Source organism: Sulfitobacter aestuarii, assembly GCF_042685005.1.
In the GTDB taxonomy this organism is placed as follows: Bacteria; Pseudomonadota; Alphaproteobacteria; order Rhodobacterales; family Rhodobacteraceae; genus Sulfitobacter; species Sulfitobacter aestuarii.
In genome coordinates, this window is sequence record NZ_JBHUMP010000006.1 from 56,924 (window position 1) to 169,383 (window position 112,460).

A 112,460-nucleotide genomic window follows, 5' to 3' on the forward strand; every position below is an offset into this window, starting at 1 on the left:
CAGCTCGGCGCGGACATGGGGCAGGCTGGCGGGGCGTTCGGGCGGATCGAAGGCGGCCTGTGCCTCGGCACCGCCGATGGAAAGCAGCAGATCGGCGCGGGCCAGCCCGATTGCCACCGGCTCTCGCAAGGGCCCGGCGGGCAAGCAAAGCCCGTTGCCGAAGCCTTTCGCCGCATCGACCACGACGATGGCGAGATCATGGGCGAGTGCCGGGTTCTGGAAGCCGTCGTCGAGCACGATGACACTGGCCCCCGCCGCCTCTGCCGCGCGGGCGGCGGCGGCACGGTCCCGCGCCACCCAGACCTCGGCGAAGGCGGCCAGCAGCAGCGGTTCGTCGCCCACCTCGGCGGCACTGTGACGCGCGGGATCGACCCTGACCGGCCCTTCGAGCGTCCCGCCATAGCCGCGCGACACCACATGCGGTTCGTGAAACAGCCCGCGCAGATGCTCGAGCACGGCAATGACCGTCGGGGTCTTGCCGGTGCCGCCTGCATTGATGTTGCCCACGCAGACCAGCGGCACGTCGAGCCGTTCCCGCGGACCCTGCGCCAGCCGCCGGGCGGTGGCCCCTGCATAGAGCGCGCCGAGCGGAGTCAGGGCGCGCGCGCGCCAGCCGGGGCGGGGTCGGTGCCAGAAATCCGGTGCCCGCATCAGCCGCCCCCGCCCGGGCCCTGCCGCCGGTCGAGCGCATCCTGAACCAGGTCGATCACCTTGTCGGTCAGCGCCGCGCCCTCGCTGATCACGTCCCAGCCCGCATGGGCCATGGTGGCGGCCTGATCCGGCGCGATCAGCCGCGACACGGCGGTGCCGAGCGCATCGGCATCATTGACGATCCGCGCCGCCCCGGCCGCGGCAAGACGGGTATAGGAGGGCAGGAACCGTCGCACCTTGGGCCCATAGAGGATGGCGGAGCCGAGCGCCGCCGCTTCGAAAGGATCGACGCCACCGCGATCGGCCAGAAGCGAAGAACCGAGGAAGGAGACCGGTGCGATCCGGTAGAAAAGACCGATGTCGCCGGGATCATCGGCAATCACGATCTGGGTGAAATCATCTGGATATTCGTCGCCCCATCGCAGGGTGCGAAAATCGCGGTCGCCGGCCTGCGACGCCATGGCATCGCAATCTGCGGGATCGGCAGGCAGCAGGATCAGCAGCAGACGATGCGACAGTTTGAGCGCCCGGCAGTGGGCGGAAAGGATGGTGGAGAGCTCCTGCGGCAGCACCTGATTGGCAAACCAGACCGGCCGCCCGCCAAGTGCCTGGGACAGATCCGCAAGGTCGGAATCCGCACAGGACAGCGCCTGACCTCCAGCCAGCAGCGGCGAGGTGATCTCGATATCCGCGGCGAGCAGGCCGAGCTGCACCAGGCGACGCTGGCCTGCCTGACTGCGCGTGAGGATCACCGAGAAGCTCGCCAGCAGATCGCGGGTCAGATCGCGCAGCCAGCGGTCGCGGCGCCCGTCGAATCCGCCGGTATCGGCATCGATCAGGAACATCGGGCAATTGGTGTCGGCAGTGGAGAGGATCAGGTTGGGCCGCAGCCCGCCCCAGGTCCAGACACAGGCATCCGGCCGCCAGTGCCGGAGGAAGATCTCGACGCTGCCCGGATGATCCTCCGGCAACAGGCTCAGCAGCAATTCTCCCGCCCCGTTCAACGAGGGCACTTCAGGCAGGGCGCGGTCAGGCCCCGGCAGGGTAATCAGGATATGCAGGCCGGGCCGGTTGGCGGCAAGCCGCGCGCCGAGATCCTGCACCGCGATCAGGCTGCCGGGCTCGGCCGCGTGCAGCCACACCAGCTCGCCCTCCGGGCGCGCTGTGGACGTCTCATAGACCGGCGTCTCGCCGCGGCTCGAAAGCGCGCGATAGGCCGTCTGCCCCAGCGAGCGCGCCATGACCCGTCAGCCCAGCTCTTCGGTCGAGGATGCCTGTGCCTCCTCGTCGCGCAGACGGTGCAGATGGGCGATGAAATAGCGCGTATGGGCATTATCGACGGTGCGCTGCGCCTCGGTCTTCCAGGCGTCATAAGCGCTTTCGTAATTCGGGAAGATCCCGACGATATGGATGTCATCGACATTCTTGAAGACGTTCTGGCTTGGATTCACCAGTTCGCCGCCAAAGACCAGATGCAGGCGTTGGGTCATGTCAGGGTCCTTTGATCTTGGGTGTTGTTCTTGGGTAATCAGATGCGGGGCATCACGCAAGGGCGTCGCACAGCTTGCCATGCAGCGCAGCCCCGCCAGCAACCACCCCGTCAAGCCGCGGATCGTCATTGTTGAAGCGCAGCGGTGCACCCCGGCGATCCGAGACGATCCCGCCTGCCTCGGCAATGATGAGCGCGCCGGCCGCGATGTCCCATTCCCAGCTGCGCCGCAGGGTGAGCATCGCGTCATATGCCCCTTCCGCGACCAGCGCGAGACGATAGGCCAGCGAGGGACGATAGGCGCGCCGGAAGGTCGGCAGGGTCTCGGCACGCCAGTGATGCAGGGCCAGAGCCGGGCGTGCGGCGAGCACCTCGGCATCGGCCAGCGCGCTGACATGCGAGGCCCGCATCGGAGCGCCGTTCAGCGTCGCCCCCTGTCCACGCGCCGCCGCATAAAGCCGGTCACGCCGCGGCAGATAGACCACTGCGGCGGTCACGATCCCGTCCTCGGCCACGGCCAGCGAATGCGCCCAGGTGTCGGACCCCTCGACGAAACTGCGGGTGCCGTCGATCGGGTCGATGATGAAGACGCGGCGCTTGTCGAGCCGTTCGGCATTGTCTTCGGTTTCTTCCGAAAGCCAGCCGTAATCGGGCCGCGCCCCGCGCAATGCGTCATGCAGCAGATCGTTGACGGCGAGATCGGCTTCGGTCACCGGACCGGCATCATCCGGCTTGTCCCAGCGCTGCGCCGTCGCTCCGGCAAAACCGCAGGCGACCTCGCCGGCCTTGCGTGCCGCGTCGAGCAGCAGGGGCAGATCATGCGCCGGCAAGGGTCATTCCCGGCACCAGCAGCGAGGGCACCACCCGGCTCAGATAGGGACGCGCGTCATTGGCAGGCACGAGCTGGCGCAGCATGTCGCGCAGATTGCCGGCAATCGTACATTCGTTGACGGCATGGGTGATCTCGCCATTCTCGATCCACAGGCCCGCCGCGCCGCGCGAATAATCCCCGGTATTGGGGTTGATCGTCGCGCCGATCATCGAGGTCACGAACAGCCCGGTGCCCATGTCGCGAATCAGGTCCCCACGGCTGGCGCTGCCTTGTGTGAGCGCAATGTTCCAGTTGCTCGGGCTCGGCCCCGAGGAGGTGCCCCGCGCAGCGTTGCCGGTGGGGGTTGCGCCGAGTTTGCGGGCGGTCGCCAGATCGAGGGTCCAGCCTTGCAGGACGCCATTCTCGACGATGGCGCGCCGCCGTGTGGCAAGCCCCTCGGCATCGAAGGGCCGGGAGCCGCTGACCCGTGGGCGGTGCGGATCTTCGATCAGTGACAGGGTCTCGGGCAGAATCTGTTCGCCCATCGCGTCGCGCAGGAAGGACGCGCCCCGGGCGATGGCGCTGCCGTTGATGGCACCGAGCAGATGGCCGATCAGGCTGGACGAGATACGCTCATCAAACAGCACCGGAAAGGCGCCCGTTGGCGGCTTTCGCGCGTCGAGCCTGGCCAGCGCCCGTTCCCCGGCGCTGCGGCCGATGTCCCCGGCGCTGCGCAGATCGTCCTGGAACACACGGCTGTCGCCGTCGTAATCGCGCTCCATGCCGCTGCCGCTGCCCGCGATCGCGACGCAGGACAGGCCGCGACTGCTGCGACCGTAACCGCCCTCGAACCCGTTGCTGGCAGCGAGGTAAACGTCCTGCGCTCCGTAGCCGGCGCTTGCCGACTGCACCTGGCTGACGCCTCCGACCTCCAGGGCCGCCGCTTCGGCAGCCGCCGCATCCTCCTGCAATGCCGCCGCGGAGGGCTCTGCCGATGGGTCCTGTAATTGCAGCGCCGCGACATCCCAATCCTGCGCCAGCTGCCCGGGAGCTGCCAGACCGGCATGGGGGTCTTCGGGGGCTTCGCGGGCCATGGCGACGGCGCGTTCGGCCATTTCCGCGATCGTCCGTTCGGAGGTGTCCGAGGCCGAGACCATGGCCGAGCGTCGGCCGACGAAAACCCGCAGTCCGAGATCGATGCTTTCGGCGCGCTCGGCCTGTTCCAGCCGACCGCCGCGCATGTCCACTGCGATCGAGGTCGCGCTGACGGTCATGGCATCGGCAGCCTCGGCCCCGGCCTTGTCGGCAGCCTGCAACAGCGAATGGGCCAGCGCCCTTGGGGAATGCGACATGCGGGATGCTCCGAGCTTGTTTGTCCCCAAGAGGTAGCGGCGCACCCGCCGTGCTGCAAGGGTGCGCCGGGGTTTATCGGCCCCGCGGGGTGGCCGCCCCCCCGGCTGCGCCGATGCGATGCGCGGGTTACTTGATGCGCTGGCCATTGGCGAGGATCTGGCCCTCCTCGGTGAATTCGATCCGGGAGGTCACCGTGTCCTCGCCCTCTCCCGGCACGGCGAAGAGCCCGAGCATCATCCGAGCGCCCATCGCCTGTTCGGAGGGCAGCAGACCGATTGCCACCAGCCGATCGATCAGGGCCGTGCCGCCCACAAGGCGGAGATCGACCGCGCCGACCGGCTTTGGCATGCCCGGTATCGTCGTGGTATCGGAATTGTCGAATGTGACATCGCCCTTGCCGGTCAGCTCGGCGCCCGCCGCATCGAGCGTCAGCGCGTTGAGACGCAGCGCCTCGATCTCGCCGGGCGCGGCATCCGGCCCTGCGGCGGCGAGTCTGGGGTCGAGAAGATCGGAAAGCAGTTTCGCCTTGCCGGAGATGTCGAGCGCCAGCGCTGCCGGATCGCGCGGCAGTTTGCCGGTCGGATCGAAGAGTCCCCAGATCATGTCGGACATGACGAATTCATCGAGATCGAGACCGAAGGCGAAATCTTGCGGCTTCTCGGACTTGCTGAGCGGTACCTGCAGTTCGAACCCCAGTTCGGCGAGGCTGAACTCTACCGGAAAGGGCAGGTCGGGCAGGGCAAGGCTCACTGCGATATCCTTCTGCTCACCTTCATAGGCAAGCCCGTCCTGCGCCATGCCGATGCTGAGCGCGCCGCCACCGGACGTGCTGTTCAGCGTCGAGACGCCGTTCGTCGGATCGGAAACCTCGATCACGCTGCCGCCGCTCGCGGCGCTGATCTTTCCGGCAATATCGAACCCGGCGTTGAGCATCACCGCCATGTCCTGCGTATTGGCGAGGTCAATGGGGATCATGCCCCGACCCGAGAGATCGAGATCGCCGACATGGCCGGTCATCTTGACCCTTGTGTCATCTTCGGGGCTGGTGATTGCCAGATCATAGGTCAGCCGCGCGATGGACCCGCTCTGTTCATAGCCGCGCATCCCGTCGATCTCCACCGCGGTGCGTGAGCTGATCTTGTCGGCCTGCAGCTTGAACGATGCCTGTTCGGGGCCGAAATTCTGCGCGCCGACCTGTAACCGTGCGAGTGCCATGGCGGCCGCATCGGCGGCATAATCATAGGTGATATCTTCCGGCGAACCGCTGGCGATGAAGCTCTGGCCGGTCTGGGCGAGATTGAGCGTCATCTGCACGCGCTCTTCGTCCGGCGATTTCGGCGTGACGTCGATTTCCAGCGGCAGAAGATCGGGCATGACGACCTCGACCGCCCCGTCGTCGCGCTGGAGCAGCGCGATATCGCCCAGCGAGACCGACAGATCGCCGTCCTCCTCCGGCATCACCATGTCGAAACGCAGACCGCTGATCGTCAGATCGGCACCGGTCCGGCTTTCCGTGGCCTCGATCCGATAGCCCATGTCCTGCATGTAGCCGCGCCAGTCGTTCCAGACCTGCACCGGCGTAAGATCGGCCGAGGCTGCACCGGACAGCAGCAACAGCGGCAGCGCCGCATAGACGGAGGTGGGGGCGGTGCGGTACATTGGCGTATCCTTGTTACGACGGGTTGCAGGCACGTTCTGCCAAACGCCCGGCAGGGTCAATACCACGGGGTGGACGCTGACGGTGCGTGTCATTACCACGGCGGCCACAAGGCAGGCAAAGCGCAAGCAGGGAGCGGACGGATGCAGATGACAGGGAAGACCGTGCTGATCACGGGGGCGAGCCGCGGCATCGGGGCCGAAACGGCGCGGGTCTTTGCCGCCGCCGGGGCAAATGTCGCGTTGCTCGCACGCTCGCAGGAGGCGATTGCCGAACTGGCCGGGGAAATCGGATCGAACGCCATCGCGATCCCCTGCAACGTGGCGCGCTATACCGAGATGTCCTCAGCGGTGGCCACCACGGTCTCGGCCTTCGGCGGGCTGGACGTGCTGATCAACAACGCCGGTGTGATCGAGCCGATCGCACCGCTCCGCGAGGTCGAGCCGGAGAGCTGGGGGCAGCTGATCGACGTCAATCTCAAGGGCGTGTTCAACGGCATTCGCGCGGCGCTGCCGGTGATGAAACGCGCGGGCGGCGGCTCGATCCTGACGATTTCCTCGGGAGCCGCGCATAACCCGCTGGAGGCCTGGAGCGCCTATTGCGCCTCCAAGGCCGCGGTGGCGATGCTGACCCGCTGTCTCGACCTTGAAGAGGCGGAACACGGCATCCGCGCCATCGGCCTCTCCCCCGGCACCGTAGCAACGCAGATGCAGCGCGAGATCAAGGAAAGCGGCATCAACCCGGTGAGCGAACTCGACTGGGAGGCGCATATTCCGCCCGAATGGGTGGCGCGGGCATTGCTCTGGATGTGCGGCAGCGGGGCCGACCGCTATCGCGGCGCAGAGATCTCGCTGCGCGATCAGGACGTGCGCCGGGCGGCCGGGCTGGCATGATCGAGCTGACGTGCGAGGGCGAGCTGTGGATCGTCACCATCGACCGACCGGACAAGGCCAATTCGCTGACCGAAGCGATGCTGACCCGGCTCGCCGAGATCATCGAGGAGGCGCAGGGCGCGCGGGCGGTGATCCTGACGGCGCGGGGACGGGTGTTCAGCGCCGGGGCGGATCTCGACGAGGCGCGTGCCGGGCTCGCCACATCGCCGGTCTGGGAGCGGCTGTCGGGCGCGGTGGCTGCCCTGCCGGGGCTCAGCATCGCGGCGCTCAACGGCACGCTGGCGGGCGGTGCCATGGGCATGGCGCTGGCCTGCGATCTGCGGATCGCCGTGCCCGGGGCGCGGTTCTTCTATCCGGTGATGAAGCTCGGCTTCCTGCCGCAGCCCAGTGATCCGCGGCGCATGGCCGCGCTGATCGGTCCGGCGCGCAGCAAGCTGATCCTGATGGGCGGCCAGAAGATCGATGCAGAAGAGGCCTTGCGCTTCGGGCTGATCGACCGGATCGTACCCGCCGAGGACCTGCTCGATGAGGCGCATGGCCTGGCTGCGGATACGCTGGCGGCACCGCCCGGGATCGCCCGGGGGATAAAGGACCTGTGCCGCACGGGCAGCGCGGGCTGAAGTGATCCCCTGCCTTGCCTCGGGCCTGGCGATGAGGGGCGCTGCCCCTCAAACTCCCCGGAGTATTGTTCGCATAAAGACGCGGTCAGATCAGCGGCACGAAGGGCACGTCGCAGGCGGTGAGCAGCAGGGTGGTCGCAAGGGCGAGGATCAGGCGCATCGGGGGTTCCTTTTTCGTAGAAGTCCCTTGTGGTCGGCCGGATGGATCCTGTCAACGCTTGCGCATGCCGCCCGGGACCTTGGAGCGGAATCCGGGCGGGCGTCTGGCCACCCAGGCAGCGAATTTCGCCAGCCGGGGGTGGGCGCGCAGCGCTTCGGGCGTGTTGAAATCCCGGGCCAGCTCTGCCTCGGTAAGGCTGGCGTGGATCTCGCGGTGGCAGATATGGTGCATCAGGATCGTCGGCGCGCCCTTGCCGCCCTTGAGCCTGGGGATCAGATGATGACGACTTTGCGGCACGTCGGGCGGGATCGGGCGCAGGCAGAGGGGGCAGATCGGATCGCTCATGGCAAAGAGCTTGATCGCAAAGGTCGGCGCGGGCAAGAGGGGCGGCAGGGCCGCTGGCGGCGAGGAGGGTTCATGGCATCGGCGATAACGCGGGCGGGAGCGGCGCGGTGAAGCGCGCGCTGGTGATCGGGGGCGGTCCGGCAGGTCTGATGGCTGCGCAGGAGCTGGCCGCGGCAGGGCTGTCGGTGACGCTTTGCGAGGCCAAGCCTTCGCTGGCGCGCAAATTCTTGATGGCCGGGAAGTCGGGGTTGAACCTGACCAAGGTTGCGTCGAGGGACGAGTTAGACGCGGCCTTCGGCGAGGCGGCGGGGGGCCTCTCGGCAATGCTCGATGCTTTCGGGCCTGACGCGGTGCAGAGCTGGGCGGAGGCGCTCGGGCAGAGGCTGTTCATCGGATCGACCGGCCGCGTCTTTCCGGAAGTGATGAAAGCCTCGCCATTGCTGCGGGCCTGGCTGGCGCGGCTGACGGATGCCGGTGTGGAGATCCGGACGCGCTGGCGCTGGCAGGGCTGGGACGGTACTGCCATGCGTTTCGCGACGCCCGAGGGCGTGCGGTTGCTCAGGGCGGATGTGACGGTCCTGGCGCTTGGCGGGGCGAGCTGGGCGCGGCTGGGGGCTGACGGGGCCTGGGCCGGGCTGCTGGCGGAACGCGGCGTGGCGCTGGCGCCGTTTGCCCCGGCCAATGCCGGGATCGAGATGCGATGGTCCGTGCATATGCAGCGGCATTTCGGCGCGGCGTTGAAGGGGGTCGGCTGGTCCGCCGGTCCCTTCGCCTCGCGCGGAGAGGCGGTGATCTCGGCGCGCGGGCTCGAGGGGGGCGGCATCTACGCAGTGTCGCGCGGTATCCGCGAGGGACATGTGCTGCGGGTCGATCTGCTACCGGAGCTGGGGGCGGCAGAGATCGCCGCACGGCTCGCCAGGGCGCGGGGGAAAGCGAGTCTCTCCAATCACCTGCGCAAGGTCCTGAAGCTCGATCCGGCGAAGCTGGCGCTGTTGCAGGAGATGGCGCATCCGTTGCCCGGGGCGGCCGAGGCGCTGGCACCGCTGCTCAAGCGGGTGACAATCCGCCATCGCAGGCTGCGCCCGATGGACGAGGCGATCTCGACCGCTGGCGGCGTGACCTTCCCGGCGGTGGATTCGCGGTTGATGCTGCGCGATCTGCCCGGCGTCTTCGTTGCCGGGGAGATGCTCGACTGGGAAGCGCCGACCGGGGGCTACCTGCTGACCGGGTGCCTCGCCACCGGGTATTGGGCAGGCCGGGGCGCGGCCGACTGGCTGGCCGAGAGCGCCTAGGCCGCGGCGTCGCGCGATTGCGCGGCGATATAGGCGGGGCGTTCGCGCATCTTTCTGGCCCATTGGCCGAGCCTGTCATCGACGCGCGGGAAATTGGCGCCGATCGACCAGTTGATGCAATGCAGCGCCAGCAGATCGGGCAGGGTAATCTCATCGCCCATCAGGAACGGACCGTCGAGCCGCTCCGACAGAATCGCGGCGGCGCGTTTGAATTCGGCCTTCAGACTGTCCTTGACCTGCGGTACCCGCTGCTCTTCGGGAAAGACGAAGCTGTGCTTGGCCGCCGCCCAGAGTACCGCGTCGAATTCATCGATCAGCCAGAAGGTCAGGGCATCCTGCCGGGCCCGGGCCGGCGTGCCGGCGGGCGCGGTCAGCTTGCCGTGTTTGTCGGCCAGATAGGTCATGATCGCGACGCTGTCGGTCAGCACCTCGTCACCGTCCTTCAGCGCCGGGATCTTGCCGGAAGGGTTGTATCGGCGGGCCTCGTCCGAGCGCGCGGCGGCGGGGATATGCTCATAGGCCTGGCCGAGCTCTTCGAGCATCCACATGACCCGGAAGGCGCGGGATTTGGTGGCTCCGATCACGGTGTACATGGGCAATCCTCTTTCTGTTTCAGCGTTGCGCACCCAGCATGGCCAGGCGAATGAATGCGCGTTCGACAAGCGCCAGCGCCGGGGCGTGCTGGCCTGCGGAACGCAGGATGAGGTCGGTATCGGTAAGCACGGAAAGCGCAGTTTCCAGCTTCGCCGCGCCCCATTGCTTGGCCTGACGCTGGGCGCGATCACGGTCGCGCACGCCATAGATCGGCGCGCCGGGGTTGGCGGCGATGCGATAAAGCGTGCGGAAATGCCGGGTCGCCATGATGATCAGGGTCACCGGGTTGGCGCCCTGGGCCTGCAGCCGGGCCATCACCGGACCTATCTCGCCCGCGCGGGCCTCGGCCACCACATGCAGGATGTCATCGACCTCGGCCTCGGTGGAGGTCGGGGCGCAGGCGGCGATGTCTTCCAAGTCGAGAGGGTTGCTGTCGCCAAGTTTGTAGAGCGTGATCTTTTCCAGCGTCTGGCGAAAATCGCCGGGGTCGAGCTGGCGTGCCAGATCGGTGAGTGCCGCCATCGTGTCCGGCGGCGGCGACAGACCGGCATCGGATAGCAGCCGCTCGATCTCGCCCCGGTCCGGCGGGTTGTCATAGATTGCGGTGGCATAGGCGTTGGGGTGGGCCTCGAAGGCCTTCAGCACTTTCGAGGTCTTCTTGAGATCGCCGCCGGTCACCACGATCTGCGCATCGCCGGGGCGCCATTCTGAGAGCGCGTCGAGCAGGATCTTGGCGATATTGTCGTTGGCATCCTCCACGAAAGCGGCGCGCGGACCGGGGAAGAAGCCGATGGCCTTGATCGCGTCGAGCAGCATGGCCGGGTCTCGGCGCAGCTCGCCTGCCTGCATCCGGCTGAGGCGCATTTCCTCTTCGGCATCGGGCCCCAGCAAAGCCTTGAGGAATTCCTGCCGTTTCAGCGCTACCCGCATCGCGTCGCCGCCATAGATCAGCAGGCCGGTCCTGCCGGGGTCGGGCTTCTTGAAATAGCCGGTGGCCTCGCGCGGGCTGAGCTTCATTGCGCCAGATCGGCGGCGAGCAGGCGCGCGACGATCTGATCTGCGAGGATGGTCATCAGCCGCTCGCGGGCATCGGTCTCGGCGGCGAGGGTGGCGACGGTGCTGCCGGTGGTCGAATAGCCGGTAAAGTTCTCGACCTTGCCGGAGGCCAGCACCACGCCGCTGTCGAGATCGCGCAGCGCATAATCGACGCTGCCGAGCAGGTTGTAGCGGTTGATGTTGCCGCTGCGGTCGATGTTGAGCCCATCGGCCCGCGTCGCAGCGCTCAGCGCCAGCGCATAGGTCGGCGCGCTGCTGCGGCCAAGACGGGTCTCGATCTCGCGGGTCAGGATATAGCCGTCCCGAGTCTCGGGCTCCTCGACCGAGACCCGGTTCTGCAAGGCGCTGCCGCTGCAGCCGGGACCATAGACCGGCTCGAAGCCGCAGGCTGTCAGCACCAGCGGCAGCGCCAGCAGCAGCCGGCGGGAGAGCCGGGGCCGGTCAGGCGACGACATTGACGATCCGTCCGGGCACCACGATGACCTTTTTCGGGGCCGCGCCACCCAATGTGCGGATCACCGCCTCGTGCCCGAGCGCGATCTTCTCAATCTCGGCGCGGTCCATGTCGGCGGGCACCTGGATCTCGGCGCGACGCTTGCCGTTGATCTGGATCGGCAGGGTCACCGTGTCATCGACCAGGAGCGCCTCGTCGGCCTGCGGCCAGGGGGCAGTGGTGACAAGCCCCTCGCCGCCCTGATGATGCCAGATGTCCTCGCTGAGATGCGGGGTCATCGGCGACATCAGCTGCGCCAGCACCATGATCGCCTCGCGTTGTGCCTCGTGGCTGGCCTTGGACTTCTGCAAGGTCCCGGTGAAGGCGTAAAGCTTGGCAATGGCGGCGTTGAAGCCGAAGGATTCGATGCCCATGGTCACGTCGTGGATGGTCTTGTGCAACGCACGGCGCAGGTCCTCGTCTCCCTCCCCCGGCGCATCGCGGTCCATTCCGGCGATCCGGTCGCAGATGTTCCAGACCCGCGACAGATGCTTGTAGGCAGCCTCGGCCCCGGCCGCGGTCCATTCGACATCGCGCTCGGGCGGGGAATCGCTCAGCACGAACCAGCGCGCCGTATCGGCGCCGAAGCGATCGATGATGCCGAGCGGATCGACAACGTTTTTCTTGGATTTCGACATCTTGGCGGAGGGGATGATCTCGACCTCCCGGCCATCGGCGAGCTTGCCCTCGGTCACTTCCTCGGGGAGGTGATAGACCAGGCGGCCCTTTTCGTCGCGGGTCTGGTAGATCTCGTGGGTCACCATGCCCTGCGTGAACAGCGCGTCGAACGGCTCCACCGCCGAGGCGGGCAAATGGCCGGTGATGTGCATCGCCCGGGCGAAGAAGCGCGAATAGAGAAGGTGCAGGATCGCGTGTTCGATGCCGCCGATATATTGATCGACGTTCATCCAGTAGGCGGCGTCTTCCATGTTGGTCGGCGTGTCGGCATGGGGCGCGGTGAAGCGCGCGAAATACCAGGAACTGTCAACGAACGTGTCCATCGTGTCGGTCTCGCGCCGCGCCTCGGCGCCGCAGGCGGGGCAGGTGGTATTGCGCCAGGTCGGATGCCGGTCGAGCGGATTGCCCGGCACGTCAAGCGTGACGTCATAGGGCAGTTCGATCGGCAGGTTTTCTTTCTTCTCCGGCACCACGCCGCAGCTGTCGCAATGCACCACCGGGATCGGGCAACCCCAATAGCGCTGGCGGCTCAGCCCCCAGTCGCGCAGCCGGAACTTCGTGACACCCTGACCGACGCCATTGGCCTCGCAGAAGGCAATGGCGGCCTCGATCCCCTCGTCACCGGTTTGCTGCGCCTCGCCGGCAAAACCGCGGTTGTAGAAGACCTGTTCGCTTTTCTGCGGCACATAGGCTTCGGTCAGCTCTTCGCTGCTGTCCTCGGAAGGCAGGAAGGTAGCGATGATCGGCAGATCGTATTTTTTCGCAAATTCGAAATCGCGCTGGTCATGCGCCGGGCAGCCGAAGATCGCGCCGGTGCCGTAATCCATCAGGATGAAATTCGCGATATAGACCGGCAGCTCGTGGCCGGTATCGAACGGATGGCGCACCCGGATGCCGGTATCGAGCCCGAGCTTCGGCGCGGTTTCGATCGCTTCTTCCGTCGTGCCGCCCTTGCGGCATTCGGCGTTGAAGGCGGCGATGCTCTCGTCATCGCGCTCCAGCGTGCGGGCCAGCGGGTGGTCGGGCGAGATGCCGATGAAGGAGGCGCCCATCAGCGTGTCGGGCCGGGTGGTATAGACCTCGATCCGGTCGTGACCCTCAGGCGCGTCGATGGTCGAAAAAGCGAATTGCAGGCCGCGCGACCTGCCGATCCAGTTCGACTGCATCAGCTTGACCTTGGCGGGCCAGTTGTCGAGCCCGTCTAGCGCATCGAGCAGCTCTTCGGAATGATCGGAGATCTTGAAGAACCATTGCGTCAGCTCGCGCCGCTCGACCAGCGCGCCGGAGCGCCAGCCGCGCCCCGCTTCGACCTGCTCGTTGGCAAGCACGGTCATGTCGACCGGGTCCCAGTTCACCACCGCGTTCTTGCGATAGACCAGTCCCTTTTCGAGGAAATCGAGGAACAGCGCCTGCTGCTGGCCATAATATTCCGGATCGCAGGTGGCGAATTCGCGGGACCAGTCGATCGACAGGCCCAGCGGTTTCATCTGGTCGCGCATGTCGGCGATATTCGAATAGGTCCAATCCTTGGGATGCCCCCCGGTCGCCATCGCCGCGTTTTCGGCCGGCATGCCGAAGGCGTCCCAGCCCATCGGATGCAGCACGTTATGGCCAGTGGCGATCTTGTAGCGCGCGATCACGTCGCCCATCGTGTAGTTGCGCACATGGCCCATGTGGATGCGCCCCGAGGGGTAGGGGAACATCTCGAGCACGTAATATTTCGGCCTGTCGGCATTGCGGACCGCCTTGAAGACTTCGTCCTTCTCCCAGGCAGCCTGCCAGCGGGCTTCGATTTCGGCGGGGGTGTAGCGGGACATGGGGTCGACCTTATCGCAAATGACAAACGCCGGGCGTGAGGTTCACGGGGCCCGGCGTGGTTTCGTGTGGTAGGGGAGGCGGGCTCAGAATTTGCTGTCGGCGACGCGCAGTTCGCGTGCGCGGCTCAGGATGGCGTCCTCGACGGCACGGGAGGTGGCCTTGCTGACCGGACTCCCTCCGCGGGTCTGCAGCGCAACGTTCAGCGCCCTGGCATCGAGCGCCGGATCGTCGATCAGCACGGTGGCGCGATAGGATTGCGCCCCCCCCGGCGGCGTGCCGTAGCCGGTGACGATCACACCGGTATAGGGATCGACGGTCTGCACCGGCAGGAAGTTCAGCACTTCGAGGCTGGCGTTCCAGAGATAGCGATTCACCTGAACGGTATTCTCGGCCGATTTGCGGTTGAAGATCGACCAGATCGTATTGTCCGGATTCGTCTCGATGTTATTGGGATTGTTCGGGTTGGTATAAGTGTCGGGCAGATCCCGTGCCGGACCGCCACAGGCAGCCAGCGCCGCCAGTGTCAGTAATGTGATTGCCGTCCTGCAAACGATACGACGCGCCATGCCAGTTTCCCTTTGCCCGTTTGGTCTCTGGTCTATCCAAGCTGGCAAGAGGGAGCAAGGTCTATGTCCGGCGCGGGGTGTGCAGAGGCAAACGGCAGGGTCGCGACGGCGGTCCGGCAAAACTGTGGCAAAGCTGCACCAATGCACATGCCATTGATCTCACAGGGCCGCAGTGTTGTTGCAATGAAAGGGGCAAAGGATGAAAACACCATCCATACCCTTACCGGATTCCCCGGTCTGGGCATGTGAATTCAAACCGAGGGAAAACTCATGAAAAAAGTTCTCTTCGCTACAACGGCCCTGGTTGCGACCGCCGGCGTTGCAGCAGCAGACGTTACTTTCGGCGGCTACGGTCGTTTTGGTGTGATGTACAACGACATCGACGGTGGCGGTGACTCCACCGACGTGACCAGCCGTTTCCGCCTGCAGATCGATGCGACCGCTGAATCCGACATGGGTGTGACCTTCGGTGCCCGTGCCCGTATCCAGCAGAACAACACCGACGACTCCCCGACCTACTCGGTTGGTCCCGACGGTATCGCCGGTACAGCTGACGACGTGAACGGTGCGACCGGTCCTGGCGGCACCGGCATCAACGGCGTGCGCTTCTTCGCCCGTTCCGGCGGCCTGGAAGTCGGCGTTGGCAACATCTACGGCGCGCTTGAGTTCATGCCCGGCATGTACCCGATCGACCTCGGTCTGACCGGCCTGGGCTATGACTACACCGCGTTCAACGACCGTGGCGACCAGTATTCGTCCGGTGGTAACGGTGCAGCCGGCTCCAACGGTGTTGAAGTCCTGTACTCCTTCGGCGACTTCTCGATGCACGTGTCGGCTTCCGACATCAACGATCGTGTTGCAGCCTACGGTGCCTACACATGGAGCGGCTGGACCATCGCTCTGGGTGCTCAGGATTCCGACGCTGCGACTGACACCGATTGGGCTGCATCCGTTGGCGGTGCCCTGGGCTTCGCAGACGTGACCCTGACCTATGCCGACAACGGCACCGGCGGTGACCGTGCGGTTCTGGCCGGTCGTTTCGACGTTGGCGCAGCAACCGACGTAGAAGTCTTTGTGGCTGACAACAGCGACGCAACCGATGGTTCTGCAAACGGCACAGCCTACGGTGTTGACTTCAACCACGACCTCGGCGGCGGCACCTCGCTGCGCGGCGGTGTGGTGTCCCGTTACAACGACGACGTCCGTGCCGACCTCGGTGTGCGCTTCAACTTCTAAGTTGATCCACATCTGACGATTTGGGGCAGGCCTTCGGGTCTGCCCCTTTTCTTTTGCGCGTCGCTGTTGTTATCTGCCGCTCCGTCACGAAAGGCCCGATATGACATTGCCAGACATCACCGCCCGCATCGCCGGGGCCGAGCAGAACGCAGGCCGCGCGCCCGGTTCGGTGCGGCTCATCGCCGTGAGCAAGGTGCAGCCCGAGGCGCGGGTGCGGGACGTGCTTGCGCAGGGGCAGCGTTGTTTCGGGGAGAACCGGGTGCAGGAGGCGGCCGGGAAATGGCCGGGCTTTCGCGAGGAATTCGCAAGTGTCGATCTGCACCTGATCGGACCGCTGCAGAGCAACAAGGCGCGCCAGGCGATGGAGCTTTTCGATGCGATCCATTCGCTCGACCGGCCGAAACTGGCGAACGCGCTGGCGCGGCTGGCACAGGAGATCGGGCGCTGCCCGCCGCTGTTCATTCAGGTCAATACCGGCGAGGAGGCGCAAAAGGCCGGCGTGCTGCCCGCGAGCGCGGATGATTTTATCGCAGAATGTCGAAAGCTCGACCTGCCGGTCACGGGGCTGATGTGCATCCCGCCTGCGGAGGAGGAGCCGTCCCTGCATTTCGCGCTGCTCGCCAAGATCGCGGCGCGTAACGGGCTTAAGGGGCTGTCGATGGGAATGAGCGGCGATTTCGAACGCGCCATCGCCCTCGGCGCCACGCATGTGCGGGTCGGATCGGCGATCTTCGGGGAACGTGTGGCGGGCTGACCGCTTTTTTCGCAATCGCTCAGCGCACGATCAGCCGAGATCCCGGGACCAGATCTTGCGCGATGCTGTGCAGGTGCCGCCGCGAAAGCGCCACGCAGCCTTCGGTCGGGTAGAGCGGCCGCCGCCATTGGTGGATGAAGATCGCCGAACCGCGCCCCGGCGCGGCATCCGGCCAGTTCCAGTCGGTCAGTATCACCAGATCATAGAGCGGATCGGCGCGGCGCAGCCTTTCATGGCTCTGCCCGTAGGGCGCGCGCACCAAGTGATTATAATGCGGGTCTTCCGGCGCATCCGACCACAGGTCGCCCGGCAGGATCGGCCGGGCCCATCCGGTCGGCGCATTGATCCGGTCGGGGCGATAGAGCATTCCGACGATGCGATGTTCGCCCAGCGGTGTCGCGCCGTCGCCCTCGCGCTTGGCAGCATTCAACCCGCCCCTGCCGATGCTGCAGGCGTAGCGCCGTCCACGAAAGCGCAGCCCCTGTCGTGTCAGGACCAGATCGGCGGGAGTCACAGCAAATGTCCGGATTTCGCCGCCTTGGTCGCCAGATACGCCTTGTTGTGACGGTTTTCACCGACCGCCAGCGGCACCCGCTCGCTGACCGTGACGCCGCTGTCGTTCATCATGTCGACCTTGCGGGGGTTGTTGGTCAGCAGCCGCACGGACGAAAAGCCCATCGAGGTCAGGATATGGGCGCCGAGGCGGAAATCGCGCTCGTCATCCTCGAAACCCAGCCGGTGATTGGCTTCGACCGTGTCAAAGCCCTGATCCTGCAGGGAATAGGCGCGCATCTTGTTGGCCAGGCCGATGCCGCGGCCTTCCTGATTGAGATAGAGCAGCACGCCTTCGCCTTCGGCCCCCATCTGCGCCAGCGCGGCGCGCAGCTGCGGGCCGCAGTCGCATTTCAGCGAACCCATGAGGTCGCCGGTGAAACAGGCCGAATGCAGTCGGGCCAGCACCGGTTTGCGCCGGTCCGGGCGGCCGATCTCGATGGCGTAATGTTCCTCGGCCCCGTCCTCGGGGCGGAAAATATGCAGACGACCGGCTTCGGAAACCTCCATCGGCAGACGGGCATTGACCACCGGATGCAGGGGGCTGACGGCACCGAGTGACGGCGTGATCGCATCCAGATCCAGCGTGGTGAGTCCATGGTGTCGGGCCAGCTCGGCCACGTCGGCATGTTCGAGCACCAGCACGGCGGGCAGCAGCCGCGCGCTCTTGGCGATCTGCAAAGCGACGCGATGCGCATCCGCGGCGCCGTCGCGCGAACAGGCGAGCGGCCCCTTCATCGGGGCGCGCAGGTCGTCCGCGGGATCGGCGATGCTCTGCACCCAGCCCGGTGTGGCATCCTCCGGCAGGGTCACGCGGGCGAGGTCTCCGTCATAGGGGCGCGCCTTCAGCGTCTCCGCCCGCCGCGCGGTGATCGCGAGCACCGGCGCACCGCCCAGGGCCAGCAGGTCGGCCAGCCGCTGCGCGCTCAAGGTCTCGGCGGCGAGCAGCAACGCAGGCTGGCGCCCGGTCAGGGCGATCGGCACGCCCATGCGCAGATCGGCCCGCGCACGCGCCAGCTGTTCGGTGATATCGGGGGCAAAGCTCATGGTTCTGTTACAACTCCGGCGCGGGGATGCAGGATATCTAGGCGAAGCCTTCGGAAAATGAAACAATTGACCGCATCGCCACACGGGCCCGTGAAAGAAACGGCGGCTGCCCTTGTCGAAATCGTGATCAGGACGCATCTGGTATAGTACAGGAAACGGAGAAACCCCATGGCGCAGCTCAAGAAAATCCTTCTGGTCGATGACGATGACGATCTGCGCGAGGCGTTGAGCGAACAATTGATCATGACGGAAGATTTCGACGTCTTTGAAGCGGCGAACGGCAGCGATGCGATGACCCGGGCCAAGGAGGCGCTCTACGATCTCGTCATCCTCGACGTCGGCCTGCCGGATACCGACGGGCGCGAATTGTGCCGCCTGATGCGCAAGCAGGGGGTGAAGAGCCCGATCCTGATGCTGACCGGCCATGACAGCGACGCCGACACGATTCTCGGGCTCGACGCCGGGGCCAATGATTATGTCAGCAAGCCCTTCAAGTTCCCGGTGCTGCTGGCACGTATCCGCGCGCAACTGCGCCAGCATGAACAATCCGAGGATGCGGTGTTCCAGCTCGGGCCCTATACGTTCAAACCGGCGATGAAGATGCTGATCACCGAGGATGACCACAAGGTGAGGCTCACCGAGAAAGAGACCAACATCCTGAAATTCCTCTATCGTTCGAACGATGGCGTGGTGCCGCGCGAGGTGCTGCTGCATGAGGTCTGGGGCTATAATGCCGGGGTCACGACCCATACGCTGGAAACCCATATCTACCGGCTGCGCCAGAAGATCGAGCCTGACCCGTCGAATGCGCGGATTCTCGTCACTGAATCCGGCGGCTACAGATTAATGTCGTAAAACGGGAACTTTTTCGCTATCATCGGACTTAAGATCCTGAGTGGCGAGGTTTTCATGACTCGCCAATCGGTTTGAACCCGCTGATATGCCCGGGCAATGGCATATCCCTCCCTGTTGGACTGGCCGGGCCTCGTGCCCGGCCTTTTTTCGCAAGCCGCCTGCGCGGCGCAGGGAGGGTTTTCCGTTCCAACGGCGGATCGCGGCAGTACCGGTAAGACGGAGAGGTTTTCGCCATGGCGATACCAGGCGCACCGGGTTAGGGTGCGCGGATCTTCAGACTACCGGAGCCTGCCATGCCGTTCACCCTTGCCACCTGGAACATCAATTCGATCCGCCTGCGCGAGCCGATCGTGCTGCGGCTGCTCGCCGAGCATGGACCGGATGTGCTGTGTCTGCAGGAATGCAAGTCCCCGGTGGACAAAATCCCGCTCGAGGCGTTCCGGGCGGCCGGATACACGCATATGATCGCGCGGGGGCAGAAGGGCTACAACGGCGTGGCGATCCTCTCGAAATTGCCGCTCGAGGATGCCGGGGATCAGGATTTCGCGGCGCTCGGCCATGCCCGCCACATCGCGGCCCGGCTGGAGAACGGTGTGGTGATCCACAACTTCTATGTCCCCGCCGGGGGCGACAAGCCGGATCGCGAGATCAACGAGAAATTCGGGCAAAAGCTCGACTACCTCGCCGATATGCGCGACTTTTTTCGCAACGAACTCCCCCGGAAGTCCATCCTTGTCGGCGATCTCAACATCGCCCCGCGCGAGGATGACGTCTGGAACCACAAGCAGCTGCTGAAGGTGGTCAGCCATACGCCGGTCGAGGTCGAGGCGCTCGGCGAGATGCAGGATTCCGGGCGCTGGGTCGATATTACCCGGCAGGATATCCCGCAGGGCAATCTCTATAGCTGGTGGTCCTACCGCTCGCCGGAATGGGATGCCGCCGACAAGGGGCGCAGGCTCGATCATGTCTGGGCGACGCCCGACATTTCCAACGCCGCTCATTCGAGCCATGTGGTGCGGGCTGCGCGCGGCTGGGAAAAGCCGAGCGACCATGCCCCGGTATTCGCCTCATTTGACCTTTGAAACACCCGCGCGGGGCTCCATATTAGAGCCGACTCCAGACAGGCGCGACCAAGCGAGGAACAAGACAAGATGGAAGAACTGAACCTTTCCCCGGCCCCCGATGCGGACCTGATCAAGGACAGCAGCGAAGCGACCTTCATGGCAGACGTGGTGGAGGCATCCCAGGGCGTGCCGGTGATCGTCGATTTCTGGGCCCCCTGGTGCGGCCCCTGCAAGACCCTCGGCCCGTTGCTCGAGGATGCGGTGCGCGCCGCCAAGGGCGCGGTCAAGATGGTCAAGGTCAATGTGGACGAGGCCCAGAACATCGCCGGTCAGCTGCAGATCCAGTCGATCCCGACAGTCTATGCCTTCTACAACGGGCAGCCTGTCGATGGTTTCCAGGGCGCGCTGCCGCAATCGGAGATCAAGGCCTTCGTCGACCGCGTGGTGAAGGCGGGGGGCGGGGAAGCCCCCGGCGATACCCTGTCCGACGCGGTCGATGCGGCGGAGGAAATGCTGACCGAGGGCGCGGCGGCCGACGCGGCGCAGACCTTCGCGGCGATCCTTGGCGAAGACGAGAAACACGCGGGCGCCTATGGCGGCATGGTGCGCGCCTATATCGCGATGGGCGAGCTCGATCAGGCCGAGGCGATCCTCAATGGCGCCCCGATCGAGATTTCACAGGCGCCGGTACTCGAAGCGGCCCATGCGCAGCTCGAACTGGCGCGACAGGCGGCCGATGCCGGTCCGGTGAGCGAATTGCAAGCGGCGGTGGAGGCCGATCCGCAGGACCATCAGGCGCGGTTCGATCTCGCCCAGGCCCTCTATGCCCATGGCGATGCAGAGGCGGCGGTGACGCAATTGCTGGAATTGTTCCGTCAGGACCGCGAGTGGAACGACGGCGCGGCGAAGACGCAGCTTTTCACTATTTTCGATGCGTTGAAGCCCAATGACCCGGTCGTTCTGCATGGGCGGCGCAAGCTCAGCTCGATGATATTTGCCTGAGGTGCGCGATGCGCTAGGTCGAGCAGCATGATCAAACAAACGGAACTGCCAGACACGATCGCGATCTTCCCGCTGGCAGGGGCCTTGCTGCTGCCGCGCTCGCGTCTGCCGCTGCATATCTTCGAACCGCGCTACCTGCAGATGATCGAGGATACGCTCAAGACGCCCGGTCGGCTGATCGGCATGGTGCAACCCAACGTGGTGGCCGGGCGCGAAGGGCCCGGTCTGCATCGTATCGGTTGCGCCGGTCGGCTGACCCAATTCTCCGAGACCGAAGACGGGCGCTACATGATAACGCTGGGCGGGGTCTCGCGGTTCCGGGTGGTCAAGGAGATCGAGGGGTTCAGCCCCTATCGGCGCTGCGATGTCAGTTGGGACGGGTTCGAACGCGATCTGGAGGATGAGGAGGTCGATGCGGGGTTCCACCGCAGCGAGTTTCTCGATCTTCTGAGCCGCTATTTCGACGCCCGAAACCTGTCCGCCGATTGGGACACGTTGAAAGAGGCTGACGACGAGCTGCTGATCAACTCGCTGTCGATGATGCTCGATTTCGAATCCGAGGATAAACAGGCGCTGCTAGAGGCTCCCTCGCTGGAAACCCGGCGCGAGACCCTTATAACGCTGATTGAATTCACCCTCAGGGGTGGCGATGAAGGGGAAGTGATGCAATGAGTGCAACGGTGGCGGAATTCGACAGGCGGATGCTGGAAGCGCTGATCTGCCCGCGCAGTCAAAGCAGTCTGCGCTATGATGCGGAGCGGCAGGAACTGATCTCGGACGCCGCAGGGCTTGCCTATCCGATCCGCAATGGCATTCCGGTCATGCTGGCCGACGAGGCCCGCGAGCTCGACTGATCCTGTCAGAGCGGCTGGCCCCGCATCAGCCGCGGCAGATCGCCGGTCAGCCCGGCGGCTTCGCGGATGAACCCGCGGCGCAGGCCGGGCAGCGCATTGATTGCCGCCATCCCCGCGTCCCGCGCCAGGCGTATCAGGGCATTATCGTTTGAAAACATCCGGTTGAACGTGTCGGTCGCGAGCGCCAGCGTGGTGTTGTCGAACCGCCGCCATTGCTGGTAGCGCTGCAGGGCAGGTGCCGCGCCGTAATCCTCGCCGCGGCGATGCGCGTCGGCGATCACCTCTGCCAGCGCCGCCACATCGCGCAGCCCGGCGTTGAGCCCCTGACCGGCGATCGGATGCACGCCATGGGCGGCGTCGCCGAGCAATGCCACCCGGTCGGCAACCATCTCGAGTGTCAGCGACATGCCCAGGGGATAGGTATAGCGCTGTCCGACGAGGGAAATCTCTCCGAGGAAGTCGCCGAACCGCGGCCGCAGCATCTCGAGATATTCCGCTTCCGGCAGCGCATGGATCGCGGCAGCGTTCTCACGGCTTTCGCTCCACACGATGGAGGAGCGGCTGCCGGTCAGCGGCAGGATCGCCAGCGGCCCGGCGGGCATGAAGAACTGATGCGCGATGCCGTGGTGGGGCTGTTCATGCGACAGGGCGCAGACCAGCGCGGTCTGGCCGTATTCCCAGCCGATGCGCCGGATCCTCGCCCGCTCCGCCGTGCCGGAGCGCTTGCCGTCGGCACCTACCGCGAGCCGCGCGCGCATGGATTTGCCCGATGCCATCCGCAGGGTGATGCCGGTCGCATCGTTGTGCTGCGCGATCACCGTGTCGCCGTTGAGCTGGGTGATGCCCTCGGCTGCCTCTACCGCTTCGAGCAGGGCGCGGCGCAGGTGCCGGTCCTCGACCATATGGCCCATCGGGCCTTCCTCGATCTCGGCGTGATCGAAATGCATGAAGAACGGGGAGGGCCCTTCGCCCGCGCGCCCGTCGGTGACCTTGATCTCCAGCATCGGCTGGGCGTGTTCGGCGACCGCCTGCCAGAGCCCGATCCCTTCCAGCAGCCGCGTCGAGGTCAGCGCCAGCGCATAGGCGCGCCCGTCGAAGGCGGCGTTCTTGCGGGTCTTGAGCGCCAGCGCGTCGATCAGGGTGACGCGCAGCCCGGTCCGGGCCAGGGCCAGGGCCAGCGTCGGGCCGTTCAGCCCGCCGCCGATGATCGCAATGTCACAATCGTAACTCATGTCCCTTGATATGATCGTGCCGCAGGGATTGTCCATGGGGCCAAGCGCCGCTACCTTCGCGCGCAAGCGGGGCAGGGGGATATCATGCAGGACTGGCTTACGATGACGGCGGCGGATCTGGGGCGGGGTATCGCGGCCGGGAGCATCGATTCCGTGACCCTGTGCCGGACCTATCTCGATGCGATCGATGCGCATCCCCTGCGCGACCGCATCTATGCGCGTGTGACCGCCGAACGGGCGCTGGCCGAGGCGACGGCGGCGGCCGAGCGCGCCCGGAATGGACAGCGCCGTTCGCCGCTCGACGGGGTGCCGGTCAGCTGGAAGGATCTTTTCGACAGCGCCGGAATCGCCACCGAGGCGGGCAGCAGATTGCTGGCGGACCGGATCCCCGAGCGCGACGCGGCGGTCCTGGAGACGGCGACCGCCATGGGGCTCGTCTGTCTCGGCAAGACCCATATGAGCGAGCTTGCCTTTTCCGGCCTCGGCCACAACCCGAGCACGGCGACGCCGCCTTCGGTCAACGATGCCGAGGGCGTGTCCGGCGGATCCTCCTCCGGCGCGGCGGCCTCGGTGGCCTTCGGCCTGGCGGCGGCGGCGATCGGATCGGACACCGGCGGTTCGGTGCGCATACCGGCAGCCTGGAACGATCTCGTCGGGCTCAAGACCACGGCGGGACGGATCAGCGCGGAAGGCGTGGTGCCGCTGGCGCGCAGGTTCGACACGGTCGGGCCGCTGTGCCGTTCGGTGGAGGATGCCGCGCTGCTGCTGGCGGCGCTGGAAGGGCAGGGGGGTATCGACCTGCAGGGGGTGGAGCTGGAAGGCCGCCGCTTCGCGGTGCTGCGGACCGTGGCGATGCAGGATTTGCGCGAAACGCCCGCCGCCGCCTTTGACGGCGCCCTGACACGGCTGCGTGCGGCCGGGGCGCTGATCGAGGAAATCGAGGTTCCCGAGGTCGAGGCGGCCATGGAGCTTTCCACCGTGCTCTACACCTGCGAAGCCTACGGGCTGTGGCGCGATGTGATCGAGGCGGATCCGGAGGCGATGTATCCCGAAATCCTCGAACGCTTCCGGCTGGGCAAGAATTTCTCCGCCCCGGACTATGTCGCGGCCTGGGCCGAGCTGGAGCTTGCGCGCCTTGCCTATGATCGCGCGGTCGCGGGGTTTGACGCCGTGCTGCTGCCGACCGCCGCGATGCTGCCGCCCAATCTCCAGCGGCTGATCGACGAGCATGAATATTACCTCAGCGAGAATCTGCTGGCGCTGCGGAATACGCGGATCGGCAATCTCATGGGTCTTTGTGCGCTCACCCTGCCGACCGGGACACCGTCCTGCGGGCTGATGATGATGGGGGCGCCGAATGGCGAGGAATTGCTGCTGCGGCTCGGTGCGGCGGTCGAAGAGGCGCTTGCCTGATCCTGCCGCCGAAGCGGCGAAGCGCCTGACTTAAAAGTCACAAGTGCTTCGCGGCATCCGGGTTTTTCTGGACGCCGCCAGGCACCTCCGGTAATTTGAGGCAAAACGGGGCGCCCATGATCCCGATCCAGAGGCAGTTGAGATGATGTTACCCGACCGGTTTTCGAACCTTCCGGCCCATGCATGGCCGCGTCTGCGCGCATTGCTCGATGTGCATGAGGGCGGCGGCGTGCCGATTCACATGACCATCGGGGAGCCGAAACACGCTTTCCCGGCGTGGGTGACCGACGAGATCGTCAAACATGCCGCCGGGTTCAACGTCTATCCCCCCAATGAAGGCTCACCCGAGCTGCGCGGCGCGATCAGCGGTTGGATCAAACGGCGCTACGGCGTCGAGATGGATCCCGAGACCGAGGTGATGGCGCTCAATGGCACCCGCGAAGGGCTCTACAATGCCGTGATGGCGCTCTGCCCGGAGCGCAAGAACGGCGCGCGCCCCGCGGTGCTGATGCCGAACCCGTTCTATCAGGTCTACATGATCGCCGCGATTTCCGGCGATGCCGAGCCGGTGATGGTCAACGCTACGGCCGAGACCGGTCATCTGCCGGATTTCGCTGGCCTGCCGGAAGACGTGCTGCAGCGCACCACGGCGGCCTATGTCTGCTCGCCCGCCAATCCGCAGGGCGCGGTGGCGAGCCGCGAATATTGGCGCGAGATGATCGCTCTGGCCGAGAAATACGATTTCCGCATCTTCGCCGACGAATGCTATTCCGAGATCTACCGCGACACGCCGCCCGTGGGCGCGATGCAGGTTGCCGAGGAGCTCGGCACCGATCGCAACCGGGTCGTGATCTTCCATTCGCTGAGCAAGCGCTCGAACCTGCCGGGGCTGCGCTCGGGTTTCGTGGCCAGCGGGGCCGAGACGATGCGCGAGATCAAGCAGCTGCGCAACTACGCCGGCGCGCCGCTGCCGCTACCGCTGCAACAGGCGGCGGCCAAGGTCTGGGCCGATGATACCCACGTGGCTGAGAGCCGGACGATGTATGTGGAGAAATACCGGATCGCTGATCGCATTCTCGGCAACGTGCCGGGCTACGAGAGCCCCGACGCCGGTTTCTTCCTGTGGTTGCCGGTCGAGGATGACGAGGCGGCGGCGTTGAAACTGTGGCGCGAGACCGGCGTGCGGGTCCTGCCGGGCAGTTATCTGGCGCAGGATGTGAACGGGGAAAACCCCGGAAAGACATATATCCGGGTCGCATTGGTGGCCCCAAAGGACGAGACGACGCGCGGATTGGAAGCGATCCGCGATTGTCTGTACTCGCAATAATCCGAGGAACGAGAGCATGGCATTTCAGACACGGGGACGCGATCCATTGCTGGACAGCAACATGGCCGAGGCGATCGAGAAGCGCGGCAAGGAACTGCTGGGCCTGGCGCTGATCGCCCTTGGGGTGATGGCCGCGATGATGATCGCGAGCTATACGCCGGAGGACCCGAACTGGATGGTCTCGACCGATGCCGCGGTACAGAACTGGCTCGGCGGGCTTGGTGCCTCGATCGCCGCACCCCTGTTCATGATCGTCGGATGGGGCTCCTGGGGTATTGCCGTGGTGCTGCTGTTCTGGGGCGCGCGATTTGCCCTGCATCGCGGCGAGGAGCGGGCCATGGGGCGGCTGATCTTCGCGCCGATTGCGGTGGCGCTGGGGGCGATCTATGCCTCGACGCTGACGCCGGGGAGCGATTGGCTGCAGACGCACAGCTTCGGGCTCGGCGGTCTGTTCGGCGACACGGTGATGGCGCTGCTGCTGACCCTGCTGCCGATCGGCTCGACCTTCACGGTCAAGCTGATGTCGCTGCTGATGGGGCTGTCGATCCTGGCGCTCGGCATGTTCGTCCTCGGTTTCACCAGGCAGGAGCTGGCCCGGATCGGCCGGTTCCTCATGATCAGCACGATCATGGCCTATGCCCAGCTCATGACGCTGCTTGGCCGCGGTGCCGGTGGCGCGGTGCAGGCGGCGCAGAAGATGCAGCAGCGCCAGGCCGAGCGCCGCGAGCAGGCCCGGATCGCCGCAGAGGAAGAGCCTACTTTCGCGGCCGAATATGCGCTCTTTGGCGATGACGGTGCGACGGAGGAGCGCGCACGGCCCCGCAAGACCGGATTGTTGGCGCGGATGCCTGCGCTGATCAAGCGTTCCGAGCCGCTGCCGGAACCGGAGCTTATCGAGGATGAGTGCGAAGTGCTGCTCGACGATAACGAAATGCCGGGCGATGAGCGTATCAAGAACAAGATCGCCGATGTGATCCGCAGCCGGGTCCGCAAGGGCAATGCGGTGCACACGCCGATCACGGCGCCGCTGACCAGGGGGCGCGGGCGCGGGCCGGATCCGCTGGTGCTCAACACGACACCGCCGGTGCAGCCGCATCTGCGCGCCGAACCGCCGCTGACCGGAGCGGCAAGGGCCACGGCAGAGCCGGGCGACGCGCCGGCCTCGGACAGCCGCCGGACGCTCGGCGCTGCTGCGCAGCCGGCGCTGCGGGAGTCCGGTGACATCGAGGATCTTGCGAACGCGACGGAAGAGGACATGGCGGAAGCGCATCTGCCGCTCGATGCTCCCGAGGAAGCACCGGCGCGTCCTGCCATTCCCGTGACCCAGCCCCTCCGGGTCGTGCAACAGCCCGAACGCCATCCGGCGCAGCCGAGCAGCCGGGCGCGGAGCGAGGCCGAACCGGCTTTGAGCTTCGACGAGACCCATCCGGGCTTCGAACTGCCGCCGCTGAACCTGCTGGAAAATCCCGATTCGATCGAGCGGCTTCATCTCAGCAACGAGGCGCTCGAGGAAAATGCGCGGATGCTGGAAAACGTGCTCGACGATTACGGCGTCAAGGGCGAGATCGTGGCGGTGCGCCCCGGTCCCGTGGTCACCATGTACGAGCTCGAACCGGCGCCGGGGTTGAAGGCGAGCCGGGTGATCGGTCTGGCCGATGACATCGCGCGTTCCATGGCGGCCCTGTCGGCGCGGGTCTCCACCGTGCCGGGCCGTTCGGTGATCGGCATCGAATTGCCCAACGAGAACCGCGAGAAGGTGGTCTTGCGCGAGATCCTTGCCGCCCGCGATTTCGGCGACAGCAACATGCGCCTGCCGTTGGCGCTCGGCAAGGATATCGGCGGCGAACCGGTGATCGCCAACCTCGCCAAGATGCCGCATCTGCTGATCGCCGGGACCACCGGCTCGGGCAAGTCGGTGGCGATCAACACCATGATCCTCAGCCTGCTCTACAAGCTGACGCCGCAGGAATGCCGGTTGATCATGATCGACCCGAAGATGCTCGAACTCAGCGTCTATGACGGTATCCCCCATCTCCTTTCGCCGGTCGTGACCGACCCGAAAAAGGCGGTCGTGGCGCTGAAATGGACCGTCGGCGAGATGGAGGAACGCTACCGCAAGATGTCCAAGATGGGTGTGCGCAACATCGACGGCTATAACGGCCGGGTGAGGGAAGCGCTGGCCAAGGGCGAGATGTTCTCCCGCACCGTGCAGACCGGTTTTGACGAGGAGACCGGCGAGCCGATCTTCGAGACAGACGAGTTCCAGCCCGAGGCGCTCCCCTATATCGTCGTCATCGTGGACGAGATGGCCGACTTGATGATGGTTGCGGGCAAGGAGATCGAAGCCTGTATCCAGCGTCTGGCGCAGATGGCGCGGGCTTCCGGCATTCACCTGATCATGGCCACGCAGCGTCCCTCCGTCGATGTCATCACCGGCACGATCAAGGCGAACTTCCCGACCCGGATTTCCTTCCAGGTCACGTCGAAGATCGACAGCCGCACGATCCTCGGCGAAATGGGTGCCGAGCAGCTGCTGGGCATGGGCGACATGCTGTACATGGCCGGTGGCGCGAAGATCACCCGTTGTCACGGACCGTTCGTCAGCGACGAGGAGGTCGAGGAGATCGTCAACCACCTGAAGGCATTCGGCGCACCGGATTACGTTTCCGGCGTGGTCGAAGGGCCCTCCGAGGAGAGCGAGAGCAATATCGATGCGGTGCTCGGGCTTGGCGGCAATACCGACGGCGAAGACGCGCTCTATGACACGGCCGTCCAGGTGGTGATCAAGGACCGCAAATGCTCCACCTCCTACATCCAGCGCAAGCTCGCGATCGGCTATAACAAGGCGGCCCGGCTGGTCGAGCAGATGGAAGAGCAGGGGCTTGTCTCCCCCGCCAATCACGTCGGCAAGCGCGAGATCCTCGTGCCGGAACAGGGCTGAGGGAACCACAGTCAAAGACGCGGTGTTAGCTTCTCAATGAGGAGTAACCCGCGTGGCAGACAGCAAAAACAGCGTCAGGGATGTGCTTGATACGCTTGACCGGATTGCCGAGGAAAAGCGCAAGGTCAGTATTGGGGACGTGACGGAGGCACTTGGCGGACGCGGCTTCGGACCGCTGATCACCCTGCCTGCGCTGCTGGTGATGACGCCGCTCGGAGGCATCCCGCTGGTCCCCAGCCTCATGGCCCTTCTGATCGCGCTCTTCGCCCTGCAAGTGGTGGCGCAGCGTTCGCGTCTCTGGCTGCCGGATTGGCTCGAACGGCGCAGCGTCGACGATGGGAAGATCGAGAAATCGGTGAACAAGTTGCGTGGCGCCGCGCGCTGGATCGACCGCCATTTCGGCAATCGCCTCGAAGTGCTGACCCGTCAGCCCGCGCCGCCTGTTGCCGCCTGTATCGTGCTGCTGCTTTGCGTCTTCGTGCCCTTCGCGGAGATGATCCCCTTTGCCGCGATCCTGCCGATGGGGGCGGTCGCGCTTATCGGCCTCGCGCTCACCCTGCGCGACGGTGTGCTCATGCTGCTCGGAATGATTGCCGCCTCTGTCGGGGTCGCAGTGATCTGGATCTGGGCCTTCTGAGCGAAAAGCCACGCCGTGATATCGCATATCAACGCCCGGCTCCCTATGTGAAACTGAAGTAACGAAGAACAGGATGACATCAATGCGACCCTATCTTAGCGCGATACTGGCCCTGGGCCTTGGGGTGATGACCCCGCTGGCCGCAGCGGCCGAGAAACTGTCTCTTGGCGAGATCTCAAATTATCTCAACGAGATGGTTACCGCGAAAGGCGAGTTCACCCAGATCAACGACGACGGTTCGATCAGCACCGGCACGCTCTACATCAAGCGACCGGGTCGCGTGCGGTTCGAGTATAACCCGCCGGAATCGGCACTTGTGGTTGCGGGCAGCAATACCGTGGTGATCAACGACAAGAAATCCAACCAACCGCCGGAAACCTATCCGCTGTCCAAGACCCCCTTGTCGATCATCCTCGACCGTCAGGTCAATCTCGGCCGGGCCCGGATGGTGACCGGACACAGATACGACGGCACCGCGACAATCGTCACGGCGCAGGATCCCGCGCATCCGGAATACGGCAATATCGAGATGAAGTTTACCGGCAACCCCGTCGAATTGCGGCAATGGGTGATCAATGACGGCAACGGGAGCAAGACCACCGTGGCGCTCGGCGATCTTCAGAAGGGCGGTGCGCTTCCCAACAGCCTGTTCGATGTCGGCAAGGCCGCGGGCCGCTAGACCGATCAGCGCCCCGGCGATCCGCCGGGGCTGACCGGTTCAGCGCAGACGACAACCGGCGATCTGCGCCTCATACATCCGGGCGCGGGCATCTACTTTGCCCGCCACCGCCACCAGCCAGGCCTTGCTGTTGTAGCTCTGGCGCGAATAGCCGGTATGTCCTTCGTGATATGCCAGGTACTGGTTGCGCGCATCATAGAGCGGGATGCCGTTGCGATCGCGGCTCTGATTCATGTACCAGCCCATGAAATCGGTGGCGTCCTTGATGCGGTCGCGTTTGGCGGAGCGCCGATTGGTGCGCTCGAGATATTCCTTCCATGTGCCGTCGAGCGCTTGGGAATAGCCGAAAGCACTGGATTGGCGGCCCATCGGAATCACGCCGAGCACGTATTTGAACGGCGTTCGCGCGTTGGAAACGAATTTGCTTTCCTGATGGATGGTTGCCATCTGCACATGCACCGGCACTCCCCATTTGCGTTCAGTGGCGCGAAACGCCCTGCGATAATCCGGGCGCTCCTTGAGAATCAGGCAGGCATTGTCCAATTCCCGCGGGGCAGGCGATTGTCCGCCGCCGCAGGAGGCCACCAGCAACACGATTATCAGGGCGCGAAGGGTTCTGCTCATATGCCTCTCGCTTTTTGTCGTTTCTTTGTTTTCTCCAGACTAGCCGATTTTGCGGCGCGGTCACATGGGAAATTTTCGTGCCGGAACGAGAAATTCAGCAGTATCTTGCCGAGCAGTGTCAACAGGTTGCATGAGATAGGTGCGGGGTCGGCCTGTTGCCAATCTGCAACTGTCGCCAGTGCCATCACAGAGTGTTTCCCCGTATCCGGGCGCCGTGATTGGACAGAACACCCTTGAATCCGGTATTAACGAAGGATAGGGGCAGAATTACGATGCTGAGATCAAGAGCAAAATACCATCTGGGCCAGGTCGTCCGGCACAAGAAGCACCCTTTTCGCGGGGTGATCTTCGATGTCGATCCGGAATTTGCCAATACCGAGGAATGGTACGAGGCGATCCCGGAAGAGAGTCGCCCGGTAAAGGATCAGCCCTATTACCATCTGCTGGCCGAGAATGATCAGAGCTATTACGTGGCCTATGTCTCGGAGCAGAACCTGATTGCCGATTATTCCGGCGAACCGGTCGATCACCCCGATATCCCGGACCTCTTCGGCCCTTTCACCGATGGCGCCTATCCGCTGCATTTCCAGCTGAACTAGGTCAGGTCGCGGTCAATATCCCAGCGCGCAGCCGTCCTTGCGCGGGTCGCTCGCGCCTTCCAGAACCCCATCCGCCCTGATCCGGATCGCCTGGGCACCGCCGATGGCACTGTCCGGGATCTCGACTCTATGGCCCATCTCGGCGAGCTGCTGTCGCACCGCGTCCGGATAGCCACGTTCGACCTTCAACACCCCGCCATCGGCGAAGGCGCGCGGCCCGTCGATGGTGCTTTGCAGGTCGAGTCCGAAGTCCACCAGGTTCGAGGCAAAGCGCGCGTGGCCCTTGGGTTGATAGGCGCCCCCCATCACGCCGAAGGGCACAGTCACCCGGTCGGCCTCGCGGATCATGCCGGGGATGATTGTATGCATCGGCCGTTTGCCCCCCTTGAGCTCGTTCGGGTGCCCGGCTTCGAGCGAGAAACCGGCACCGCGGTTCTGCATCAGGATCCCGAACTTGTTCGAGGCGATACCGGAGCCGAAGGGGTGGAAGATCGAATAGATCAACGATACCGCCATGCCGTCCCGATCCACGACCGTGATATAGACCGTGTCCTTGTGGACCGCCTCGCTGAGCGACGCGGGGCTCGGCATCGCCCTGCGCGGATCGATCAGCGCGGCCAGCTTGCGCGCGGTCTCGGGCGCGAGCATATGGTCAAGCCGGGCGCAATGGTCGGGATCCGCCAGGAACCGGTTGCGCGCATCATAGGCGAGCTTCGCCGCCTCGGACTCGATATGCAGCCGCTGCGCACCCCAGGGATCCATCGCCGCGATGTCGAATTCCGCGAGGATGTTGAGCAGCAACAGGGCGGTGGCGCCCTGACCGTTGGGCGGATGCTGCACCATCTCGATCTGTTTGTAGCTGCTCGATACCGGCGTCGTTTCGAAACAGGCGGCCTGCGCGAAATCCTCCGAGTCATGGACCCCGCCTGCGGCGCGCAATGTCTCGACCATGTCCTCGGCCACCTCGCCGGTATAGAAACCGTCACGTCCGTCGCGGGCGATGCGGCGCAGCACCTCGGCCTGTCCCGGCGCACGGAACATCGCGCCGATCGGCAAGGCGTTGCCATCCTGGAGGTAGAATTCCCGCGCCGCGCCCTGCAGGGCCGAGACATTCGCCCCCCAGTCCGCCGCCACCCTCGGCGCCACCGGCACGCCTTCCTCGGCATAGGAAATCGCCGGAGCGAGCAGCGCGTCCATGCCGAGAATCCCGACATTCTCGGCCAGGTGGCAAAACGCATCCATAGCCACCGGGATCGTCACCGCCTCCGCAGAGCGCAGCGGCACCACCGCTTTCCCCTCCGCGCGCAGCTGGACGGCATCCAGCGCGGCAGGCGCGCCCCCCGACCCGTTCAGGGCCCGTACCTCGTCACTGCCGCCTGGCGAATAGAGCACGAAACAATCGCCGCCGATCCCGGTCATATGCGGCTCGCAGATGCCCAGCAGCACGGCTCCGGCGATTGCGGCATCTATGGCATTGCCGCCCCGCTGCAGGATGTCGATCGCGGTCTTGGCCGCGAGCGGATGCGACGTGGCGCAGAGCCCGTTACCGGCCAGAACCGGCGAACGGCCGGGTAAGTGGAAATCGCGCATGTCGCACCTCGTCACTGCCAAACAGGGCGAGCCTAGTCGCAGCAGCGGCGGCTGCCAAACATTTCCGCAGGAGAACATCTCGGCATCGCGCATCGGGTGGGGGTCGTGAAACGCGATGCCGAGGGAAGCCCATGCGGCTACGCCTCCCTGTCTGCGATTCGATTGCAGCGAGATTGTGGAACGATGGCGGCGCTTTTGCGGGATGGCCGCGGCGTCCGATCCGCATCAGCCTTCGCAGGCAGCGCCACATCGAACGTCATGTCGAGCCGGTTCTCGCCTCCCGCCCGGCTGTATCGCAACCCGCTGGTCAGGCTGTGGATCAGGAACCAGCCGAAACCGCCCTCGGGCAGGTCGCATGTCGCGACATCGAGGCCGGGGGCGAGGCCCAATGGGATCCGACCGGCCGGAAAGGGTCGCCCGGTATCGGTCAGTCGCAGCTCCAGCGCGTCGGAACCGGCCAGGCAGCGGAGGCGAATCGCCTGTCGGCCGCCCCGCGGATAGGCATGTTCCACGATATTGTTCATCGCCTCGGCCAGCACCAGTTCGACGGCGCTGATCGCCGCATCCGGCAATCCTTCGGCCGCCAGGCGGATCGAAAGCGTTTCCACGGCATGCCGCACGGCGCGCGGGTGGCTTCGCACGGCAATATCGAGCAACACCCGCCCGGCAACCGCGGCCAATTCTCAACCTCCGGCGACAGAGGTCTGCACCGCCGCCCTGGCGTCCTCGAGCCGGGAGAACAGTCTGAAAACACTGTCCATCCGGGTCAGGCGGAAGACCTTCTCCACATGCGGGGTCAGCCCGGCGAGCACCAATTCCCGCTCGGGCGCGAGATGTTTCATGATCGCGACGATCGCGCCCAGCCCGCTGGAATCGATGAAACTCACGGCGCCAAGGTCGAGGATCACGACCTCGGGCGCCGCGACGGTAAGGCGACGCATGTCGTCCTTGAAGGCCAGCGCCCCGGCCATGTCGATCCGCGGCGCCGCGACGCTGATCACGCAGATCCGCCCTTCTGTTTCGCTGGAGAGTTCCATAGATTTGCCCTGTCGCCCTTGGGATGGCATCGGTGATAAACGGCAAACCTTACCGGATGGTAAGCAGGAACAGGGAGAACGAGATGCGCAAGGTGGTGATAGCAGGGGCGGCACGGACGCCGATGGGTGGTTTCCAGGGCGCCTTCGCCGACAAGAGCGCGGCCGAGCTCGGCGGCGTCGCCATCCGCGCGGCGCTGGTCGATGCCGGTTCGGTGCAGGTCGAGGAACTGCTCATGGGCTGCGTCCTGCCCGCAGGTCAGGGCCAGGCACCGGCCCGCCAGGCCGGGTTCAACGCCGGTCTCGGCGAGGAAGTGCCCGCCACGACGCTCAACAAGATGTGCGGCTCGGGCATGAAGGCGGCAATGATCGCCTATGACCAGATCGCCCTCGGCCAGAACGACGTGATCGTCGCAGGGGGGATGGAGAGCATGACGAATGCCCCCTATGTGCTGCCAAAGATGCGCGGAGGCGCACGGCTTGGCCACGGGGCGGTGATCGATCACATGTTTCTCGACGGTCTCGAAGATGCCTATGACAAGGGACGTCTGATGGGGACCTTCGCGGAGGATTGCGCCGAGACCTACCAGTTCACCCGCGAAGTTCAGGATGACTACGCCCTCACCTCCCTGTCCCGCGCGCTCAGGGCGCAGGAAAGCGGCGCATTCGACGGAGAGATCACGCCTGTTGAACTGACCTCCCGCAAGGGCAGCACGACGGTGACCGCCGATGAGCAGCCCGCCAGCGCCCGGCCGGACAAGATTCCGCAGCTCAAACCGGCCTTCCGCAAGGACGGCAGCGTGACGGCAGCCAATTCCTCGTCGATCTCCGACGGTGCCGCGGCGCTCGTCCTGGCCGACGAGGCCAGCGCCAGGGCCAATGGGCTCAACATCCGCGCCCGGATCGTCGGTCATACCAGCCACGCCCAGGCGCCGGGCCTCTTCACGACGGCCCCGGTCCCGGCGGCGCAGAAACTTTTACAGCGCATCGGCTGGAACAAGGAGGACGTGGATCTCTGGGAGGTCAACGAGGCGTTCGCGGTGGTGCCGCTGGCCTTCATGCGGGAGATAGGGCTCTCCCAGGAGATCGTCAATGTCAATGGCGGCGCCTGCGCCCTCGGCCACCCGATCGGCGCTTCGGGCGCGCGGATCATGGTCACCCTCCTCAATGCATTGGAGAAACGCGATCTCAAACGCGGCATCGCCGCGATCTGCATCGGCGGCGGCGAAGGCACGGCCATCGCCATCGAACGGAACTGACTTCTTTATGCTGACAACACTCTCGGGGGTCCGGGGGCAGACAGCCCCCGGTCCTGCCGCTGCTCCAGGGGCCGAACATGCGCGTTGACTACCCTTCTCTTGCCAAGACCATCGCCGCCCTCACCGAGGGGGAAACCGATGTCGTGGCGCTCATGGCGACCATCGCCTGCGAAGTACATCACGCCGACGCGCGTTTCGACTGGACCGGATTCTACCGCGTCACCGCGCCCGAACTGCTGAAGATCGGTCCCTATCAGGGCGGTCACGGCTGTCTGGTGATCCCCTTCGCGCGCGGCGTCTGCGGCGCGGCGGCCCGTACCGGCCAGGTTCAGCTGGTGCGCGATGTCGATGCGTTCCCGGGTCATATCGCCTGTGCCAGCTCGACCCGTTCCGAACTGGTTCTGCCGGTATGGGACGGGGCAGGCAGGTTGCTCGGGGTCTTCGACATCGACAGCGATCAGCCCGATGCCTTTCGGCGTGAGGACGCCGAAGCGCTCGAAAGCATCCTGCGCGAAAGTTTCGCTTCCGTGAAATAGTTCTGGATTTTTTCATCAACCTGCGGCAGCGTGAAAAACAACAGCATAATTTCACGGATCCGCCATGCGTCATACGACCCCAATCGTGCCGGAGACCCTCGGTGCCGATCTGCGCGCGCTGCGCAAGTCGCGGGGACTGACCCTGAGCGACCTGGCGCTGCGGCTCGGGCGTTCGGTCGGCTGGCTCAGCCAGGTGGAGCGCGACAAGTCCGATCCAAGCATCAGCGATCTGCGCCAGATTGCCTCCTGTCTCGGCGTTCCGGTGTCGATGCTCTTCCGCCACGGCGCCGCCCCGGCGGAGGAGGCGGGCTACGTCGTGCGCCGCGATGCGCGGCGACAGATCGGCTCTTCGGCGGAGGGGCTGATCGAGGCGTTGCTATCGCCCGATCTGACGGATGATTTCGAGGTCGTTCATTCGACCTTCGCGCCGCACAGTCGCCTGAAGGAACCGGTCTGCCGCCCGACGCAGGAGGTCGGCTATATCATCTCCGGCACGCTGGAGATCGAGATCGCGGGGAAGCTGCACCGGCTCGACCCCGGGGATTCGTTCCGGATCCGCGGCGAGACCTTTCGCTGGGCCAATGCCTCGGATGAACCAGCCGTCGCGATCTGGGTGATCGCGCCACCCGTCTATTGATGGGGGCGGCCGGATGCGCATGACCCTAATCGAGGATCGAACAGCTTCGGCAGAAGGAGCAACAGAATGAGTGAATTTCCAAGCACGGCCCGCGTGGTCATCATCGGAGGCGGCGTCGTCGGTGTCTCCTCGCTCTACCACCTGGCAAAGGCCGGATGGCACGATTGCGTGCTGCTGGAGAAGAACGAGCTGACCGCCGGGTCCACCTGGCATGCGGCCGGGAATTGCCCGAGTTTCTCGACCTCCTGGGCGATCATGAACATGCAGCGTTATTCGCTCGACCTCTACGCGCGGCTCGAAGCCGAGGTCGATTACCCGATGAACTACCACGTCACCGGATCGATCCGGCTGGCCCATGGCAAGCAGCGGATGCAGGAATTTGAGCGCGCCCGCTCGATGGGGCGCTACCAGGGGCTCGAGATGGAAATGATGAGCCCCGCCGACATGAAGGACCGCTATCCCTTCATGGAGACCCATGACCTCGCAGGCGGGCTGTGGGATCCGGCAGACGGCGACATCGACCCTGCCCAGCTCACCCAGGCGCTGGCCAAGGGCGCGCGGCAGATGGGCGCGCGGATCGAGCGGTTCTGCCCGGCCACCGGGATCAGCCGCGAGGGCGATGAATGGATCGTGCATACCGACAAGGGCGACATCCGCTGCGAGAAAGTGGTCAATGCGGCGGGCTATTACGCGCAGCGCGTCGGTGAATGGTTCAGGCCCTTCGGCGGACGCAGGGTGCCGATGACGGTCATGAGCCATCAATATTTCCTCACCGAGGAAATTCCCGAACTGAAGGAATGGTCGGAGGCCAATGGCCGCAAGGTGCCGCTGCTGCGCGATGTGGATACCTCCTATTACCTGCGTCAGGACAAGCACGGGCTCAACCTCGGCCCCTATGAACGCAATTGCCGTGCGCATTGGATCACGCCGCAGGACCAGATGCCGGAGGACTTCTCCTTCCAGCTCTACCCGGATGATCTCGAGCGGCTGGAATGGTATATCGAGGACGCCATGGCGCGGGTGCCGATCCTTGGCAGTTCCGGTGTCGGCCGGGTGATCAACGGGCCGATCCCCTATGCCCCCGACGGCCTGCCGCTGATCGGCCCGATGCCCGGCGTGCCAAATGCTTTCGAGGCCTGCGTCTTCACCTTCGGCATCACCCAGGGCGGCGGGGCTGGCAAGGTGCTGGCGGAATGGATCACCGAAGGCCAGACCGAATGGGACATGTGGGCGGTGGATCCGCGCCGCTATACCGACTACACCGATCAGGATTATTGCAACGCCAAGGCGATGGAGACCTACGGCCACGAATACGCGATGCACTTTCCCCATCATGTCTGGCCTGCCGGGCGCGACCGCAAGCTGTCGCCGCTTCACGCCCAACTGAAGGAGGCCGGCGCGGTCTTCGGGGCCTATAACGGCTGGGAACGCGCCAATTACTTCGCGCGACCGGGGGATGACCTGTCCGAGGAAAGCACCCAGACCTGGGATCGCAACGGCCCCTGGGCACCGCGTGTCCGGGAGGAATGCGAGGCGGTGCGCGACGATGTCGGGGTGCTCGACCTGCCGGGGTTCTCGCGTTTCGCGCTCGAGGGGCCGGGCGCCGCCGACTGGCTGCGCGGCCGCATCACCGGCGGCCTGCCGAAGGTCGGGCGGATGAACCTCGCCTATTTCGCTGATGACCGCGGTCGCATCCTGACCGAAATGTCACTGATCCGCCACGGCGAGGATGATTTCACCCTGATCACCGCGGCAAGCGCGCAATGGCATGATTTCGACGTGCTGCGCCCGGCGCGGGACGCGGGGCTGAGCCTAAGCGATCACACCACCGAGTTCGACACGCTGATCGTCACCGGTCCGCAGTCGCGCGCGCTGTTCGAGCGGATCGGCACGCAGGCGGATCTGTCGCTGCCCTGGCTCAGCCATCAGGCCGCGAAAATCGCCGGGGTGCCCTGCCATCTCGCGCGGGTCAGCTTCGCGGGAGAGCTCGGCTGGGAAGTCCACGTCCGCAATGTCGACATGCCCGCAATCTATGACGCGATCACCGGTGCGGGGGCCAAGCCCTTCGGCATGTGGGCATTGAACGCCCTGCGCATCGAGAAGGGCTATCGCGCGTGGAAGGGCGATCTTTCCACGGATTACACGACGCTGGAAGCCGGGCTCGGGCGTTTCGTCAAGCTCGACAAGCCGCAGGACTTTCCCGGCAAGGCGGCGCTGCTGCGCGAGAAGGAACAGGGGGTCGCCAAGCGCTTCGTGACGCTGATCGTCGAGGCGGGCGAACAGGATGCCCCCTATATGTCGACGATCTGGTATGATGGGCAGGTGGTTGGCGAGACCACCAGCGGCGACTGGGGCTACCGGGTCGGTCAGTCCATCGCGCTCGGCATGATCCGCGCCGATCTGGCAGCACCCGGCACCGAGGTCGAGATCGATATTTTCGGCCGCAAATGCCCCGCCGTGGTGCAGCCCGACCAGCCGCTCTGGGATCCCGAAAACGAAAGGCTACGCGCATGACCGAGATTACCTTGCTGGACGGTTCCATCGGACAGGAACTGGCCAAACGCGGCGACGCCACCTCCTCGCGGCTCTGGTCCACGCAGGTGATGATCGACACGCCCGAACTGGTCGGCGCGGTGCATGACGAATATTTCGCCGCCGGTGCCACGATCGCCACCACCAACAGCTATGGTCTGCATGAGAACCGTCTTGAACGGGAGGGGATGCTGGACATGCTCGACGCATTGGTCGACGTGTCTCTCGATCAGGCAGAGCAGGCACGCGACCGTGCCGGAGGCGGGCGCATCGCCGGAAGCCTCGGGCCGCTGCTGGCCTCCTACCGGCCCGATCTCGATCCTGATCCGGCAATGGCGGCGGAAAAATTTACCGCCCGCGCCGCGCGGCTGGCGCCAAGGGTCGATCTGCTGCTGATCGAGACCGTCTCCTCCACCCGGGAGGCCGAAGGCGCGCTGCGCGGCTGCATCGGGCAGGGGGCGCCGGTGTGGATCGCCTTCACCGTTTCCGATGAAGACGGCAGCAAGCTGCGCTCCGGCGAAGACCTCGATGCGATTCTGCCGCTGCTCGAACAATATCGCCCGGCCGCGGTGCTGATCAATTGCAGCCGCCCCGAGGTGATCGGTGCGGCATTGCCGGTCCTGGCGCGCAGCAATCTGCCCTATGGTGCCTATGCCAACGGGTTCGAGCGGATCACCGAGGCTTTCCTGGAAGATGCGCCGAGCGTCGACGTGCTGCAGGAACGCCGTGACCTGACGCCGCAGGCCTATGCCGATCACGCGATGAGCTGGGTCGGGCAGGGCGCCACCATCATCGGCGGCTGCTGCGAAGTCGGCCCCGCCCATATCGTCGAGATCGCGCGCCGTCTGCGCGAGGCTGGCCATAAGATCGTCTGAGGAAACCGGATGTCCAATATCCCGACCCACGCCCGCGTCGTCATCATCGGCGGCGGTGTCATCGGCTGCTCCGTGGCCTATCACCTCAGCAAGCTCGGCTGGCAGGACGTGGTGCTGCTGGAGCGCAAACAGCTCACCTCCGGCACCACCTGGCACGCCGCCGGGCTGATCGCGCAGCTGCGTGCTTCCGCCAACATGACCCGGCTCGCCAAATATTCACAGGAGCTCTACGGCAATCTCGAAGCGGAAACCGGGGTCTCTACCGGTTTCAAACGCTGCGGATCGATCACGGTGGCGTTGACCGAGGAGCGCCGCGAAGAGATTTTCCGTCAGGCCGCCATGGCCCGCGCCTTCGGCGTCGATGTCGAGGAAATCAGCCCCGAAGAGGTGAAGGCCAGATACCGCCACCTCAACATCGAGGGTGTCACGGGCGGCGTCTATCTCGACAAGGACGGGCAGGGCGATCCGGCCAATATAGCCTTGGCCCTGGCCAAGGGCGCCCGCCAGCGCGGCGCCAAAGTGCTCGAACGCACCCGCGTCAGCCGCATCCTGCGCGAGGGGCGCAGGGTCACCGGTGTCGATTGGGAAAGCGGCGGCGAAAGCGGTCATATCGCCTGTGACATGGTCGTGAACTGCGCGGGCATGTGGGGGCATGAGGTCGGGCGTATGGCCGGGGTCAACGTGCCGCTCCATGCCTGCGAACATTTTTACGTAGTCACCGAAGCAATCGCGGGCCTGACCCAGATGCCAGTACTGCGCGTGCCCGACGAATGTGCCTATTACAAGGAGGACGCGGGCAAGATCCTGCTTGGCGCCTTCGAGCCCGATGCAAAGCCTTGGGCGATGCAGGGCATACCTGCGGATTTCGAGTTCGACCAGTTGCCCGAGGATTTCGACCATTTCGAGCCGATCCTCGAAGCCGCCTGCAACCGCATGCCGATGCTCGCCGAAGCGGGGATTCACACTTTCTTCAACGGGCCGGAGAGCTTCACCCCGGATGACGCATACCATCTCGGCCTCGCGCCCGAGATGGACAATGTCTGGGTCGCCGCCGGGTTCAACTCGATCGGCATCCAGTCGGCAGGCGGCGCCGGGATGGCGCTGGCGCAATGGATGGACGAGGGTCAGAAACCCTTTGATCTCGGCGATGTCGATATCTCCCGAATGCAGCCCTTTCAGGGCAACAAGACCTACCTCTTCGAGCGCAGCAAGGAGACGCTGGGCCTGCTCTATGCCGATCACTACCCTTACCGCCAGAAAGCCACCGCCCGCGGTATCCGCCGCACACCGTTTCACGAACAACTGCTGGCGCAGGGGGCGGTGATGGGCGAGCTGGTGGGCTGGGAACGCGCCAATTGGTTCGCCGTAACGGGCCAGAAGCCCGCATATGAATATTCCTGGAAACGGCAGAATTTCTTCGACAACGTCGGCGCGGAGCTCGCGGCGGTGCGCGACAATGTCGGCATGTACGACATGTCCTCCTTCGGCAAGATCCGTGTCGAGGGGCGCGACGCCTGCGCCTTTCTCAACCATGTCGGCGGCGGGCAGTTCGACGTCGCCACCGGCAAGATCGTCTATACCCAGTTCCTCAACGCACGCGGCGGGATCGAGGCCGATGTGACCGTCACGCGGCTCTCCGAAATCGCCTATCTCGTCGTGACCCCGGCTGCGACGCGACTTGCCGACGAGACCTGGCTGCGCCGGAATACCGGCGACTTCAACGTGGTGATCACCGATGTGACGGCGGGAGAGGGCGTGCTGGCGGTGATGGGACCCAATGCCCGCAACCTGATGCAGGCGGTCTCGCCCGCCGATTTCTCCAACGAGACGAACCCTTTCGGCACGGCACAGCAGATCGAGCTCGGCATGGGCCTCGCGCGGGTACACCGCGTTACCTATGTGGGTGAGCTCGGTTGGGAGATCTACGTCAGCACCGATATGGCAGCCCATGTCTTCGAGACCCTGCAAGCAGCCGGTGAGGCAATGGACCTGAAGCTCTGCGGCATGCACATGATGGATTGCGCCCGGATCGAGAAGGGCTTCCGCCATTTCGGCCATGACATCACCTCTGAGGATCACGTGCTTGAGGCCGGTCTCGGCTTCGCGGTCAAAACCGACAAGGCGGACTTCATCGGCCGCGACGCGGTGCTGCGCAAGAAGGAAACCGGGCTCGACCGGCGCCTTATGCAGTTCCGCCTGACCGATCCCGAGCCGCTGCTCTATCACAACGAGCCGATCCTGCGGGACGGCCGGATCGTCGGCTTCCTGAGTTCCGGCGCCTATGGCCATTATCTCGGCGGTGCCATGGGGATGGGTTATGTCCCCTGCCGCGGCGAGACGACGGCCGATCTTCTGGCCTCCCGCTATGAGATCGACGTGGCAGGCCGCAGGATCAACGCGGAAGCCGCGCTCAGGCCGATGTATGACCCGGGCGGCGAAAGGGCGAAGGTTTGAGGCTGGCGGGGCGGATCGGCAGGGGATAGGACGGATATTGGAGGAGATCCGATGCGCAATCCCGACAGCCTGACCGTAAAGCCGAACGAAGACACGCCGCAGGGGCTGGCCTTTGCGGTCACCGCCTATGTGCTCTGGGGCTTCCTGCCGCTCTACATGAAGCTGCTCGCCCATATCCCGGCGGCGGAGATCGTGGTTCACCGGGTGATCTGGTCGGTTCCGGTGGCGGCGCTGGTGCTGATCCTCATGCGGCGCACCGGGGATCTGCGCGAGGCATTGCGATCGCCCCGCACCCTGCTGATGGACTGCGTCACCGCGGCGCTGATCTCGCTGAACTGGGGGATCTATGTCTGGGCCATTGCCGCGGGACATACACTCGACGCGGCGCTCGGCTATTATATCAACCCCTTGTTCAGCGTCTTTCTCGGCGCGGTGATCCTCGGCGAACGGCTGTCTGGCGCGCAGATCGTGGCGCTCGCGCTGGCCGCGGGGGCGGTGCTGGTGCTGACGCTCGAAGCGGGCAGGATGCCTTGGGTCGCGCTTGGCCTGATGTTGACCTGGGGGTTCTATGCGCTGGCCAAGAAGAGCCTGCCGGTCGGACCCAACCAGGGTTTTCTGCTCGAAGTCCTGATATTGCTGGTTCCGGCCCTGGCCTATCTGTCCTATCTCGCCGCAAACGGCCAAAGCCATTTCCTGCCCACGCATCCGCGTGATCTGCTGCTGCTGGTCGGCTGCGGTATCGTCACCGCCGTGCCGCTGCTGATCTATGCCAACGGTGCCAAGCTGCTGCGCCTCTCGACCATCGGCATCCTGCAATATATCGCGCCGACGATCATATTTATGGTGGCGGTCCTCGTCTTTGATGAACCCTTCGGCACCGCCAGGCTGATCGCATTCCCGATGATCTGGCTGGCGCTGATCGTCTATACCGGCTCGATGCTGCGGCAGCGCCGCAAGGCCACCCCGGCCTGAAACCCGCCGGACGACTTGATAAGCGCCGTCGTTTCTGCAACGGGAAGGCGATGGAAAAAGATTACACGCCGCCCGACGATCCGCTGGTGATCCTGCACGAAGACGCGCATGTGCTGCTGGTCGACAAGCCCGCCGGGCTGCTCTCGGTGCCCGGCAAGGGCGCCCATCTGGCCGATTGCCTGATCGCGCGGGTGCAGGCGGCCTTTCCCGATGCGCTGCTGGTCCATCGGCTCGACCGCGATACCTCCGGCGTGATGATCTTCGCGCTGACCGCCCATGCGCAGCGGCATCTCGGGCTGCAATTCGAGAAACGCATGACCCGGAAGACCTATGTCGCAAGGGTCTGGGGCGTGCCGAAGGAAAAGACCGGCACGATCGACGCGCCGCTGATCGTCGACTGGCCGAACCGCCCGCGCCAGATGATCTGCCACGAGACCGGCAAACCGGCCCAGACCGAATACCGCCTGCTCAAGAACGAGGGCGAGACGGCCCGCCTCCGTCTCATGCCGCGCACCGGACGCAGTCACCAGCTTCGCGTGCATATGCTGAGCCTCGGCCACCCGATCCTCGGCGATCCCTTCTATGCGACTGGCCCGGCCCGCGACTTCCCGCGACTCATGCTCCATTCCGAAGAACTGCGCTTCAATCATCCCGAAGGCGGCCATTCCACCAAGATCCGTGCCAAGGCTCCGTTCTGAAAGCTTCCGGCTTCTTTATGCCCTGAAATACTCCCGCCGGAGGCGTCCGCGCTCCACCACCCGAGCCGACCCCTGGTAACGAAGAAGGGCCGCCCGCAGGCAGCCCTTCAACACCGTGCAACCTCTTGAGGTTACTCCGCGGCCCAGCCCGAGACCGCCTTGACCTCGAGGAACTCCTCCAGCCCGTAGATACCGCCCTCGCGCCCGTTGCCGGATTGCTTGTAACCGCCGAAGGGCGAGCCCTGGGCGAAACCCTGACCGTTGGTCTCGACCATGCCCGAGCGCAGGCGGCGCGCCACCCGGCGGCGTTTCTCGGCATCTTCGGTCTGCACGTAATTGGTCAGTCCGTAGACCGTGTCATTGGCGATGCGAACCGCCTCATCCTCGCTGTCGAAGGGGATGATGGACAAGACCGGCCCGAAGACCTCTTCGCGGGCGATCGTCATGTCGTTGGTCACATCGGCAAATACCGTCGGCTTGACGTAATAGCCGCGGTTCAGCCCGTCCGGACGGCCCAGCCCCCCGGCCACGAGCCGTGCCTCTTCCATGCCCTTGGCGATCAACCCCTGGATCTTGTCGAACTGCGCTTCGGACACCACGGGACCGATATGCTTGCCCTCTTCCGAAGCCGGGCCGACATGGGTGTTGCGCGCGACTTCTGCCGCGGTCTCCACCGCTTCGTCATAGCGCGACTTGTGCACCAGCATCCGGGTCGGGGCGTTGCAGGACTGGCCGGAGTTGCGGAAACAGCGGATCGCCCCCTGTTTCGCGGCTTTCGGATGGGCGTCCTCGAAGATGATATTGGCGCCCTTGCCGCCAAGCTCGAGACTCACCCGCTTCAGCGTATCCGCCGCGGCCTTGGAAATCGCGATCCCGGCGCGGGTCGAGCCGGTGAAGGAAACCATGTCGACCTCCGGATGGGCAGACAATTGGCTGCCGACGCCCGGCCCGTCGCCGTTGACGAGGTTGAACACCCCGGCGGGGAAGCCCGATTCATCGATGAATTCAGCAAAGAGCAGGGCCGAAAGCGGCGAGATTTCGGAGGGTTTCAACACCATGGTGCAACCGGTGGCCAACGCCGGGATCGCTTTCAGCACGATCTGGTTCATCGGCCAGTTCCAGGGGGTGATCAGGGCGCAGACCCCGATCGGCTCGCGCAGGGTCTTTTCGCTCTCCGTGAAGTCGCTCTCGAAGCTGAAATCCTCGAAGGCTTTGAGAAAACCTTCCATGTGCCAGCTGCCGGCGCCGACCTGCTGGTTGCGGCTGAGCTCGATCGGCGCGCCCATTTCCATCGACATCGCCTGCGCCATCTCCTCGGAGCGGGCGTTGTAGATTTCGAGCAGCCTCTCGATCAGCGCCTTGCGCTCCGCCTTGGAGGTCTGCGACCAGATTTCGAAAGCGGCCCGGGCGGCGGCAACCGCCGCATCGGTATCGGCCTGTCCACCAAGCGAGATGACCGCGCATTGCTCTTCGGTGGAGGGATCGATCACTGCCAGGTCATTCGCCTCGGCAGGGGCGACCCACTTGCCATTGATGTAAAAGTCGCGTTTTTCCAGCATCGCTGTTCTCCTCGGGGGTTCGGGCGCGCCCGGCCATTGTCGCAGGGCCTGCTTCCGCGCCACTCTGTCATTCAGCAGATGTGCCCGCAAGAGAGGGGATGCAACCCGGCCCCATAAAGACTATCCTGCCCGCATCGAATTCATAACATGGCACTGGAGGATGAAATGGGTTTGCGCATCAATGACACGATACCCGACATGACGGTCGAGACAGATCAGGGCTCCATCAACCTGCAAGAATGGGTCGGTGACGGCTGGGCGATCCTGTTCTCGCATCCGAAGGATTTTACCCCGGTCTGCACCACCGAATTCGGCGCCGTGGCGCAGCTTTCCGATGAATGGGAGAAGCGCGGCACCAAGGTCATGGGGATCTCCGTCGACGGGGTGGAGGATCACAAGAAATGGAAGGGCGACATCGAGAAGCTTGCGGGCGCCAAGGCCGGTTTCCCGATTATCGCCGATGACGATCTTGAGGTGGCCAAGGCTTTCGACATGCTGCCCGCGGACGCCTATCTGCCCGACGGCCGCACCGCCGCCGACAGCGCCACGGTCCGTTCGGTCTTCATCTTCGGGCCTGACAAGCAACTCAAGCTGACGATGACCTATCCGATGACCGTGGGCCGCAACTTTGCCGAGATCCTGCGCGCGCTCGACGGGCTGCAGATGTCGGCGCGCGGCGTCGCCACACCGGCCGACTGGCGCCCCGGCGAGGACGTGATCATCCCGCCGACCGTGTCAGACGCGGATGCCAAGGAGAAGTTCGGCGAGTTCGAGACGATTTTCCCCTATCTTCGCAAGACGAAGATCTAGTTCAGGCCAGTATTTCGGCCGTGAGATAGGGCGATAACTTCGCGGCGAGCAAGACCGTCGAACAGACGGGCGGTCTTGATCGCCGCGATCTCATCAAGGCTCTGCATACAACTGAAATCGGTGTCATCCTCCAGCAATGCCCGGAGTGCCTCAGAATGGATGTGCCGCGACCGGTCCAAATGGGTCGCCAGACGCGAAAACGACCTGCGGCCTGCCGGATCTGCTATAAAAAAGGGCCCCCGCGATTGCGCGGAGGCCTTGGTTGGTTCAGGTCACGGAGAGCCGGATCAGCCCTCTGCCTTTTCCTCTTTCTTGATCTCTTCGCCGGTCTCCTGATCGACGACTTTCATCGACAGACGCACCTTGCCGCGATCATCGAAGCCGAGCAGCTTGACCTTCACTTCCTGGCCTTCCTTCAGCACGTCTGACGGATGGTTCAGGCGGCGGTTCTCGATCTGCGACACATGGACCAGACCGTCGCGCTTGCCGAAGAAGTTCACGAAAGCGCCGAAATCGACGATCTTCACGACCGTGCCGGTGTAAACCGCGCCTTCTTCGGGCTCGGCCACGATCGACCAGATCATGTCATAGGCCTTCTTGATGGCCTCGCCGTTCGGCGATGCGATCTTGATGATGCCTTCGTCGTTGATATCGACCTTGGCACCTGACACTTCGACGATCTCGCGGATCACCTTGCCGCCAGAGCCGATCACTTCACGGATCTTGTCGGTCGGGATCTGCATGGTCTCGATGCGCGGCGCATGGACGGAGAATTCCGCCGCACCGGAGATGGCCTTGTTCATCTCTCCGAGAATGTGCAGACGGCCGTCCTTGGCCTGGGCCAGGGCGTTTTCCATGATCTCGGGCGTGATGCCTGCAACCTTGATGTCCATCTGCAGCGAGGTGATGCCGTTCTCGGTACCCGCAACCTTGAAGTCCATGTCGCCGAGGTGATCCTCGTCGCCGAGAATGTCGCTCAGGATCGCGTAGGAGCCGTCATCCTCGAGGATCAGACCCATCGCCACTCCGGCGACCGGCGCTTTCAGCGGCACGCCCGCATCCATCATCGACAGCGAACCGCCGCAGACCGACGCCATCGAGGACGAGCCGTTGGACTCGGTGATCTCGGAAACCACACGGATCGTGTAGGGGAAGTCGGTGCTTGCGGGCAGAACCGCCTGCAACGCACGCCATGCCAGCTTGCCATGGCCGATTTCGCGACGGCCCGGACCGCCCACACGACCCACTTCACCGACCGAATAGGGCGGGAAGTTGTAATGCAGCAGGAAGTTGGATTTGAAATTACCGTGCAGCGCATCGATGAACTGCTCGTCATCACCGGTGCCGAGCGTGGTCACGACCAGACCCTGCGTCTCACCCCGGGTGAACAGCGCCGAGCCGTGGGTCCGCGGCAGGATCCCGGTCTCTGCGACGATGTCGCGGATCTCATCGGTCTTGCGGCCGTCGATACGCTTGCCGGTCTTCACCACGTCACCGCGCAGGATCGAGGCTTCGAGCCCTTTCAGCGCGGAACCGAGGTTTGCGTCTTCCAGCTGCTCTTCGCTCAGCGCGGCTTTGATCGTCTCGCGCGCCGCGGCTACAGCGGCGGTGCGTTCCTGCTTGTCCGCGATCGCAAAGGCGGCCCGCATCTCGGTCTCACCGGCGGCTTTGACAGCAGCGGAAAGCTCCGAATAATCCTCGGGCTGGAAATCGAAGGGCTCTTTCGCGGCATCTTCGGCAAGGTCGATGATCAGGTCGATCACCGGCTGGATGCTTTCATGAGCGAATTTCACCGCGCCAAGCATCTCGGCTTCGGAAAGCTCATAGGCCTCGGATTCGACCATCATCACGGCGTCCTTGGTACCGGCGACGACGAGATCAAGACGCTGTTCGGGGTTCAGGCGCAGGTCCTGCATGTCATCCACGGTCGGGTTCAGGATGTATTCACCATCCTCGAAGCCGACGCGGCACCCGGCGATCGGGCCACGGAACGGCGCGCCGGAAATGGTCAGCGCGGCCGAAGCGGCGATCATCGCGACCATGTCGGGATCATTGACCAGATCGTGGCTGAGCACGGTGCACATCACCAGAACTTCGTTCTTGAAGCCCGGGACGAACAGCGGACGGATCGGACGGTCGATCAGGCGCGCGGTCAGAGTTTCCTTCTCGGTGGGGCGGGCCTCACGCTTGAAGAAGCCACCCGGTACTTTACCGGCGGCATAGTATTTCTCTTGGTAATGAACGGTCAGGGGGAAGAAATCCTGACCCGGCTTTTGCTGACGCGCAAAAGTGACGTTGGCCATGACGCTGGTCTCGCCCAGCGTGGCAATCACCGAACCGTCCGCCTGGCGGGCGACCTTGCCGGTTTCCAGTGTAAGCGTCTCTTCGCCCCACTGCATCGATTTTGTCGTTACGTTAAACATCTACGTATCCTGTTTTGGTCCATCGGGACCATTTGCATAGGGGGCGTATTCCCCCTGACTCCGGTATCTTCTTTGTCGGGCGCTGGAGTCCGGGCGCCGGCTTTCAGATTGAGCGGGCATACAGCAGTTTGGCCTTGAAGGAAAGCGAAGGTTGAAAGAGCGGCAGATCGTCCGAAGCAAGCACGCGAGCACCCGGGAGATCGCGGAAATGAGCAAACTGTCGCTGACGGGGCGGCGAGAGGTTCATCTGGAACTAGTGTTGCGGGCGTTCACGGCGCCCTCAGGTTGCTTCTTTCCCGAGCCTGCCTTAGGGGACGCGGAATAGCTGCATAATCGATGCGGCGTTCTACTTTCTACTCGCTCGGAATATACCCATGCAAAACACCCTGTTCCTGCACATCGGTATGCCGAAATGTGCCACAACGACGGTGCAGGCCTATCTCGCCAATCACGCCCCTCGTCTGCGTCATGAAGCTATCCATTATGACCTTCATCCAGATGATCAAACAAAGAATCAGGGCAACGCGGCACATCTCGCAGCCGATATCCTCAACGGGAGGCTGGAAAGCGCCGAGGCCCTGTTAGAGCATTTTCTGGATCGAGATGGCACGGTCGTGCTCAGTAGCGAAATGCTGATTGCAGCGGGTCGAACCGCCGAGACCGGTCGCGTGTTGGAACGTGTAAGGCAACTAGGTTTCGTGCCTCAGGTGGTGTGCTATCTACGACGCCAGGATTTCTGGATCGAGTCAGATTTCAAGCAGCATGTGAAAGGTCATAGCGCGTGGGTCGGCAGCATTCACGAACTGGTCGAAAGGCGTGCGGAGCGGCGTACGCTTGATTATTGTTGGATGCTGGAGAACTGGGCGAACCTCGTCGGGAGCGAGAATGTCCATGTCATCCCCCTCAACCCGTCGCAATCGAGAAGCTACGCGGTCGAGCGCTTCCTTACTTTGCTGGGTGCGGCTTCCGAGCCGGACGATGGACGACGTGATAGCAACGTCAGTCCGCCGACCGGCCTGATAGAACCTGCGCGCTACATCAAGCGCGAGGCATTGCGGAAAGGGCATTCGATTGAAGATGTTGCCGCACAGGTGCAAGACTTCATCCGGACCGCCCCTTCGCTCATCGACGTTCCGGCTCGAAAATTCGTTCTTCCTCAACGCACGCGGCTGGACATGGTTGAAGAATATGCCGCGTCCAATGAGGCGCTGGAACGCAGGTTCCTGAGCGGCAAAAAGGCGTTCGACGACGCCGTGCCAGGTGGCGCCGATGAACCTCCGGTCGAGGAAGAGGTGTCCGATATTCTGGCTGCCTATGCTCTCAGGCCACAGAAGATAACGATGCGGGGCGGCCTCACGGAAAGGCTCTCGCAGCCGTTGAGGGCATTTCGGCGTCTGCGTCAACGACAGGCGTGATGCACCGCAGCAATGTCGAGGTCATGGCAACATAGCTAGGGAGACCAACGCATTCCGGTTTCAGCTTTCCGGATGCCGGATAGAAAACCGCGCCTCGTTTCAGGGGCGCGGTTCAGGTCTTGCAGCTGGCGCTGACGATTAGCGGCGCAGGCCGAGGCGCTTGATCAGGTCCTGATAGCGGGCCTCGTCGCGGTTCTTGACGTAGTCCAGCAATTTCCGGCGGGTCGCGACCATTTTCAGGAGACCACGGCGGCCGTGGTTGTCCTTCTTGTGGGTCTTGAAATGCTCGGTCAGCGTGGCGATGCGCGAGGACAGGATGGCGACCTGGACTTCAGGCGAACCGGTGTCGCCTTCCTTGGTGCCATATTCCTTCATCACGCGGGCTTTTTCTTCAGCTGTGATCGACATCGGGATCTCCTTTTCAAGGGTTTGGGTGACGGCACAGGCCGGGATGTCGTCCAGCACAGGCCCGTGGATACGCCCGACGAACGGATTCGACGGACGAAGCTGGCATATAGAAAAGATCCTTCGCGATGGCAAAGCCTAAATGTGACGCGCAACACGGATCAGGCGGCAACAAGGCCGGATGTGACCATGCTGCTTAGCGAAATCATCGCTATATCCGCCGGGGCCAGCCCGGCCTCGCCCGCCACCTGCGCGATCAGCCTGTCATCGATCAGGATTCGGGTCTGACCGGGCGATTCCGGGTCGGTTTCCATGGAGATATTCGGCGGCTGCGAGGCTCCCCGGCTGTCATCCCAGACAAAAAGCAGGGTGTCTTCTTCGGCCGTATAGTCGATCAGCGTGACCGGGGCAGTGTCATCAAGCCAATCCCCCAGGATGATCGCGTCATTGCCCTCCCCGGCGGTGACCACGTCTGCGGTGCCGGTGAGGATTACGTCATCGCCGCCGCCGCCGTTGAGATAGTCCTGCGTCATGGTCTCACCGGCTCCCGGCAGGCTACGTTCAACGGTGCCATCGAGCGTGTCATCACCCCAGCCGCCGAAGATAGTGTCGGCTCCCGCGCCGCCGGAAAGGAGATCGTCGCCGAGCCCGCCCTGCAGCGCGTCATTCCCCGCGCCACCAGCGAGCAGGTCATTCCCGCCCGAGCCCTGCAGCGCGTCATCGCCCGCATTGCCCTGAAGGTGATCGTCCGCTTCATGTCCGACCAGCAGGTCGGCGCCGTCACTTCCGTAAAGAGCATCCTCTCCGGCTTCGCCATGCAGCTCATCCGCACCCGGCCCGCCGACGAGCGTATCGTCATCGCCGCCGCCAAAGGCTATGTCATCCCCCGCCCCGGCAGCGATCAGGTCGCCGCCCCCATAGCCGCCGATCTGGTCATCGCCTAATCCGCCGAGCAGATCGTCGGCTTCGCCGGTCCCGACGATCACCAGATTGTCGGTCTCGCTTTCAGTCGCTGAATCCTCATCATCCACCTCGGTCAGCGGTACGATCTCCACCAATGCGACCGATCCGACCGCCATCAAACCCATCAAACCGGCGAGCCAGAGCATAAATGCCTTCCAATCCCTTGAACGCGGATGCGCAGCCATCCGCAAGCCATGGAACACCATCGCTGTCGATAAGGCAAAACCATTCGGATCGGAGGGTTAACAGCGCCTTACCCGGTCCCGGTCAGGCATCCGGCATCAGGGTGCCAGCGTATCGGCTGCTGTAGATAGGGCAGGTAGAGCGGGTGCCTGGGATGTCCTGCCTTGGTCAGGCCAAGATGATAGAGCTGTGGCGCGCATCCATGCAGCAGCTCGGTCACCTGAACCCCGCGCTCCATATGCGCCCCATGCGTACCCCAGGCGGCGATCACCTGATCCGCCCAAGCCGCGCCTTCACGCAGACAAGCGTCATTGTCGGCGCCGACTGGCTCGGCCGCGGCGCGCATCTTGCGCGGATCGGTCTCTCGCTAGGCGAAGATATTGGTAACCCGGAAAGCTCCGAACCCGAGCGCCCGCGCGCGTCTTTCGCAGCGCTCGACCGTGGGGTCGTTCTGCACTTCGGTCGCCTTGGACGGATTCAGCATGACGAAGAGCACACGGCGCCCGGCAGGGTCCCAGATCCGCGTCAGGCTGTAGCGATAACGCTCGCAATCCGAATATACGGCTGTCGAGGGCGCGTCGTCCTTGATATGACTGCGGGTAATCATGCCCTGCTTGTGCCATTCCGGCCTGACGTTCTCAAGCCAATGTCCGCCATTGGCGGGTCCAGACGTCAGGCGAGGTTGAAAACCCGGCTCGGGTGCAGTTCACCGGCCTTGTAGCGCCCCACCGCGACGGCGCGGCCCTCGTAGGAGGCCCAGCATTCCTCGCCATATTCGACATCCTGCGCCAGCACCATACCGGGGTTGCCGTTGCGCAGCTTCGTCGCGCCCTCGGGCGTCGCCTTCACCTCGGGCAGATCCTGCAACCCCTGTTCCAGGGGCAAAAGATGGGTATCGAGCTCCGGCGTTTTGGCGAGCGCGTCGATCTGCTCCAGGCTCAGGCCCGCGCCCGCTTCGAACGGTCCCGACCAGGTCCGGCGCAGCTCGCGCACATGGCCGAGGCAGCCGAGCTTGCGCCCCAGATCGCGGGCGATCGAGCGCACGTAGCCGCCCTTGCCGCAGACCATTTCCAGTGTCACGTGATCGGCATCCGGCCGATCGATCAGCAGCAGGCTCTCGACCCAGAGCGGACGCGCGGCAAGTTCCATTTCCTCACCGGCGCGGGCCAGCTTGTAGGCGCGCTGTCCGTCCACCATCACGGCGGAAAACTGCGGCGGCACCTGTTCGGTCTCGCCGACAAACGCGCCCAGTGCATCCTTGATCGCCGCGTCATCGGGGCGCAGGTCGCAGGTTTCCAGCACCTCCCCCTCGGCATCGTCGGTATTGGTCGAAATCCCGAGCCGGACGGTAAAGACATAGGCTTTCAGCGCGTCGGTGATATAGGGCACGGTCTTTGTCGCCTCGCCGAGCGCTACGGCCAGAACCCCTGTCGCATCCGGGTCAAGCGTGCCGGCGTGACCGGCCTTCTTCGCATCGAGCGCCCAGCGGACCTTGTTGACCACACTGGTCGAGGTCGGCCCGGCGGGTTTATCCACCACCAGCCACCCCGAAATATCCCGCCCCTTGCGTTTGCGCCCCATGATTACACCCTTATGCTTGCTGCGCGGCGGTCTCTATCCCGTGACGACAGCGCTGCCCAGACCCCCAGGGGCAATTTAGCCAAGAAATCGCACCGCGGGCAATTCAGCCTGTTGCGGCAGGCAATGGCGCGTCGCGCGGTGCTATTGCGCGGGCACGACGACACCGATGATCGGCCCCAGGGAGCTGAACCCGAGGTCATTGCGGCCAAGGTCCGGCGCCCGCAGCCGCGAGACATTGCCGTCGAAGTAGAGCGCGTTGCGCAACTTCAGCCTGTCGCGAAAAAAACTGCCGAACTGATGGAAGGTCACCGGCGCATCAGAAATCACGAAGAACGCCCTGCTACTATCGGCACTGGTGCCCACCCCGTTGCGGACATAGCGCGACTCGCTGTCTTCGAGAAACTTCGGATGCAGCTCGCCATCGATGACCAGCATCGGTCCGGATTGCGTGGCGTCGCGACAATCCGGCTTCTCGCGCAGATAGCGCAGCGTCTCGATCACGTCGGCACGGTCCTCGCGCAGGCAGAACACGCCGTTCGGCAGCAAGCCGAAATTCCCCGGTCCGGCGTTGCTGATCACGCCGCGGCGCTGCTCGCCATCTTCGATATAGTGACCGACCGGGCTGCGGTCCTCGTGATACATGCCCGCGTTCATCGCGAAGCCGAGCTGCAGCCCGTCCTTCTCGAGCGCGGCTTCCAGCGTGCCGAAGAAACCATAGGGACGTTCCGTCTCGTCATAGAGAAAGAGCCGCAGTCTCTCGCGCGTCACATCGACCTCGCAAACCACGTAGCCCGCGGTCTCATGCTGCATCTGCGCACATTCCGCCGCCGCGCCGATCCCCGGCAGCATTGTCAGCAGTAGCGCTGCGATGAGGCCGTTCCTGATCACTCCCCGGAATCCTCCTGCGGATCGCCATCCGGCGCATCGTCGGGGGCCTCGGCATCGCGGCGCACGACGTCCTGTGCCAGCATCCGCCGGGTTTCGTCCATCCGGTCGAAGGTCTCATCGAGCTGAAACCGCAGATCCGGCGCGAACTTCAACGTCAGCTTCTTGGAGACCATGCGCCGCAGCTCGCCCTTGTTGCGGGCCAGGAGCTTCAGAACCTCGTCCTGCCCCTGACCGCCGAGCGGCAATACATAGGCGGTGGCGATTTTCAGATCGGGGGAGGCGCGGACTTCGCCGACGGTGATGGACATGCGGTTGAGTTCTGGGTCATGCACGTCGCCGCGTGCCAGAACCTCGGACAGCGCCCGGCGGATGGTTTCGCCCACACGAAGCTGTCGTTGCGACGGGCCTGCGCCCTCATGAAATTTGTTCTTTGCCATTCGCCCCATCTAAGCCTTCGCCAAGGCTTTGCCAAGCCGGACGGCACAGGCTAAACTGGCTTCAGACAGCGCGAGGAACATGAGATATGACGCAGACACCGGGGATCGCCATCACTGGCGCGTCGGGCCGTATGGGCCAGATGTTGATCAGGCAGGTGAGCGAAAGCGACAGGCTGCATCTGAGTGGCGCGATCGATCAGCCCGGACATCCTTGGGTCGGTCAGGATGTCGGCACCGCCATGGGCGGCAGTGCGCTCGGTGTCATCGTCAGCGACGCAGCGCGCGAAACGATCGCCGGGGCCGACGCGGTCATCGACTTCACCGCCCCGGAAGCAACGCTGCATTTCGCCGAAATCGCCGCCGAGACCGGGGTGGTCCATGTGATCGGCACCACCGGCATGAGCGATGATCAGATCGCCGCGCTCGGATCCGCGGCGCAGAAGACCGCGATCATCCGGGCGGGCAACATGAGTCTCGGGGTCAACCTGCTGACCCAGCTGACCCGCAGGGTCGCGGCGGCGCTCGATGAGGACTTCGACATCGAAATCATCGAGGCGCATCACAACCAGAAGGTCGATGCCCCCTCCGGCACGGCGCTGATGCTCGGAGAGGCAGCGGCAGAGGGGCGCGGCGTCTCCCTTTCGCAGGTAGCGGATCGGGGCCGGGACGGGATCACCGGGGCGCGCCGACGGGGCGACATCGGCTTTACCGCGATCCGCGGCGGAGACATCGTCGGGGAACATGACGTGTTGTTCGCGGCGGCGGGCGAGCGGATCGTGCTGCGGCATCTGGCGAGCGACCGGGCGGTGTTTGCCCGCGGGGCGCTGAAGGCGGCGCTCTGGGGGCAGGGCAAGGCACCCGGGGAATATGACATGATCGACGTGCTGGGGCTCAAGGACTGAGCGTAAACGGCGGCAGGCCCGGCGCGTTCTCTTTGAAAGAGAACGACCGGAATTTCGCGAAAATTCCGGTCACCGTCAGAAATCGACGGCGATGCCCTTTTTCTCCCAATCGCCATAGCGCACCGGCTCGGGGCCGTCCCGCCCGCCGAGCTCCGGCGGCAAGGCCTGCGCTTCGGCTCTCTCCCGGCGCTCCCGCGCTTCGGCCAGCGCACGCTGCGCCGCCGGGGGCAGCTCGGCAGCGCCTTGTGGCTGGGGATTGTTCGGCAGGTCCGGCGACGGGGACGGCCGGGTCGGGTCCGGCCGATCCGGATTGGGTTGCGGTGCCGGTTGCGGCGGCAGGTCGGGAGCGGGAGACGGGGCAGGGCGCGGATCGGGCATGTCTATCCTCTTGAGGCGGGTCCATCCTTGATATACGTCGCCCCATGGCCCAGACAAGCCGAAGCAACCCAACGCGGGAGAGATCCATGTCAGACACCGGGATTCAGGCACGCAGATCTGCGGTATATCTGCTCGATCAGGTTCTCGGAGAGGGACGCCTGCTTTCGGAATTGCTCAGCGGCGGCGCGCTCGAGCGGCTTCCCCCCGAGGACCGCGCCCGCGCTCAGCGCCTGGCCAGCGAGACCTTGCGGGGCCTGGAGCGGGCCGACCGGCTGCTGCAGAAACATCTGTCCAAGAACCCGCCGCTGACCGTCCGCAACGTGCTGCGCCTCGGTACGGTCGAATTGTGCAACGGCGGGGCCGCACATGGCGTGGTCAATGCGATGGTCGGGCTGGTCTCGAAACACCGCGAGCTGAGCCATCTCAAGGGGCTGACAAACGCGGTGCTGCGCAAGATCGCCGCCGACGGACCGGAAGCCTGGGCCGTCCTGCGGGCGCCGCGTCTGCCTAAATGGTTGCGCAATCCTCTGATCGAGGCCTGGGGCGCTGACTCCATCGCGGCCATGGAGATCGCCCATTTCGCCGGTGCGCCGCTCGATCTGAGCGCACGCGGAGATGCCGCGGCGCTGGCCGAGCTGGTGGGCGGCGAGCTGCTGCCAACCGGATCGGTCCGGCTCGCCACGGGCGGGCAGGTCTCCAGCATGCCGGGATTTGCCGAGGGGCATTGGTGGGTGCAGGACGCCGCAGCCGCCCTGCCTGTCAAGGTGCTGGCGCCGCAGAAGGGGGAGACGGTGCTCGACCTCTGCGCGGCGCCGGGCGGCAAGACGCTGCAACTGGCTGCTGCCGGGGCGCAGGTCACGGCGGTAGACAGTTCCGCCCCGCGCATGGCCCGGCTGAAGGAAAATCTCGCCCGGGTGCACCTCCCCGCGAAGACCCGTGTGGCGGATGCCCGCGAGATGAGCGGTCACTACGACGCGATCCTGCTCGACGCGCCCTGTTCGGCCACCGGCACGATCCGCCGCCACCCCGACCTGCCCCATGCCAAGGACGGCGCGGAATTCGCTGCCCTCATCGATCTGCAGGAGACGTTGATCGATCATGCCTGGAGCCTTCTGAACCCCGGCGGGCGGCTGGTCTTCTGCACCTGTTCTCTGTTGCCCGACGAGGGCGAGGTGCAGGTCGACGAAGCGCTCGAACGCCACGGCGACATGCGCGTCGACCGGGCGGCGCTGGACCTGCCCGGGGTCGAGCCGGGCTGGATCACCGAAGAAGGCGGGCTGCGTCTGCGTCCGGATTACTGGCCTGACCGCGGCGGGATGGACGGATTCTATATCGCCTGTCTGCAAAAGACCGGCTGATCAGACGTTGTCGGGCGGCACGGGCTGGCGCAGATAGGCCGAAAGCGGAATATCCACCAGCCCGCACAGCCCCAGCGCCGCTCGGTCTTCCGCCGCCAGCGCATCAATCGCCACGCTGATCGCCTCGAAGAGAACGGCGCGGTCGGCGCCACGGGCGGAGATATAGGGCAGACCGGGGCTCGGCGCGCTCCAGTCGAGCACTCTTAGCCTGTCGGCGAAAGGCTCATGGCGCCGGATCAACCGCCAGCTCATCGCATCGAGCGCGGCGATATCGGCCCGACCCTCGGCCACGGCCCTGGCCGATTGCAGATGGCCATGGCTTTGCCGACAATGCCGGAACCAGATGCCCAGTCGCGCGGCATGGGCGTGAGCGGCGGCGAAGCCCGATTGCGAAAACCTATCATTATAGACAAAGCGCGCGTCGCGAAACCGGCTCAGGGTTTCACGTGGATCATTGCGACGCACCACGAAGGCGCTGCGGTAATATCCCGGCGGACAGCCCTCCAGCCCATAGTCCGGCGTGCCGATCAGGGTCACATGCGCGCGCAGCCAGAGCCGCAGCGGCAGCCCGCAGGTCTGGCTGAGCAGAAGGTCCGGCGCGCGCCAGACCGACAGGGGCGGCGCATCGTTGGACAGCGCGGCTGGGCTGTCGATGCCTCGCACGGCCAGCGCGCCGCGGATCGCCGACCAATAGCGTGCCTCGGCGCCACTGGTGGCGGAATGGCGATACATCATCAGACTGGCAATCATCGCGACCGTCCTTTCGGACCCGCAGTCTAGCCGCGCCTCCGCGATCCGCAACGCAAGTGTCGGCGCGCGCCTGGAACGGAATTGCGGTGACTTGCCGGTGCCGCGCGGTTATGCTCCCGACAAACGCCGACAGAGCGTCAGGGCAGCGATATGTTCACGAGCACCAGCCTGAAGGCGCGCAGGGCGCGTTTTCTCAACCTGTGGCATGCACGGGCCGCGACCTGCGGGGCCGCGCCGCCGACCGGTTTCGTCTCCATGCCCGAGCCCCGCACCATCGGCTCCCCCGCACGCGGCGCGCAATTGCTGGCCGGAGATTACCGGTTCGCCGGGCTGCGGATCGAGACCCCGGACACCAGCCTTTGGGCCCTGACACCGCCGAGCCCCGCCTATGCCGCAGAGCTGCATGGATTTGCCTGGCTCGACGATCTCGCCGCGCTGGGCAGTGCGGCGTCGCGCAAGCGCGCTCAGCGCTGGCTCTGGGAATGGACCGAGACCTATGGCCGCGGCGAGGGGCCCGGCTGGACGCCGGACCTCACCGGGCGGCGACTGATGCGCTGGATCAACCATGCGGCCTTCCTCTTGCGCGGCCGTGGGGACACCGCGCGAGAGGCATTCTACCGATCGTTGCAGCAGCAGACGCGGTTCCTGGCGCGGCGCTGGCACGGCGCAGCCCCCGGTCTGGCCCGTTTCGAGGCGCTCGGAGGGCTGATCTGTGCGGGTCTCTCGCTGGAAGGGCGGGGGGCTCTGGCCGATCCGGCCATACGGGCGCTGGCTCAGGAATGCGACCGTCTGATTGACGATGAGGGCGGATTGCCGACGCGCAATCCGGAAGAATTGCTGTCCGTCCTCACCCTGCTGACCTCGGCTGCCGCGGCGCTGAGCGATGCCGGGCGCGGCACGCCCGCGGCACTGCTCGACGCGATCGAACGAATCGCGCCGACCTTGCGCAGCCTGCGTCATGCCGATGGCGGGCTGGCGCGGTTTCATGGCGGTGGCCGGGGAGCCGAAGGCTGGCTCGATCAGGCGCTTGCCGCCGCCCGGGTCCGAAAGGGGCGGCCCGACGGGCTGGCGATGGGCTATGCCAGGCTCTCGGCGGGGCGCAGCAGCGTGATCGTCGACGCCGCCACACCGCCCATCGGCGTGGGTTCCGGCAATGCCCATGCCTCGACCCTGGCTTTCGAGCTGACCTCCGGGCGCCGGTCGCTGGTGGTCAGTTGCGGATCCGGCGCGTCCTTCGGAGCGGCCTGGCGCAGGGCCGGGCGTGCGACCCCCTCCCATTCGACACTGATACTCGGCCAAAGGTCCAGCGCCCGGCTCGCCGATCCGGATCCGAAGACCGGCATCGAAGCCCTTGTCGAGGGGCCGCGTCACGTGCCGGTCGAGCTCTCCCCGGAGAGAGGCGGCAGGCGTTTCCAGGGCGGCCACGACGGGTATGTGCCGAGCCATGGGCTGACCCATGCGCGCACGCTGGACCTGACCCTCGACGGGCGCGGGCTATTCGGCGAGGACATGCTGCTGGCCCTGACCGATGCGCAGAAGCGCCGCTTTGACGCGGCGCGCGACTCGGCGGATCCCGCCGGGACGAGTTTCGAGATCCGCTTTCACCTGCATCCGGAAGTCGCGGTGACGCTCGATCCTGACGACGACGCGGTCTCGCTGATGCTGAGGAGCGGCGAGATCTGGATGTTTCGCCACGACGGCACCCGGAATTTGGCCCTCGAACCGAGCGTTTACCTGGATTCCACGCGGCCGGAACCGCGGGCGACGCAGCAAATCGTGCTCTTCGGAGAGGCGCTGACTTATGCGTCGCGTGTCAGGTGGTCCTTGTCCAAGGCGCAGGAAACTGCGATTGGCGTGCGGGATCTCTTCCGCGACGACCCCTTTCCAGCCGACGATTGACAAAAGGACCTGCCGATGCCCGATCTCTACCCCGTCTCCCGCGCCCTCATCTCCGTCTCCGACAAGACCGGCCTGACCGATTTCGCCGCGGCACTGGCGGCACGCGGTGTCGAATTGCTGAGCACCGGCGGCACCGCCAAGGCGCTGCGCGATGCCGGGCTGACGGTCAGAGATGTTTCAGAGGTGACCGGCTTTCCCGAGATGATGGACGGACGGGTCAAGACGCTGCATCCGGTGGTGCACGGCGGGCTACTGGCGCTACGCGACAGTGACGATCACGTCGCTTCGATGCAGGAACACGGGATCGGCGCGATCGATCTGGTGGTGGTCAATCTCTATCCTTTCGAGGCGACCGTGGCGAAGGGCGCCGGTTATGACGAGGTGATCGAGAATATCGACATCGGCGGCCCGGCGATGATCCGCTCGGCGGCGAAGAACCACGGTTACGTCAACGTCGTCGTGGATGTGCAAGATTACGACGCGGTGCTCGCCGAGCTGGAGGCCAATGACGGCAAGACCAGCTATGCGCTGCGCCAGCGCCTGGCACAGACCGCCTATGCGCGCACCGCGGCCTATGACACGGCGGTCAGCAACTGGATGGCGGGCGAGGTCGGCGGTACCCCGCGGCGGCGCAGTTTCGGCGGCACCCTGGCGCAGGAGCTGCGCTACGGCGAAAACCCGCATCAGCAGGCGGCGTTCTACAGCGACGGGTCCGAGCGTCCGGGTATCGCCACGGCGGTCCAGCATCAGGGCAAGGCGCTCTCCTATAACAATATCAACGATACCGATGCCGCCTTCGAACTGGTCAGCGAGTTCGATCCCGCCGACGGCCCGGCCTGCGCGATCATCAAACATGCCAACCCCTGCGGCGTGGCGAAAGGCGGCAGCCTGCTCGAGGCCTATACCCGCGCCTTCGATTGCGACCGGACCAGCGCGTTCGGCGGGATCATCGCGCTCAACCGGAAGCTCGACGGGCCGACGGCGGAGGCGATCAGCGGGATCTTCACCGAAGTTGTCATCGCCCCCGGGGCCGATGAAGACGCTTTAGGTATTTTCAGTCAGAAGAAGAACCTGCGCCTGCTCACCACCGAGAGCCTTGCCGCTCCCGACGCTGCAGCGCTGGCGTTGCGGCAGGTGTCGGGCGGCTACCTTGTGCAGGACAGGGATGTCGGACGCATCAGCCGCGATGATCTGAAGGTGGTGACCAAGCGGGCGCCCTCTGCGCAGGAGCTCGAGGATCTGCTCTTTGCCTGGGTCGTGGCGAAACATGTGAAGTCGAACGCGATCATCTATGTGAAGGACGGCGCCACCGTGGGGGTCGGGGCCGGACAGATGAGCCGGGTCGACAGCACTAGGATCGCGGCGCGCAAGGCACAGGACATGGCCGAGGCGACCGGGCTTTCCGCGCCGTTGACGCAGGGTTCCGTGGTGGCGTCGGATGCCTTCTTCCCGTTTGCCGACGGGTTGATCACCGCCGCCGAGGCCGGGGCGACGGCGCTGATCCAGCCGGGCGGCTCGATGCGGGATGACGAGGTCATCGCCGCGGCCGACGCGGCAGGGCTGGCCATGGTCTTCACCGGCATGCGCCACTTCCGGCATTGAGCAGGCCAGTCATGCGGATCTTCATCCTCTCCGGGATCGCGGCCTTCTTCGTCGATCAGCTCAGCAAGTATCTGGTGATCCACAGCATGGAGCTGGCGCGGGTCCGCGCCATCGACGTCTGGCCACCGCTGCTGAACTTTCGCTACGGTGAGAACCGTGGCATCAATTTCGGCCTCGGCGGCGACATGAGCCAATGGGTGTTGATCGTGCTGGCGTTGGTGATCTGTGCGGCGGTGACGATCTGGCTGGCGCGGACAAAGGTCTCGGTCTGGGCGCGGATCAGCGCCGGTCTGCTGGTTGGCGGGGCGCTGGCCAACGTGGCGGATCGGCTGATCTACGGATATGTGCTGGATTTCCTCAACATGTCCTGTTGCGGTATCGTCAACCCGTTCGTTTTCAACGTGGCGGATGTGTTCATCTTCGCCGGGGCGATGGGGTTGATCCTGTTCACCGGCGACAAGGACAGGGCCAAGACCGGCGCTGCGAAGCGCGCGGCACGCGACAATAAGTCGGAGCCGTGATCCCCGGCTTGCGAAAAAGGTCAGTGACATTGTCTGCCCGCCTGCGATATTGAGAGCCTGAGTTTGAGGAGACATGCCATGCGCCGCCTTGCTGCAATCGCCCTGATCCCGGTCCTGCTTGCTGGCTGCAGCAACCAGGGTCTGCGGACCCTGAACAACCCCGCCGCAGGGCCGGATGAATTCATGGTCTCTCCGGTCAAGGCGCTGGAAGCTCCCGCGGATTACGGCAGCCTGCCGGTTCCGACGCCGGGTCAGGGCAATCTCACCGATCGCTCGGCCCTGCAGGAAGGGGTCATTGCCTTTGGCGGGACGCCGCAATCGGGAGCCGGGCCGGTTCCGGCGCAGGACACTGCGCTGGTGCGCCATGCCGGGCGTCTGGGCGTGGATCCGGCGATCCGTGGGGATCTGGCGCAGCGCGATGCCGATTTCCGCCGCGGGCGGGCGCGGCTCACGCAGTTCCGGATCGTACCGGTGGATCGCTACAACCAGGTCTATCGCAGACAGGCGCTCGATGCCGAGCGTGAAGCCGACCGCTGGCGCCGGGCCGGGGCGCGGACCCCTTCCGCGCCGCCTGCGGAATAGGGCAGCACGGTTACAAATCCGTTAGATGCCTTGAACAGGCGGCCGGGTGGCGTAGGTTGCGACTGGAATTGTCTGTTCAAAGGAATCCCCATGTTTCGAATGCCGGTTATCGCGGCGTTGCTCGCTCTGGCCCTTCCCGGTCCAGGGCGCAGCGCCGAGGCCGAGGCCAACGAGGCGGTCAGCCATTTTACCCTCGACAACGGCATGGAGGTCGTGGTGATCGAGGATCACCGTGCGCCGGTGGTGCAGCAGATGCTCTGGTATCGTGCAGGCTCCGCCGACGAGCCCAAGGGCTCTTCCGGGGTCGCGCATTTTCTCGAGCATTTGCTTTTCAAGGCCACCGACAAGCTGGAAGCGGGGGAGTTCTCTGCGGTGGTGGCGGCCAATGGCGGTCGGGACAATGCCTTCACCAGCTATGATTACACCGCCTATTTCCAGCGCGTCGCCGCGGATCGGCTGGAGCTGATGATGAAGATGGAGGCCGACCGGATGAAGAACATCCGTCTGACCCCGGAGAACATCGAGACCGAGCGCGACGTGATTATCGAGGAACGCAACCAGCGCACCGAGAACAGCCCCGGCGCGCTGTTCAACGAGCAGCTCAACGCGGCGCAATATCTCAATCACCGCTACGGCACGCCGGTGATCGGCTGGATGCACGAGATGCAGGAGCTCGACCTTGAGGATGCGCTGAACTTCTACCAGCTCTATTATTCGCCCAACAACGCGGTTCTGGTCGTGTCAGGCGATGTCGAGCCGGAGGCGGTCAGGGCGCTGGCCGAGACACATTACGGCGCGATCCCGGCCAATCCCGACCTGCCCGAGCGGCTGCGCACCGAGGAGCCGCCGCAGCGCGCCGAGCGGCGTCTGACCTATCACGACGAGCGGGTGGCCCAGCCCTATGTCAGCCGGTCCTACCTGGCACCGGAACGCGACCCGGGCGCGCAGGAAGCGGCGGCGGCGCTGACCATCCTCGCGGAAATCCTCGGCGGCGGCACGACCTCCTATCTCGCCGAGAAGCTTCAGTTCGACAGCCAGGTGGCCACCTATACCGGCGCTTTCTATCGCGGCACGTCGCTGGATGACACGACATTCAATTTCGTGGTGGTTCCGGCCGAGGGGGTGAGCCTCGAACAGGCCGAGACGGCGATGGACGCGGCCCTGGCGAGCTTCATGGAAGAGGGGGTGGACGCCGAGCAGCTCGACCGGATCAAGCTGCAGATCCGCGCCCAGCAGATCTATGCCCGCGACGATGCGGATGCCGTTGCCAACCGCTATGGCAGCGCGCTGACCTCGGGGCTGACCGTGGCGGATGTGCAGGCATGGCCCGGGATACTCGACGCGATCACGGCAGGGGACATCATGGCGATGGCCGAAAAGGTATTCGACCGGCGCGCATCGGTGACCGGCTGGCTGATGAAAGAGGAAGCTGCGCAATGAGAATGATCTATGCGGTAATGTTCTGGCTAGTGGCGGTGCTGCCCGCCGCTGCCGAGGTCGAGATCCAGGAGGTGATCAGCCCCGGTGGCATCAAGGCTTGGCTGGTCGAGGAGCATTCGATCCCCTTCACCGCGCTCGAAATCCGCTTTCGCGGCGGGGCGTCTCTGGATGCGCCGGGCAAGCGCGGGGCGATCAACCTGATGACCGGGCTGCTCGAGGAAGGCGCAGGCGACATGGATGCGCGGGAATTTGCCCGGGCGCAGGAATCGCTGGCCACTTCCTTCGGCTTTGACGTGGGCGACGACGCGTTGAGCGTCTCGGCCCGGTTCCTCAGCGAGAACCGCGACGCTTCGGTGGCGCTGCTGAAAGCGGCGCTGCAGGAGCCGCGGTTCGATGCGGAGGCGATCGAGCGGGTGCGCGGGCAGGTGCTGTCGATCATCCGTTCCGATCTGAAAGACCCGGACGATATCGCGCGGGCGAAGTTCGATGAGATCGTTTTCGGTGGCCATCCCTATGGCAGTTCGCTCAACGGTACGCTCGAGTCCGTCGCGGCGCTGACCCGTGACGATCTGCTCACCGCGCAGGATGCGGTGCTGGCGCGCGATCGGATCTATGTCGGTGCCGTTGGCGACATCGCCCCCGCAGAGCTGGGCGCGCTGCTCGATGACCTGCTCGGCGGCCTTCCCGAAACCGGCGCCGGGATGCCGGAACGCGCCGAAGTGCACTTTCCCGGCGGTGTCGAAGTGGTGGATTTTCCGACGCCGCAATCGGTGGCGGTCTTCGGGCAGAAGGGAATCAAACAGAGCGACGACGATTTCTTCGCCGCGACCCTGCTCAACCAGGTGCTCGGCGGTGGTTCCTTCGAAAGCCGGTTGATGCAGGAAGTGCGGGAGAAACGCGGGCTGACCTATGGGGTCTATTCCTACCTGGCGCCGCGTGATCTGGCGGAGACCTATCAGGGCTCGGTCTCTTCGGCCAACGACCGGATCGCCGAGGCCATCGAGGTGATCCGTGCCGAATGGGCGCGCGCCGCGGCCGACGGCGTGAGTGTCAAGGAGCTGGAGGACGCGAAGACCTATATCACCGGAGCCTATCCATTGCGCTTTGACGGCAATGGGCCGATCGCCAAGATCCTCGTCGGGATGCAGATGCTTGGCCTGCCGATCGACTATATCGCCACGCGCAATGAGAAGGTCGAGGCGGTCACGCTGGAAGATGTAAAACGCGTGGCGGGGGAGCTTCTGGACCCCGAGAGGTTGCAATTCGTCGTCGTGGGGCAGCCGGAAGGGCTGGAGACACTCGGCGAGTAGGCCCCGCAGTTCTTGCAGAGGCAAAGGGCCCGGCGCAGGCAATCTGCGCCGGGCTTTTCTTTGTCAGGCGTTCCAGGCCCGGTCGCCGCTCTCGTCCCTGACCCGTGTGGGCAGGCCGATCCGGTCGAGCACGGTGAAGAACGGCTTGGGATCGAGTTCCTCGACATTCTTCATCGCCTTGGCATCCCATTCGCCCATGGCGATCAGCATCGCCGCGGCCACCGGCGGCACGCCGGCGGTATAGGAGATCCCCTGAGAGCCGACTTCCTCATAGGCGTCCTTGTGATCCGCGACGTTATAGACGAAGACCTCGACCTCCTTGCCGTCCTTCACGCCTTTTACCAGATCGCCGATGCAGGTCTTGCCGGTGTAGTTCGGCGCCAGCGACGCCGGATCGGGCAGGCAGGCCTTGACCACTTTCAGCGGCACCACCTCCTGCCCCTCGGCAGTGATCACCGGCTGTTCGGACAGCAGGCCGATGCTTTTCAAGACCGTGAAGACGTTGATGTAATGCTCGCCAAATCCCATCCAGAAGCGCACGTCGGCATGGGGGTAATTCGCCGCCAGCGAATGCACCTCGTCATGGCCCGACATATAGGCTGTCTGCTTGCCGACCACCGGCAGGTCCCATTCGCGGCCCACCTCGAACATCGCATTCTCCTGCCAGGCGCCTTCCTGCCAGGAATAGACCGTGCCGGTAAACTCGCGAAAGTTGATTTCAGGATCGAAATTGGTGGCGAAATACTTGCCATGGCTGCCGGCATTGATGTCGACGATGTCGATGCTCTTCACCTCGTCCATGAACTCGTCGATGGCGAAACGTGCGAAGGCATTGACCACGCCCGGGTCGAACCCGGCACCGAGGATCGCCGTGACCTCCTTCTCGGCGCAAAGGTCACGCTTCTTCCATTCGTAATTGGCATACCAGGGCGGGGTCTCGCAGATCTTGTCGGGCTCTTCGTGGATCGCCGTGTCGATATAGGCGGCGCCGGTCTCGATACAGGCATCAAGCACGCTCATGTTGACGAAGGGTGAGCCGACGTTGATGACGATCTGCGCGCCGGTCTCGTTGATCAGCCGCGCCACTGCGGCGCTGTCGGTCGCATCGACCTGATGGGCCTGCAGAACGCCCTCGGTCTTCATCGACTGTTTCTCGCGGACGGAATCAAGGATCGTCTCGCATTTCGAAAGTGTCCGGCTGGCGATATGGATATCGCCCAGCACGTCATTGTTCTGGGCGCATTTATGCGCAACAACCTGAGCGACGCCGCCCGCGCCGATGATGAGAACGTTCTTTTTCAAAGCAAGAACTCCCTTTGCAGTTACATTTTGCCCGCGGGCACTCGATTCACGACAGGGCTGCCGCGAAATCCTCATAGGTGAACTCCCGGACCAGCCTTTCGGTCCCGTCCAGCTCCCGGATCGCAATACCGGGCATGCGCACCCCGTTGAACCAGTTCTTCTTCACCATCGTATAGCCGGCGGCATCCTGAATGCTCAGCCGGTCCCCGGCCTTCAGCGGCGCCGGAAAGCGGAACTCGCCGAACACATCCCCCGCAAGGCAGGATTTGCCGCAGATCATCCATTCTTCCGGCCCGGCATTCGGCGCGATCTTGGCGCTTTCGCGGTAGATCAGCAGATCCAGCATATGCGCCTCGATCGAGCTGTCGACGATGGCGAGGTTCTTGCCGTTGTAAAGCGTGTCGAGCACCGAGACTTCGAGCGTCGTAGAGTTGGTGATCGCCGCCTCGCCGGGCTCGAGATAGACCTGCACCTCATGTTCACCGGCAAAGCGTTTGAGCCGTTCGGCAAGCCGGTCCAGCGGATAGCCCTCGCCGGTAAAGTGAATGCCACCGCCCAGGCTGATCCAGCGCATCTGGTCGATGATATGGCCGAACCGCGACTCGATCTGGCCGAGCATCGCATCGAACCGCACGAAATCGGCATTCTCGCAATTGTTGTGGAACATCAGTCCGGTGATCTGCGCCATCACCGGCTCGATCCGCGCCGGATCATGCTCCCCGAGGCGGCTGAACCGGCGCGCCGGATCAGCCAGATCGAATTCCGAGGTCGAAATTCCCGGATTGACCCGCAGCCCGCGTACATGATTTCGGGAGATCTCCTCGAACCGTGAGAGCTGTCCGACCGAGTTGAAAATCACCTTGTCGGAGCTTGCCAGCACCTCGTCGATCTCATCCTCCGCCCAGGCCACCGAATAGGCATGGGTCTCGCCGGGGAATTTCTCGCGCCCGAGTTTGACCTCGAACAGCGAGCTCGAGGTCGTCCCGTCCATATATTCGCTCATCAGGTCAAAGACCGACCAACCGGCGAAGCATTTCAGCGCCAATAGCGCCCTAGCGCCGGATTTTTCCCGCAGATGGGCAATTTTCTCGAGGTTCGGCAGCAGCCGGGACTTGTCGATGAGATAATAGGGGGTCTGCATCATATCTGCCTCCACAGGTCAGGGGCCGCGGGAATATTGCTCCTTAAGGATTTCGGCCCGGCTCGACAAGCCCTCGTGGCTGCCGTCCTGGCTCATTCGCCGTAGGGCACCCAGATGTTCTTCACCTCGGTTGCCGCCTGTAGAAATTCCCGCCCTTCGCCCTCGGCCCCGAGCCAATCGCGCGCAAAACCGTTGTTGACCCAGCTGCGTTTGATATTGCTCGCCGCGCCGCGCTCGACCACGCAGGACAGCGCTTCTGCACCGAAACACCAGACCGCGTCGATATCCATGTGCCGCGCCATCGGTTCGGCCAGTTCCTCCTGCCTGCCGGTCAGAATATTGATGACCCCGGCCGGCACGTCAGAGGTTTCCAACACTTGAATGAAGTCGCTCGCCGCCAGCGGGAAGGGCTCGCTCGCCGCCAGGATCACCCGGTTGCCCATGGCAATGGCCGGAGCCATGCAGGAGATCAGACCCAACAGCGGCGCCTCGGCCGGGCAGAGCGCCCCGATCACCCCGACCGGCTCCTTCATCGCCAGCGCCACACCGCGGATCGGCACGCCATGCACCTGACCATCGTATTTGTCGGCCCACGCGGCATAGGTGAACAGTCGCCGCACGCCGACCTCGACCTCCTTGGCGCCAGCTTTTCCGCCCTGCAGCGCATCGAGCCGCCGGGCGAATTCATCGCTGCGCGCGGCGAGGTTCTCGGCGATGTAATATAGGATCTGTGCGCGCAGATGCCCGGTGCTGCGGCTCCAGCTCTTTGCGGCCTGAGCTGCCTCCACCGCATTGCGCAGGTCCTTGCGGTTGGCGAGGCTCACCTGACCGAGCAGCGCCCCGGACTTGCCCCAGACCGGCGCCGAATAACCGCTGTCAGGCCGCGCCTGCTTGCCGCCGATATAGAGCTTGGCGGTCCGATCAATCGACGTTTCCGGGCTACCGTCGCCGCTGAACGGAACGATCTCCTTGAGCCGCTTGCGACTGCCCCTAAGCCGAGTATAGCCCGCCAACCCCTCCCAGCCGCCTTCGCGCCCGAACCCGCTCTCGCGCACACCACCGAAACCGGCAGCGGCATCCATAAGATTGGTGCCGTTGACCCAGACGATCCCGGCAGCCAGTTGCGGCGCGACATCTAGCGCGAGGTTGATATTCTCCGACCAGATTGTGGCGGCCAGCCCGTAGCGGCTGTTATTGGCCAGCTGCACGGCCTCTGCCGGGGTGCGGAAGGTGGTCGAAACCAGAACGGGCCCGAAGATCTCCTCCTGCATCAGCGCATCCGCCGGGTTGAGTCCGGTGATCAGCGTCGGGGGATAAAAGCATCCCCCCTGCGGCAACTCGGTATCAGCGACATAGCGCTCGCCCGCCGCGTTCGCCGCGACCATCTCGCTGACCCGCGTCAGCTGCATCGGATCGACCAACGCGCCGACATCGATGCTCTTGTCCATCGGATCGCCGATACGCAGCCGGTCCATCCGGGCGCGCAGCTTGGCATAGAACCGCTCCGCCACCGGCTCATGCACCAGGAGTCGCGACCCGGCGCAGCAGACCTGTCCCTGATTGAACCAGATCGCATCCACCAGCCCCTCGACCGCCGAGTCGAGGTCGGCGTCGTCAAACACGATATAGGGCGACTTGCCGCCCAGCTCGAGGCTCAGCGCCTTGCCGGAGCCAGCGGTCGCGGCACGGATCTTGCGCCCCACCTCGGTGGAGCCGGTGAAGGCGATCCTGTCGACATCCGACTGCACGATCATCTCGCCCACCGCCCCGTCGCCGGTAACGATGTTGACCACGCCCTTGGGCAGCCCGGCCTCCCGACAGATTTCGGCAAATAGCAGCGCGGTGAGCGATGTATATTCCGCCGGCTTCAGCACCACGCAATTGCCCATCGCCAGCGCCGGGGCGATCTTCCAGGCGAGCATCAGCAGCGGAAAATTCCACGGGATGATCTGCCCGCAAACCCCAAGCGCCTCGGCATCGGGCAGCTCGCTCTCCATCAACTGCGCCATGCCCGCGTGATAATAAAAATGCCGCTGCGCCAGTGGCACGTCGATATCCCGCGCCTCGCGGATCGGTTTGCCGTTGTCGAGCACCTCCAGCACCGCGAAAAGTCGACTGTATTTCTGCAGCAACCGCGCCAGCGCATAGAGATAGCGTGCCCGGCCATGTCCGCCGAGCCCGGCCCATTTGCCCTGCGCCCGCCGCGCGGCCCGCACCGCCGCATCGACATCCGCCGCGCTGGCCTGGCTCAACTCGGCCAATACTTGCCCATTGGCCGGATTGCGGCTCTCGAAACCTTCGCCCGGCGCGGTAAAGCAGCCGTCGATGAAATGCCCAAACCGCCTGCCGCGTGCTTCGAGCCAGGCCTGTGCCTCGTCGACGCATTCCGGCGCCGCCCCGTAGTCGAGGCTCTCGAAGATCTCGGAAACGCTCATCGCTTCACCCTTTCAAAAATACTCACTGCCACGGCCGCACCGCCGTGCCTCAGCTGCTGGCGTGACGATACCCGGCCGAATAGCTGCCGGTGACATGATGCTCGAGCTGCCGTTCGATGTCGTTCAGCAGCGAGGAGGCGCCGAAGCGGAACAGTTCGGGCCGGGTCCAGCGCTCGCCGAGCTCTTCCTTCATCATCGCCAGGTAGGTGATCGCATCCTTGGCCTTGGAGATCCCCCCGGCGGGCTTGTAGCCGACCCTTATACCGGTGCGCTCGTGATAGTCGCGGATCGCCCGGATCATCGTCAGGGACACCGGCAAGGTCGCGTTGACGCTCTCCTTGCCGGTCGAGGTCTTGATGAAATCCGCCCCGGCCATCATGCAGACCAGCGAGGCGCGCGCGACATTGCGCAGCGAACCGAGCTCGCCGGTGGCCAGGATCGCCTTCACATGCGCTTTGCCGCAGGCCGCGCGGAAAGCGCGCATTTCGTCGTAAAGCGCCTGCCAGTCGCCCGACAGCACGTGACGTCGGGAGATCACGATGTCGATCTCGCTGGCCCCGGCGGCGACGCTGCGCTCGATCTCGGCGATGCGCAGGTCGAGCGGCGACAGCCCGGCCGGGAAACCGGTCGAGACGGCGGCGATCGGAATGCCGCTGCCCTGCAGCGCCGCGCGTGCCGCCGGAATCATCTCGTGATAGACACAGACCGCCCCGGTGGTGATCGGCCCCATGCCGAGCGCATCGAGCAGGGACCTGTCCACCGGCTGGCGGGCCTTGGCGCAGAGCCGTTCCACCCGTCTTTCGGTGTCATCTCCAGAAAGCGTGGTGAGATCGATACAGGTGATGGCGCGCAGCAGCCAGGCTGCCTGATGCGCCTTCTTGACCGAACGCCGCGCAGGCAGCGACGCGGCGCGCCGCTCGATCGCCGAGGTGTTGGCCTGAAGCGACCGCAGCCAGTCCATGTCGAGCGGTACCGGTTCGTTGCGCGGTTCGGTCACTAATGGCAGGCCGCCCGCGGGAAGGATGCGCTCGTCGTCCTGCGTGTCATCCAGCGGGTCGGCATCGGGTCGGGACAGGGAACTGGGCATCGGGGTCGTCTCTCCGGATCGATCAGGGCGGCAGGGTCGCATGGCGCGACGCGATTTGGCAAGCGCGGCCGCCGTGGCGTCACCCTGCCCACCTCTAAGCGATCAACTGCCGCGATAGGTCGAATAGCCGAAGGGGGAGAGCAGCAGCGGCACGTGATAATGCATATCCGCATCGGAAATCCCGAAGCGCAGCGGAATCTCGTCGAGGAACCGCGGCGATTCCCCCGGAATATTGGCCTGATTGAAATAGGCGCCCGCTTCGAAGACCAGCTCGTAGGTCCCCGCGCTGAGCTGGCCCTTGGGCAGGATCGGCGCATCGGTGCGCCCGTCGGCATTGGTCTGCATCCGTGCCAGCTTCAGCCGGTTGCTGCCCTCGATCCGGTAGAGCGTGACCGCCATGCCGCCCGCCGGTCGCCCGCGGGCCGTGTCGAGAACATGGGTCGTGAGATATCCGTTTGCCATGGCGGTTCCTTGCCTTTCGGGTTCAGATCAGAGAATAGAGGCAGGTCGTGCAAGATCAATGACGCGGCGAAACTAGGCGGGTTCGGACCTGACGCAAGGTCGCTCAAATTTTTTCCGATATCGATTCGATTTTTCTTTGACCGGGCGAACCAGCTTAGTCTATATCTAGATCACCTTCCTAGAAGAGCCAGGCTTGTAAGTCTGAGTATCAAGATATTGTGTGAATAAGCCGAACAGATTGTTCGGTACGGGTAACGAGTGATCCCGGGGGAAACCGGGGCGAACCTTTCGAGCGGGTGCAGTTCGGCCGGCGTCGACAAGTTTTCGAAGACAAGAGAACAGCGCAAAGTGACCGATCTGGCAGCGGGCCGTCTCTAAGCGGGCGGTCCGTTGGCTTTTTCTCATCTCCGACGGCCTCAACTTCCCGGCGCGCTTTGCTGATATGCCGCGAGGGTCGCGTTTGCTCTCGATTGCCGATCAAAGACGGCTGGCAGAATCGCGCGGGCACATGCTAGGTCTAGCGGCATGACGCAGGCGAACCCCAATATAAGCGAAAAAGCACCGATCATTCGGCAACTGGATGATGCTGCGATCAACCGGATCGCAGCGGGCGAAGTGGTGGAGCGTCCGGCGGCCGCTGTCAAGGAACTGCTCGAAAACGCCATTGACGCCGGTGCGCGGCAGATCACTGTCGAATATGCCGATGGCGGCAAGACCCTTATCCGCGTCACCGATGACGGCCGCGGCATTGTCGCGTCGGATCTGCCGTTGGCGCTCGCGCGCCATGCCACGTCGAAGATCGACGGCTCGGATCTGCTTAACATTCATACCTTCGGCTTCCGTGGCGAGGCGTTGCCCTCGCTCGGCGCGGTCGGTCGGCTCTGCATCACCAGCCGCGTGGCGGGGCAGGCGGGTGCAGAGATCACGGTACAGGGCGGGCGCATGGGCGAGACCCGGCCGGCGGCCCTGAACGGCGGCACCATCGTCACGTTGCGCGACCTGTTCTATGCCACCCCGGCGCGGCTCAAGTTTCTGCGCACCGATCGGGCCGAGGCACAGGCAATCGGCGATGTGGTCAAGCGGCTGGCCATGGCCGAGCCTTTCGTACGCTTCGTGCTGCGCGATGTCTCCGGCGACGGGCCGGGCCGCGAGGTCTTTCGCGCGGAGGCCGAACAGGGCGATCTCTTCGCGGCGCTGCATGGCCGCCTGGCACAGGTGCTCGGCCGCGAGTTCGCCGAGAACTCCCTGCCCATCGATGCCGAGCGGGAAGGGCTTCACCTGACCGGTTTCGCGGCGCTGCCCACCTATTCGCGCGGTTCGGCGGTGGCGCAGTATCTTTTTGTCAACGGCCGTCCGGTACGCGACAAGCTGCTGGTCGGCGCGTTGCGCGGCGCCTATTTCGACTTTCTCAGCCGCGACCGGCACCCGGCGGCGGCGCTGTTCCTCGATTGCGACCCGACGTTGGTGGATGTGAACGTGCATCCGGCGAAATCAGAGGTGCGTTTCCGCGATCCCGGTCTGGCGCGCGGGTTGATCGTCTCGGCGCTGCGCCACGCGCTCGCCAAGGCCGGGCACCGCGCCTCGAGCACGGTGGCCAGCGCGACGCTGGGCGCGATGCGTCCCGAGCCGACCGGCGCGCGCATCTACCAGATGGACCGCCCCAGCCTCGCCGGGCGCACTGCCGCGTATCAGGCGCAGGCGCCGGGCTTTACGGAGACCGCGGGGGTCTGGGGCCGCGTCGAGGCGTCGGACCCGCCCCCGACGCGGCCGGGCGAAGGCATTGCCGGTCAGGAAGCGGCGGCGCAGGCCGATCCCGGGCCCGCCCCGGCCGAGTATCCGCTTGGCACAGCGCGCGGGCAGGTCCATGAGAATTACATCATCGCGCAGACCGCGACAGGCATGGTGATCGTCGATCAGCACGCTGCCCATGAGCGGCTCGTCTATGAGAAGCTGAAACGCCAGATGGCCGAGAACGGCGTCGCTGCGCAGGCGCTGCTGATCCCCGAGATCGTCGAGCTGTCGGCGGGTGATTGCGCGCGGTTGCTGGAGATCGCCGAAGACCTCGCGCGTTTGGGCCTCGGCATCGAAGCTTTCGGCGGCAGCGCCGTGGCGGTGCGCGAGACCCCCGCGATCCTCGGCACGGTCAATGCCCGCGCCATGGTGCTCGACATCCTTGACGAGCTGGCCGATCGGAACGACAGCAACAGCCTGCAGGCCCGGATCGAGGCGATCCTGAGCCGCATTGCCTGTCACAGCTCGATCCGCTCGGGCCGCTGGATGCGCGCCGAGGAGATGAACGCATTGCTGCGCGAGATGGAGGCGACGCCCCATTCCGGCCAGTGCAACCACGGGCGGCCCACCTATGTGGAGCTGAAGCTCAGCGATATTGAAAGGCTGTTTGGACGGACATGATCGAGATTGCGGGACAGAATTACGCGCTTGGTGATCCGCTCGTGATCGGGCTGATCGCCGGGCTGGCGCTGATGCTGCTGGTGCTCACCCTGCTCATCATGGCAGTGCGCGCCGCAGGGCGATCGGCGCGCATCGCGGCACCGCTGGGCCAGCAGATGCAGATCCTCGGCAGCCATGTGCAGCAACTCAACGCGGGGCAAGAGCAGCTGCGCGGCGGGTTGCAGACGGTCTCGGACACACAGGCACGCGCGCAGTCGCAGATGATCCAGACCATGGAAACGCGGCTCAACAACGTACAGCTCGCCATGCAGGAGCGGCTGGCGGACAATGCCGCGCGCTCGCAACGCTCGCTCAACGAGATGCAGGAACGGATGAACGCGACGCTGCATGGCTCTTCCAAACAGACCACCACGAGCCTGACGCAGCTGCAGGAACGTCTCGCCGCGATCGACAAGGCGCAGGACAACATCACCAAGCTCAGCGGCGACGTGCTGTCGCTGCAGGACATCCTCAGCAACAAGCAGACCCGCGGTTCCTTCGGGGAGATACAGCTGCATGACATCGTCTCCAAGGCGCTGCCGACGGACAGCTATTCGCTGCAGGCGACGCTTTCGAACGGCAAGCGGCCGGATTGCCTGATCCACCTGCCCAACCCGCCGGGGCCGATCGTGATCGACAGCAAATTCCCGCTTGAGGCCTATGAGGCCCTGCGCCGCGCCGGCAGCGATCACGAGGTAAAGGAGGCCGCCCGGGCGATGCGCGTGGCGGTGAAGACCCATATCAACGCGATCAGCCAGAAATACATTCTGGAGGGCGAGACCGCCGATGGCGCTTTGATGTTTCTGCCCTCCGAGGCCGTCTATGCCGAGCTGCACGCCAACTTCCCCGAACTGGTGCGCGAGGGTTTTGCGGCAAGGGTCTGGATCGTATCGCCGACAACCTGCATGGCGACGCTGAACACGATGCGCGCCATTCTAAAGGATGCGCGGATGCGCGAACAGGCCGGTGCGATCCGGGGCGAGCTCGGCAAGCTGCATGGCGATGTCGAGCGGCTGGTCACGCGGGTGGCCAATCTCGACCGGCACTTCGGTCAGGCCCGCAAGGATGTGGACGAGATCAAGATCTCCAGCGAGAAGGCGGCCAAACGGGCCGGACGACTGCATAATTTCGATTTCGAGGAACTGACCGAGGATAAATCGGCGGCGGTGATGCCTCTGCAACGGCCCGAGAGCTGAAGCGCTCAGCGGGTGCGCGCGCAAGCAACTTTGCAGACGTGACGTCACTCGCTTGCCTCCTCAATATTTCGTGCAACTTGTTTACTAATTGGATCGTGGCTCCACCGTATAGGCCCAACAAACGCCGCTTATCACGGGAACACCACCGCCAATGCCATTCGAAGCTCTGGACCTCGCGCCAGCACGGGACCATTCCCTCCGCCAAAAAATCGCGGTGATCGGCGCCGGAATATCGGGGATGGGCGCAGCCCATTACCTTTGCGCCGAGCATGACGTGACCCTGATCGAGGCCGGATCGCGGCTCGGCGGCCATGCCCGCACGGTGACCGCCGGTAAGCGGGGCGATCAGCCGGTTGATACCGGCTTCATCGTTTTCAACCACGCCAATTACCCGCATCTCTCGGCGCTCTTTGACGAGCTCGACGTGCCCATCGTGCCCTCCAACATGAGCTTTGGCGCCTCGATCGACGGCGGACGGCTCGAATACGCGCTGACCAGTCTCAACGCGGTCTTCGCGCAGCGCCGCAACATGTTGAACCCGGCCTTCATCGGCATGTTGCGCGACATCTTCCGGTTCAACAAGACGGCCCTCAGCGTGGCGCAGGACCGCTCGCTCAGCATTGCCGAATTCCTCAAGGTGCTCGGTACCGGCAGCTATTTTCGGGATTACTACCTCTCGCCGCTTTCCGGCGCGATCTGGTCGACGCCGACCGAAAAGATCATGGATTTCCCCGCCCATGCAATGGTCAATTTCTTCGAGAACCACGCGTTGCTCAATTATTCCGGCCAGCATCAATGGTACACGGTCGCGGGCGGTTCGCAGCAATATGTGATGCGGCTGGAAACGCGGTTGCGTCAGGCGGGCGTCACGATCCGGCTCGATGCGCCGGTGCAGGGGGTGCGGCGCCGGGCTGCCGGGGTCGAGATCAAAGGCGCGGGCGGCGAATGGGAAGGTTTCGACCAGGTGATCTTCGCCACCCATTCCGACGATACCCTGGCGCTCTTGTCCGACGCCACGCCCCGGGAACGCAATGCTCTCTCGGCGATCCGCTATCAGCCCAATGACATCATCCTTCATGCCGACGCTTCCGTGATGCCCAAGCGCAAGGCGACCTGGGCGAGCTGGGTCTATACCGAGGACAGCGCAGCCCGTTCGGAGCGGATCGACCTGACCTACTGGATGAATTCGCTGCAGCCGATCCCGCAGGATGACCCGCATTTCGTCACCCTCAACACCCGGCGCGAGATCCGCCAGGACCTGATCTATGATCAGGTTACCCTGCGACATCCGGTCTATGACCTCCAGGCATTCGCGGCCCAGGAGGAGATCAGGGCGCTGAACGGTCAGCGGGACACCTGGTTCTGCGGCGCCTGGATGCGGCACGGCTTTCACGAGGACGGGCTCGGCAGCGCGCTCGACGTCGCACGTGCACTCAAGAGCGCGGCAACGCGGCCGCTGGCAGCGGAATGAAAGCCCGGCCCGATCATATCGCCGGGCAGACCTTTCACGGGCGCAAGGGCGCAGTCGCAAACGCGTTTCGCTATTCCGTTGACTACATCCTGATTGACGCCGAGGCCGAGCTCGACACGCCACTTCTCTTCGCGCGCAACCGGCGCGGGCCAAGCTCGCTATGGGATATAGATCACGGCGGAACCCCGGGGGCAGGGCGCGGCGCGGCCTGGGTGCGCGACGTCCTGTCGGAGAACGGGATCGGTGCTGTCACGCGGATCGAATTGCTGGCCCAACCCCGGGTTCTCGGCCATGTTTTCAACCCGGTAAGTTTCTGGCTCTGCCGCCGCCACGACGGGGCGCTGATCGCGGCGATTGCCGAGGTCACCAATACCTATGGCGACCGTCACAGCTATCTCTGCCATCACGCTGACCTGTCGCCGATCCGCCCGGAGGATTGTCTGCAGGCAGGCAAGGTGCTGCATGTCTCCCCCTTCCAGCCGGTCGCGGGCACCTATCGGTTTCGCTTCGACATAGGGGCCGAGCGGATCGCAATCCGGATCGACTATGAGCGGCAGGATGGCGGGCTAGTCGCCACGCTGACCGGCGCGCGGGCGCCGCTCGATAATGCCGCGATCCTGCGCGCGCTCTGGCGGCGTCCCTTCGGGGCGCGCCGGGTGCTGGCGCTGATCCATTGGCAGGCGCTTAAGCTCTGGTTCAAACGCGCGCGCTTTCGTCCCCGCCCGACACCGCCGGAGCGCGAGGTCACGCGCGGGTGAGGTCCCGGCCGCGCGTTTGCGTCAGCCCGGCGGCGCGACGGTAACAATTTGCCGGGATCACATTGGCTTTCGCCGACCCCGCTCTAGGTCCGGCATTGGAGCCTGCCGGACGCCAGCGACCGGCGAGCGGAACCGCGACGCGGCACTGACCTGCGGATGCGAAACGCTCGCTTCGAGTGGCCCATGTGCTTGGAGAGAGGGACGTTTCGATGGAACCGCTGTTGTTTTTCGCTACCGGCCTGGTCCTGGCGAGCGGCGTGATCTGGTTGCGCTGCCGCTATGGTTCCTTTTCCGGGCAGCGACCGAGCGACTATGCAGAAGGGTTCGACGAGCTCGACATCCGCCGCACGCTCGATGGCAAGATGATCTGCGAGGGCGTGATCTTCGGCCCGTTCGGACGCATGACCAGCTCCTTTACCGCCGATTTCGACATGCGTTGGCAGGGGCGGCGGGGCGTGCTGCGGGAGGATTTCCTCTATGATGATCGCTCGCGTCAGAACCGCGAATGGGCGATCGAGCTCGGCGATTCCGGGCATTTCACCGCAACGGCGCCCGACGTGCTCGGCAAGGCACGGGGCGAGCAATGCGGCCCGGCGCTGCGCCTGTGCTACGCCATTCGCCTGCCGCCCGAACAGGGCGGGCATGTGCTGCACACTGTCGATTGGCTGTACCTGACACCTGCTGGAACGCTGGTGAACCGCAGCCAGTTCCGCAAATACGGCATCAAGGTCGCAGAGCTGGTGGCCACGATCAGACCGAAGGATGACATATGAGACATTGGATCGCAAAACGCTATTGGCTGATCGGCGCCAGCGACGGGCTCGGCGCGGCGCTGGCCGAAAGAATGAGCCGTGCCGGGGTCGAACTGGTGCTGTCGGCACGCAGCGCGGACAGGCTCGAGGCACTGGCGGCGCGCTTGCCGGGGCGGGCCAGCGTGCAGGTGATCGACGTGGCGGATGCCGACAGCGTCGCGCAAGCGGCCGCTGCCGTCGGACCGGTCGATGGGGTGGTATTCCTCGCCGGGGTTTATTGGCCATTCGGCGCGCGGGACTGGAACGCCGAGCAGGCGGTGCAGATGGCGGATGTCAACTTCACCGGGTTGGTGCGGGTCATGGGCGCGGTCGTGCCGCAAATGGTTGCCCGCGATCGCGGTCATATCGTCATCACCTCGAGTCTCACTGCTTTCCGTGGCCTGCCCGGTTCGATCGGCTATACCGCATCGAAGGCCGGCAGCCTGTCGCTGGCTGAATGCATGCGCGCCGATCTGCGCAAGACCGGGGTGGAGGTGCAGGTCGTGCTGCCCGGATTCATCAAGACGCGGCTGACCGACAGGAACGATTTTCACATGCCGCAGCTGATGAGCCCCGAGACAGCGGCGCGGTACATGTTCGACCATATGGGCAGCGACCGGTTCAAGTGCAGCTTTCCGGGCGCCTTCTCGCTGCTGTTCAGGGGCGCGCAAGTCCTGCCCGACTGGCTCTATTTCCGCCTCTTCTCCTGACCGAAACGGGTCAGATGCTGTCGAGATGGCGGTGAAAGAGCCTCTCGGCACGCTGCCAGGTCTCGTCCTGCGTATCGCGCAGCGCCAGCAGCGTCGGCAGCAATTGCGCGGCGAAATCCTCTGAGCTTTCCAGCGGCAGCATCGAGGGCAGATTGTCGATCGCCATGACGTCGAGCGGCGGCGTCCCATGCACCCGCAGGGCCGGGGCGGCCCAACAGGTAGCGCGGTCATAGACCGGCACCGGGTTGAAGTCGCTGTCCGGATCACAGGCGATATCGCCGATCACCCGCAGGGCACGCGGCGTCGTGAGCGCCTCGCGCGGCACGAAGACCGGCGTCTGCGGTCCCGCGAGGATGCAATTGATGAAAAGCTGATGCGTGAGTATTTCCGGGAACGGACCACCATTGGCGGTTTCGGCCATGTCCCAGCCGGTGACCTTAACCCCCATGGCGGCGCAGAGATCCGACGCACCCCGCCCGACGCGCCCGAGCGCGCCGATGATCAGCGCATCCGGCAGGGCTGTCCCGGTGTCGGCAAGCGTCTGCGCAAGCTCGGTCTTCAACGCATCGGCATCGGCACAGGGCGTGACCGGCCCGGCAATGCCGCCCTGGTGCTGCGCCGCCCAGCATTGCAGGGTCACCGCCGCCCCGGCGAAACCCGCCCAATATCCGAACGCGGCGACGCGACGGCCCTGCGCATCGGTGAGATATTCCAGATCGAGCAGCGTACCGCCCCCGGCGCGGAACCGTTCCAGCAGGTTCCGCCCCGCGCTCTGGCCCTTGTAGGCATGGCCGAACATGATGTGGCGATGGGCCAGCGGGCGGCCATCCTCTGGCAGTTCCTTGAGCCCGAAGATGATCGCGTCCCGCGGCGCGTCGGGCCAGGAAAACGTCGGTGCGATGTCACATCCGGTATCGGCATAGGCCTTCGTCGGGATCACCCGCGTCTGTGACTCCTCGACGGTGATACGCATTCCGGCGTCGATCAGCGCCGCGGCGCCTTCCGGGGTCAGTCCGACGCGGGTTTCATTGTCGCGCTGCTCGGCGCGCAGCCATAGATGTGTCATCTCGGTTCATTCTCCTGCTGCGGATTGCCCGGGCGCCGTGGGGGTCTGCGGCGCGTGGATCTGTGGATGTGCAACGGCGCATCACATGGCAATGGCGCGCCCCTCTCAGATATGGGTCTGCGCGGCGCGCCGGTCGGGCCGGTCGAGATGCGGCACGGCGTTGAACAGAACCGGCGCCCAATGGCCGCCGATCGGGAACAGCCGGTGGATCGACGTATGCATGATGGCCAGCGCGATACGCGCCATGGCGGGCGTGCCGAGCCCCATGGCCTGCGCCATCGCCATGGAGATCAGTCCGCCCGAGGTGACCACCAGCGCCGGTCCGTCGCCTTCGGCGATCTCGTGCAGCACCTCCTGCACCCGCGTCTCGAAGGCGAGATAGCTTTCCGGCGGCCGCTCGAAACGGTCCGATTTCCAGTAATCGAAGACCTGCGGCAGATGGTGGGTGAAGCCGGTCGGCTCGCTCGGGAAGGGGATGCCATGCTGCTCCTCGAGCAGGCTTGCGAGCGTGAAATACTCCAGCTCGTTGAGCCGCGCATCGCGGATCGGGGTCAACCCGGTCTGCATCGCCTCTGCGGTCTCCACGTGACGGCGCAAGGTGCCGGTATAAAGCCGCACATGCTCCGCCTGCGTATCGCGCAGATGTGCGCCGAGCCATGCCGCCTGTTCGTGACCGAGCGCGCTGAGCCGGTCGTAGCTGCGCTCGTCCTTGGCGGTGGAATTGGCCTGACCGTGGCGGATGAGTGTGATGTGGGACATGGTCGCCTTTCGCTATCGGCTTATTGATAGGCGAGGCCGCGACGGGTGGAAAGGGCGGTTGCTTCGTTGACGGCGGGTCATTCTGCCCTCTCGCGGATCGATGCGTCGGGGCAGGGGGCGGCGCCTTGACATGGGTCGCGCTTTTTCGGCCTATGGCCGCAAGTCCTCCCTCGGAGGCGCCTCGCGACAGAAGGATGGAATGATGAAGATCGACAGCGCCCGTTTCCTTGCAGACCTGCACGAGCTGCGCAGTTTCGGAGCCTCCGGCGTTGGCAAAGGCGTCATGCGCCCGGCTTTTTCCGAGGCTGATATCGCCGCGCGGCGCTGGCTCGCCGGGCGTATGGAAGAGGCGGGGCTGCGGGTCGCGATGGACGCGATGGGCAATCTTTTCGGCCTGGCGGAGGCGCCGTCGCTGCTGCTTGGCTCGCATGCCGACAGCCAGCCCGAGGGCGGTTGGCTCGACGGAGCGCTGGGCGTGGTGGCGGCACTCGAAGTGGCCCGCGCCAGCCGCGAGGCGGGCGGCCCCGCGGTCTCCGTTGTGGCGTTCCAGGACGAGGAAGGGCGGTTCGGCATCACCACGGGGTCCGATGTCTGGTCCGGCAACCTGACACAGAAGGCTGTGGATCCGCTTCGGGATCATGCCGGGGTCAGCCTCGAAGAGGCGCGTCGGGGGCTGGCCGACATGGTCACAGGTCCGGTCGCCTTAGCTCAGTTCAGTGGCTATATCGAGCTGCATATCGAACAGGGACCGAGCCTCGATGCTGCCGGAGAGCAGATCGGCGTGGTCAGTGATATCGTCGGTATCCGCGACATGCAGATCACCTTTGGGGGGCAACAGAACCACGCGGGAACCACGCCGATGGCGCTGCGCCGGGATGCGTTCCAGGGGGTCGCGGCTTTCACTACCCAACTTGAGGACGCCCTGCGCAACATCGTGACGCCGCAGAGCGTCTGGACCATCGGCCATCTGGAGCTGCATCCGAACGCGACATCTATTGTGCCCGGCAAGGCCAGACTGACGCTGCAATGGCGCGACGGTGACACGGAGCGGCTGGCGCGCATGGAGGCGGAGATCCGGCAGACGGCGCAGGCGGTGGCGCAGGAGCGCGGCCTCACGCTGACCTTCGGTGAGATGCGCGGGCTCGAGCCGGTGGCGATGGACAGGCGTCTGCGGGAGGCCTTGGAAATGGCGGCAGAAGACGTGGCGCCGGGCAAGTGGCGCCTGATGTCGTCCGGTGCGCTGCATGATGCGACCAACGTGGCACGGCAATTGCCGGTCGCGATGCTCTTCGTGCCTTCGATCAACGGCATCAGCCATGATTTCGCGGAAGATACCGACGAGGCCGATCTGGTCGCCGGGGTCGAGGTGCTGGCGCGGGCGGTGACTACGCTTGGTGCCTAGACCTCCGCGCGCAGATAGCCGCGTCTCAGCGCCCGGTCGCGGAAGCCATCGGCTGCTTTCGACGCGTCGCGCAGGTTGCTGAAGCAATTGACCAGCACCCGCGGTTGCGTCCCGCAATGGCCCCATTCGCGCAGCACCGACACTTCCGAGAACAGGTTCTGCGTGATTTCGACCCGGTAGAAGGCCGGGCGGCGGGCAGGGCAGCGGCGATAGAGCAGACATTCGAGCATAGGCCGATTATCGCCAATTCCGCGCACCGGACAAGCGTCATCGCTCAGCTCCAGCTCACATCCCCGAGAAAGATGTAGCCCGCCCCGTAGATCGTCTTGATCAGCTGCGGGTTCTTGGGGTCCTCGCGCAGCTTGGTCCGCAGCCGCGAGATCCGCACGTCCATCGCCCGGTCGAAGCTCTCGGATGCCGCGCCGCCGAGGCTCTCCTGCATCTGCACCCGGCTGATCAGCCGCTTCGGCGCATCGAGGAACAGCCGCAGCACCTCGCCTTCGGCATGGGAGAAGGGCGTCTCGCTGCCGGTCGCATCCTCCAGCATGTAGCGGTCGAAATGCGCGGTCCAGCCGTTGAAATGCGCGGTGTCGCCCGGGGTCTTCGCCTGTTTCGAACCACGCAGCCGGGCGCGGATACGGGCGACGACCTCGGCGGGTTCGAAGGGTTTGATGATGTAGTCATCCGCCCCCAGCTCCAGTCCGGTCACCCGGTCCTGAACCTCGGCGCGCCCGGAAATGATGATCACGATGGCGCCCTGTTCGAGCGCGAGGCGATGCACCAGCGCCAGCCCGTCGCTGTCGGGCAGGCTGAGGTCGACGAGGCAGACATCCGGCGTATGTTTGGCCAGCGCCGCTTCGAAACTGCGGGCGCGTCCGAAGCTGAGCGTGTCGAACCCGGCATCCTCCAGCGCGTCCGCGAGCATGGTACGGATCTCCGGCTCGTCATCCAGTATGGTGATCAGCGGGCGGCTCATGCGGCTGCTCCCCCGGCAGGGGCGATCAACGCCGCGAGATCCTGCGCCGTAAAGGGTTTGCGCAGCACCGGCGCCAACTGCTGTGCCTCGCCGAACAGCGGATCGTCGGGCGGCAGCGACGTCATCAGCAGCAGCGGCAGGCCGCTCCCGACCCGGCGTGCCAGATCGAGCCCGGTGGCCTCGCCCGCGAGCTGGATATCCGAGAGGATCAGCGCGATGTCGGGCAGGTCGGCGATCAGCGCGCTCGCCTCGTCGGCGCTCGCCGCCTCGATCACCGAATGGCCGAGATCCATCAGCATGTCGCGCAGCAGCGCGCGCAGATCGTCGCGATCCTCCACCAGCAGCACCAGCCCGGTGGCGCCCGTGACCGGGGCGCGATAGGGCAGGCGCAGCGACACCAGCGCGCCGCCCGTGACCACATTGCCGAGCCGCAGATCGCCGCCGAGCGACTTGGTCATGTCATAGACCATCGACAGGCCGAGACCCGAGCCCTCGCTGCCCTTGGTGGTGAAGAACGGATCAAAGCCGCGCTGCAGCGCCGCTTCGGAAAATCCCGGTCCGTCATCCTGCACGATCCATTCGACCCAGGTGTCATGCAGCAGGCGACAGGTCACGCTGATCCGTCCCGCCGCGCCGCAGGCATCTCGGGCGTTGAGGATCAGGTTCAGCAGGCTGTCCTGCACCATCCCCTTGTCGAGCAGCGCCTGCATCCCGGTGGCCTCGTTGCGCGGCGCAAGGCTGACCGCCGGGGGCAGGGTCGGCATCGCGAGGGTGCAGAGATCGCCGAGCAGCGCATCGAGATCGACCATCGCCGGGCGGATCGCGCGCGGGCCGGTCATGTCGGCGATCGAACTCAGCAGCGCGCCGCCGCGCCGCGCGGCCGCACGGGTGCCGTCGATCAGCGGGGCCGCCGCGCCGGGCAGGTCCGGCAGCCGGGCGAGCTTGGATTGCATGCCGAGGATGATCGTCAGCAGGTTGGAGAAATCATGCGCGAGGCCGGAAATCATCTGCGCCGCAATCTCCCGTTTGCGGGTCTGTTGCAGCGCGACCCGCGTCTGGGTCTCCTCGGTGACATCCATCGACATGATATAGACCCCGCCGCGCCCGTCCGGGGTGAAGGCCCCGCGGATGCGCCGGGCGGATTCGTCATCAGTGAATTCGCAGACGGCGGCATTGCCCTCGAAGGCCCGCTGCAGTGCCGCCGCGATCCGCGCATAGGCCCCGACTCCGAGCGCCTCGGCAATATGCATCCCGATGATGTTGCTCGGCCGACCCGGCATCACCCCGGCCAGCCGACGGTTGGAATAGATGTAATGGCCGCTGGCATCAACATGGGCGATATGCGCGGGCATCATCTCGGTCGTGAGCCGCGTGCGGGCCTCGCTTTCGGTGAGCTGGCGCTTGGTCTCTTCGAGCGTGGTGATCATCGCCGCCAGCTCGCGGTTGGTAGCGGCGAGTTCCTCGGCATGGGCCAGCAGCTGATCGGAGAGCGCATCGGAACGCGCCCTGAGCAGCGCCTCCTGTTTCTTGACCCGGGTGATGTCGGTATAGACCGTCACCCAGCCGCCCTGGGGCAGCGGCGAGCCCTCGACGCTGATGGTGCGGCCATTGGCGCGGGTGCGCTCCATGTAATGGGGCCGGAAGGCCCGGGCCTGCTCGACCCGTTCGGCGACGAAACTCTCGACATCATCGACGGCGCCATATTCGCCGGAGCGCACAAGGTGCAGCAAAGTGTCCTTGAAACGCGCACCGGGGGTGATCAATTCATCGGGCAGGTTGAACATCTGCTGGAACGGCGCGTTGCAGACCGCCAGCCGCAGGTTCTGGTCATAGATCGACAATGCCTGCGCGATCAGGTTGAGCCCTGCCGTGGTCAGCGCCTTGGTCTGCTCCTCTTTGTGCTGCACCTTGTCCTCCCCGCAGCGCGGATAGCATCCCACCGGGGCACGCGCCAACAGCGGCGCTGCGCCGGTAGGTCCTGCCGTCACGTCATGCCCGCCGCCGCCCCTTGTTACAATTCGTTAGATTCACGCAAACATCAGGAAAAAGTTGACGTCCACTCCTGTCCCCACATCCTAATGGGAAATCAGAATCGCACAAGCGATCGACCCGTCGGGTGCCGACGGGCATGGGAGGAAGACAATTTGGCCGACAAGATGACGCGTGCCGACCGGGTGGAATCCATTCCGGCGCTGCTGCACCGAAACGCGACTCAATTCGCGAATGCCCCTGCCTATCGTGAGAAGGAATACGGGATCTGGCAGAGCTGGACCTGGTCCCAAACCCGTGACGAGGTCGAGGCATTGGCGATCGGGCTTCTCGAGCGCGGGTTGAACGAAGGCGATTTCGTTGCCGTGATCGGCCGCAACCGTCCCTATCTTTACTGGTCGATGATCGCCGCGGAGATGGCCGGAGCAGTGCCGGTACCGCTCTACCAGGACGCCAATGCCGAAGAAATGGCCTATGTGCTCGAACATTGCGGCGCGCGTTTCGTGATTGCGGGCGATCAGGAACAGGTCGACAAGGTCATCGAGGTGCAGGACCAGCTGCCGCAATTCGAGCGGATCATCTATCTCGATCCGCGCGGCCTGCGTAAATACGATCATGGCAGGCTCGATCAATACCAGGCATTGCAGGCGCTGGGACGGGAGAAGCGCGAGAGCCATATCGCCGAACTCGAACGCCGCCAGGCCAGGCTCGATTACGACAGCCGCTGCGTGATGCTCTACACCTCGGGCACGACCGGCAAGCCCAAGGGCGTGGTCCTGTCCAACCGCAACGTGATCGAGACCGCGAAATCCTCGTCGGAATTCGACAATCTGCGCCGCAGCGATGACATCCTCGCCTATCTGCCGATGGCTTGGGTCGGCGATTTCATCTTCTCGGTCGGGCAGGCGATGTGGACCGGCTTTTGCACCAATTGTCCCGAAAGCGCCGACACGATGCAGGTCGATCTGCGCGAGATCGGGCCGACCTATTACTTCGCCCCGCCCCGGGTCTTCGAGACCCAGCTGACCAATGTGATGATCCGCATGGAGGATGCCGGACGGATCAAGAAATGGCTGTTTGACACCTGCATGGCCCATGCCCGCAAGGTCGGCCCCGACATTCTCGACGGCCACCCGGTGGGTCAGTGGGACCGGTTCAAGTACAAGCTCGGCGAGGCGTTCATCTACGGGCCGCTGAAAAACACGCTGGGTTTCAGCCGAGTGCGCGTGGGCTATACTGCGGGGGAGGCGATCGGGCCGGAGATCTTCGATTTCTATCGCTCGCTCGGGATCAACCTCAAGCAGCTCTACGGACAGACCGAGGCGACGGTGTTCATCACCGCGCAGCCCGACGGCGAGGTGCGCAGCGACACGGTCGGGGTGACCTGCCCGGGCGTCGAGCTCAAGATCGCCGAGAATGGCGAGGTGTTCTACCGCTCGCCGGGGGTTTTCGTGGAATATTACAAGAACCCCGAGAGCACCGCCGATACCAAGGATGCCGAAGGCTGGGTCGCGACGGGCGATGCCGGTTTCATCGAGGAGGGCTCGGGACATCTGCGCATCATCGACCGCGCCAAGGATGTCGGGCAGATGGCCGACGGTCGGCTCTTCGCGCCGAAATACGTCGAGAACAAGCTGAAATTCTTCCCCAATATTCTCGAGGCGGTGGTCTTCGGTAATGGGCGGAACGAATGCACCGCCTTCATCAATATCGACCTCACCGCGGTCGGCAACTGGGCGGAGCGCAACAACATCGGCTATGCCTCCTATCAGGAACTGGCGCGCCATCCGCAGGTGATGGACACGATCCAAGACCATGTCGAGGCGGTCAATGAATCGGTGGCCCAGGACGAGATGCTGTCGGGCTGTCAGGTGCATCGTTTCGTGGTGCTTCACAAGGAGCTCGACGCCGATGACGGCGAACTCACCCGCACCCGCAAGGTGCGCCGCAAGATCATCGAGGAGAAATACCACGATATCATCACCGCGCTCTATGACGGCTCCGACAAGATCAGCACCGAGACCGAGGTGACCTATGAGGACGGGCGCAAGGGCAGCATCAGGGCGACCCTGGAAGTGCGCGCCGCCAAGGTCTGGCCGAGTGCTGCGAAGATGGCGGCACAATGAGCGCGACGATGGCGCGCGCGGCGCATTCGGGAGCCTCCGGCGGAGGTATTTTTGACCCAAAGAAGGGAGGCCTGGCATGAAGGATCTTGCCGAGGGCTACACCACGGAAGACGGTCGCCAGATCGGTCCGGTGGTGATGGAGATGAAGAATATCACCCTGCGTTTTGGCGGGGTCGAGGCGATCAAGGATATCTCCTTTGATATCCGCGAGGGCGAGATCCGGGCGATCATCGGGCCGAACGGGGCCGGGAAATCTTCGATGCTGAACGTGATCAGCGGCTTTTACGTGCCCCAGGAGGGCGAAGTCTGGTACAAGGGCAGCCGCCGTCCGGCGATGAAGCCGTATCAGGTCGCCGAACAGGGGATCGCCCGGACCTTTCAGAACATCGCCTTGTTCGAGGGCATGTCGGTGCTCGACAATGTGATGACCGGGCGGCTGACGCAAATGAAGACCGGATTGTTCTGGCAGTCCCTATGGAAGGGCAAGGCCGAGCACGAGGAGGTTGCGAACCGGGAAGTCGCCGAGAGGATCATCGATTTTCTGGAGATCCAGGCGATCCGCAAGACCCCGGTGTCACGGCTTTCCTATGGGTTGAAAAAGCGGGTGGAGCTGGCGCGGGCGCTGGCGGCCGAGCCATCGATCCTGCTGCTGGATGAGCCCATGGCCGGGATGAATGTCGAGGAGAAGGAGGACATGTCCCGCTTCATCCTCGATGTGAATGACGAATTCAGCACCACGATCGCGCTCATCGAGCATGACATGGGGGTGGTCATGGACCTCTCCGACCGGGTCGTGGTGATGGATTACGGCAAGAAGATCGGCGACGGGACACCCGACGAGGTGCGCAACAACCAGGATGTGATCGATGCCTATCTGGGGGTGGCCCATGAGTGAGCTGTTTGACGTCGCCTTGACGTCGGTATCGCGTCGGTATCTGGCAGGGGAGAAATGTGATGCCTGAACAACTGGCCTTTACCATCGAGGTGTTTCTGAACGGGCTGATGGCCGGGGTGCTTTATGCACTGGTGGCGCTGGGTTTCGTGCTGATCTACAAGGCCTCGGGGATCTTCAACTACGCGCAGGGCGTGATGGCGCTGTTCGCGGCGCTGACTCTGGTCGGAATCATCGACGGGCAGGTGCCGTTCAGCCATCTGATCAACGCGATCTTCGGCACCGATGTGCATCACTTCGGCTGGCATGTGAACGCCTTCGTGGCGATCCTGCTGACCATGCTGGTGATGATCGTGCTGGCCTATTGCGTGCAGCGTTTCGTGTTCCGGTATCTGGTCGGACAGGAGCCGATCATCCTGTTCATGGCGACGATTGGACTGGCCTATTTCCTCGAAGGGGTCGGCGACCTGATGTGGGGGTCGGAGATCAAGACGCTCGATGTCGGGCTGCCGCAGGGGATCAATTCCTATATCGACGAGACCACGTTCAACCTGACCGGCTACGGTTTCTTCATCGACAATCTCGACATCATCGCCTCGCTGGTGGCGGCGGTGCTGGTGATCGTGCTGGTGCTGTTCGCGCAATATACCAAGCAGGGCCGCGCCATGCGTGCGGTGGCGGATGACCATCAGGCGGCCCTGTCTGTCGGGGTGTCGCTCAACTTCATCTGGATCCTGGTCTGGTCGCTGGCGGGTTTCGTTGCGCTGGTCGCCGGGATCATGTGGGGCGCCAAGTCGGGCGTCCAGTTTTCGCTGAGCCTGATTGCGCTGAAGGCGCTGCCGGTGCTGATGCTGGGCGGTTTCACCTCGATCCCGGGCGCGATCGTCGGCGGGTTGATCATCGGGGTCGGCGAGAAGCTTTTCGAATTCCTGATCGGCGCGCCCTATCTCGGCGGGGCCACCGAGAACTGGTTCGCCTATATGCTGGCGCTGCTGTTCCTGGTGTTCCGTCCACAGGGTCTGTTCGGGGAGAAGATCATTGAACGGGTTTGAGATGGAACGCGGGCGCATACGATCATCGGGGTGCGTGGGTAGCACCCACCCTGCGGGGCGGAAGACGATAGGGGAGATTGAACATGTTTTATCGTGAGGCGGGCGATTTCAACACGTCCTATGCGCAGGACCAGCAGACCTTTCCGATCCGGTTCGACCGCTATCGTTATTACGCGGTGCTGTTCATCGCGATACTGGTGGTGCCCTTCATCATCAACGATTACTGGGTGAACTCGCTGTTCCTGCCGTTCCTGATCTATGCGATCGCGGCGATCGGGCTCAACATCCTCGTCGGCTATTGCGGGCAGGTCAGCCTCGGCACCGGCGGTTTCATGGCGGTGGGGGCCTATGCCTGCTACAAGCTGATGACCGCGATGCCGGATGTGAGCATGTTCATCCATGTGCTGCTGGCCGGCCTCATCACCGCCGCGGTCGGCGTGCTCTTCGGCCTGCCGTCGCTGCGCATCAAGGGGTTCTACCTGGCGGTGGCGACGTTGGCCGCGCAGTTCTTCCTTGTCTGGCTGTTCAACCGGGTACCTTGGTTCTATAACTACTCCGCCTCCGGGCAGATCAGCGCGCCGGAGCGGGACACGTTCGGCATCCTGATCACGGGCCCCAATACCGAGGCCTGGGCGACCTATCTGTTCTGCCTGATCTTCACCATCGGCTCGGCCCTGGTGGCGCGCAACCTGACCCGTGGCTCCGTGGGGCGCAAGTGGATGGCGATCCGCGACATGGACATCGCCGCGGAGATCATCGGGGTCAATCCGCTGCGTGCCAAGCTCACCGCCTTTGCGGTCTCCTCCTTCTTCATCGGGATTTCGGGAGCGCTGTTCTTTGCGATCTATCTCGGCGCAGTCGAGGTCGGCGAGGCCTTCGGGATCAGCAAGTCGTTCCTGGTGCTGTTCATGGTGATCATCGGCGGGCTCGGTTCGATCTTCGGCTCGTTTGCCGGCGCGGCGTTTCTGGTGTTGCTGCCGGTGGCGCTGAAGATCATCGGGGTGGATTGGCTGGGCTGGCCCACGGACATCGTCGCGCATCTGCAGCTGGTGATCGTCGGCGGGCTGATCATTGTCTTCCTGATCGCCGAACCGCATGGGCTGGCGCAGCTCTGGCGGGTGGCCAAGGAGAAACTGAGATTGTGGCCGTTCCCGCATTAGCGGGTGCGGGGGGCGATGGGTGCGAGCACCCATCCTACGTGAGGGCGGCCGAGGCGTCGTTGAGATTGTGGCCCTTCGCGGATTGGGGAGCGTCACGAGCAAGGGGCGGAACCCCCGCCCGGAGTGAGACAGACCAGGGGTGCTACCCGGCAGTAAAGAGAAACATAAAGGGAGGATATGATGATGAAATACAAATTGGGTACCTTGGCCGTGGCCGGACTGATGGCCGCGAGTCCGGTGATGGCGGATCTGGTCTTTCCGTCGCTGAGCTATCGCACCGGTCCCTATGCGGCGGGCGGCATCCCTTTCGCTGACGGTTATGCGGATTATTTCACCCTGCTCAACGAGCGGGATGGCGGCATCGGCGGTGTGATGACGCAGGTGCCGGAATGCGAGACTGCCTATAACACCGAGAAGGGTGTCGAATGCTATGAATCGCTGAAGGACAGCGGCGGGATTGTCTATCAGCCGCTTTCCACCGGGATCACTTATCAGCTCATTCCCAAGATGACGGCGGATGATATCCCGCTGCATACGATGGGATATGGGCGCACATCGGCGGCGAATGGTGAAGTGTTCAGCCATGTGTTCAATTACCCCGCCAATTACTGGAACGGTGCCTCGGGGGCGGTGAACTACATCCTCGCGCAGAACGACGGCGATATCAGCGGCAAGAAGATCGCGCTGGTCTATCACAATTCGGCCTATGGCAAGGAGCCGATCCGCACCCTGCAGGAGCTGAGCGAGAAACATGGTTTCGAGCTGGCCGAGGTGCCGGTCGATCATCCCGGTCAGGAGCAGAAGTCGCAATGGCTGCAGATCCGCCGCGACAAACCCGATTACGTGATCATGTATGGCTGGGGCGTGATGAACCAGGTGGCGATCCAGGAGGCGGCCAACATCCGTTTCCCGATGGAGAATTTCATCGGCATCTGGTGGTCCGGTTCGGAGAATGACGTGCTCGCGGCGGGCAAGGCGGCGGACGGCTACAAAGCCTTGACCTTCCATGGTGTGGGCGACGATTTCCCGGTGTTCGATGATATCCAGAAATACGTGGTCGAGACCGGCAAGGCCGCCGGTGCGGGCGATCAGATCGGCAGCGTGCTCTATAACCGCGGTCTCTATGCGGCGATGCTGGCGGCCGAGGCGGCCAAGACCGCGCAGGAGATCCACGGCACCAAGGACATCACGCCGACGATGATGCGCGACGGCATGGAGGCGCTGGAGATCACCGAGGAGAAGATGGCCGCGCTCGGCCTGCCCGGCTTCGGCCCCTCCTTCAAGGTGTCCTGCGAGAACCATGGCGGCACCGGTCTTGTCGGGGTCACGCAATGGGATGCGGAGGCCGAGGAATGGAAGCTGATCTCGGATTTCGCCGAGACCGACATGGAGGTGATCCAGCCGCTGATCGATGAGGATTCGCAGGCCTATGCCAGCGAGAACAACATCGAGAAGAATTGCGGCTGAGCCGACACCCTCCGGCCGCCGCGCCTGTGGCGGCCGGGGATCTGAGTATTTATGAAAGGGTGAAGCCCGATGCTGGATGCCGCCAACACCAATGATGCCGCGCTCGACAACCTGCTTGAGGTCAATAATATCGAGGTGATCTACAACCATGTGATCCTGGTGCTGAAGGGGGTGAGCCTGAACGTGCCAAAGGGCGGGATTACCGCCCTGCTCGGCGGCAATGGCGCAGGCAAGACCACGACGCTGAAGGCGATTTCCGGCTTGCTGGCCTCGGAACGCGGCGAGGTGACCAAGGGGTCGATCAAGTATCGCGCCGAGCCGATCCAGCATGCTGATCCGGCCGATACCGTGAAACGCGGCGTCGTGCAGGTGATGGAGGGGCGGCATTGCTTCGAGCATCTGACCATCGAGGAAAACCTGCTGACCGGGGCCTATACGCGCAAAGACGGCAATGCGGCGGTGCAGCGTGATCTCGAGATGGTCTATGAATATTTCCCGCGCCTGCGTGAGCGGCGGCGCAGCCAGGCGGGCTATACCTCGGGTGGAGAGCAGCAGATGTGCGCGATCGGGCGAGCCCTGATGTCGCGGCCCGAGATGATCCTGCTGGATGAGCCGAGCATGGGCCTGGCGCCGCAATTGGTGGAGCAGATCTTCGAGATCGTGAAATCGGTGAACGAACAGGAGGGGGTGACCTTCCTGCTGGCCGAGCAGAATACCAACGTGGCCCTGCGCTTTGCTCATTACGGCTATATCCTGGAATCCGGCCGCGTGGTGATGGACGGCCCTGCAAAGGATCTGCGCGAGAACCAGGATGTGAAGGAATTCTATCTCGGCATGTCCGATGAGGGGCGCAAGAGCTTTCGCGACGTGCGCTCCTACCGACGCCGCAAGCGTTGGTTGAGCTGAGCCCCAAAACCAAGAAACGAGAGTGAACGCCATGTCCGAGCAGAGTTATTTCGACGATCTGGAAATCCGCAGCGATGCGGCGCGCGCCGAGGCTTTGGCAGAGGCGCTGCCGACGCAGATCGCCCGCGCTCAGAGCCTGCCCGGCTATGGCGATCTGCTGGCCGGGGTGGATGCGGCGCGGGTGACGGGGGCAGGGGATCTGGCGGCACTGCCGGTGCTGCGCAAATCGGAGATCGGCAATGCCCAGGCGGCGCGACCGCCTTTCGGTGGTTTCACCACGCGGCCCGTTGACGGGTTCAGCCATGTCTTCCAGTCCCCCGGTCCGATCTATGAGCCTTCGAGCAATGCGCCGGATTGGTGGCGGATGGGGCGGTTCCTGCATGCCGTCGGCATCGGGTCCGGCGATATCGTGCAGAATTGTTTCGGCTATCACCTGACCCCTGCGGGCATGATCTTCGAATCCGGCGCGCAGGCGGTCGGTGCGACGGTATTGCCCGCCGGGACCGGACAGACCGAACTGCAGGTGCTGGCGGCGCGCGATGTCGGCTGTACCGCCTATGCGGGCACGCCGGATTACCTGAAGGTCATTCTGGAGAAGGCCGAGGAGATGGGCATCACCCTGAAGATTGACAAGGCCGCGGTGGGAGGCGGTGCGCTGTTCCCCTCCCTGCGGGAGTATTACGCGGAGCGCGGCATTACCTGTAGGCAATGCTATGCCACTGCCGATCTCGGCAATATCGCCTATGAGAGTGCGGCGATGGAGGGAATGATCGTCGATGAAGGGGTGATCGTCGAGATCGTCACGCCGGGCACCGGTGATCCGGTGGCGCCGGGCGAGGTCGGCGAGGTGGTTGTGACCACGCTCAACATGGATTATCCGCTGATCCGCTTCGCCACCGGCGACCTTTCCGCGGAGATGCCGGGGAAAAGCCCTTGCGGGCGCAGCAACATGCGCATCAAGGGCTGGATGGGCCGCGCTGATCAGACCGCCAAGATCAAGGGCATGTTCGTGCGGCCCGAGCAGGTGGCGGCGCTGGTCGCCCAGCACACGGAGATCCGCCGCGCCCGGGTGATCGCCCGGCGCAGCGGCGAGCAGGACAGCATGCTGGTACGGATCGAAAGCCCCGGCGGCGATGCGCAGGCCTATGCGCAATCGGTGGCGCAGCTGCTGAAACTCAAGGGCGAGGTCGAGATCGTCGCGCCGGGCAGCCTGCCCAATGACGGGCTGGTCATCGAGGATCAGCGAAGCTACGACTGACGTCGCTTCCCTGTTCGCACGCATGCGCTTCTTCGGGTGATAAATACCTCCGCCGGAGGCTCCCGCCAGATGCGGCAATCACGAACGTCCGCGGGCAGCGCAGGGGCTGGCAATCCCGAGTGAAATGGTCGAAATAGAGCCATGAGCGCGAATATTTCAGACATGCCCGAAACCGCGAGACCGCGCAGCCGTGACGGGCTGCGCCTGCTTGCCATCGCCGCGATCCTTGTGGCCTGCTTCTGTGCCCTCCCGATGCTGGCGGTGCTGCTCGCGGCGATCAGCGGCGGCACCGATACCGTACAGCATCTGCTCGACACGGTGCTGCTGCGCTATACCGGCACGACGCTGTTGCTGGTAGCGCTGGTTTCGACCGGGACTTTCATGATCGGCGTCGGCGCCGCTTGGCTGGTCACGATGACCCGGTTTCCCGGCGCCCGGATGCTGGAGATCGCGCTGGTGCTGCCGCTGGCCTTTCCGGCCTATGTGCTGGCCTATGCCTATACCCATGTGCTGGATCATCCCGGTATCGTGCAGGCCACACTGCGCGATGTGACCGGCTGGGGGCCGCGCGACTACTGGTTTCCGGAGATCCGCTCGGTCAGCGGCGCCGCCGCGATGCTGGTTCTGGTGCTCTATCCTTATGTCTACCTGCTGGCGCGAGCGGCCTTCCTGCAGCAGAGCGGCACGACGTTCCTGGCGGCACGGGCGCTCGGCTCCAGCGCCTGGGGGGCGTTTCTCAAGGTCAGCCTGCCGCTGGCGCGGCCTGCCATCGCCGGGGGTGTGCTCCTGGCGGTGATGGAGACCATCGCCGATTTCGGCACGGTCGCCTATTTCAGCGTCCAGACCTTTGCCACCGGCATCTATACGAGCTGGTTCACCCTCTTCGACCGGGCCGGGGCGGCGCAGTTGGCGCTTTGCCTGCTGAGCTTCGCGCTGCTGCTGGCGATGCTCGAACGGGTGCAGCGGGGCCGGGCGAAATACCACGATCCGACACGGCGCGCGCAGCGCCTGCCGCCCGCCGAACTCCGGGGCTGGAAGGCCGCCGCAGCGATGACGCTCTGCGGCATCCCGGTGCTGTTCGGCGCCGTGCTGCCGGTGATCGTGCTTCTGTTCATGGGCATCGGCTCGGATCAGGACCTGCTGTCGCCGCGCTACCTCGGCTTCATCCGCAATTCGGTCACCCTGGCAGGGGTGGCGGCGGCGCTGACGGTGCTGGCGGCGATCAGCGTCGGGTTCTTCCGGCGGCTGAAGCCCGGGCGCCTGTCGAGCGGTGCGGCCTATGTGGCGCGGCTCGGCTATGCGGTGCCGGGCGGGGTGATCGCGGTCGGGCTACTGGTGCCTTTCGCCGCCTTTGACAACGCGCTCGACGCCTGGATGCGCGCGACATTCGATATCTCGACCGGGTTGCTGATCACCGGGTCGATCTGGCTGCTGGTACTGGCCTATCTGGTGCGTTTCCTCGCCGCGGCGCTCGGCGCCTATGAAGGCGGGCAGTCCATGGTTCATGCCAATATGGACGCCGCCGCGCGCTCGCTCGGGCAGACGCCGATCGGCACCCTGCGGCGGGTGCATCTGCCGATCCTCGCGCCGAGCCTCTTGACGGCGCTGCTGATCGTCTTCGTGGATGTGATGAAGGAGCTGCCCGCGACGCTGATCATGCGGCCCTTCAATTATGACACGCTCGCGGTGCAGGCTTACCGTCTGGCCAGCGATGAGCGGCTGGACGGGGCAGCGGTGCCGAGCCTGGTGATCGTGGCGATGGGCCTGCTGCCGGTGATCCTGATCTGCCGTCAGGTCGGGCGGCAGCGCTAGGCGATTTGCGAAAATGGTGAGCGGGCATGAAAAAGGCGGACCGTCTGGCCCGCCTTTCGCTCAGGTGGGGCCGACGCCGGGGCGACGGCCGATAGGATCACTTCCAGCCGACGCTGTCGAAGATCTTCTGCGCGGTGGGAATGTTCTCGGCAACCTCTGCAAGATTGACGCTGTCGGCCTTGAATTCACCGAGGTTCTTCACCGACTCGGCCAGTTCCGCACCCTCTACGGTGGGGAATTCGTCATTGCCGGCGGAGAAATATTTCTGTGCCGAATCCGAGGCGAGATATTCCAGGAACTTGACCGCGTTTTCCTTGTTCGGTGCATGCGCCGCGACGCCGCCGCCGGAGAGGTTCATATGCGCGCCGTTGCCGTCCTGGTCGGGCCAGACCCAGCCGATCTTGTCGATGTCCTTGCTGACGCCGTCAACGTCGATGCGATTGGCGCGGGCAAAGTAATAGGAATTCGACACGGCGATGTCGCACTCACCCGAGACGATGCCGCGCAGCTGGTCGGTGTCGCCGCCCTGCGGATCGCGCGCCATGTTGGCAACCACGCCCTTGGCCCATTCGGTGGCCTTTTCCTCGCCCTCATGGGTCACGATGGCGGCGAGCAGGGTCTGATTGTATTCGTTGGAGGAGGAGCGGATGCAGACCTGACCCTTGTAGGCTGGATCGGCGAGCTCGAGATAGGTCTGCGGCGGTGTGTCGACCGCGTCCTTGTTGTAGAAGATGATCCGCGAGCGCTGGGAGAAGCCGAACCACTGGTTGTCGTCGTCCTGCAGGTTGGCGGGGATGCGCTCTTCGAGCAGCTCGCTGTCGATGCTCTGCAGCAGTTCCATATCCTCGGCACGCTTGAGGCGGCTGGTGTCCACGGTCAGCAGCACGTCGGCGGGGGAATTGGCGCCCTCGGCCTGCATCCGGGCCAGCAGCTCGTCGGCCTTGCCTTCGATGCGGTTGATGGTGATGCCGGTCTGTTCGGTGAAATCGGAATAGAGCCGCTCGTCGGTGTCGTAATGGCGCGATGAATAGAGGTTCAGCTCACCCTCGGCGAGCGCCGGAAGGCCGGACGCAAGCAGGGCGATCGCGGCGGTGGAAGTCTTGAAAAGGGTCATAATCTAATCCCGATTTGGTTGCAGTGTTATCTGACTAAAACCGTAAGAAACAGATTCGACCTGCCTTCGCAAGGCATCCTGAGTAACTTTGTTAGGATTGGCGCCCCGCCGCGCGCCCGGCGGCGGAGCAGGCAGGTCAGCCCTGCGATTCCAGCTTGTCCTGGGTCTTGTTCTCAAAATCCGAGGCGTCATGCCGCTCGTGCAGTTGCATCGAAAGATCGTCGCCGAAGTTCCGGTTGACCATACGACCGCGGGTCACGGCGTCGCGCGCATCGATCACCTTGGCCCATCGCGTGACGTGTTCATAGGTCGTCACATCGAGGAATTCCGCAGCATTATAGAGCCGTCCGAGTGCCAGCTGGCCATACCATGCCCAGCTCGCGATATCGGCGATGGAATATTCTCCGGCGAGGTACTCGTCCTGTGCCAAGCGGCGGTCGAGCACGTCGAGCTGGCGCTTGGTCTCCATCGCGAAACGGTTGATCGGGTATTCATATTTTTCCGGCGCATAGGCGTAGAAATGGCCGAAACCGCCGCCGAGATAGGGGGCGCTGCCCATCTGCCAGAACAGCCAGGAGAGCGCTTCGGTCCGTGCAGCGGCTTCCTTCGGCAGGAAGGCGTCGAATTTCTCCGCCAGATAGAGCAGGATCGCGCCGGATTCGAAAACCCGCTGTGGCGTGTCGCCGGAGCGGTCCATCAGCGCGGGGATCTTGGAATTCGGGTTCACCTCGACGAAACCGGAAGAAAACTGGTCCCCCTCCGAAATATCGATCAGCCAGGCATCATATTCCGCGCCCTCATGGCCAGCGGCGAGCAGCTCCTCGAGCATCACCGTCGCCTTGACCCCGTTCGGGGTGGCCAGCGAATAGAGCTGCAGCGGGTGCTTGCCGACCGGAAGTTCCTTGTCATGGGTCGGCCCGGCAATGGGTCGGTTGATGCTGGCGAACTTTCCGCCGCTTTCGGCATCCCAGCGCCAGACTTTTGGCGGCGTATAGTCGATATTGTCACTCATGCGATATCCTCACTTTGCGGGCCATCGGCGCGAGGCCGGTCGGGTCTGCAGGTAAGGTGGCCGCCTGCGCAGGCAAGGACCAGCGCAAAAACTGCCTTGTCGCGATTCCGTGAGGTGAAGGGGAACGGCGCGGATGCGTCTGCACGGCGCATGTCCTTCTCCCAAATGCAAAAGGCTGCCCGGATGGACAGCCTTTGACATCAATTTGTAATGCGGTTCAGCCCTGGCGAGCCTTGAACCGACGCTGCGTCTTGTTGATTACATAGACGCGGCCCTTGCGACGCACAACACGGCAGTCGCGGTGCCGATTCTTGAGCGAGCGGAGCGAATTGCGAACCTTCATGGTCGTCTCCTAAGTCTTCTCAGTTCGGCGCGCGGACCAGCGCCGGGGTTGCGGGCGACCCGGCAGGAGCCGGGCCAGTGAAACAGGTGGTGGGCGATACTGGGATCGAACCAGTGACCCCTTCGATGTCAACGAAGTGCTCTACCGCTGAGCTAATCACCCCCTATGTAACGCGATTCTCTTTGCCTCATTCAGAAAACGAGGCGCGAAATCCGCGCCGGTTTGGGTGCTATAAAAGGAGTCGCCGGCATGATCAAGGGCTTTTGGCTTTCTTTGAACATGCGCTATGTAAGTTATGTCGACAGTGACCCGAAAGGTAGGGGGACACATATGCCCAAGACGGCGTTTGAAGTACTGCATCCGGACCGGAGCCGGTCCTGTGTGGTGTTTGCCTCGCCGCATTCGGGGCGCGATTATCCCTGGTCCTTCCTGCGCGCCTCGGTGCTGGATGAACATACGATACGCTCGTCCGAGGATGCTTTTGTCGATCTGCTCTTCGATTGCGCGCCGAAATTCGGAGCGACCTTTATCAAGGCCGGCGCGCCGCGCGCCTATGTGGATCTCAACCGTGCAAGCGACGAACTCGACCCGGCTTTGATCGAAGGGGTTCGGCGTCAGGGTCACAATCCGCGCGTCGCTTCCGGGCTCGGCGTGATTCCCCGGGTGGTGGCCAACGGTCGGGCGATCTATCGCGGCAAGATGTCGCTGCACGAGGCGCAGCACCGGATCGCCACCTATTGGCGCCCCTATCATGAGATGGTGCAGCGGCTGCTGAGCGCGGCCTATCGTCGGCACGGCCAGGCGGTGCTGCTCGATTGCCATTCGATGCCGCATGAGGCGATGGACGGGGTGATGCGCACGGGGATGCGCCGTCCCGACGTGGTGCTCGGCGATCGTTTCGGCACCGCGGCGAGCGCCGATGTGATGGACCGGATCGAGGACGCGTTCAGGGGCGCGGGATTCGTCGTGGCCCGCAACGCGCCCTTCGCCGGGGCCTATATCACCCAGGCCTACGGACGCCCCTCGCGCGATCAGCATGCGGTGCAGATCGAGATCGACCGCGCGCTTTACATGAACGAGGCGCTGGTGCGTCCGAACGGCGATTTCGAAGCGGTGCAGGAGGCGCTGCGCGGAGTCGTGGCCCAGCTTGCCCGGATCGGCGAGGACCGGGTGAAACTGGCCGCGGAATAGGCTAGCGCAGCGCGCGGCCCTTGCGGATGGCATCGCTGCCGAAACGCGCGCGGATCAAGTCAGTGGCACGCTCGGCGCGGCTGCGCTGCACGGCCTCCGGATCCAGCAGATCGCCTACCAGATCGGCACCGTCACCGGCACTCAGATCCGAAATCCCGCAGCCAAGCAGCCGGTAGGGGCCGGGATCTTCGAGCTGATCGAAGAGTGCCCGGGCGCTGCGATAGATCCGGTCGGCGAGCTGGGTCGGGTCATGTAGCGAAATCCGCCGGGTCAGCAGTCTGAAATCACCGCGCTTCAGTTTCAGCGTGACGATCCGCCCGGCCAGCCCCTTGGCCTTGGCCCGGTCGGCGACTTTCTCGGCCATGCGCCAGAGATGCCCGTCGAGGATTTCGGGATCGCTGGTGTCGTCATGGAAGGTCGTCTCGTTGGAGATCGACTTGATCGGCTCATGGGCGCTGACCCTGCGGTGGTCCTGCCCCCGCGCCAGATGCCAGAGCCGCTCGCCCATGCCGCCGAACCGGGCGATCAGGTCGATCTTCTCCCAGCGCAGCAGATCCGCAAAGGTACGGATCCCGGCCCTCTCCAGCGCCCTTTGCGTGCTCGCCCCGACCCCCCAGATCAGCCCGACCGGCCGCTCGCGCAGGAAATCCACGGTCTCCGCTTTCCCGATCACCGAGAACCCATGCGGCTTGTCGAGATCCGAGGCAAGTTTGGCGAGGAACTTGTTGTGGCTGAGCCCGATCGAGCCGGTAAGCCCAAGCTCGCGCTTCATCCGCCGGACCAGCCGGGCCAGCATCACCGCGGGCGGATGGCCGTGCAGCCGCGTGGTGCCGGTCATGTCGAGAAAGGCCTCATCCAGCGACAGGGGTTGCAGCGCCGGGGTCAGCTCCTCCATCATCGCGCGGATGGCGCGCGACGCTTCGACATAGGCCTCCATGCGCGGCTTGATGATCACCGCTTCGGGGCAGAGCTTCAGCGCCTGGAACATCGGCATCGCCGAGCGGACGCCGCGAATCCGCGCGATGTAGCAGGCGGTGGCCACCACCCCGCGCCGCCCGCCGCCGATGATCAACGGCTTGCCCTCAAGCTCGGGATTGTCGCGTTTTTCCACCGAGGCGTAAAAGGCATCGCAATCCATATGGGCAATGGTTAGATCGAACAATTCCGGATGATCGAGGAGTCGCGGCGACCCGCAAGCCGGGCAGCGCCGCGCCGCGGGGGTCTCGGATAGGCAGTCACGGCACAGGGCGGGCATGGTTGTACACTCTTGCGATGGTATGCCAGTCTAATGCAGTCAGGAGCGATTGAACATGGATTACGAAGGGGCCAAGCTGGCGCTTTACCTCGGGCCGAAGCTGGCGGTGATCCTGCGGGATACGGACCCTGCGCTGCCCTTTCCGGACCATTGGGACCTGCCCGGCGGCGGCCGCGAGGGTGAGGAGGCGCCGCTGACCTGCGCGCTGCGGGAATGTCGCGAGGAACTCGGCCTGGACGTGCCGCCGGAAGCGGTGATCTGGGGGCGCCGGTTCGACGAGAACGGTCAGGGCAAGTATTTCTACGTCGCCCATCTGGCCGCCGATGCGGCCGAGCAGGTCGTCTTCGGCAACGAGGGGCAGCGCTGGGCGCTGATGGACGAGACCGCATTCCTTTCCCATCCCCGGGCGGTACCGGCGTTTCAATCCCGGCTCAGAACCTATCTGGCGGAGCGTGATGCGGCGGAAATGTCAAGGAAATGCCCCCCCGCCTGCGTGAGCGGGGGGAGGTGACGAACCTCAGGAAGACCAGCTCGTCGGGGAGTATCACCTGCTTCCAGACTAGCAAAAAAGCGGCTCCGCCGATAGGACGGATTGCGACAGCCCGCCCCGGCGGGGCACCTGTTGCCGATGCATCACACCTGTGGCCGTCCAGCGCCCCTGCTTCACCCTTGCGAAAATACTCCCGCCGGAGGCAGCGCCGTCGCGCCGCGCACTCAGCTTCCGGCGATCTCTGCCAGAACGGCCTGCGCGGCGGCGGCCGGATCGGTGGCCTGCCAGATCGGCCGTCCGACGACGATATGATCGGCCCCGTCGCCGATCGCCTGACCCGGCGTCGCGATGCGCTTCTGATCGCCCGGTGCGGTACCCGCGGGGCGTACGCCCGGCGTCACGATCAGCCGCCCCTTCGCCTCGCTGAGCCCGCGGATCGCCGCCGCCTCGCGGGGCGAGGAAATCACCCCGTCGGCTCCGGCCTCGAAAGCGCGGGCGGCGCGGCTCATCACCAGCTCGTCAAGCGCGCCTTCCCGGATCAGGGCCGCGTCGAGATCGGCCCGGTCGAGCGAGGTAAGGATGGTCACGGCAAGGATCTTCAGTCCGCTTCCGGCCGCGCCTTCCTTGGCGGCGCGCACCACATGCGGGTCGCCATGTACCGTGAGGAAATCGAGATCGAATTGGGCCAGTCCGCGCACGGCGGCCTCTATCGTGGCGCTGATGTCAAAGAGCTTCATGTCAAGGAAGATGCGCTTGCCCTGTTCCTGCTTGAGCTCGTTGGCCAAAGCCAGCCCGCCCCCGGTCAACATGCCGAGCCCGATCTTGTAGAACCCGACGGTATCGCCGAGCTGCTTGGCGAGTTCGAGCCCGGCGAGCGCGTTGGGAACATCGAGAGCGACGATCAGTCGGTCATCGGACAGGGTCTTGGCAGGGGCAGCTGACATGGGTGGGGCTCCGGTGGGTTTCGAGACGGCACCGCCTTACGCCGCCCCGCGCGGCCTGTCCACTTGCATTGTCGAGCGGGATATCAGCGCGCTCCCCGAAAATTTGCGAAAAAAGCCCGGAAAGCGCCTTGGCGCGATCCGGGCAAGTAACAGAGACATGCAGGCAGGCAAACATCTCTGGGGATGCGGAACGCCGCGCCGGGACAGTCGGCACGAAACTGGGTTCCGCCTCATTCCGCGCGGCAGGCAGGCACCGCGCCGGAAACTCTAGGCTGCGCGGTTGCCGGGCAGCTCTACCAGCTTTTCAAGCCAGCGGATCGGATCGAAAAGCTGCCGACCGGCACGCTGGGCAGGGGCAGGGCGGGCAATCCGCGATTGCAGCCCCGTCTCGGCGGCAGCGCTACGCAGCGCCTGCCGGTGCAGCCCTGCGGCGGCATCTTCGAAAGACATGGTGATCGGAGCATCAATCGCGCAGGCATATCTGCGCGGCCTGTCGCCATGGTGCAGCGTGACCAGAGATTCGAAACATTGATTGGCCGCGTTATAAGTGACATCGGTCATCTGGACGGGACGTGTATGCATCAATTCCACCTCGTGACAAAGCGCGATCCAGGATCGGCAATTTACGATTTCTGCGTCGTTCTGAATAATAAACGCCAGGTGTGACGGAAAAGTTTCAATCGCAATCAGTCACCTGTGGATGAAATATTTTTAATAAACATTACCATATACTTACATTAAATGCAGATCCCGGTCCGACAGCATGAATAGGACTCCCGACATTGTGGAGAAGCCTCGTGCGGCCGGAGAAGATATGCAGGGAGCCATCTCGAAAACCGGTGCCTTTTCAATGGTTGGAAGACTTGAATCGCCCGCCGCCCTGCCCAAATTGAACCCGAGGCCCACAAGCTGACGTGCCGCATGACGGGCGCAGCACAGAGGGGCGCTTTTGTAAAAGGAGAGAACCATGGACTTGAGCAAGTTCACGGAAAGATCGCGCGGCTTCATTCAGGCGGCGCAGACCATCGCAGCACGGGCGAGCCATCAGAGGCTCGCTCCCGAGCATATTCTGAAAGCATTGATGGACGATGATCAGGGGTTGGCGAGCAACCTGATCGCGGCGTCGGGCGGACAGCCCGAGCGGGTCGTGGAAGCACTGACGCTGGCCCTCGGCAAGATGCCGAAGGTGAGCGGCGACGCGGCCCAGGTCTATCTCGACAATAACACCACCAAGGTGCTGGCCGAGGCCGAAGCTCTGGCCAAGAAGGCCGGTGACAGCTTCGTCCCGGTGGAGCGCATCCTCATGGCGCTCTGCATGGTCAAATCCGCCGCCAAGACCGCGCTCGAGGCGGGCAATGTCACCGCGCAGGGGCTGAACGGTGCCATCAATGACGTGCGCAAGGGCCGCACGGCCGACACGGCCAATGCCGAGGACGGTTATGATGCGCTGAAGAAATACGCGCTCGACCTGACCGAACGTGCCCGCGAGGGCAAGATCGACCCGATCATCGGCCGGGACGAGGAAATCCGCCGCGCCATGCAGGTGCTGAGCCGCCGCACCAAGAACAACCCCGTGCTGATCGGTGAGCCGGGCGTCGGCAAGACCGCGATCGCGGAGGGGCTGGCCCTGCGCATCGTCGATGGCGATGTGCCGGAATCCCTGCGCAACAAGCAATTGCTGGCGCTCGACATGGGCGCGCTGATCGCCGGGGCGAAATATCGCGGCGAATTCGAAGAGCGGCTGAAGGCGGTGCTGACCGAAGTGACCGAGGCCGCCGGTGAGGTGATCCTGTTCATCGACGAGATGCACACGCTGGTCGGTGCGGGCAAGGCCGATGGCGCGATGGATGCGGCCAACCTGATCAAACCGGCTCTGGCGCGCGGTGAGCTGCATTGCGTCGGGGCCACGACGCTCGACGAATACCGCAAATATGTCGAAAAGGACGCGGCATTGGCACGGCGTTTCCAGCCGGTCATGGTGCTGGAGCCGACGGTGGAGGATACCGTTTCGATCCTGCGCGGCATCAAGGAGAAATACGAGCTGCACCACGGCGTGCGGATCAGCGATTCCGCGCTCGTAGCGGCGGCGACTCTTTCGCATCGCTATATCACCGACCGGTTCCTGCCCGACAAGGCAATCGACCTCGTTGACGAGGCCGCGAGCCGTCTGCGCATGGAGGTCGACAGCAAGCCCGAGGAGCTCGACGCGCTCGACCGCCAGATCCTGCAATTGCAGATCGAGGCCGAGGCTCTGAAGAAAGAGGACGACGCGGCCAGCAAGGACCGGCTCGACAGGCTTGAAAAAGAACTGGCGGACCTGCAGGAGAAGGCGGACAGCATGTCGGCGCAATGGCAGGGCGAGCGCGACAAGCTGGAAGGCGCGCGCAACCTCAAGGCCAAGCTCGACCATGCGCGTGCCGAGCTCGACATCGCGAAGCGCGAGGGCGATCTGGCCAAGGCCGGGGAGCTTTCCTATGGCGTCATACCGCAGCTTGAGCGCGAGCTCGGTGAAGTCGAGGAGAGCGAGACCGAAATGATGGTCGAGGAAGCGGTGCGCCCCGACCAGATCGCCAGCGTTGTCGAGCGCTGGACCGGGATCCCGGCGGGCCGGATGCTGGAGGGCGAGCGCGACAAGCTGCTGCGCATGGAAGATCAGCTGCACAACCGGGTGATCGGTCAGGAAACCGCGGTGCGGGCCGTCGCCAACGCGGTACGCCGCGCGCGTGCCGGGCTCAACGACGAGAACCGTCCGCTCGGCTCGTTCCTGTTCCTCGGCCCGACCGGCGTCGGCAAGACCGAGCTGACCAAGGCGGTGGCGGAGTTCCTGTTCGATGACGAACACGCGATGGTGCGGATCGACATGAGCGAATTCATGGAGAAACACAGCGTCGCGCGACTGATCGGTGCGCCTCCGGGTTATGTCGGCTATGATGAGGGCGGGGTGCTGACCGAGGCGGTGCGCCGTCGGCCCTATCAGGTGATCCTGTTCGACGAAGTCGAAAAGGCCCATCCGGATGTGTTCAACGTCCTGTTGCAGGTGCTCGATGACGGCGTGCTGACCGATGGTCAGGGCCGCACCGTGGACTTCAAGCAGACGCTGATCGTGCTGACCTCGAACCTCGGGGCGCAGGCGCTCAGCCAGCTGCCCGACGGCGGCGACATGGCCGCGGCGCGCCGCGACGTGATGGATGCGGTGCGGGCCCATTTCCGCCCCGAATTCCTCAACCGTCTGGACGAGACCATCATCTTCGACAGGCTCGACCGGGCGGATATGGATGGCATCGTCGAAATCCAGCTGTCGCGGCTGCTCAAGCGCCTCGCGACCCGCAAGATCGCGCTCGAGCTTGACGAGGGAGCAAGGAAATGGCTCGCCGACGAAGGTTACGACCCGGTCTTCGGCGCCCGGCCGCTCAAGCGGGTAATCCAGCGCAGCCTGCAGAACCCGCTGGCTGAGATGCTGCTCGCGGGCGATGTGAAGGACGGCGAGACCGTGACTGTCACCGCCGGGGCCGACGGGCTGATCATCGGTGACCATCTGGCAGCCAGCAACCGTCCCAAACCGGACGAAGCGACGCTGCATTGAAGCCAGACCTCAATGCGACCGTGCCGGGGGAAACTCCGGCCCGACCTGGGACAGGGTCGCAGGAAGCCGCGCGTATCGCCAACCGGGCGCGATTCCGTACGGTGCGTAAATGTATGGCGGGAAAAACTGGCTGGGGTGGTAGGATTCGAACCTACGATACACGGTACCAAAAACCGATGCCTTACCGCTTGGCTACACCCCAACTTGAGCCGCTAATTAGTCGGATGGCGCGGCGGGTGCAAGACCTGTTTTGCTAAAAAATTCCGGCGCGCTCCAGCGTGAGCGTAAAACAAGCAGGGCGGTCCGAAGGTAGCCGGACCGCCTCGCCCTCAGGTGACCGTGCACCCCTTTCCGCTCGCCGGAATGCGGCGCAAACCGCACCGCACCGGCTACGACGCCGTCAGTCCTGACAAGCCACCAGAATGGCGCCGCTGCGGCTCCCGGCTTCGACCGCCTCATGGGCCATGGCCGTGTCGGCAAGCGCATAGCGTGCCTGCACGGGGCAGGTCAGCGCACCTGCCGACAAGGCGTCATGCAAGCGGTCGATCGCCGCGTTCCGCGGCGCTTCCGCCAGCAGATAGATCAGTAGCAAATCCAGCGTAACGGCTTTGAACATCAGCGGATAGAACGGCAATACGGGCTGCATCTCCCGCGCTGAACCATAGGCCGCGATCCGGCCGTTCGGCGCGATGAGCGCCGTATCGCTCTCGACGTTACGGCCGAACTCGACCTCGACGATCTGATCCACCGGCCGCCCGCCGCTCGCTGCCAGAACCCGATCCACAAGATCCGGAGCGCCATGATCGCAGACCGCGTCGGCACCCGCTGACAGGACCCTTTCATGATCGCGGGGGCTGCAGGACGCGATGACCCGCGCGCCGCCCCATTTGGCGAGTTGCACCGCCAGATAGCCGACGGTCCCGCCGCCGCCCTGCACGAGCACGGTCTGTCCACCGACGTCGCCGCCGCCGAAAACCGCGTGGCAGGCGGTCAGGCCGGGAATTCCCAGGCTGGCCCCGGTCTCGAAACCGACCTGATCGGGCAGTCGGACCGCCTGTACGGCAGGCAGCGTGATATATTGCGCGGCACTGCCGAAGGCACGCTGCCATTGTCCGTTCCAGATCCAGACGCGCTGACCGATCCGGGCGGGATCGACCCCGGCGCCAACCGCGTCGATCTCTCCCGCGCCATCGCTATGCGGAACGATTCTGGGATAGGGCGGCTTGCTGACACCGGGACGCCCCCCGGCGCGGGCCTTGACGTCGGAAGGGTTGACCCCTGAATAAACCAGCCGCACACGCACCTCACCGGCCTGCGGCTCCGGCGTTTCGATCTCACCCAGGGTCAGCACATCCCGTGCCGCGCCGAAATCTTGATAGCTGATGGCCTGCATTCTTCTTCCCCCTTGAGCCGTTTCGCCTGCGCGCGCCAATCTCGGACAAAGCGCTCCGGGATGCAAAGGGCTTCTTTATGCCAAAAATACTCAAGAACCGACCGATGCAACCATGAAGAACCTGGCGTCCAGGCGCGGAAGGCGTCAGTCGCGCAGCTCGTCGGGCGCCACGCCCCAGAGCCGCGCCTTTGGCGCCCAGCCCTTGAAACCGCCGGAGCGCAGCAGGCACCATTCCGGCTCGCATTCGCCGAGCCGCGCCACCACCCCGGCCTCGAGTGCGGCCATCACCGGGGCGCGCGGATCGGGGCGGGCGAGCAACGGCAGCATGTCCTGTTCCACCAGCACCGTGCGGGTGCCGGACAGCAGCGAATAATGCACCCAGCCGCCCATGCCGTCGCGATCCTCGACACGGCGCCAGTGGCCGTGCTCGGCGGTGATCCGCAGCGGCATGTCACGGCGCTTGAACACCCAGTCGATGCGGTGGCTGAGCGACGGGCCGCGGCGCACATTGCCCTCCGAGGCCTTCATCGAGACGAAACGCGGTACCGGCAGGTTGGTAACCGCGCCGATGCGCGCGCTGCTCTCCGCCGCCGCGGGCGATCCGGCGAAGATGAGCGTTGCGGCGAGCCCCGCCGCGATGCCCAGGGCGATGCCGAAATGTCTGCGGGTTTTCATGACGCTGCCTGCACTGACGTTGCTCGGGACGTTCTATTGTTTTGCGCATTTTGCAGCAAGGGTTCTTGTGCCTCGTCGCCGCTTGGCCCACGATGCACGTCAACAGGTTGCAGGCCAAGTGCGGGAGAGCAGAGATGTCAAAGAAGCGGCTGAGTGTTGTAGTCACGCGACGGTTGCCCGATGCGGTGGAGACCCGGCTGTCGGAATTGTTCCACGTCACCCTGCGCGATGACGACAAACCGATGAGCCGCAGCGAGCTTGCCACGGCGATGAAATCCGCCGACGTGCTGGTGCCGACGGTCACCGACGAGATCGACGCGGCGCTGATCAGCCAGGCCGGGGACCGTTTGAAGCTGATCGCCAATTACGGCGCCGGGGTCGATCATATCGATGTCGCCACGGCACGTCAGCGCGGCGTGCTGGTCAGCAACACGCCCGGCGTACTGACCGAGGATACCGCGGACATGACGATGGCGCTGATCCTGGCGGTGACGCGGCGCATGTCCGAGGGCATGGCGGTGATGCAATCGGGCAATTGGCAGGGCTGGGCCCCGACCGCCCTGCTCGGCGGGCGGGTCGGCGGGCGGCGTCTCGGGATTCTCGGCATGGGACGGATCGGCCAGGCCGTGGCGCGCCGGGCCCAGGCGTTCGGCATGCAGGTACATTATCACAATCGGCGCCGGTTACATGGCGATATCGAGAAATCGCTCGACGCGACCTATTGGGAAAGTCTCGACCAGATGGTCGCCCGGATGGACGTGATCAGCATCAATTGCCCGCATACGCCGAGCACCTTCCACCTGATGAACGCCCGGCGCCTGAAGCTGATGAAGCCGGATGCGGTGATCATCAATACCTCGCGGGGCGAGGTGATTGACGAGAATGCGCTGACCCGCATGCTGCGCGCCGGAGAGATCAAGGGCGCCGGGCTCGACGTCTACGAGAATGCCACCAGCATCAATCCGCGGTTGAAAGAGCTGGAGAACGTCGTTCTGCTGCCGCATATGGGGTCGGCGACCCTGGAGGGGCGGCTCGAGATGGGCGAGAAGGTGCTGATCAACATCAAGACCTTCGATGACGGCCACCGCCCGCCCGACCAGGTGGTCCCCGCGATGCTCTGAGGCCTGCGGAGATATTTTTGGGAATGAGGGGCGCTGCCCCTCAAGCTCCCCGAGGTATTTTCGGTCAGAAGAAACGGGGCCGCGCCCCTGTCGCCGCGATCGGCGGGCGCAAAGGCTCAAAAGGGCCATTGCATCGACCTGGAAATGGCGGCAATCATTTGTGCAGACAAATGGGAGGCCGCAATGGTTCAGGCGACAGATCTGCCGCGCAACGAAGACGGGATTGCCGAGGCTTTGGCGGTGCTGCAGCAGCAATTCGGGGATCGGTGCCAGACCGGGCAGGCGATCCGTGAGCAGCACGGCCACACCACGACCTGGATCAAAAACCAGAGCCCCGATGCGGTGATCTTTGCGCGTTCCACAGACGAAGTCGCGCAGATCGTCAAAATCTGCGCTGCGCATAAAGTGCCGGTAATCGCTTTCGGTACCGGGTCTTCGCTCGAGGGGCATGTGAACGCGCCTGCGGGCGGGATTTCGGTCGATTTGAGTCAGATGGATGCTGTGTTGGCGGTGAATGCCGGGGATCTTGATTGCCGGGTGCAGCCCGGGGTGACCCGTGAGGCGCTCAATACCTATCTGCGCGATCAGGGTCTGTTCTTTCCAATCGATCCGGGCGCCAATGCCTCGCTTGGCGGCATGGCCTCGACCCGCGCGTCGGGCACCAACGCGGTGCGCTACGGCACGATGAAGGACAATGTGTTGAGCCTTGAGGTGGTGATGGCCGACGGGACGGTGATCCGCACCGGGCAGCGCGCGCGCAAGTCTTCCGCCGGGTATGACCTGACCCGGCTGATGGTGGGCGCCGAGGGCACCCTCGGGATCATCACCGAAATCACCCTGAAACTGCAGGGCATTCCCGAGGCGAGCTCTTCGGCGCGCTGCTCTTTCCCGAGCGTCGATGCGGCCTGCCGGACGGTGATGAATGTCGTGCAATACGGGCTTCCCGTGGCGCGGATCGAATTGCTGGATGCGCAGACGGTGGGCGCGGTGAACGCCTATTCCAAGCTCGACCTGCCGGAAACGCCGATGCTGCTGGTCGAATTCCACGGCACCGAGGCCGGGGTGGCCGAGCAGGCCGAGGTGTTCGGCATGCTGGCGGAGGAACATGGCGGCACCGGCTTTGTCGCGACCAGCACCGCGGAGGAGCGGAACAAGCTCTGGCAGGCACGGCATGACGCCTATTGGGCGACGTTGCAGCTGCGCCCCGGCGCCAAGGGCATCTCGACGGATGTCTGCGTGCCGATCTCGAAACTGGCCGAGGCGGTGGGAGCGGCGCAGGCGCGGCTGGCCGAGCTTGGCTTCATCGCGCCGATCGTCGGTCACGCCGGGGATGGCAATTTCCATGCCTTGTTGCTGGTCGATCCCGACAGCGCCGAAGAGCAGGAAAAGGCCAATGACTTCGTCGGCTGGCTCAACGATCTGGCGATCTCGCTGGAAGGGACCTGCACCGGCGAGCATGGCATCGGGCAGGGCAAGAAACCCTATCTGCTGAAAGAGCTGGGTGTCGCGACCGGGGTGATGGCGGCGATCAAGGCGGCGCTCGATCCGGACAACATCATGAACCCCGGAAAGATCCTGCCGGGCTGAGAACGTCCGCAGCGCCACTCTGCAGCATCTGCGAAAAAACTCTTGTTAAAGCGGCGGGTGGGGCCCAGGCTCCTGCGTGATGTCTTGGGAAAAGGGGAGCAGACATGACAGGCGGAAACCGTAAAATCATCGGAGCAATCGCCGCGGGCGTGGCGACACTGGCGCTGGCCGGGGCCGCCCTTGCCGGGCCGCAGGACCCGTCAAAATTCGATCCGGTGCAATATGAGGCGCAGAAGGCGCTTTATGACTGGAACTTTGCCACACCGCAGGACGGTTTGCGCGCGCTTGGTTATGTGAAGAACCACATCAAGGCGATGCAGGAATTCGGCGATATGGAGAATTCGAGATTCATCATCGTCGCCCACGGCAATGATCTGCACGCATTTTCACGGCTCAACAGCGAGGCATTTCCCGACGCCTATGAAAAGCTCAAGGAACTGACCGATATGGGGGTCGAGATCCATGTCTGCCGCAATGCCGCGCGGGGCCGGGGCTATGCGCCGGAGGATTTCTATGACCTGATCACCGTGGTGCCTGCGGCGGTCATCGACATCGCGAAATATCAGGCGGAGGGCTACAGCTACATGTACCCGGCGCTGTTTCCGCGGATGACGCGGGAGGAGCACATCATCCCGAAATATCCCGAAGTCACGATGGACGAGTGACGGATATGCCGCGGCGGGATCACTCCTGCCGCGGCGCTGAGGGTCAGGCGGCGTAGGCCGCGTCGAAGAAGGCGCATTCGATGGCGACCGCCTGTTTGAAGATCTGCTCGACCCGCGCGCGTTGACTTTCATCTAGATCTTCCCACGCGCGGTCGAGCTGTTCGCGCAGATAGGCGATGACCGAGGCGAAGCCTTCACCGGAATGCAGGGTGATCCATTCGGCGAACCAGAACGGCAGATCGGGCGCAGGCGGCGCATGGCGCTCGCCCCAGGTCAGATAGCTCCATTCCGCCACCGTCAGCACCGCCAGCATCTCTGCATAGCTGCCGGAGTGGCGCGCCGCGATCATCAGCTCCTGAAACGCCCTTGTCGGCGCGGCGGCGGGGGTATCACGCGCGTCCTCGCTGATCTCCAGCGCCTCGAAGGCGCGCAGGAAATAGGTGTTCTCCGGCCCGGTGATCACCGCGAGGAATTGCGCGGCGGGCACGGCATCGGCCAGCGTCGGGGCATGGGCCAGCGCCGTGGCAAGGAGCCGGGTGAAGGCGTCAATGAACTTGTAATCCTGCACCAGATACCAGCGCATCTTTTCCAGGGGCAACGTGCCCGCGGCGAGCTCGCGGCAGAAGGGATGATCGGTGGCGTGCTGCCAGTCGGGGCCGCTCAGGGCGCGGAGATGGTCGGTGGGGCGCAAGTCTTCTGTCCTCGTCGATGTTGCTTCGCGCGGACCATGGGAGCGGGGCAAGCCATTGTCCAGACAGGTCGATTGCCCGGCTGACACGGCTCTTTGACATGGGAGGTCGGTTTTCCGCTCTGTTGGGTCGGCTCCCTTGTGCCTGCCGTGCGGCGGCGCAGTAGAAATGGCTCAAGTTGGCGCAAAGGATTCGAGACATGAAGACGCAAGTAAAAGCATTGGTCGTCGGCGGCGGGGCGGTGGGCACCTCGATTGCCTATCATCTGGCCCGCGCCGGTTGGGAAGATGTCATGCTGCTGGAACGCGACGAGCTGACCAGCGGCTCGACCTGGCATGCGGCGGGGCTGCTGCCCTATTTCAACATGTCCTACGCGACCACCCATATCCACGATTACTCGATCCGCTTCTACAAGACGCTGGAAGAGGAAACCGGGCTCAACGC

The 112,460-nt window shown here is 64.5% G+C and carries 103 protein-coding genes, 2 tRNA genes and 1 pseudogene (2 of these 106 running past the window's edge); 56 read left to right on the forward strand and 50 right to left on the reverse strand.

The genetic code is table 11. From position 1 onward, the window contains the following. The 6 genes from lpxK to ACFSUD_RS08870 form a co-directional block, all read right to left on the reverse strand. On the reverse strand, nt 1-651 hold the 5' portion of the coding sequence (lpxK, locus tag ACFSUD_RS08845) for a tetraacyldisaccharide 4'-kinase (RefSeq protein ID WP_386373512.1). 339 nt of this gene lie to the left of the window's left edge; only the first 651 of its 990 coding nucleotides appear in the window; the start codon lies at nt 649-651; its stop codon lies beyond the left edge, outside the window. Then, the gene (locus tag ACFSUD_RS08850) at nt 651-1,892 is read right to left on the reverse strand and encodes a 3-deoxy-D-manno-octulosonic acid transferase (RefSeq protein ID WP_386373514.1); all 1,242 of its coding nucleotides are present in this window, start codon (nt 1,890-1,892) and stop codon (nt 651-653) included. Before ACFSUD_RS08850 ends, lpxK begins: the two co-directional genes overlap by 1 nt. Before the next feature lie 6 nt (nt 1,893-1,898). Then, nucleotides 1,899-2,141, reverse strand: a complete 243-nt coding sequence (locus ACFSUD_RS08855; protein ID WP_386373516.1) for a DUF4170 domain-containing protein — start codon at nt 2,139-2,141, stop codon at nt 1,899-1,901. Nucleotides 2,142-2,193: 52 nt separating this feature from the next. Further along, nucleotides 2,194-2,970: a 3'(2'),5'-bisphosphate nucleotidase CysQ gene (locus tag ACFSUD_RS08860; RefSeq protein WP_386373518.1), complete on the reverse strand. Its 777-nt coding sequence runs from the start codon at nt 2,968-2,970 to the stop codon at nt 2,194-2,196. Further along, on the reverse strand, nt 2,957-4,303 hold the full coding sequence (locus tag ACFSUD_RS08865) for a TldD/PmbA family protein (RefSeq protein ID WP_386373520.1): 1,347 nt from the start codon (nt 4,301-4,303) through the stop codon (nt 2,957-2,959). The genes ACFSUD_RS08860 and ACFSUD_RS08865 overlap by 14 nt, the downstream gene beginning before the upstream one ends. Nucleotides 4,304-4,430: 127 nt before the next feature. Then, nucleotides 4,431-5,963 carry a DUF2125 domain-containing protein gene (locus ACFSUD_RS08870; RefSeq protein ID WP_386373522.1) on the reverse strand — a complete coding sequence of 511 codons (1,533 nt, stop codon included), beginning with the start codon at nt 5,961-5,963 and terminating at the stop codon, nt 4,431-4,433. Between the two features lie 141 nt (nt 5,964-6,104). On the opposite strand from ACFSUD_RS08870, the gene ACFSUD_RS08875 reads away from it, so the two are divergent. Beyond that, nucleotides 6,105-6,854, forward strand: a complete 750-nt coding sequence (locus tag ACFSUD_RS08875; RefSeq protein WP_386373524.1) for an SDR family oxidoreductase — start codon at nt 6,105-6,107, stop codon at nt 6,852-6,854. Next, nucleotides 6,851-7,474, forward strand: coding sequence for an enoyl-CoA hydratase/isomerase family protein (locus tag ACFSUD_RS08880; protein ID WP_386373526.1), 624 nt, complete (start codon nt 6,851-6,853; stop codon nt 7,472-7,474). The genes ACFSUD_RS08875 and ACFSUD_RS08880 overlap by 4 nt, the downstream gene beginning before the upstream one ends. 211 nt (nt 7,475-7,685) lie before the next feature. Here the strand turns inward: ACFSUD_RS08880 and ACFSUD_RS08885 are convergent, their stop codons facing one another. Then, on the reverse strand, nt 7,686-7,979 hold the full coding sequence (locus tag ACFSUD_RS08885; RefSeq protein ID WP_386373528.1) for an HNH endonuclease: 294 nt from the start codon (nt 7,977-7,979) through the stop codon (nt 7,686-7,688). 107 nt (nt 7,980-8,086) lie between these two features. On the opposite strand from ACFSUD_RS08885, the gene ACFSUD_RS08890 reads away from it, so the two are divergent. Beyond that, nucleotides 8,087-9,271 (forward strand): TIGR03862 family flavoprotein, encoded by a 1,185-nt coding sequence (locus ACFSUD_RS08890; protein WP_386373530.1) that lies wholly within the window; start codon nt 8,087-8,089, stop codon nt 9,269-9,271. Here the strand turns inward: ACFSUD_RS08890 and ACFSUD_RS08895 are convergent. The 5 genes from ACFSUD_RS08895 to ACFSUD_RS08915 all read right to left on the reverse strand — a co-directional run bounded on the left by ACFSUD_RS08895 (nt 9,268) and on the right by ACFSUD_RS08915 (nt 14,476). After that, entirely contained in the window at nt 9,268-9,864 is a 597-nt protein-coding gene (locus ACFSUD_RS08895) for a glutathione S-transferase family protein (protein WP_386373532.1), read from the reverse strand. The genes ACFSUD_RS08890 and ACFSUD_RS08895 overlap by 4 nt on opposite strands. 19 nt (nt 9,865-9,883) lie before the next feature. Then, nucleotides 9,884-10,882 (reverse strand): DNA polymerase III subunit delta, encoded by a 999-nt coding sequence (holA, locus tag ACFSUD_RS08900; RefSeq protein WP_386373534.1) that lies wholly within the window; start codon nt 10,880-10,882, stop codon nt 9,884-9,886. Beyond that, on the reverse strand, nt 10,879-11,376 hold the full coding sequence (gene lptE / locus ACFSUD_RS08905) for an LPS assembly lipoprotein LptE (protein WP_386373536.1): 498 nt from the start codon (nt 11,374-11,376) through the stop codon (nt 10,879-10,881). Before lptE ends, holA begins: the two co-directional genes overlap by 4 nt. Beyond that, nucleotides 11,363-13,909: a leucine--tRNA ligase gene (gene leuS, locus ACFSUD_RS08910; RefSeq protein WP_386373538.1), complete on the reverse strand. Its 2,547-nt coding sequence runs from the start codon at nt 13,907-13,909 to the stop codon at nt 11,363-11,365. The genes lptE and leuS overlap by 14 nt, the downstream gene beginning before the upstream one ends. Before the next feature lie 84 nt (nt 13,910-13,993). After that, the gene (locus ACFSUD_RS08915; RefSeq protein WP_386373539.1) at nt 13,994-14,476 is read right to left on the reverse strand and encodes a DUF3576 domain-containing protein; all 483 of its coding nucleotides are present in this window, start codon (nt 14,474-14,476) and stop codon (nt 13,994-13,996) included. Nucleotides 14,477-14,746: 270 nt separating this feature from the next. Here ACFSUD_RS08915 and ACFSUD_RS08920 point away from each other — a divergent pair, with 270 nt between their 5' ends. Then, complete coding sequence (locus ACFSUD_RS08920; protein ID WP_386373541.1) at nt 14,747-15,712, forward strand: porin; 966 nt, start codon at nt 14,747-14,749, stop codon at nt 15,710-15,712. Between the two features lie 100 nt (nt 15,713-15,812). Then, nucleotides 15,813-16,466, forward strand: a complete 654-nt coding sequence (locus tag ACFSUD_RS08925; protein ID WP_386373542.1) for a YggS family pyridoxal phosphate-dependent enzyme — start codon at nt 15,813-15,815, stop codon at nt 16,464-16,466. A 19-nt stretch (nt 16,467-16,485) separates the two neighbouring features. On the opposite strand, the gene ACFSUD_RS08930 is transcribed toward ACFSUD_RS08925, so the two are convergent. Beyond that, a complete protein-coding gene (locus ACFSUD_RS08930; protein ID WP_386373544.1) occupies nt 16,486-16,980 on the reverse strand; it encodes a L,D-transpeptidase family protein in 495 nt (164 codons plus the stop codon). Further along, nucleotides 16,977-18,065 carry a GTP cyclohydrolase II gene (ribA, locus tag ACFSUD_RS08935; protein ID WP_386373545.1) on the reverse strand — a complete coding sequence of 363 codons (1,089 nt, stop codon included), beginning with the start codon at nt 18,063-18,065 and terminating at the stop codon, nt 16,977-16,979. Before ribA ends, ACFSUD_RS08930 begins: the two co-directional genes overlap by 4 nt. A gap of 168 nt (nt 18,066-18,233) precedes the next feature. Here ribA and ACFSUD_RS08940 point away from each other — a divergent pair, with 168 nt between their 5' ends. From ACFSUD_RS08940 to ACFSUD_RS08960, 5 genes are all read left to right on the forward strand, one after another. Continuing rightward, the gene (locus ACFSUD_RS08940) at nt 18,234-18,920 is read left to right on the forward strand and encodes a response regulator transcription factor (protein ID WP_386373547.1); all 687 of its coding nucleotides are present in this window, start codon (nt 18,234-18,236) and stop codon (nt 18,918-18,920) included. A 293-nt stretch (nt 18,921-19,213) separates the two neighbouring features. Then, on the forward strand, nt 19,214-20,002 hold the full coding sequence (locus ACFSUD_RS08945) for an exodeoxyribonuclease III (RefSeq protein ID WP_386373549.1): 789 nt from the start codon (nt 19,214-19,216) through the stop codon (nt 20,000-20,002). Between the two features lie 69 nt (nt 20,003-20,071). Further along, nucleotides 20,072-20,986, forward strand: a complete 915-nt coding sequence (trxA, locus tag ACFSUD_RS08950) for a thioredoxin (RefSeq protein ID WP_386373551.1) — start codon at nt 20,072-20,074, stop codon at nt 20,984-20,986. A 27-nt stretch (nt 20,987-21,013) separates the two neighbouring features. After that, nucleotides 21,014-21,658, forward strand: a complete 645-nt coding sequence (locus ACFSUD_RS08955; protein WP_386373553.1) for an LON peptidase substrate-binding domain-containing protein — start codon at nt 21,014-21,016, stop codon at nt 21,656-21,658. Continuing rightward, nucleotides 21,655-21,840: a Trm112 family protein gene (locus tag ACFSUD_RS08960; protein ID WP_386373555.1), complete on the forward strand. Its 186-nt coding sequence runs from the start codon at nt 21,655-21,657 to the stop codon at nt 21,838-21,840. Before ACFSUD_RS08955 ends, ACFSUD_RS08960 begins: the two co-directional genes overlap by 4 nt. Before the next feature lie 5 nt (nt 21,841-21,845). Here the strand turns inward: ACFSUD_RS08960 and ACFSUD_RS08965 are convergent, their stop codons facing one another. Further along, on the reverse strand, nt 21,846-23,072 hold the full coding sequence (locus tag ACFSUD_RS08965; protein ID WP_386373557.1) for an FAD-dependent monooxygenase: 1,227 nt from the start codon (nt 23,070-23,072) through the stop codon (nt 21,846-21,848). A gap of 84 nt (nt 23,073-23,156) precedes the next feature. Between ACFSUD_RS08965 and ACFSUD_RS08970 the strand changes: the two genes are divergently transcribed. The 5 genes from ACFSUD_RS08970 to ACFSUD_RS08990 all read left to right on the forward strand — a co-directional run bounded on the left by ACFSUD_RS08970 (nt 23,157) and on the right by ACFSUD_RS08990 (nt 30,069). Continuing rightward, nucleotides 23,157-24,485, forward strand: a complete 1,329-nt coding sequence (locus tag ACFSUD_RS08970) for an amidase (RefSeq protein ID WP_386373559.1) — start codon at nt 23,157-23,159, stop codon at nt 24,483-24,485. Nucleotides 24,486-24,630: 145 nt separating this feature from the next. Next, nucleotides 24,631-25,812: an aminotransferase class I/II-fold pyridoxal phosphate-dependent enzyme gene (locus tag ACFSUD_RS08975; RefSeq protein WP_386373742.1), complete on the forward strand. Its 1,182-nt coding sequence runs from the start codon at nt 24,631-24,633 to the stop codon at nt 25,810-25,812. Nucleotides 25,813-25,828: 16 nt separating this feature from the next. Continuing rightward, nucleotides 25,829-28,753 carry a DNA translocase FtsK gene (locus ACFSUD_RS08980; RefSeq protein WP_386373561.1) on the forward strand — a complete coding sequence of 975 codons (2,925 nt, stop codon included), beginning with the start codon at nt 25,829-25,831 and terminating at the stop codon, nt 28,751-28,753. A 52-nt stretch (nt 28,754-28,805) separates the two neighbouring features. Beyond that, a complete protein-coding gene (locus ACFSUD_RS08985; RefSeq protein WP_386373563.1) occupies nt 28,806-29,390 on the forward strand; it encodes an exopolysaccharide biosynthesis protein in 585 nt (194 codons plus the stop codon). Nucleotides 29,391-29,472: 82 nt separating this feature from the next. Further along, nucleotides 29,473-30,069, forward strand: a complete 597-nt coding sequence (locus tag ACFSUD_RS08990) for a LolA family protein (RefSeq protein WP_386373565.1) — start codon at nt 29,473-29,475, stop codon at nt 30,067-30,069. Between the two features lie 39 nt (nt 30,070-30,108). On the opposite strand, the gene ACFSUD_RS08995 is transcribed toward ACFSUD_RS08990, so the two are convergent. Beyond that, the gene (locus tag ACFSUD_RS08995) at nt 30,109-30,693 is read right to left on the reverse strand and encodes a transglycosylase SLT domain-containing protein (RefSeq protein ID WP_386373567.1); all 585 of its coding nucleotides are present in this window, start codon (nt 30,691-30,693) and stop codon (nt 30,109-30,111) included. 272 nt (nt 30,694-30,965) lie between these two features. On the opposite strand from ACFSUD_RS08995, the gene hspQ reads away from it, so the two are divergent. Continuing rightward, nucleotides 30,966-31,292 (forward strand): heat shock protein HspQ, encoded by a 327-nt coding sequence (gene hspQ / locus ACFSUD_RS09000; RefSeq protein ID WP_386373569.1) that lies wholly within the window; start codon nt 30,966-30,968, stop codon nt 31,290-31,292. 12 nt (nt 31,293-31,304) lie between these two features. On the opposite strand, the gene ACFSUD_RS09005 is transcribed toward hspQ, so the two are convergent. From ACFSUD_RS09005 to ACFSUD_RS09015, 3 genes are all read right to left on the reverse strand, one after another. Further along, nucleotides 31,305-32,882: a gamma-glutamyltransferase family protein gene (locus ACFSUD_RS09005; RefSeq protein WP_386373571.1), complete on the reverse strand. Its 1,578-nt coding sequence runs from the start codon at nt 32,880-32,882 to the stop codon at nt 31,305-31,307. A 137-nt stretch (nt 32,883-33,019) separates the two neighbouring features. Further along, a complete protein-coding gene (locus tag ACFSUD_RS09010) occupies nt 33,020-33,562 on the reverse strand; it encodes an ATP-binding protein (protein ID WP_386373573.1) in 543 nt (180 codons plus the stop codon). Nucleotides 33,563-33,565: 3 nt separating this feature from the next. Then, complete coding sequence (locus ACFSUD_RS09015) at nt 33,566-33,919, reverse strand: STAS domain-containing protein (protein ID WP_386373575.1); 354 nt, start codon at nt 33,917-33,919, stop codon at nt 33,566-33,568. A gap of 83 nt (nt 33,920-34,002) precedes the next feature. On the opposite strand from ACFSUD_RS09015, the gene ACFSUD_RS09020 reads away from it, so the two are divergent. The 8 genes from ACFSUD_RS09020 to ACFSUD_RS09055 all read left to right on the forward strand — a co-directional run bounded on the left by ACFSUD_RS09020 (nt 34,003) and on the right by ACFSUD_RS09055 (nt 43,879). Next, nucleotides 34,003-35,175: a thiolase family protein gene (locus ACFSUD_RS09020; RefSeq protein WP_386373577.1), complete on the forward strand. Its 1,173-nt coding sequence runs from the start codon at nt 34,003-34,005 to the stop codon at nt 35,173-35,175. A gap of 77 nt (nt 35,176-35,252) precedes the next feature. Continuing rightward, the gene (locus tag ACFSUD_RS09025) at nt 35,253-35,711 is read left to right on the forward strand and encodes a GAF domain-containing protein (RefSeq protein ID WP_386373579.1); all 459 of its coding nucleotides are present in this window, start codon (nt 35,253-35,255) and stop codon (nt 35,709-35,711) included. 64 nt (nt 35,712-35,775) lie between these two features. After that, on the forward strand, nt 35,776-36,348 hold the full coding sequence (locus tag ACFSUD_RS09030; protein WP_386373581.1) for a helix-turn-helix domain-containing protein: 573 nt from the start codon (nt 35,776-35,778) through the stop codon (nt 36,346-36,348). Nucleotides 36,349-36,414: 66 nt separating this feature from the next. Beyond that, entirely contained in the window at nt 36,415-38,862 is a 2,448-nt protein-coding gene (locus ACFSUD_RS09035) for a GcvT family protein (RefSeq protein WP_386373583.1), read from the forward strand. Further along, nucleotides 38,859-39,755 (forward strand): homocysteine S-methyltransferase family protein, encoded by an 897-nt coding sequence (locus ACFSUD_RS09040; RefSeq protein WP_386373585.1) that lies wholly within the window; start codon nt 38,859-38,861, stop codon nt 39,753-39,755. The genes ACFSUD_RS09035 and ACFSUD_RS09040 overlap by 4 nt, the downstream gene beginning before the upstream one ends. A 9-nt stretch (nt 39,756-39,764) precedes the next feature. Then, on the forward strand, nt 39,765-42,209 hold the full coding sequence (locus tag ACFSUD_RS09045; RefSeq protein ID WP_386373587.1) for a GcvT family protein: 2,445 nt from the start codon (nt 39,765-39,767) through the stop codon (nt 42,207-42,209). 51 nt (nt 42,210-42,260) lie between these two features. Beyond that, nucleotides 42,261-43,181, forward strand: a complete 921-nt coding sequence (rarD, locus tag ACFSUD_RS09050; RefSeq protein ID WP_386373589.1) for an EamA family transporter RarD — start codon at nt 42,261-42,263, stop codon at nt 43,179-43,181. 50 nt (nt 43,182-43,231) lie between these two features. After that, complete coding sequence (locus tag ACFSUD_RS09055) at nt 43,232-43,879, forward strand: RluA family pseudouridine synthase (RefSeq protein ID WP_386373591.1); 648 nt, start codon at nt 43,232-43,234, stop codon at nt 43,877-43,879. Nucleotides 43,880-44,010: 131 nt separating this feature from the next. Here the strand turns inward: ACFSUD_RS09055 and ACFSUD_RS09060 are convergent, their stop codons facing one another. Beyond that, complete coding sequence (locus ACFSUD_RS09060) at nt 44,011-45,438, reverse strand: aldehyde dehydrogenase family protein (protein ID WP_386373593.1); 1,428 nt, start codon at nt 45,436-45,438, stop codon at nt 44,011-44,013. 165 nt (nt 45,439-45,603) lie between these two features. Here ACFSUD_RS09060 and ACFSUD_RS09065 point away from each other — a divergent pair, with 165 nt between their 5' ends. Next, complete coding sequence (locus tag ACFSUD_RS09065) at nt 45,604-46,248, forward strand: peroxiredoxin (protein WP_386373595.1); 645 nt, start codon at nt 45,604-45,606, stop codon at nt 46,246-46,248. A 287-nt stretch (nt 46,249-46,535) separates the two neighbouring features. On the opposite strand, the gene pnp is transcribed toward ACFSUD_RS09065, so the two are convergent. Next, nucleotides 46,536-48,671: a polyribonucleotide nucleotidyltransferase gene (pnp, locus tag ACFSUD_RS09070; RefSeq protein WP_386373597.1), complete on the reverse strand. Its 2,136-nt coding sequence runs from the start codon at nt 48,669-48,671 to the stop codon at nt 46,536-46,538. Nucleotides 48,672-49,045: 374 nt separating this feature from the next. Here pnp and ACFSUD_RS09075 point away from each other — a divergent pair, with 374 nt between their 5' ends. Beyond that, nucleotides 49,046-50,086, forward strand: a complete 1,041-nt coding sequence (locus tag ACFSUD_RS09075; protein ID WP_386373599.1) for a hypothetical protein — start codon at nt 49,046-49,048, stop codon at nt 50,084-50,086. 138 nt (nt 50,087-50,224) lie between these two features. Here ACFSUD_RS09075 and rpsO read toward each other — a convergent pair whose 3' ends face one another. The 6 genes and pseudogenes from rpsO to rbfA all read right to left on the reverse strand — a co-directional run bounded on the left by rpsO (nt 50,225) and on the right by rbfA (nt 54,543). After that, a complete protein-coding gene (gene rpsO / locus ACFSUD_RS09080; protein WP_386373601.1) occupies nt 50,225-50,494 on the reverse strand; it encodes a 30S ribosomal protein S15 in 270 nt (89 codons plus the stop codon). Between the two features lie 158 nt (nt 50,495-50,652). Continuing rightward, nucleotides 50,653-51,600, reverse strand: coding sequence for a calcium-binding protein (locus ACFSUD_RS09085; RefSeq protein WP_386373603.1), 948 nt, complete (start codon nt 51,598-51,600; stop codon nt 50,653-50,655). A 107-nt stretch (nt 51,601-51,707) separates the two neighbouring features. Continuing rightward, a pseudogene (locus ACFSUD_RS09090) lies at nt 51,708-52,244 on the reverse strand (DUF1643 domain-containing protein). A 65-nt stretch (nt 52,245-52,309) separates the two neighbouring features. Beyond that, nucleotides 52,310-53,218, reverse strand: a complete 909-nt coding sequence (gene truB / locus ACFSUD_RS09095) for a tRNA pseudouridine(55) synthase TruB (RefSeq protein ID WP_386373605.1) — start codon at nt 53,216-53,218, stop codon at nt 52,310-52,312. Nucleotides 53,219-53,359: 141 nt separating this feature from the next. After that, on the reverse strand, nt 53,360-54,067 hold the full coding sequence (locus ACFSUD_RS09100) for a phosphodiester glycosidase family protein (RefSeq protein WP_386373744.1): 708 nt from the start codon (nt 54,065-54,067) through the stop codon (nt 53,360-53,362). A 35-nt stretch (nt 54,068-54,102) separates the two neighbouring features. Further along, nucleotides 54,103-54,543, reverse strand: coding sequence for a 30S ribosome-binding factor RbfA (gene rbfA, locus ACFSUD_RS09105; protein ID WP_386373607.1), 441 nt, complete (start codon nt 54,541-54,543; stop codon nt 54,103-54,105). Between the two features lie 86 nt (nt 54,544-54,629). Between rbfA and dapB the strand changes: the two genes are divergently transcribed. Beyond that, nucleotides 54,630-55,445, forward strand: coding sequence for a 4-hydroxy-tetrahydrodipicolinate reductase (dapB, locus tag ACFSUD_RS09110; RefSeq protein WP_386373609.1), 816 nt, complete (start codon nt 54,630-54,632; stop codon nt 55,443-55,445). A 75-nt stretch (nt 55,446-55,520) separates the two neighbouring features. Here dapB and ACFSUD_RS09115 read toward each other — a convergent pair whose 3' ends face one another. Continuing rightward, on the reverse strand, nt 55,521-55,712 hold the full coding sequence (locus ACFSUD_RS09115) for a DUF1674 domain-containing protein (RefSeq protein WP_386373746.1): 192 nt from the start codon (nt 55,710-55,712) through the stop codon (nt 55,521-55,523). A gap of 197 nt (nt 55,713-55,909) precedes the next feature. On the opposite strand from ACFSUD_RS09115, the gene ACFSUD_RS09120 reads away from it, so the two are divergent. Further along, entirely contained in the window at nt 55,910-57,181 is a 1,272-nt protein-coding gene (locus ACFSUD_RS09120; RefSeq protein WP_386373611.1) for an RsmB/NOP family class I SAM-dependent RNA methyltransferase, read from the forward strand. On the opposite strand, the gene ACFSUD_RS09125 is transcribed toward ACFSUD_RS09120, so the two are convergent. Continuing rightward, nucleotides 57,182-57,931, reverse strand: coding sequence for a phosphate/phosphite/phosphonate ABC transporter substrate-binding protein (locus ACFSUD_RS09125; protein WP_386373613.1), 750 nt, complete (start codon nt 57,929-57,931; stop codon nt 57,182-57,184). Nucleotides 57,932-58,081: 150 nt separating this feature from the next. On the opposite strand from ACFSUD_RS09125, the gene ACFSUD_RS09130 reads away from it, so the two are divergent. The 6 genes from ACFSUD_RS09130 to ACFSUD_RS09155 all read left to right on the forward strand — a co-directional run bounded on the left by ACFSUD_RS09130 (nt 58,082) and on the right by ACFSUD_RS09155 (nt 65,285). Then, nucleotides 58,082-59,830 carry a heparinase II/III family protein gene (locus ACFSUD_RS09130; RefSeq protein ID WP_386373615.1) on the forward strand — a complete coding sequence of 583 codons (1,749 nt, stop codon included), beginning with the start codon at nt 58,082-58,084 and terminating at the stop codon, nt 59,828-59,830. Between the two features lie 15 nt (nt 59,831-59,845). Continuing rightward, on the forward strand, nt 59,846-61,432 hold the full coding sequence (gene purH, locus ACFSUD_RS09135) for a bifunctional phosphoribosylaminoimidazolecarboxamide formyltransferase/IMP cyclohydrolase (protein ID WP_386373617.1): 1,587 nt from the start codon (nt 59,846-59,848) through the stop codon (nt 61,430-61,432). 11 nt (nt 61,433-61,443) lie between these two features. Then, entirely contained in the window at nt 61,444-61,953 is a 510-nt protein-coding gene (lspA, locus tag ACFSUD_RS09140) for a signal peptidase II (RefSeq protein ID WP_386373619.1), read from the forward strand. A gap of 78 nt (nt 61,954-62,031) precedes the next feature. Then, nucleotides 62,032-62,535: a DUF3035 domain-containing protein gene (locus tag ACFSUD_RS09145; RefSeq protein WP_386373621.1), complete on the forward strand. Its 504-nt coding sequence runs from the start codon at nt 62,032-62,034 to the stop codon at nt 62,533-62,535. Between the two features lie 99 nt (nt 62,536-62,634). Then, a complete protein-coding gene (locus ACFSUD_RS09150; protein WP_386373748.1) occupies nt 62,635-63,975 on the forward strand; it encodes a M16 family metallopeptidase in 1,341 nt (446 codons plus the stop codon). Next, on the forward strand, nt 63,972-65,285 hold the full coding sequence (locus tag ACFSUD_RS09155; protein ID WP_386373623.1) for a M16 family metallopeptidase: 1,314 nt from the start codon (nt 63,972-63,974) through the stop codon (nt 65,283-65,285). Before ACFSUD_RS09150 ends, ACFSUD_RS09155 begins: the two co-directional genes overlap by 4 nt. Nucleotides 65,286-65,348: 63 nt before the next feature. Here the strand turns inward: ACFSUD_RS09155 and ACFSUD_RS09160 are convergent, their stop codons facing one another. The 5 genes from ACFSUD_RS09160 to uraH form a co-directional block, all read right to left on the reverse strand. Beyond that, nucleotides 65,349-66,587, reverse strand: coding sequence for a saccharopine dehydrogenase family protein (locus ACFSUD_RS09160; RefSeq protein ID WP_386373625.1), 1,239 nt, complete (start codon nt 66,585-66,587; stop codon nt 65,349-65,351). Between the two features lie 46 nt (nt 66,588-66,633). Next, the gene (locus ACFSUD_RS09165) at nt 66,634-67,728 is read right to left on the reverse strand and encodes a carboxynorspermidine decarboxylase (protein WP_386373750.1); all 1,095 of its coding nucleotides are present in this window, start codon (nt 67,726-67,728) and stop codon (nt 66,634-66,636) included. Between the two features lie 92 nt (nt 67,729-67,820). Further along, nucleotides 67,821-70,163: an aldehyde dehydrogenase family protein gene (locus ACFSUD_RS09170; protein ID WP_386373627.1), complete on the reverse strand. Its 2,343-nt coding sequence runs from the start codon at nt 70,161-70,163 to the stop codon at nt 67,821-67,823. Between the two features lie 49 nt (nt 70,164-70,212). Further along, complete coding sequence (deoC, locus tag ACFSUD_RS09175) at nt 70,213-71,124, reverse strand: deoxyribose-phosphate aldolase (RefSeq protein WP_386373752.1); 912 nt, start codon at nt 71,122-71,124, stop codon at nt 70,213-70,215. Between the two features lie 228 nt (nt 71,125-71,352). Beyond that, nucleotides 71,353-71,712, reverse strand: a complete 360-nt coding sequence (gene uraH, locus ACFSUD_RS09180; protein ID WP_386373629.1) for a hydroxyisourate hydrolase — start codon at nt 71,710-71,712, stop codon at nt 71,353-71,355. 525 nt (nt 71,713-72,237) lie between these two features. Here uraH and mutL point away from each other — a divergent pair. The 6 genes from mutL to ACFSUD_RS09210 all read left to right on the forward strand — a co-directional run bounded on the left by mutL (nt 72,238) and on the right by ACFSUD_RS09210 (nt 79,089). After that, on the forward strand, nt 72,238-74,124 hold the full coding sequence (gene mutL / locus ACFSUD_RS09185; protein WP_386373631.1) for a DNA mismatch repair endonuclease MutL: 1,887 nt from the start codon (nt 72,238-72,240) through the stop codon (nt 74,122-74,124). Then, the gene (locus tag ACFSUD_RS09190) at nt 74,121-75,359 is read left to right on the forward strand and encodes a DNA recombination protein RmuC (RefSeq protein WP_386373633.1); all 1,239 of its coding nucleotides are present in this window, start codon (nt 74,121-74,123) and stop codon (nt 75,357-75,359) included. Before mutL ends, ACFSUD_RS09190 begins: the two co-directional genes overlap by 4 nt. Nucleotides 75,360-75,510: 151 nt before the next feature. Next, entirely contained in the window at nt 75,511-76,830 is a 1,320-nt protein-coding gene (locus tag ACFSUD_RS09195; RefSeq protein WP_386373635.1) for an NAD(P)/FAD-dependent oxidoreductase, read from the forward strand. Then, complete coding sequence (locus tag ACFSUD_RS09200) at nt 76,827-77,588, forward strand: DUF1365 domain-containing protein (RefSeq protein ID WP_386373637.1); 762 nt, start codon at nt 76,827-76,829, stop codon at nt 77,586-77,588. Before ACFSUD_RS09195 ends, ACFSUD_RS09200 begins: the two co-directional genes overlap by 4 nt. Before the next feature lie 209 nt (nt 77,589-77,797). Further along, nucleotides 77,798-78,361 carry a DUF3833 family protein gene (locus tag ACFSUD_RS09205; protein WP_386373639.1) on the forward strand — a complete coding sequence of 188 codons (564 nt, stop codon included), beginning with the start codon at nt 77,798-77,800 and terminating at the stop codon, nt 78,359-78,361. Then, on the forward strand, nt 78,358-79,089 hold the full coding sequence (locus ACFSUD_RS09210) for an SDR family NAD(P)-dependent oxidoreductase (RefSeq protein ID WP_386373641.1): 732 nt from the start codon (nt 78,358-78,360) through the stop codon (nt 79,087-79,089). Before ACFSUD_RS09205 ends, ACFSUD_RS09210 begins: the two co-directional genes overlap by 4 nt. Nucleotides 79,090-79,099: 10 nt before the next feature. Here ACFSUD_RS09210 and ACFSUD_RS09215 read toward each other — a convergent pair whose 3' ends face one another. Continuing rightward, nucleotides 79,100-80,155, reverse strand: coding sequence for a saccharopine dehydrogenase (locus ACFSUD_RS09215; protein ID WP_386373643.1), 1,056 nt, complete (start codon nt 80,153-80,155; stop codon nt 79,100-79,102). A gap of 105 nt (nt 80,156-80,260) precedes the next feature. After that, nucleotides 80,261-80,914, reverse strand: coding sequence for a histidine phosphatase family protein (locus ACFSUD_RS09220; protein WP_386373644.1), 654 nt, complete (start codon nt 80,912-80,914; stop codon nt 80,261-80,263). A gap of 202 nt (nt 80,915-81,116) precedes the next feature. Here ACFSUD_RS09220 and ACFSUD_RS09225 point away from each other — a divergent pair, with 202 nt between their 5' ends. Beyond that, nucleotides 81,117-82,316: a hydantoinase/carbamoylase family amidase gene (locus ACFSUD_RS09225; RefSeq protein ID WP_386373646.1), complete on the forward strand. Its 1,200-nt coding sequence runs from the start codon at nt 81,117-81,119 to the stop codon at nt 82,314-82,316. Here ACFSUD_RS09225 and ACFSUD_RS09230 read toward each other — a convergent pair. From ACFSUD_RS09230 to ACFSUD_RS09240, 3 genes are read right to left on the reverse strand one after another with little or no spacing between them, the layout of a single operon-like run. Then, complete coding sequence (locus ACFSUD_RS09230) at nt 82,313-82,546, reverse strand: WGR domain-containing protein (RefSeq protein WP_386373648.1); 234 nt, start codon at nt 82,544-82,546, stop codon at nt 82,313-82,315. The genes ACFSUD_RS09225 and ACFSUD_RS09230 overlap by 4 nt on opposite strands. Nucleotides 82,547-82,590: 44 nt before the next feature. Then, nucleotides 82,591-83,292, reverse strand: a complete 702-nt coding sequence (locus ACFSUD_RS09235) for a response regulator transcription factor (RefSeq protein ID WP_386373650.1) — start codon at nt 83,290-83,292, stop codon at nt 82,591-82,593. Further along, a complete protein-coding gene (locus tag ACFSUD_RS09240) occupies nt 83,289-85,199 on the reverse strand; it encodes a PAS-domain containing protein (RefSeq protein WP_386373652.1) in 1,911 nt (636 codons plus the stop codon). Before ACFSUD_RS09240 ends, ACFSUD_RS09235 begins: the two co-directional genes overlap by 4 nt. Nucleotides 85,200-85,448: 249 nt before the next feature. Here ACFSUD_RS09240 and ACFSUD_RS09245 point away from each other — a divergent pair, with 249 nt between their 5' ends. The 8 genes from ACFSUD_RS09245 to ACFSUD_RS09280 all read left to right on the forward strand — a co-directional run bounded on the left by ACFSUD_RS09245 (nt 85,449) and on the right by ACFSUD_RS09280 (nt 95,954). Beyond that, a complete protein-coding gene (locus ACFSUD_RS09245; RefSeq protein ID WP_386373754.1) occupies nt 85,449-87,407 on the forward strand; it encodes an AMP-binding protein in 1,959 nt (652 codons plus the stop codon). A gap of 76 nt (nt 87,408-87,483) precedes the next feature. Next, nucleotides 87,484-88,302, forward strand: a complete 819-nt coding sequence (locus ACFSUD_RS09250; RefSeq protein ID WP_386373654.1) for an ABC transporter ATP-binding protein — start codon at nt 87,484-87,486, stop codon at nt 88,300-88,302. A 59-nt stretch (nt 88,303-88,361) separates the two neighbouring features. After that, nucleotides 88,362-89,351, forward strand: coding sequence for a branched-chain amino acid ABC transporter permease (locus ACFSUD_RS09255; RefSeq protein ID WP_386373656.1), 990 nt, complete (start codon nt 88,362-88,364; stop codon nt 89,349-89,351). A gap of 83 nt (nt 89,352-89,434) precedes the next feature. Continuing rightward, nucleotides 89,435-90,511, forward strand: coding sequence for a branched-chain amino acid ABC transporter permease (locus tag ACFSUD_RS09260; protein ID WP_386373658.1), 1,077 nt, complete (start codon nt 89,435-89,437; stop codon nt 90,509-90,511). A 183-nt stretch (nt 90,512-90,694) separates the two neighbouring features. Further along, nucleotides 90,695-91,978 carry an ABC transporter substrate-binding protein gene (locus tag ACFSUD_RS09265; RefSeq protein ID WP_386373660.1) on the forward strand — a complete coding sequence of 428 codons (1,284 nt, stop codon included), beginning with the start codon at nt 90,695-90,697 and terminating at the stop codon, nt 91,976-91,978. A gap of 69 nt (nt 91,979-92,047) precedes the next feature. After that, a complete protein-coding gene (locus ACFSUD_RS09270) occupies nt 92,048-92,884 on the forward strand; it encodes an ABC transporter ATP-binding protein (RefSeq protein ID WP_386373662.1) in 837 nt (278 codons plus the stop codon). 31 nt (nt 92,885-92,915) lie between these two features. Beyond that, complete coding sequence (locus tag ACFSUD_RS09275) at nt 92,916-94,142, forward strand: phenylacetate--CoA ligase family protein (RefSeq protein ID WP_386373664.1); 1,227 nt, start codon at nt 92,916-92,918, stop codon at nt 94,140-94,142. 162 nt (nt 94,143-94,304) lie between these two features. Continuing rightward, a complete protein-coding gene (locus tag ACFSUD_RS09280; protein WP_386373756.1) occupies nt 94,305-95,954 on the forward strand; it encodes an ABC transporter permease in 1,650 nt (549 codons plus the stop codon). 97 nt (nt 95,955-96,051) lie between these two features. Here the strand turns inward: ACFSUD_RS09280 and ACFSUD_RS09285 are convergent, their stop codons facing one another. The 4 genes from ACFSUD_RS09285 to ACFSUD_RS09300 all read right to left on the reverse strand — a co-directional run bounded on the left by ACFSUD_RS09285 (nt 96,052) and on the right by ACFSUD_RS09300 (nt 98,585). Continuing rightward, a complete protein-coding gene (locus tag ACFSUD_RS09285) occupies nt 96,052-97,068 on the reverse strand; it encodes a Fe(3+) ABC transporter substrate-binding protein (RefSeq protein WP_386373666.1) in 1,017 nt (338 codons plus the stop codon). 136 nt (nt 97,069-97,204) lie between these two features. Continuing rightward, nucleotides 97,205-98,080 (reverse strand): glutathione-dependent disulfide-bond oxidoreductase, encoded by an 876-nt coding sequence (yghU, locus tag ACFSUD_RS09290; protein WP_386373668.1) that lies wholly within the window; start codon nt 98,078-98,080, stop codon nt 97,205-97,207. Nucleotides 98,081-98,297: 217 nt separating this feature from the next. Then, a complete protein-coding gene (ykgO, locus tag ACFSUD_RS09295; RefSeq protein WP_005850168.1) occupies nt 98,298-98,423 on the reverse strand; it encodes a type B 50S ribosomal protein L36 in 126 nt (41 codons plus the stop codon). Between the two features lie 87 nt (nt 98,424-98,510). Next, nucleotides 98,511-98,585, reverse strand: a tRNA-Val gene (locus ACFSUD_RS09300). Nucleotides 98,586-98,753: 168 nt separating this feature from the next. On the opposite strand from ACFSUD_RS09300, the gene ACFSUD_RS09305 reads away from it, so the two are divergent. Continuing rightward, nucleotides 98,754-99,614, forward strand: a complete 861-nt coding sequence (locus ACFSUD_RS09305; RefSeq protein WP_386373670.1) for an N-formylglutamate amidohydrolase — start codon at nt 98,754-98,756, stop codon at nt 99,612-99,614. A gap of 1 nt (nt 99,615) precedes the next feature. On the opposite strand, the gene ACFSUD_RS09310 is transcribed toward ACFSUD_RS09305, so the two are convergent. Further along, nucleotides 99,616-100,869 (reverse strand): DNA polymerase IV, encoded by a 1,254-nt coding sequence (locus ACFSUD_RS09310; RefSeq protein WP_386373672.1) that lies wholly within the window; start codon nt 100,867-100,869, stop codon nt 99,616-99,618. A gap of 55 nt (nt 100,870-100,924) precedes the next feature. On the opposite strand from ACFSUD_RS09310, the gene ACFSUD_RS09315 reads away from it, so the two are divergent. Then, entirely contained in the window at nt 100,925-101,380 is a 456-nt protein-coding gene (locus tag ACFSUD_RS09315) for an NUDIX hydrolase (protein ID WP_386373674.1), read from the forward strand. A gap of 203 nt (nt 101,381-101,583) precedes the next feature. On the opposite strand, the gene pyrF is transcribed toward ACFSUD_RS09315, so the two are convergent. Then, nucleotides 101,584-102,279: an orotidine-5'-phosphate decarboxylase gene (gene pyrF, locus ACFSUD_RS09320; RefSeq protein WP_386373758.1), complete on the reverse strand. Its 696-nt coding sequence runs from the start codon at nt 102,277-102,279 to the stop codon at nt 101,584-101,586. 291 nt (nt 102,280-102,570) lie between these two features. Continuing rightward, complete coding sequence (locus ACFSUD_RS09325; protein WP_386373676.1) at nt 102,571-102,885, reverse strand: orotidine 5-phosphate decarboxylase; 315 nt, start codon at nt 102,883-102,885, stop codon at nt 102,571-102,573. 385 nt (nt 102,886-103,270) lie between these two features. On the opposite strand from ACFSUD_RS09325, the gene clpB reads away from it, so the two are divergent. Beyond that, nucleotides 103,271-105,886: an ATP-dependent chaperone ClpB gene (gene clpB, locus ACFSUD_RS09330; RefSeq protein WP_386373678.1), complete on the forward strand. Its 2,616-nt coding sequence runs from the start codon at nt 103,271-103,273 to the stop codon at nt 105,884-105,886. 127 nt (nt 105,887-106,013) lie between these two features. Here the strand turns inward: clpB and ACFSUD_RS09335 are convergent. The 3 genes from ACFSUD_RS09335 to ACFSUD_RS09345 form a co-directional block, all read right to left on the reverse strand. Then, nucleotides 106,014-106,088, reverse strand: a tRNA-Gln gene (locus tag ACFSUD_RS09335). A 198-nt stretch (nt 106,089-106,286) separates the two neighbouring features. Beyond that, complete coding sequence (locus ACFSUD_RS09340; protein WP_386373680.1) at nt 106,287-107,279, reverse strand: NADPH:quinone reductase; 993 nt, start codon at nt 107,277-107,279, stop codon at nt 106,287-106,289. A gap of 144 nt (nt 107,280-107,423) precedes the next feature. Then, nucleotides 107,424-107,954 carry an SH3 domain-containing protein gene (locus ACFSUD_RS09345; RefSeq protein ID WP_386373682.1) on the reverse strand — a complete coding sequence of 177 codons (531 nt, stop codon included), beginning with the start codon at nt 107,952-107,954 and terminating at the stop codon, nt 107,424-107,426. A gap of 134 nt (nt 107,955-108,088) precedes the next feature. Here ACFSUD_RS09345 and ACFSUD_RS09350 point away from each other — a divergent pair, with 134 nt between their 5' ends. From ACFSUD_RS09350 to ACFSUD_RS09360, 3 genes are all read left to right on the forward strand, one after another. Then, complete coding sequence (locus ACFSUD_RS09350) at nt 108,089-109,075, forward strand: 2-hydroxyacid dehydrogenase (protein WP_386373684.1); 987 nt, start codon at nt 108,089-108,091, stop codon at nt 109,073-109,075. A gap of 183 nt (nt 109,076-109,258) precedes the next feature. After that, nucleotides 109,259-110,662: an FAD-binding oxidoreductase gene (locus tag ACFSUD_RS09355; protein ID WP_386373686.1), complete on the forward strand. Its 1,404-nt coding sequence runs from the start codon at nt 109,259-109,261 to the stop codon at nt 110,660-110,662. Nucleotides 110,663-110,766: 104 nt separating this feature from the next. Continuing rightward, entirely contained in the window at nt 110,767-111,327 is a 561-nt protein-coding gene (locus tag ACFSUD_RS09360) for a DsrE family protein (protein ID WP_386373688.1), read from the forward strand. A gap of 43 nt (nt 111,328-111,370) precedes the next feature. On the opposite strand, the gene ACFSUD_RS09365 is transcribed toward ACFSUD_RS09360, so the two are convergent. Next, nucleotides 111,371-112,018, reverse strand: coding sequence for a TenA family protein (locus tag ACFSUD_RS09365; RefSeq protein ID WP_386373690.1), 648 nt, complete (start codon nt 112,016-112,018; stop codon nt 111,371-111,373). A 197-nt stretch (nt 112,019-112,215) separates the two neighbouring features. On the opposite strand from ACFSUD_RS09365, the gene ACFSUD_RS09370 reads away from it, so the two are divergent. After that, a protein-coding gene (locus ACFSUD_RS09370; protein WP_386373692.1) for a GcvT family protein crosses the window boundary here: on the forward strand, nt 112,216-112,460 show its start. 2,251 nt of this gene lie beyond the right edge of the window; only the first 245 of its 2,496 coding nucleotides appear in the window; it begins with the start codon at nt 112,216-112,218; the stop codon falls past the right edge of the window.

What these genes read in the sequence shown, in the direction of transcription:
- ACFSUD_RS09100 (WP_386373744.1), bottom strand. Translation starts at nt 54,067, where the DNA reads ATGCTGCCGGGGATCGGCGCGGCGGCGGAATGTGCGCAGATGCAGCAT.
- ACFSUD_RS08945 (WP_386373549.1), top strand. Translation starts at nt 19,214, where the DNA reads ATGCCGTTCACCCTTGCCACCTGGAACATCAATTCGATCCGCCTGCGC.
- ACFSUD_RS09205 (WP_386373639.1), top strand. Translation starts at nt 77,798, where the DNA reads ATGGAACCGCTGTTGTTTTTCGCTACCGGCCTGGTCCTGGCGAGCGGC.
- ACFSUD_RS09035 (WP_386373583.1), top strand. Translation starts at nt 36,415, where the DNA reads ATGAGTGAATTTCCAAGCACGGCCCGCGTGGTCATCATCGGAGGCGGC.
- rpsO (WP_386373601.1), bottom strand. Translation starts at nt 50,494, where the DNA reads ATGTCGATCACAGCTGAAGAAAAAGCCCGCGTGATGAAGGAATATGGC.
- ribA (WP_386373545.1), bottom strand. Translation starts at nt 18,065, where the DNA reads ATGAGCTTTGCCCCCGATATCACCGAACAGCTGGCGCGTGCGCGGGCC.
- ACFSUD_RS09145 (WP_386373621.1), top strand. Translation starts at nt 62,032, where the DNA reads ATGCGCCGCCTTGCTGCAATCGCCCTGATCCCGGTCCTGCTTGCTGGC.
- ACFSUD_RS09340 (WP_386373680.1), bottom strand. Translation starts at nt 107,279, where the DNA reads ATGCAGGCCATCAGCTATCAAGATTTCGGCGCGGCACGGGATGTGCTG.
- holA (WP_386373534.1), bottom strand. Translation starts at nt 10,882, where the DNA reads ATGAAGCTCAGCCCGCGCGAGGCCACCGGCTATTTCAAGAAGCCCGAC.
- clpB (WP_386373678.1), top strand. Translation starts at nt 103,271, where the DNA reads ATGGACTTGAGCAAGTTCACGGAAAGATCGCGCGGCTTCATTCAGGCG.
- ACFSUD_RS08915 (WP_386373539.1), bottom strand. Translation starts at nt 14,476, where the DNA reads ATGGCGCGTCGTATCGTTTGCAGGACGGCAATCACATTACTGACACTG.
- ACFSUD_RS08970 (WP_386373559.1), top strand. Translation starts at nt 23,157, where the DNA reads ATGCAGGACTGGCTTACGATGACGGCGGCGGATCTGGGGCGGGGTATC.
- ACFSUD_RS09355 (WP_386373686.1), top strand. Translation starts at nt 109,259, where the DNA reads ATGGTTCAGGCGACAGATCTGCCGCGCAACGAAGACGGGATTGCCGAG.
- ACFSUD_RS09350 (WP_386373684.1), top strand. Translation starts at nt 108,089, where the DNA reads ATGTCAAAGAAGCGGCTGAGTGTTGTAGTCACGCGACGGTTGCCCGAT.
- ACFSUD_RS09200 (WP_386373637.1), top strand. Translation starts at nt 76,827, where the DNA reads ATGAAAGCCCGGCCCGATCATATCGCCGGGCAGACCTTTCACGGGCGC.
- ACFSUD_RS09245 (WP_386373754.1), top strand. Translation starts at nt 85,449, where the DNA reads ATGACGCGTGCCGACCGGGTGGAATCCATTCCGGCGCTGCTGCACCGA.
- lspA (WP_386373619.1), top strand. Translation starts at nt 61,444, where the DNA reads ATGCGGATCTTCATCCTCTCCGGGATCGCGGCCTTCTTCGTCGATCAG.
- ACFSUD_RS09045 (WP_386373587.1), top strand. Translation starts at nt 39,765, where the DNA reads ATGTCCAATATCCCGACCCACGCCCGCGTCGTCATCATCGGCGGCGGT.
- ACFSUD_RS08940 (WP_386373547.1), top strand. Translation starts at nt 18,234, where the DNA reads ATGGCGCAGCTCAAGAAAATCCTTCTGGTCGATGACGATGACGATCTG.
- pnp (WP_386373597.1), bottom strand. Translation starts at nt 48,671, where the DNA reads ATGTTTAACGTAACGACAAAATCGATGCAGTGGGGCGAAGAGACGCTT.
- trxA (WP_386373551.1), top strand. Translation starts at nt 20,072, where the DNA reads ATGGAAGAACTGAACCTTTCCCCGGCCCCCGATGCGGACCTGATCAAG.
- ACFSUD_RS09275 (WP_386373664.1), top strand. Translation starts at nt 92,916, where the DNA reads ATGTCCGAGCAGAGTTATTTCGACGATCTGGAAATCCGCAGCGATGCG.
- lptE (WP_386373536.1), bottom strand. Translation starts at nt 11,376, where the DNA reads ATGTCGTCGCCTGACCGGCCCCGGCTCTCCCGCCGGCTGCTGCTGGCG.
- ACFSUD_RS09125 (WP_386373613.1), bottom strand. Translation starts at nt 57,931, where the DNA reads ATGATTGCCAGTCTGATGATGTATCGCCATTCCGCCACCAGTGGCGCC.
- ACFSUD_RS08990 (WP_386373565.1), top strand. Translation starts at nt 29,473, where the DNA reads ATGCGACCCTATCTTAGCGCGATACTGGCCCTGGGCCTTGGGGTGATG.
- ACFSUD_RS09085 (WP_386373603.1), bottom strand. Translation starts at nt 51,600, where the DNA reads ATGCTCTGGCTCGCCGGTTTGATGGGTTTGATGGCGGTCGGATCGGTC.
- ACFSUD_RS09015 (WP_386373575.1), bottom strand. Translation starts at nt 33,919, where the DNA reads ATGGAACTCTCCAGCGAAACAGAAGGGCGGATCTGCGTGATCAGCGTC.
- truB (WP_386373605.1), bottom strand. Translation starts at nt 53,218, where the DNA reads ATGGGGCGCAAACGCAAGGGGCGGGATATTTCGGGGTGGCTGGTGGTG.
- ACFSUD_RS09065 (WP_386373595.1), top strand. Translation starts at nt 45,604, where the DNA reads ATGGGTTTGCGCATCAATGACACGATACCCGACATGACGGTCGAGACA.
- ACFSUD_RS09150 (WP_386373748.1), top strand. Translation starts at nt 62,635, where the DNA reads ATGCCGGTTATCGCGGCGTTGCTCGCTCTGGCCCTTCCCGGTCCAGGG.
- ACFSUD_RS09165 (WP_386373750.1), bottom strand. Translation starts at nt 67,728, where the DNA reads ATGCAGACCCCCTATTATCTCATCGACAAGTCCCGGCTGCTGCCGAAC.
- ACFSUD_RS09225 (WP_386373646.1), top strand. Translation starts at nt 81,117, where the DNA reads ATGAAGATCGACAGCGCCCGTTTCCTTGCAGACCTGCACGAGCTGCGC.
- ACFSUD_RS08995 (WP_386373567.1), bottom strand. Translation starts at nt 30,693, where the DNA reads ATGAGCAGAACCCTTCGCGCCCTGATAATCGTGTTGCTGGTGGCCTCC.
- uraH (WP_386373629.1), bottom strand. Translation starts at nt 71,712, where the DNA reads ATGGCAAACGGATATCTCACGACCCATGTTCTCGACACGGCCCGCGGG.
- ACFSUD_RS09170 (WP_386373627.1), bottom strand. Translation starts at nt 70,163, where the DNA reads ATGAGCGTTTCCGAGATCTTCGAGAGCCTCGACTACGGGGCGGCGCCG.
- ACFSUD_RS08955 (WP_386373553.1), top strand. Translation starts at nt 21,014, where the DNA reads ATGATCAAACAAACGGAACTGCCAGACACGATCGCGATCTTCCCGCTG.
- ACFSUD_RS08885 (WP_386373528.1), bottom strand. Translation starts at nt 7,979, where the DNA reads ATGAGCGATCCGATCTGCCCCCTCTGCCTGCGCCCGATCCCGCCCGAC.
- ACFSUD_RS09230 (WP_386373648.1), bottom strand. Translation starts at nt 82,546, where the DNA reads ATGCTCGAATGTCTGCTCTATCGCCGCTGCCCTGCCCGCCGCCCGGCC.
- ACFSUD_RS09060 (WP_386373593.1), bottom strand. Translation starts at nt 45,438, where the DNA reads ATGCTGGAAAAACGCGACTTTTACATCAATGGCAAGTGGGTCGCCCCT.
- ACFSUD_RS09235 (WP_386373650.1), bottom strand. Translation starts at nt 83,292, where the DNA reads ATGAGCCGCCCGCTGATCACCATACTGGATGACGAGCCGGAGATCCGT.
- ACFSUD_RS09215 (WP_386373643.1), bottom strand. Translation starts at nt 80,155, where the DNA reads ATGACACATCTATGGCTGCGCGCCGAGCAGCGCGACAATGAAACCCGC.
- ACFSUD_RS08850 (WP_386373514.1), bottom strand. Translation starts at nt 1,892, where the DNA reads ATGGCGCGCTCGCTGGGGCAGACGGCCTATCGCGCGCTTTCGAGCCGC.
- ACFSUD_RS09155 (WP_386373623.1), top strand. Translation starts at nt 63,972, where the DNA reads ATGAGAATGATCTATGCGGTAATGTTCTGGCTAGTGGCGGTGCTGCCC.
- ACFSUD_RS09280 (WP_386373756.1), top strand. Translation starts at nt 94,305, where the DNA reads ATGCCCGAAACCGCGAGACCGCGCAGCCGTGACGGGCTGCGCCTGCTT.
- ACFSUD_RS09305 (WP_386373670.1), top strand. Translation starts at nt 98,754, where the DNA reads ATGCCCAAGACGGCGTTTGAAGTACTGCATCCGGACCGGAGCCGGTCC.
- ACFSUD_RS09020 (WP_386373577.1), top strand. Translation starts at nt 34,003, where the DNA reads ATGCGCAAGGTGGTGATAGCAGGGGCGGCACGGACGCCGATGGGTGGT.
- ACFSUD_RS08870 (WP_386373522.1), bottom strand. Translation starts at nt 5,963, where the DNA reads ATGTACCGCACCGCCCCCACCTCCGTCTATGCGGCGCTGCCGCTGTTG.
- ACFSUD_RS08980 (WP_386373561.1), top strand. Translation starts at nt 25,829, where the DNA reads ATGGCATTTCAGACACGGGGACGCGATCCATTGCTGGACAGCAACATG.
- ACFSUD_RS09345 (WP_386373682.1), bottom strand. Translation starts at nt 107,954, where the DNA reads ATGAAAACCCGCAGACATTTCGGCATCGCCCTGGGCATCGCGGCGGGG.
- ACFSUD_RS09075 (WP_386373599.1), top strand. Translation starts at nt 49,046, where the DNA reads ATGCAAAACACCCTGTTCCTGCACATCGGTATGCCGAAATGTGCCACA.
- purH (WP_386373617.1), top strand. Translation starts at nt 59,846, where the DNA reads ATGCCCGATCTCTACCCCGTCTCCCGCGCCCTCATCTCCGTCTCCGAC.
- ykgO (WP_005850168.1), bottom strand. Translation starts at nt 98,423, where the DNA reads ATGAAGGTTCGCAATTCGCTCCGCTCGCTCAAGAATCGGCACCGCGAC.
- ACFSUD_RS09265 (WP_386373660.1), top strand. Translation starts at nt 90,695, where the DNA reads ATGAAATACAAATTGGGTACCTTGGCCGTGGCCGGACTGATGGCCGCG.
- ACFSUD_RS09315 (WP_386373674.1), top strand. Translation starts at nt 100,925, where the DNA reads ATGGATTACGAAGGGGCCAAGCTGGCGCTTTACCTCGGGCCGAAGCTG.
- ACFSUD_RS08965 (WP_386373557.1), bottom strand. Translation starts at nt 23,072, where the DNA reads ATGAGTTACGATTGTGACATTGCGATCATCGGCGGCGGGCTGAACGGC.
- ACFSUD_RS08875 (WP_386373524.1), top strand. Translation starts at nt 6,105, where the DNA reads ATGCAGATGACAGGGAAGACCGTGCTGATCACGGGGGCGAGCCGCGGC.
- ACFSUD_RS09250 (WP_386373654.1), top strand. Translation starts at nt 87,484, where the DNA reads ATGAAGGATCTTGCCGAGGGCTACACCACGGAAGACGGTCGCCAGATC.
- ACFSUD_RS08880 (WP_386373526.1), top strand. Translation starts at nt 6,851, where the DNA reads ATGATCGAGCTGACGTGCGAGGGCGAGCTGTGGATCGTCACCATCGAC.
- ACFSUD_RS09025 (WP_386373579.1), top strand. Translation starts at nt 35,253, where the DNA reads ATGCGCGTTGACTACCCTTCTCTTGCCAAGACCATCGCCGCCCTCACC.
- ACFSUD_RS09210 (WP_386373641.1), top strand. Translation starts at nt 78,358, where the DNA reads ATGAGACATTGGATCGCAAAACGCTATTGGCTGATCGGCGCCAGCGAC.
- ACFSUD_RS09325 (WP_386373676.1), bottom strand. Translation starts at nt 102,885, where the DNA reads ATGCATACACGTCCCGTCCAGATGACCGATGTCACTTATAACGCGGCC.
- hspQ (WP_386373569.1), top strand. Translation starts at nt 30,966, where the DNA reads ATGCTGAGATCAAGAGCAAAATACCATCTGGGCCAGGTCGTCCGGCAC.
- ACFSUD_RS09220 (WP_386373644.1), bottom strand. Translation starts at nt 80,914, where the DNA reads ATGTCCCACATCACACTCATCCGCCACGGTCAGGCCAATTCCACCGCC.
- ACFSUD_RS09260 (WP_386373658.1), top strand. Translation starts at nt 89,435, where the DNA reads ATGTTTTATCGTGAGGCGGGCGATTTCAACACGTCCTATGCGCAGGAC.
- ACFSUD_RS09285 (WP_386373666.1), bottom strand. Translation starts at nt 97,068, where the DNA reads ATGACCCTTTTCAAGACTTCCACCGCCGCGATCGCCCTGCTTGCGTCC.
- ACFSUD_RS08920 (WP_386373541.1), top strand. Translation starts at nt 14,747, where the DNA reads ATGAAAAAAGTTCTCTTCGCTACAACGGCCCTGGTTGCGACCGCCGGC.
- yghU (WP_386373668.1), bottom strand. Translation starts at nt 98,080, where the DNA reads ATGAGTGACAATATCGACTATACGCCGCCAAAAGTCTGGCGCTGGGAT.
- rarD (WP_386373589.1), top strand. Translation starts at nt 42,261, where the DNA reads ATGCGCAATCCCGACAGCCTGACCGTAAAGCCGAACGAAGACACGCCG.
- ACFSUD_RS08925 (WP_386373542.1), top strand. Translation starts at nt 15,813, where the DNA reads ATGACATTGCCAGACATCACCGCCCGCATCGCCGGGGCCGAGCAGAAC.
- dapB (WP_386373609.1), top strand. Translation starts at nt 54,630, where the DNA reads ATGACGCAGACACCGGGGATCGCCATCACTGGCGCGTCGGGCCGTATG.
- ACFSUD_RS08855 (WP_386373516.1), bottom strand. Translation starts at nt 2,141, where the DNA reads ATGACCCAACGCCTGCATCTGGTCTTTGGCGGCGAACTGGTGAATCCA.
- ACFSUD_RS08895 (WP_386373532.1), bottom strand. Translation starts at nt 9,864, where the DNA reads ATGTACACCGTGATCGGAGCCACCAAATCCCGCGCCTTCCGGGTCATG.
- ACFSUD_RS08975 (WP_386373742.1), top strand. Translation starts at nt 24,631, where the DNA reads ATGTTACCCGACCGGTTTTCGAACCTTCCGGCCCATGCATGGCCGCGT.
- ACFSUD_RS09195 (WP_386373635.1), top strand. Translation starts at nt 75,511, where the DNA reads ATGCCATTCGAAGCTCTGGACCTCGCGCCAGCACGGGACCATTCCCTC.
- ACFSUD_RS09360 (WP_386373688.1), top strand. Translation starts at nt 110,767, where the DNA reads ATGACAGGCGGAAACCGTAAAATCATCGGAGCAATCGCCGCGGGCGTG.
- ACFSUD_RS08865 (WP_386373520.1), bottom strand. Translation starts at nt 4,303, where the DNA reads ATGTCGCATTCCCCAAGGGCGCTGGCCCATTCGCTGTTGCAGGCTGCC.
- ACFSUD_RS09130 (WP_386373615.1), top strand. Translation starts at nt 58,082, where the DNA reads ATGTTCACGAGCACCAGCCTGAAGGCGCGCAGGGCGCGTTTTCTCAAC.
- ACFSUD_RS09055 (WP_386373591.1), top strand. Translation starts at nt 43,232, where the DNA reads ATGGAAAAAGATTACACGCCGCCCGACGATCCGCTGGTGATCCTGCAC.
- ACFSUD_RS09120 (WP_386373611.1), top strand. Translation starts at nt 55,910, where the DNA reads ATGTCAGACACCGGGATTCAGGCACGCAGATCTGCGGTATATCTGCTC.
- leuS (WP_386373538.1), bottom strand. Translation starts at nt 13,909, where the DNA reads ATGTCCCGCTACACCCCCGCCGAAATCGAAGCCCGCTGGCAGGCTGCC.
- ACFSUD_RS08960 (WP_386373555.1), top strand. Translation starts at nt 21,655, where the DNA reads ATGAGTGCAACGGTGGCGGAATTCGACAGGCGGATGCTGGAAGCGCTG.
- deoC (WP_386373752.1), bottom strand. Translation starts at nt 71,124, where the DNA reads ATGGACTGGCTGCGGTCGCTTCAGGCCAACACCTCGGCGATCGAGCGG.
- ACFSUD_RS09030 (WP_386373581.1), top strand. Translation starts at nt 35,776, where the DNA reads ATGCGTCATACGACCCCAATCGTGCCGGAGACCCTCGGTGCCGATCTG.
- ACFSUD_RS09270 (WP_386373662.1), top strand. Translation starts at nt 92,048, where the DNA reads ATGCTGGATGCCGCCAACACCAATGATGCCGCGCTCGACAACCTGCTT.
- rbfA (WP_386373607.1), bottom strand. Translation starts at nt 54,543, where the DNA reads ATGGCAAAGAACAAATTTCATGAGGGCGCAGGCCCGTCGCAACGACAG.
- mutL (WP_386373631.1), top strand. Translation starts at nt 72,238, where the DNA reads ATGACGCAGGCGAACCCCAATATAAGCGAAAAAGCACCGATCATTCGG.
- ACFSUD_RS09310 (WP_386373672.1), bottom strand. Translation starts at nt 100,869, where the DNA reads ATGCCCGCCCTGTGCCGTGACTGCCTATCCGAGACCCCCGCGGCGCGG.
- ACFSUD_RS09190 (WP_386373633.1), top strand. Translation starts at nt 74,121, where the DNA reads ATGATCGAGATTGCGGGACAGAATTACGCGCTTGGTGATCCGCTCGTG.
- ACFSUD_RS09005 (WP_386373571.1), bottom strand. Translation starts at nt 32,882, where the DNA reads ATGCGCGATTTCCACTTACCCGGCCGTTCGCCGGTTCTGGCCGGTAAC.
- ACFSUD_RS09255 (WP_386373656.1), top strand. Translation starts at nt 88,362, where the DNA reads ATGCCTGAACAACTGGCCTTTACCATCGAGGTGTTTCTGAACGGGCTG.
- ACFSUD_RS09040 (WP_386373585.1), top strand. Translation starts at nt 38,859, where the DNA reads ATGACCGAGATTACCTTGCTGGACGGTTCCATCGGACAGGAACTGGCC.